The 113,488-nt window shown below is 70.9% G+C and carries 104 protein-coding genes, 4 tRNA genes and 2 pseudogenes (1 of these 110 cut by a window edge); 55 read left to right on the forward strand and 55 right to left on the reverse strand.

Annotation, left to right across the window (positions count from 1 at the left end):
- Positions 1-522 precede the first annotated feature (522 nt).
- Complete coding sequence (locus ACIRP2_RS02950; RefSeq protein ID WP_404245893.1) at positions 523-1,497, forward strand: ArsR/SmtB family transcription factor; 975 nt, start codon at positions 523-525, stop codon at positions 1,495-1,497.
- Between the two features lie 102 nt (positions 1,498-1,599).
- On the forward strand, positions 1,600-2,013 hold the full coding sequence (locus ACIRP2_RS02955; RefSeq protein WP_404245895.1) for a VOC family protein: 414 nt from the start codon (positions 1,600-1,602) through the stop codon (positions 2,011-2,013).
- A gap of 22 nt (positions 2,014-2,035) precedes the next feature.
- On the opposite strand, the gene ACIRP2_RS02960 is transcribed toward ACIRP2_RS02955, so the two are convergent.
- A complete protein-coding gene (locus ACIRP2_RS02960) occupies positions 2,036-2,965 on the reverse strand; it encodes an oxidoreductase (protein WP_404245897.1) in 930 nt (309 codons plus the stop codon).
- Positions 2,966-3,142: 177 nt separating this feature from the next.
- On the opposite strand from ACIRP2_RS02960, the gene ACIRP2_RS02965 reads away from it, so the two are divergent.
- On the forward strand, positions 3,143-3,931 hold the full coding sequence (locus tag ACIRP2_RS02965) for a sulfite exporter TauE/SafE family protein (RefSeq protein WP_404245899.1): 789 nt from the start codon (positions 3,143-3,145) through the stop codon (positions 3,929-3,931).
- A 24-nt stretch (positions 3,932-3,955) separates the two neighbouring features.
- On the opposite strand, the gene ACIRP2_RS02970 is transcribed toward ACIRP2_RS02965, so the two are convergent.
- The 3 genes from ACIRP2_RS02970 to ACIRP2_RS02980 all read right to left on the reverse strand — a co-directional run bounded on the left by ACIRP2_RS02970 (position 3,956) and on the right by ACIRP2_RS02980 (position 6,618).
- Positions 3,956-4,579, reverse strand: coding sequence for a class F sortase (locus ACIRP2_RS02970; protein ID WP_404245901.1), 624 nt, complete (start codon positions 4,577-4,579; stop codon positions 3,956-3,958).
- Positions 4,580-4,690: 111 nt separating this feature from the next.
- A complete protein-coding gene (locus ACIRP2_RS02975; protein ID WP_404245903.1) occupies positions 4,691-5,380 on the reverse strand; it encodes a hypothetical protein in 690 nt (229 codons plus the stop codon).
- Positions 5,381-5,817: 437 nt separating this feature from the next.
- Positions 5,818-6,618 (reverse strand): aminotransferase class IV family protein, encoded by an 801-nt coding sequence (locus tag ACIRP2_RS02980; protein WP_404245905.1) that lies wholly within the window; start codon positions 6,616-6,618, stop codon positions 5,818-5,820.
- 88 nt (positions 6,619-6,706) lie between these two features.
- Between ACIRP2_RS02980 and ACIRP2_RS02985 the strand changes: the two genes are divergently transcribed.
- A complete protein-coding gene (locus ACIRP2_RS02985) occupies positions 6,707-7,333 on the forward strand; it encodes an NADPH-dependent FMN reductase (protein WP_404245907.1) in 627 nt (208 codons plus the stop codon).
- Between the two features lie 88 nt (positions 7,334-7,421).
- Entirely contained in the window at positions 7,422-7,760 is a 339-nt protein-coding gene (gene cutA / locus ACIRP2_RS02990) for a divalent-cation tolerance protein CutA (protein ID WP_404245909.1), read from the forward strand.
- A 31-nt stretch (positions 7,761-7,791) separates the two neighbouring features.
- On the opposite strand, the gene ACIRP2_RS02995 is transcribed toward cutA, so the two are convergent.
- On the reverse strand, positions 7,792-8,505 hold the full coding sequence (locus tag ACIRP2_RS02995; RefSeq protein WP_404245911.1) for a vancomycin high temperature exclusion protein: 714 nt from the start codon (positions 8,503-8,505) through the stop codon (positions 7,792-7,794).
- Positions 8,506-8,694: 189 nt separating this feature from the next.
- Here ACIRP2_RS02995 and ACIRP2_RS03000 point away from each other — a divergent pair, with 189 nt between their 5' ends.
- The 4 genes from ACIRP2_RS03000 (at position 8,695) to ACIRP2_RS03015 (ending at position 15,074) form a co-directional block, all read left to right on the forward strand.
- Positions 8,695-10,077, forward strand: a complete 1,383-nt coding sequence (locus ACIRP2_RS03000) for a deoxyguanosinetriphosphate triphosphohydrolase (RefSeq protein WP_404247143.1) — start codon at positions 8,695-8,697, stop codon at positions 10,075-10,077.
- Between the two features lie 253 nt (positions 10,078-10,330).
- On the forward strand, positions 10,331-11,590 hold the full coding sequence (locus tag ACIRP2_RS03005; RefSeq protein WP_404245913.1) for an NAD(P)/FAD-dependent oxidoreductase: 1,260 nt from the start codon (positions 10,331-10,333) through the stop codon (positions 11,588-11,590).
- Positions 11,591-11,772: 182 nt separating this feature from the next.
- Positions 11,773-13,680: a DNA primase gene (dnaG, locus tag ACIRP2_RS03010; RefSeq protein ID WP_404245915.1), complete on the forward strand. Its 1,908-nt coding sequence runs from the start codon at positions 11,773-11,775 to the stop codon at positions 13,678-13,680.
- Between the two features lie 290 nt (positions 13,681-13,970).
- Entirely contained in the window at positions 13,971-15,074 is a 1,104-nt protein-coding gene (locus ACIRP2_RS03015; RefSeq protein WP_404245918.1) for an RNA polymerase sigma factor, read from the forward strand.
- Positions 15,075-15,277: 203 nt separating this feature from the next.
- Here ACIRP2_RS03015 and ACIRP2_RS03020 read toward each other — a convergent pair whose 3' ends face one another.
- From ACIRP2_RS03020 to ACIRP2_RS03035, 4 genes are all read right to left on the reverse strand, one after another.
- Positions 15,278-17,215, reverse strand: a complete 1,938-nt coding sequence (locus tag ACIRP2_RS03020; protein ID WP_404245920.1) for an ABC transporter ATP-binding protein — start codon at positions 17,213-17,215, stop codon at positions 15,278-15,280.
- Positions 17,215-18,948, reverse strand: coding sequence for an ABC transporter ATP-binding protein (locus ACIRP2_RS03025; RefSeq protein WP_404245923.1), 1,734 nt, complete (start codon positions 18,946-18,948; stop codon positions 17,215-17,217). The genes ACIRP2_RS03020 and ACIRP2_RS03025 overlap by 1 nt, the downstream gene beginning before the upstream one ends.
- 163 nt (positions 18,949-19,111) lie before the next feature.
- A complete protein-coding gene (locus ACIRP2_RS03030; protein WP_404245925.1) occupies positions 19,112-20,557 on the reverse strand; it encodes an FGGY family carbohydrate kinase in 1,446 nt (481 codons plus the stop codon).
- A 123-nt stretch (positions 20,558-20,680) separates the two neighbouring features.
- Positions 20,681-20,980, reverse strand: a complete 300-nt coding sequence (locus ACIRP2_RS03035; protein WP_404245927.1) for a YtxH domain-containing protein — start codon at positions 20,978-20,980, stop codon at positions 20,681-20,683.
- Positions 20,981-21,172: 192 nt separating this feature from the next.
- Between ACIRP2_RS03035 and ACIRP2_RS03040 the strand changes: the two genes are divergently transcribed.
- The 7 genes from ACIRP2_RS03040 (at position 21,173) to ACIRP2_RS03070 (ending at position 27,684) form a co-directional block, all read left to right on the forward strand.
- Positions 21,173-21,245: transfer RNA gene (locus tag ACIRP2_RS03040), tRNA-Asn, on the forward strand.
- A gap of 5 nt (positions 21,246-21,250) precedes the next feature.
- Positions 21,251-21,323 (forward strand) — tRNA-Asn (locus tag ACIRP2_RS03045).
- Between the two features lie 233 nt (positions 21,324-21,556).
- Positions 21,557-21,630 (forward strand) — tRNA-Ile (locus ACIRP2_RS03050).
- A gap of 730 nt (positions 21,631-22,360) precedes the next feature.
- Entirely contained in the window at positions 22,361-22,903 is a 543-nt protein-coding gene (locus tag ACIRP2_RS03055) for a hypothetical protein (protein WP_404245929.1), read from the forward strand.
- A 1,167-nt stretch (positions 22,904-24,070) separates the two neighbouring features.
- On the forward strand, positions 24,071-24,286 hold the full coding sequence (locus ACIRP2_RS03060) for a hypothetical protein (RefSeq protein ID WP_404245931.1): 216 nt from the start codon (positions 24,071-24,073) through the stop codon (positions 24,284-24,286).
- A 127-nt stretch (positions 24,287-24,413) separates the two neighbouring features.
- Positions 24,414-26,297: an ABC transporter ATP-binding protein gene (locus ACIRP2_RS03065; RefSeq protein ID WP_404245933.1), complete on the forward strand. Its 1,884-nt coding sequence runs from the start codon at positions 24,414-24,416 to the stop codon at positions 26,295-26,297.
- A gap of 112 nt (positions 26,298-26,409) precedes the next feature.
- Complete coding sequence (locus tag ACIRP2_RS03070) at positions 26,410-27,684, forward strand: MFS transporter (RefSeq protein WP_404245935.1); 1,275 nt, start codon at positions 26,410-26,412, stop codon at positions 27,682-27,684.
- 117 nt (positions 27,685-27,801) lie between these two features.
- Here ACIRP2_RS03070 and ACIRP2_RS03075 read toward each other — a convergent pair whose 3' ends face one another.
- The 3 genes and pseudogenes from ACIRP2_RS03075 to ACIRP2_RS03085 form a co-directional block, all read right to left on the reverse strand.
- Positions 27,802-29,178, reverse strand: coding sequence for a carboxyl transferase domain-containing protein (locus ACIRP2_RS03075; protein WP_404245937.1), 1,377 nt, complete (start codon positions 29,176-29,178; stop codon positions 27,802-27,804).
- Positions 29,171-30,631, reverse strand: coding sequence for an acyl-CoA synthetase (locus tag ACIRP2_RS03080; RefSeq protein WP_404245939.1), 1,461 nt, complete (start codon positions 30,629-30,631; stop codon positions 29,171-29,173). Before ACIRP2_RS03080 ends, ACIRP2_RS03075 begins: the two co-directional genes overlap by 8 nt.
- Positions 30,632-30,761: 130 nt before the next feature.
- Positions 30,762-31,666 (reverse strand): annotated as a pseudogene (locus ACIRP2_RS03085) (MFS transporter); the annotation flags it as partial.
- Here ACIRP2_RS03085 and ACIRP2_RS03090 point away from each other — a divergent pair.
- A complete protein-coding gene (locus ACIRP2_RS03090) occupies positions 31,657-32,088 on the forward strand; it encodes an Lrp/AsnC family transcriptional regulator (RefSeq protein WP_351075681.1) in 432 nt (143 codons plus the stop codon). The pseudogene ACIRP2_RS03085 and the gene ACIRP2_RS03090 overlap by 10 nt on opposite strands.
- Here the strand turns inward: ACIRP2_RS03090 and ACIRP2_RS03095 are convergent.
- The 3 genes from ACIRP2_RS03095 to ACIRP2_RS03105 form a co-directional block, all read right to left on the reverse strand.
- Positions 32,066-33,676: a GAF domain-containing protein gene (locus ACIRP2_RS03095; RefSeq protein ID WP_404245942.1), complete on the reverse strand. Its 1,611-nt coding sequence runs from the start codon at positions 33,674-33,676 to the stop codon at positions 32,066-32,068. The genes ACIRP2_RS03090 and ACIRP2_RS03095 overlap by 23 nt on opposite strands.
- A 22-nt stretch (positions 33,677-33,698) precedes the next feature.
- Positions 33,699-34,736 (reverse strand): rod shape-determining protein, encoded by a 1,038-nt coding sequence (locus ACIRP2_RS03100; protein ID WP_404245944.1) that lies wholly within the window; start codon positions 34,734-34,736, stop codon positions 33,699-33,701.
- A 148-nt stretch (positions 34,737-34,884) separates the two neighbouring features.
- Positions 34,885-35,451, reverse strand: a complete 567-nt coding sequence (locus ACIRP2_RS03105) for a hypothetical protein (RefSeq protein WP_404245946.1) — start codon at positions 35,449-35,451, stop codon at positions 34,885-34,887.
- A gap of 78 nt (positions 35,452-35,529) precedes the next feature.
- Between ACIRP2_RS03105 and ACIRP2_RS03110 the strand changes: the two genes are divergently transcribed.
- The gene (locus ACIRP2_RS03110; protein ID WP_404245948.1) at positions 35,530-36,339 is read left to right on the forward strand and encodes a hypothetical protein; all 810 of its coding nucleotides are present in this window, start codon (positions 35,530-35,532) and stop codon (positions 36,337-36,339) included.
- 41 nt (positions 36,340-36,380) lie between these two features.
- On the opposite strand, the gene ACIRP2_RS03115 is transcribed toward ACIRP2_RS03110, so the two are convergent.
- Positions 36,381-36,824, reverse strand: coding sequence for a MarR family winged helix-turn-helix transcriptional regulator (locus ACIRP2_RS03115; RefSeq protein WP_404245950.1), 444 nt, complete (start codon positions 36,822-36,824; stop codon positions 36,381-36,383).
- Positions 36,825-36,973: 149 nt separating this feature from the next.
- On the opposite strand from ACIRP2_RS03115, the gene ACIRP2_RS03120 reads away from it, so the two are divergent.
- The 4 genes from ACIRP2_RS03120 (at position 36,974) to ACIRP2_RS03135 (ending at position 40,029) form a co-directional block, all read left to right on the forward strand.
- The gene (locus ACIRP2_RS03120; protein WP_404245952.1) at positions 36,974-37,993 is read left to right on the forward strand and encodes an NADP-dependent oxidoreductase; all 1,020 of its coding nucleotides are present in this window, start codon (positions 36,974-36,976) and stop codon (positions 37,991-37,993) included.
- Between the two features lie 90 nt (positions 37,994-38,083).
- A complete protein-coding gene (locus tag ACIRP2_RS03125) occupies positions 38,084-38,512 on the forward strand; it encodes an organic hydroperoxide resistance protein (protein WP_376217023.1) in 429 nt (142 codons plus the stop codon).
- A 105-nt stretch (positions 38,513-38,617) separates the two neighbouring features.
- Positions 38,618-39,403 carry an EI24 domain-containing protein gene (locus ACIRP2_RS03130; RefSeq protein ID WP_404245955.1) on the forward strand — a complete coding sequence of 262 codons (786 nt, stop codon included), beginning with the start codon at positions 38,618-38,620 and terminating at the stop codon, positions 39,401-39,403.
- Positions 39,404-39,417: 14 nt separating this feature from the next.
- Positions 39,418-40,029 carry a LysE family transporter gene (locus ACIRP2_RS03135; protein WP_404245957.1) on the forward strand — a complete coding sequence of 204 codons (612 nt, stop codon included), beginning with the start codon at positions 39,418-39,420 and terminating at the stop codon, positions 40,027-40,029.
- Positions 40,030-40,102: 73 nt separating this feature from the next.
- Here the strand turns inward: ACIRP2_RS03135 and ACIRP2_RS03140 are convergent, their stop codons facing one another.
- Both ACIRP2_RS03140 and ACIRP2_RS03145 read right to left on the reverse strand, forming a co-directional pair.
- Positions 40,103-42,055: a flavin monoamine oxidase family protein gene (locus ACIRP2_RS03140; RefSeq protein ID WP_404245959.1), complete on the reverse strand. Its 1,953-nt coding sequence runs from the start codon at positions 42,053-42,055 to the stop codon at positions 40,103-40,105.
- Positions 42,056-42,174: 119 nt separating this feature from the next.
- Positions 42,175-42,771, reverse strand: coding sequence for a TetR/AcrR family transcriptional regulator (locus ACIRP2_RS03145; RefSeq protein ID WP_404245961.1), 597 nt, complete (start codon positions 42,769-42,771; stop codon positions 42,175-42,177).
- A gap of 110 nt (positions 42,772-42,881) precedes the next feature.
- On the opposite strand from ACIRP2_RS03145, the gene ACIRP2_RS03150 reads away from it, so the two are divergent.
- The gene (locus ACIRP2_RS03150; RefSeq protein ID WP_404245963.1) at positions 42,882-45,395 is read left to right on the forward strand and encodes a glycoside hydrolase family 3 protein; all 2,514 of its coding nucleotides are present in this window, start codon (positions 42,882-42,884) and stop codon (positions 45,393-45,395) included.
- A 70-nt stretch (positions 45,396-45,465) separates the two neighbouring features.
- Here the strand turns inward: ACIRP2_RS03150 and ACIRP2_RS03155 are convergent, their stop codons facing one another.
- Positions 45,466-46,464 carry an aldose epimerase family protein gene (locus tag ACIRP2_RS03155; protein WP_404245965.1) on the reverse strand — a complete coding sequence of 333 codons (999 nt, stop codon included), beginning with the start codon at positions 46,462-46,464 and terminating at the stop codon, positions 45,466-45,468.
- Positions 46,465-46,475: 11 nt separating this feature from the next.
- Positions 46,476-47,393 (reverse strand): SGNH/GDSL hydrolase family protein, encoded by a 918-nt coding sequence (locus ACIRP2_RS03160; protein WP_404245967.1) that lies wholly within the window; start codon positions 47,391-47,393, stop codon positions 46,476-46,478.
- A gap of 351 nt (positions 47,394-47,744) precedes the next feature.
- On the opposite strand from ACIRP2_RS03160, the gene ACIRP2_RS03165 reads away from it, so the two are divergent.
- The gene (locus tag ACIRP2_RS03165) at positions 47,745-48,239 is read left to right on the forward strand and encodes a DUF3145 domain-containing protein (RefSeq protein WP_404245969.1); all 495 of its coding nucleotides are present in this window, start codon (positions 47,745-47,747) and stop codon (positions 48,237-48,239) included.
- A gap of 142 nt (positions 48,240-48,381) precedes the next feature.
- On the opposite strand, the gene fabF is transcribed toward ACIRP2_RS03165, so the two are convergent.
- The 5 genes from fabF to ACIRP2_RS03190 all read right to left on the reverse strand — a co-directional run bounded on the left by fabF (position 48,382) and on the right by ACIRP2_RS03190 (position 53,252).
- A complete protein-coding gene (fabF, locus tag ACIRP2_RS03170; RefSeq protein ID WP_404245971.1) occupies positions 48,382-49,644 on the reverse strand; it encodes a beta-ketoacyl-ACP synthase II in 1,263 nt (420 codons plus the stop codon).
- A 76-nt stretch (positions 49,645-49,720) separates the two neighbouring features.
- Positions 49,721-49,969, reverse strand: coding sequence for an acyl carrier protein (locus ACIRP2_RS03175; RefSeq protein WP_351075721.1), 249 nt, complete (start codon positions 49,967-49,969; stop codon positions 49,721-49,723).
- Positions 49,970-50,033: 64 nt separating this feature from the next.
- Positions 50,034-51,035, reverse strand: a complete 1,002-nt coding sequence (locus ACIRP2_RS03180) for a ketoacyl-ACP synthase III (RefSeq protein WP_404245974.1) — start codon at positions 51,033-51,035, stop codon at positions 50,034-50,036.
- A gap of 13 nt (positions 51,036-51,048) precedes the next feature.
- Positions 51,049-51,963, reverse strand: coding sequence for an ACP S-malonyltransferase (locus ACIRP2_RS03185; RefSeq protein WP_404245976.1), 915 nt, complete (start codon positions 51,961-51,963; stop codon positions 51,049-51,051).
- Positions 51,964-52,052: 89 nt separating this feature from the next.
- Positions 52,053-53,252 (reverse strand): PucR family transcriptional regulator, encoded by a 1,200-nt coding sequence (locus ACIRP2_RS03190; protein ID WP_404245978.1) that lies wholly within the window; start codon positions 53,250-53,252, stop codon positions 52,053-52,055.
- 146 nt (positions 53,253-53,398) lie between these two features.
- Between ACIRP2_RS03190 and ACIRP2_RS03195 the strand changes: the two genes are divergently transcribed.
- Together ACIRP2_RS03195 and ACIRP2_RS03200 are read left to right on the forward strand one after the other, a co-directional pair.
- Positions 53,399-54,055, forward strand: coding sequence for a pirin family protein (locus ACIRP2_RS03195; RefSeq protein WP_404245980.1), 657 nt, complete (start codon positions 53,399-53,401; stop codon positions 54,053-54,055).
- A 107-nt stretch (positions 54,056-54,162) separates the two neighbouring features.
- Positions 54,163-54,807, forward strand: a complete 645-nt coding sequence (locus ACIRP2_RS03200; protein WP_404245982.1) for a dihydrofolate reductase family protein — start codon at positions 54,163-54,165, stop codon at positions 54,805-54,807.
- 154 nt (positions 54,808-54,961) lie between these two features.
- Here ACIRP2_RS03200 and ACIRP2_RS03205 read toward each other — a convergent pair whose 3' ends face one another.
- The gene (locus ACIRP2_RS03205; protein ID WP_404245984.1) at positions 54,962-55,552 is read right to left on the reverse strand and encodes a GNAT family N-acetyltransferase; all 591 of its coding nucleotides are present in this window, start codon (positions 55,550-55,552) and stop codon (positions 54,962-54,964) included.
- A 187-nt stretch (positions 55,553-55,739) separates the two neighbouring features.
- Between ACIRP2_RS03205 and ACIRP2_RS03210 the strand changes: the two genes are divergently transcribed.
- Complete coding sequence (locus ACIRP2_RS03210; RefSeq protein ID WP_404245986.1) at positions 55,740-56,249, forward strand: signal peptidase II; 510 nt, start codon at positions 55,740-55,742, stop codon at positions 56,247-56,249.
- A gap of 13 nt (positions 56,250-56,262) precedes the next feature.
- Here ACIRP2_RS03210 and ACIRP2_RS03215 read toward each other — a convergent pair.
- Positions 56,263-56,712, reverse strand: a pseudogene (locus tag ACIRP2_RS03215) (prolipoprotein diacylglyceryl transferase family protein); the annotation flags it as partial.
- 245 nt (positions 56,713-56,957) lie between these two features.
- Here ACIRP2_RS03215 and ACIRP2_RS03220 point away from each other — a divergent pair.
- The 4 genes from ACIRP2_RS03220 to ACIRP2_RS03235 all read left to right on the forward strand — a co-directional run bounded on the left by ACIRP2_RS03220 (position 56,958) and on the right by ACIRP2_RS03235 (position 61,390).
- Positions 56,958-58,187 (forward strand): MFS transporter, encoded by a 1,230-nt coding sequence (locus ACIRP2_RS03220; RefSeq protein WP_404245988.1) that lies wholly within the window; start codon positions 56,958-56,960, stop codon positions 58,185-58,187.
- 202 nt (positions 58,188-58,389) lie between these two features.
- Positions 58,390-59,382 carry a hypothetical protein gene (locus ACIRP2_RS03225; protein WP_404245990.1) on the forward strand — a complete coding sequence of 331 codons (993 nt, stop codon included), beginning with the start codon at positions 58,390-58,392 and terminating at the stop codon, positions 59,380-59,382.
- Positions 59,383-59,538: 156 nt separating this feature from the next.
- Positions 59,539-60,543, forward strand: a complete 1,005-nt coding sequence (locus ACIRP2_RS03230; protein WP_404245992.1) for a winged helix-turn-helix domain-containing protein — start codon at positions 59,539-59,541, stop codon at positions 60,541-60,543.
- Positions 60,544-60,580: 37 nt separating this feature from the next.
- The gene (locus ACIRP2_RS03235; RefSeq protein WP_404245994.1) at positions 60,581-61,390 is read left to right on the forward strand and encodes a C39 family peptidase; all 810 of its coding nucleotides are present in this window, start codon (positions 60,581-60,583) and stop codon (positions 61,388-61,390) included.
- Between the two features lie 90 nt (positions 61,391-61,480).
- Here ACIRP2_RS03235 and ACIRP2_RS03240 read toward each other — a convergent pair whose 3' ends face one another.
- Complete coding sequence (locus ACIRP2_RS03240) at positions 61,481-61,747, reverse strand: DUF397 domain-containing protein (RefSeq protein ID WP_404245996.1); 267 nt, start codon at positions 61,745-61,747, stop codon at positions 61,481-61,483.
- Positions 61,707-62,555 carry a helix-turn-helix transcriptional regulator gene (locus tag ACIRP2_RS03245; protein ID WP_404245998.1) on the reverse strand — a complete coding sequence of 283 codons (849 nt, stop codon included), beginning with the start codon at positions 62,553-62,555 and terminating at the stop codon, positions 61,707-61,709. Before ACIRP2_RS03245 ends, ACIRP2_RS03240 begins: the two co-directional genes overlap by 41 nt.
- 85 nt (positions 62,556-62,640) lie before the next feature.
- Here ACIRP2_RS03245 and ACIRP2_RS03250 point away from each other — a divergent pair, with 85 nt between their 5' ends.
- Positions 62,641-63,078: an ATP-binding protein gene (locus ACIRP2_RS03250; RefSeq protein WP_404246000.1), complete on the forward strand. Its 438-nt coding sequence runs from the start codon at positions 62,641-62,643 to the stop codon at positions 63,076-63,078.
- 6 nt (positions 63,079-63,084) lie between these two features.
- On the opposite strand, the gene ACIRP2_RS03255 is transcribed toward ACIRP2_RS03250, so the two are convergent.
- Entirely contained in the window at positions 63,085-63,906 is an 822-nt protein-coding gene (locus ACIRP2_RS03255) for a serine hydrolase domain-containing protein (RefSeq protein WP_404246002.1), read from the reverse strand.
- Between the two features lie 142 nt (positions 63,907-64,048).
- Positions 64,049-65,038 (reverse strand): BtrH N-terminal domain-containing protein, encoded by a 990-nt coding sequence (locus tag ACIRP2_RS03260; RefSeq protein WP_404246004.1) that lies wholly within the window; start codon positions 65,036-65,038, stop codon positions 64,049-64,051.
- A gap of 328 nt (positions 65,039-65,366) precedes the next feature.
- Between ACIRP2_RS03260 and ACIRP2_RS03265 the strand changes: the two genes are divergently transcribed.
- Together ACIRP2_RS03265 and ACIRP2_RS03270 are read left to right on the forward strand one after the other, a co-directional pair.
- Positions 65,367-65,828, forward strand: coding sequence for a MerR family transcriptional regulator (locus tag ACIRP2_RS03265; protein ID WP_404246006.1), 462 nt, complete (start codon positions 65,367-65,369; stop codon positions 65,826-65,828).
- Positions 65,828-66,844, forward strand: coding sequence for an aldo/keto reductase (locus tag ACIRP2_RS03270; protein ID WP_404246008.1), 1,017 nt, complete (start codon positions 65,828-65,830; stop codon positions 66,842-66,844). The genes ACIRP2_RS03265 and ACIRP2_RS03270 overlap by 1 nt, the downstream gene beginning before the upstream one ends.
- A gap of 46 nt (positions 66,845-66,890) precedes the next feature.
- Here ACIRP2_RS03270 and ACIRP2_RS03275 read toward each other — a convergent pair whose 3' ends face one another.
- From ACIRP2_RS03275 to ACIRP2_RS03305, 7 genes are all read right to left on the reverse strand, one after another.
- Positions 66,891-68,099 carry an acyltransferase gene (locus ACIRP2_RS03275; protein WP_404246010.1) on the reverse strand — a complete coding sequence of 403 codons (1,209 nt, stop codon included), beginning with the start codon at positions 68,097-68,099 and terminating at the stop codon, positions 66,891-66,893.
- The gene (locus tag ACIRP2_RS03280; protein ID WP_404246012.1) at positions 68,096-69,142 is read right to left on the reverse strand and encodes an alpha/beta hydrolase; all 1,047 of its coding nucleotides are present in this window, start codon (positions 69,140-69,142) and stop codon (positions 68,096-68,098) included. Before ACIRP2_RS03280 ends, ACIRP2_RS03275 begins: the two co-directional genes overlap by 4 nt.
- A 172-nt stretch (positions 69,143-69,314) precedes the next feature.
- A complete protein-coding gene (locus tag ACIRP2_RS03285; RefSeq protein WP_404246014.1) occupies positions 69,315-69,998 on the reverse strand; it encodes a response regulator in 684 nt (227 codons plus the stop codon).
- Positions 69,995-71,341, reverse strand: a complete 1,347-nt coding sequence (locus tag ACIRP2_RS03290; protein ID WP_404246016.1) for a sensor histidine kinase — start codon at positions 71,339-71,341, stop codon at positions 69,995-69,997. Before ACIRP2_RS03290 ends, ACIRP2_RS03285 begins: the two co-directional genes overlap by 4 nt.
- A gap of 124 nt (positions 71,342-71,465) precedes the next feature.
- On the reverse strand, positions 71,466-72,452 hold the full coding sequence (locus ACIRP2_RS03295; RefSeq protein WP_404246018.1) for a DUF4429 domain-containing protein: 987 nt from the start codon (positions 72,450-72,452) through the stop codon (positions 71,466-71,468).
- An 83-nt stretch (positions 72,453-72,535) separates the two neighbouring features.
- On the reverse strand, positions 72,536-73,759 hold the full coding sequence (locus ACIRP2_RS03300) for an alpha/beta hydrolase (RefSeq protein ID WP_404246020.1): 1,224 nt from the start codon (positions 73,757-73,759) through the stop codon (positions 72,536-72,538).
- A 232-nt stretch (positions 73,760-73,991) separates the two neighbouring features.
- Entirely contained in the window at positions 73,992-74,684 is a 693-nt protein-coding gene (locus tag ACIRP2_RS03305) for a TetR family transcriptional regulator (RefSeq protein WP_404246022.1), read from the reverse strand.
- Positions 74,685-74,922: 238 nt separating this feature from the next.
- Here ACIRP2_RS03305 and ACIRP2_RS03310 point away from each other — a divergent pair, with 238 nt between their 5' ends.
- The gene (locus tag ACIRP2_RS03310; RefSeq protein ID WP_404247145.1) at positions 74,923-76,410 is read left to right on the forward strand and encodes an MFS transporter; all 1,488 of its coding nucleotides are present in this window, start codon (positions 74,923-74,925) and stop codon (positions 76,408-76,410) included.
- Positions 76,411-76,585: 175 nt separating this feature from the next.
- Positions 76,586-77,002, forward strand: coding sequence for a peptidase inhibitor family I36 protein (locus tag ACIRP2_RS03315; protein ID WP_404246024.1), 417 nt, complete (start codon positions 76,586-76,588; stop codon positions 77,000-77,002).
- A 66-nt stretch (positions 77,003-77,068) separates the two neighbouring features.
- Here ACIRP2_RS03315 and aceE read toward each other — a convergent pair whose 3' ends face one another.
- On the reverse strand, positions 77,069-79,810 hold the full coding sequence (aceE, locus tag ACIRP2_RS03320) for a pyruvate dehydrogenase (acetyl-transferring), homodimeric type (RefSeq protein WP_404246026.1): 2,742 nt from the start codon (positions 79,808-79,810) through the stop codon (positions 77,069-77,071).
- Positions 79,811-80,279: 469 nt separating this feature from the next.
- On the opposite strand from aceE, the gene ACIRP2_RS03325 reads away from it, so the two are divergent.
- From ACIRP2_RS03325 to ACIRP2_RS03350, 6 genes are all read left to right on the forward strand, one after another.
- On the forward strand, positions 80,280-80,717 hold the full coding sequence (locus ACIRP2_RS03325) for a DUF3052 domain-containing protein (RefSeq protein WP_351075805.1): 438 nt from the start codon (positions 80,280-80,282) through the stop codon (positions 80,715-80,717).
- A 240-nt stretch (positions 80,718-80,957) separates the two neighbouring features.
- On the forward strand, positions 80,958-81,416 hold the full coding sequence (locus ACIRP2_RS03330; protein WP_404246028.1) for a peroxiredoxin: 459 nt from the start codon (positions 80,958-80,960) through the stop codon (positions 81,414-81,416).
- A 146-nt stretch (positions 81,417-81,562) separates the two neighbouring features.
- Positions 81,563-82,138: a TerD family protein gene (locus ACIRP2_RS03335; protein WP_391742296.1), complete on the forward strand. Its 576-nt coding sequence runs from the start codon at positions 81,563-81,565 to the stop codon at positions 82,136-82,138.
- A gap of 152 nt (positions 82,139-82,290) precedes the next feature.
- Positions 82,291-82,866, forward strand: a complete 576-nt coding sequence (locus ACIRP2_RS03340; RefSeq protein WP_404246030.1) for a TerD family protein — start codon at positions 82,291-82,293, stop codon at positions 82,864-82,866.
- A 71-nt stretch (positions 82,867-82,937) separates the two neighbouring features.
- Positions 82,938-84,083 (forward strand): DUF475 domain-containing protein, encoded by a 1,146-nt coding sequence (locus ACIRP2_RS03345; RefSeq protein ID WP_404246032.1) that lies wholly within the window; start codon positions 82,938-82,940, stop codon positions 84,081-84,083.
- A gap of 203 nt (positions 84,084-84,286) precedes the next feature.
- Positions 84,287-85,021 (forward strand): Tellurium resistance, encoded by a 735-nt coding sequence (locus ACIRP2_RS03350; protein WP_404246034.1) that lies wholly within the window; start codon positions 84,287-84,289, stop codon positions 85,019-85,021.
- A 110-nt stretch (positions 85,022-85,131) separates the two neighbouring features.
- Here ACIRP2_RS03350 and ACIRP2_RS03355 read toward each other — a convergent pair whose 3' ends face one another.
- Entirely contained in the window at positions 85,132-85,998 is an 867-nt protein-coding gene (locus ACIRP2_RS03355) for a TerD family protein (protein ID WP_404246036.1), read from the reverse strand.
- Positions 85,999-86,218: 220 nt separating this feature from the next.
- Here ACIRP2_RS03355 and ACIRP2_RS03360 point away from each other — a divergent pair, with 220 nt between their 5' ends.
- The 4 genes from ACIRP2_RS03360 to ACIRP2_RS03375 all read left to right on the forward strand — a co-directional run bounded on the left by ACIRP2_RS03360 (position 86,219) and on the right by ACIRP2_RS03375 (position 91,957).
- The gene (locus ACIRP2_RS03360) at positions 86,219-87,382 is read left to right on the forward strand and encodes an HpcH/HpaI aldolase/citrate lyase family protein (RefSeq protein WP_404246038.1); all 1,164 of its coding nucleotides are present in this window, start codon (positions 86,219-86,221) and stop codon (positions 87,380-87,382) included.
- 100 nt (positions 87,383-87,482) lie between these two features.
- Positions 87,483-90,221 (forward strand): phosphoribosyltransferase, encoded by a 2,739-nt coding sequence (locus tag ACIRP2_RS03365; protein ID WP_404246040.1) that lies wholly within the window; start codon positions 87,483-87,485, stop codon positions 90,219-90,221.
- Positions 90,218-91,075 (forward strand): HAD family hydrolase, encoded by an 858-nt coding sequence (locus ACIRP2_RS03370; protein ID WP_404246042.1) that lies wholly within the window; start codon positions 90,218-90,220, stop codon positions 91,073-91,075. Before ACIRP2_RS03365 ends, ACIRP2_RS03370 begins: the two co-directional genes overlap by 4 nt.
- Before the next feature lie 222 nt (positions 91,076-91,297).
- A complete protein-coding gene (locus ACIRP2_RS03375; protein WP_404246044.1) occupies positions 91,298-91,957 on the forward strand; it encodes an O-methyltransferase in 660 nt (219 codons plus the stop codon).
- Between the two features lie 87 nt (positions 91,958-92,044).
- Here ACIRP2_RS03375 and ACIRP2_RS03380 read toward each other — a convergent pair whose 3' ends face one another.
- The 4 genes from ACIRP2_RS03380 to ACIRP2_RS03395 form a co-directional block, all read right to left on the reverse strand.
- Positions 92,045-92,275 carry a zinc ribbon domain-containing protein gene (locus ACIRP2_RS03380; RefSeq protein WP_361445280.1) on the reverse strand — a complete coding sequence of 77 codons (231 nt, stop codon included), beginning with the start codon at positions 92,273-92,275 and terminating at the stop codon, positions 92,045-92,047.
- Positions 92,276-92,354: 79 nt separating this feature from the next.
- Entirely contained in the window at positions 92,355-92,945 is a 591-nt protein-coding gene (locus tag ACIRP2_RS03385; RefSeq protein WP_404246046.1) for a DUF4383 domain-containing protein, read from the reverse strand.
- Positions 92,946-93,068: 123 nt separating this feature from the next.
- A complete protein-coding gene (locus ACIRP2_RS03390; protein ID WP_404246048.1) occupies positions 93,069-94,364 on the reverse strand; it encodes a hypothetical protein in 1,296 nt (431 codons plus the stop codon).
- A 257-nt stretch (positions 94,365-94,621) separates the two neighbouring features.
- Positions 94,622-95,386, reverse strand: a complete 765-nt coding sequence (locus ACIRP2_RS03395) for a DUF4097 family beta strand repeat-containing protein (RefSeq protein WP_404246050.1) — start codon at positions 95,384-95,386, stop codon at positions 94,622-94,624.
- 237 nt (positions 95,387-95,623) lie between these two features.
- Here ACIRP2_RS03395 and ACIRP2_RS03400 point away from each other — a divergent pair.
- Positions 95,624-95,698, forward strand: a tRNA-Val gene (locus ACIRP2_RS03400).
- Positions 95,699-95,796: 98 nt separating this feature from the next.
- Here ACIRP2_RS03400 and ACIRP2_RS03405 read toward each other — a convergent pair.
- A complete protein-coding gene (locus ACIRP2_RS03405; RefSeq protein ID WP_404246052.1) occupies positions 95,797-96,093 on the reverse strand; it encodes a GYD domain-containing protein in 297 nt (98 codons plus the stop codon).
- A 683-nt stretch (positions 96,094-96,776) separates the two neighbouring features.
- On the opposite strand from ACIRP2_RS03405, the gene ACIRP2_RS03410 reads away from it, so the two are divergent.
- Positions 96,777-97,247 (forward strand): hypothetical protein, encoded by a 471-nt coding sequence (locus ACIRP2_RS03410; protein ID WP_404246054.1) that lies wholly within the window; start codon positions 96,777-96,779, stop codon positions 97,245-97,247.
- 145 nt (positions 97,248-97,392) lie between these two features.
- On the opposite strand, the gene ACIRP2_RS03415 is transcribed toward ACIRP2_RS03410, so the two are convergent.
- Positions 97,393-97,794: a BBE domain-containing protein gene (locus ACIRP2_RS03415; protein WP_404246056.1), complete on the reverse strand. Its 402-nt coding sequence runs from the start codon at positions 97,792-97,794 to the stop codon at positions 97,393-97,395.
- A gap of 41 nt (positions 97,795-97,835) precedes the next feature.
- Here ACIRP2_RS03415 and ACIRP2_RS03420 point away from each other — a divergent pair, with 41 nt between their 5' ends.
- Positions 97,836-98,009 carry a hypothetical protein gene (locus ACIRP2_RS03420; protein ID WP_404246058.1) on the forward strand — a complete coding sequence of 58 codons (174 nt, stop codon included), beginning with the start codon at positions 97,836-97,838 and terminating at the stop codon, positions 98,007-98,009.
- 97 nt (positions 98,010-98,106) lie between these two features.
- Here ACIRP2_RS03420 and ACIRP2_RS03425 read toward each other — a convergent pair whose 3' ends face one another.
- A complete protein-coding gene (locus ACIRP2_RS03425) occupies positions 98,107-98,181 on the reverse strand; it encodes a 50S ribosomal protein bL37 (protein WP_015034725.1) in 75 nt (24 codons plus the stop codon).
- Positions 98,182-98,250: 69 nt separating this feature from the next.
- Positions 98,251-99,216 carry a MerR family transcriptional regulator gene (locus ACIRP2_RS03430; RefSeq protein ID WP_404246060.1) on the reverse strand — a complete coding sequence of 322 codons (966 nt, stop codon included), beginning with the start codon at positions 99,214-99,216 and terminating at the stop codon, positions 98,251-98,253.
- 329 nt (positions 99,217-99,545) lie between these two features.
- On the opposite strand from ACIRP2_RS03430, the gene ACIRP2_RS03435 reads away from it, so the two are divergent.
- The 3 genes from ACIRP2_RS03435 (at position 99,546) to ACIRP2_RS03445 (ending at position 101,919) form a co-directional block, all read left to right on the forward strand.
- Positions 99,546-99,980, forward strand: coding sequence for a hypothetical protein (locus ACIRP2_RS03435; protein ID WP_404246062.1), 435 nt, complete (start codon positions 99,546-99,548; stop codon positions 99,978-99,980).
- 214 nt (positions 99,981-100,194) lie between these two features.
- Entirely contained in the window at positions 100,195-101,571 is a 1,377-nt protein-coding gene (locus ACIRP2_RS03440; RefSeq protein ID WP_404246064.1) for a DUF1254 domain-containing protein, read from the forward strand.
- A 117-nt stretch (positions 101,572-101,688) separates the two neighbouring features.
- Positions 101,689-101,919 (forward strand): DUF2277 domain-containing protein, encoded by a 231-nt coding sequence (locus tag ACIRP2_RS03445; protein WP_404246066.1) that lies wholly within the window; start codon positions 101,689-101,691, stop codon positions 101,917-101,919.
- On the opposite strand, the gene ACIRP2_RS03450 is transcribed toward ACIRP2_RS03445, so the two are convergent.
- The 3 genes from ACIRP2_RS03450 to ACIRP2_RS03460 form a co-directional block, all read right to left on the reverse strand.
- Positions 101,900-102,589, reverse strand: a complete 690-nt coding sequence (locus tag ACIRP2_RS03450; protein ID WP_404246068.1) for a DedA family protein — start codon at positions 102,587-102,589, stop codon at positions 101,900-101,902. The two genes, ACIRP2_RS03445 and ACIRP2_RS03450, sit on opposite strands and share 20 nt — an antisense overlap.
- 369 nt (positions 102,590-102,958) lie before the next feature.
- Complete coding sequence (locus tag ACIRP2_RS03455) at positions 102,959-103,414, reverse strand: DoxX family protein (protein WP_404246070.1); 456 nt, start codon at positions 103,412-103,414, stop codon at positions 102,959-102,961.
- 1,220 nt (positions 103,415-104,634) lie between these two features.
- On the reverse strand, positions 104,635-105,279 hold the full coding sequence (locus tag ACIRP2_RS03460; RefSeq protein WP_404246072.1) for an HNH endonuclease family protein: 645 nt from the start codon (positions 105,277-105,279) through the stop codon (positions 104,635-104,637).
- A 267-nt stretch (positions 105,280-105,546) separates the two neighbouring features.
- On the opposite strand from ACIRP2_RS03460, the gene ACIRP2_RS03465 reads away from it, so the two are divergent.
- Entirely contained in the window at positions 105,547-106,281 is a 735-nt protein-coding gene (locus tag ACIRP2_RS03465; protein ID WP_404246074.1) for an ABC transporter permease, read from the forward strand.
- Positions 106,282-106,298: 17 nt separating this feature from the next.
- Here ACIRP2_RS03465 and ACIRP2_RS03470 read toward each other — a convergent pair whose 3' ends face one another.
- On the reverse strand, positions 106,299-106,949 hold the full coding sequence (locus ACIRP2_RS03470; protein ID WP_404247147.1) for an HAD-IA family hydrolase: 651 nt from the start codon (positions 106,947-106,949) through the stop codon (positions 106,299-106,301).
- A gap of 414 nt (positions 106,950-107,363) precedes the next feature.
- Between ACIRP2_RS03470 and ACIRP2_RS03475 the strand changes: the two genes are divergently transcribed.
- Entirely contained in the window at positions 107,364-107,870 is a 507-nt protein-coding gene (locus tag ACIRP2_RS03475; RefSeq protein ID WP_404246076.1) for an RICIN domain-containing protein, read from the forward strand.
- Between the two features lie 549 nt (positions 107,871-108,419).
- Here the strand turns inward: ACIRP2_RS03475 and ACIRP2_RS03480 are convergent.
- Positions 108,420-109,592, reverse strand: coding sequence for a peptidoglycan-binding protein (locus ACIRP2_RS03480; protein WP_404246078.1), 1,173 nt, complete (start codon positions 109,590-109,592; stop codon positions 108,420-108,422).
- A gap of 272 nt (positions 109,593-109,864) precedes the next feature.
- On the opposite strand from ACIRP2_RS03480, the gene ACIRP2_RS03485 reads away from it, so the two are divergent.
- Entirely contained in the window at positions 109,865-111,931 is a 2,067-nt protein-coding gene (locus tag ACIRP2_RS03485) for an MFS transporter (protein WP_404246080.1), read from the forward strand.
- 36 nt (positions 111,932-111,967) lie between these two features.
- Here ACIRP2_RS03485 and ACIRP2_RS03490 read toward each other — a convergent pair whose 3' ends face one another.
- Positions 111,968-112,462, reverse strand: a complete 495-nt coding sequence (locus ACIRP2_RS03490; RefSeq protein WP_404246082.1) for a GNAT family N-acetyltransferase — start codon at positions 112,460-112,462, stop codon at positions 111,968-111,970.
- A 162-nt stretch (positions 112,463-112,624) separates the two neighbouring features.
- On the reverse strand, positions 112,625-113,488 hold the 3' portion of the coding sequence (locus ACIRP2_RS03495) for a DUF2330 domain-containing protein (RefSeq protein ID WP_404247149.1). It continues 231 nt past the right edge of the window; only the last 864 of its 1,095 coding nucleotides appear in the window; the start codon falls outside the window, past its right edge; it ends in the stop codon at positions 112,625-112,627.

Here is a 113,488-nt window from a genome sequence, read left to right on the forward strand (position 1 = left end):
CCCCACTGTCGCTGCCCCGCCCCCCCCCCCGGGGGCCCCCCCCCCCCCCCCGCCCCCCCCCCCCCCCCCCCGGGGGCCCCCCCCCCCCCCCCGGGGGGCCCCCCCCCGGGGGGGGCCCCCCCGCCTCGTTTTGTTCTGGGGAAAGGCGTTGTTCGGCGTTGTGTCTTTTCTTCGCTCTCCCGCGCAGTTCAATACGCAAAGTTCGTTCAATATGCAAAGACATCGGTCGGTATCGGACCGGGGTGCGGTCCGTGGATCCCCATCCACGGACCGCACCCGGCTTACCCCCGCCGGGCACGGAGCCGCACCGTCGCCGACCGCCGCCGAACGAGCAAAACCCCCCACGGCCTTCACCCGCTCTTCCGGTGGCTCCGGATTCGCACCCGACGTCGTACAGCTTTTCGGGTGATGGCACCTGCGGGCGAGGCGTTTCACCTCTGGCCGAAACCCCGTGGTGACGTGCTGTTATGGGTCGCATACCCTGGGGTGGGGGTAATTGCAGGTGCAACAGGTGGGGGTTCGGTGCTGCGCATCCACATGTCCGGGGTGGACCTTTCCAAGGTGCGGATGGCCACCCGGCCGGATGCGCTGTGGGAAACCATTCTGAGTTTTCACCGGCTGAGGGACCGGCGCGGTTCCAAGGTGTTCGGGGAATGGCGTAAGGAAACCCGGCCCCGGTTGAATGATGAAGTACGCCCGTTGGCCGCGGTGATTCCACCGCGCGGCTATTTCCCGGACTTTCTGACGCCTTCTCAGGAAAGTGGTGAGCCGTACGGCATCGACGCCGGAATGGAGGTCCTGCGCGACACCCCGCCCCGGCGGATCCGCGCCGAACTCGCCCTCCTGAGTACCGAACGCCGCGAGGCGGGCCGCGTCCCCCGCAGGCGTGTCGAGTCGCTCGACCGGCTCATCGGCGCCCTGCGCGGGTACCACCGAGCCGCGATCGAACCGTACTGGCCGCACATCCAGGCCAGCGTCGAGGCAGACCGTGCCGTCCGCGGCCGCGCACTCCTGGACGGCGGGGCGGAAGAGCTGCTCGCCTCCCTCCCGCCCGTGATCCGCTGGCGGGCCCCCGTGCTGGAGGCCGACTACCCCGTCGACCGCGACGTCCACCTCGACGGCCGGGGGCTGCTGCTCCAGCCGTCCTTCTTCTGCCGGGCCACCGCGGTCGTCCTCCGCGACCCGCGGCTCCCGCCGGTCCTGGTCTACCCGGTCACCCACTCGCGCGCCCCGGTCTTCGCGGAACCGGGCCCCTGGCTCGGCCGGCTCCTCGGCCATACCCGCTCCACGGTCCTGAGCGCCATCGGCAACGGCTGCACGACCAGCGAACTCGCCCGCCGCGCCGGAGTCTCCCTCGCCTCGGCGAGCCAGCACGCCTGCGTGCTGCGCGAGGCCGGCCTGATCCACACGCTGCGGCACGGCAGCTCGGTCCTGCATACGCTGACCCCGCTGGGCGGATCACTGCTCCGGGGCGGCGCGCCGCTCGCCGTGTCCTGAATCCGGGGGCGGAGGATTTCTTCGCCGGCACCGATGAGTTCCGTGCCGCCCCGTCGTCCACCTGTCGTCAATCGTTCGAACACCAGAGAGAACGGAACGGCCATGCCTCAGATGATCTTCGTGAACCTGCCGGTCAAGAACCTGGAGACGACCAAGGCCTTCTTCGGCAAGCTCGGCTTCTCGTGCAATCCGCAGTTCAGCGACGAGAACACCGCATGTCTCGTCATCAGCGACACCATCTTCGCCATGCTCCTCACCGAACCCCGCTTCAAGGAGTTCACCAAGAAGGAGGTCGCCGACTCCTCGAAGTCGACCGAGGTGATCCTCGCGCTGAGCGCGGAGAGCCGCGAGAAGGTGGACGAGCTGGTCGACACCGCCCTCGCCTCCGGGGGATCGCCCGCCAACGAGACGATCGACTTCGGTCACATGTACGGCCGTTCCTTCCAGGACCCGGACCACCACATCTGGGAGGTCATGTGGATGGACCCGGCCGCCGTCGAGGGCCGGCAGGCCTGAGGCCGACGGTGGTCGCCGGGTCTCAGGGCTTGAGGCCCGGATACGTCACTCCCGTGAGCTGCTCGGACGCCACCCAGAGCCGCTCGCTCGCCACATCGTCGAAGGTCCAGCCCGCTCGCCACGACGGGGCGGGCGCACCGCGCCAGCCCATCAGCCTCGGCCCGGTGAACGAGTCGGGGCGCACGCCGGGCGCGGTGGCCGCGTACAGGGTGGGCAGCGCTCCGGACGACGCGGGCTGGGCGATGATCCGGTTGCCGATCTCGAAGACCCGTTCCGCCGTCCTGCGGCTTTCCATCCGGACGCCCGCCGTCTGCAGATTGGTCGCTGCGTATCCGGGGTGCGCCGCGGCGGCCACCACCCCGGAACCGGCCGCCGACAGCCGCCGTGCCAGCTCGTGGACGAAGAGCAGATTGGCGGTCTTCGAGCGGCCGTAGGCGATCCAACGGCGGTAGTTCCGCTCGCTGTTGAGATCCCCGATGTCGATGTTGGACAGGGCGTGCATCCCGCTGGAGACGCTCACCACACGCGCCCCCGGGGTGTCGAGGAGCTTCGGGAGCAGCAGTCCGGTGAGGGCGAAGTGGCCGAGATGGTTGACGCCGAACTGCCTCTCGAATCCGTCGGCCGTCCTCCCGTACGGCAGCGCCATCACGCCCGCGTTGTTGATCAGCAGATCGATCCGGTCGGGCGCGTGGGCCGCGGCGAACTCGCGCACGGAATCCAGATCGGCCAGATCGAGCGGAACGAACTCCACGTCCGCGCCGGTCACGGCCGTCCGGATCCGGGACCCGGCCTCCTTGCCGCGCTTCTCGTCACGGCAGGCGAGCAGTACCCGCGCGCCGTGCCGGGCCAGCTCCCGTGCCGTGATCAGCCCGATCCCGCTGTTGGCTCCGGTGACCACGGCGGTACGGCCGCTCTGGTCGGGGATGTCGCTCGCGTTCCAGCCCTGGCTCATGGACCCCAGCGTACGACCGGGGCGCGGAGGGGGAACGGGCCGGTCGGATCCCGAAGCGTGCCGTGTGGCGGCCGTCGGGGGGCCGGATGTCCGGCAACCTCAGAGTTGGCTCAACTTTCCCGCGATCCGGCCAAAGCGGTTGGACGGGGCACCTACCTCGTCCTTAGGGTCGCGATCATGCCCGACATAGCACTCACCACACTGGTTGTCCTCTGCCTCGCCGCAGCCGCGGCGGGCTGGATCGACGCGGTGGTCGGCGGCGGCGGACTGCTCCTGCTGCCCGCTCTGCTGCTGGGCCTGCCGCACGTCCCGGCCGCGCACGTCCTCGGTACGAACAAGGCGGTCGCGATCGTCGGTACGTCGGGCGCCGCCGTGACGTACGTGCGCAAGGCGCCGGTGAAGGTCGGGACGGCCCTGCGGATCGGGCTCGCGGCGCTGGCCGGATCGATGACCGGCGCGTTCTTCGCGGCCGGGATCAGCAGCGCGGTGCTGCGGCCCGTGATCATGGTGGTGCTGCTGGCGGTCGCGGCGTTCGTGATGCTGAGGCCCTCGTTCGGCACGGCGACGGACGAGGGGGTCCGGCGCGAGGTCACCCGGGCCCGTACCGTGACCGCGATCGTGCTGGTCGGCGGCGGCATCGGGCTCTACGACGGGCTGTTCGGCCCCGGTACCGGAACGTTTCTGGTGCTCGCGCTGACCGCGGTGCTCCATCTCGACCTGGTGACGGCGTCCGCCACCGCCAAGATCGTCAACGTGTGCACCAACGGCGGGGCGCTGGCGATGTTCGCCTACCAGGGCAATGTGCTCTGGCAACTGGCCGCGCTGATGGCGGTGTTCAACCTGGCCGGCGGACTGGTCGGGGCGCGGATGGCGCTCAGGAAGGGCAGCGGGTTCGTCCGCGGGGTTCTGCTGGTCGTGGTGTTCTCGCTGGTCGCGAAACTGGCCTTCGACCAGTGGGCGGCATGAGCGACCGGCCCCGGAAAGCGGGGGTCACCGCACCTCGGTGAGGTGCGCGTACGCCACCACATTGCCTTCGTATCCCGTCGACTTCGAGAAACCGCCACCGCAGGTGATCAGTCGCAGCGAGGCGTAGGGCGAGGCTCCGTACACACGCTTGTCGGGGAAGTTCCGGCTCTGGTAGACCTCGATCGCGTCGAGGGAGAAGACGGCGGTACGCCCGTCCTGCCGGACGACCTCGACCTTGCTGCCCTTCTGCAGGGTGCCCAGGTCGTAGAAGACCGATCGCCCCTGCGCGTTGTCGACATGACCGGCGACGATCGCGCTGCCCCTGGAGCCGGGGGGAGTGCCGTCCCGGTACCAGCCGACGACATTGCGGTTTCCGGCGGGCGGCACGTCGAGACTGCCGTCGGCCCCGAGTCCCAGCCGCATCATCGGGGCGTCCACCCGGATGCTGGGAATGCGCAGGCGCACGGGCGCCGACGGCCCCAGGGGTTCGGCGACCGGGGACCCCGGCTGCGGCCCGGGGCCGCCGGCGAAGGCCTGCGCGGAGGTCGGCTGGGGCGGGAGCAGCCCGGCGTCGGCGCCGTGGCGGATCAGCCAGACACCGGCCAGTGCCGCGATGACCAGCAGCCAGCTCTCGGCCTTCTGGGGCACGGTCGTCCTCCGGGTGACGGGGCGGAGACGGTACGGGTACGGTCCCGTCCCGGTGGCCGCGCGGCCACCGGGACGGATTCCAGGCGGTACGGAGACGTGAATCCGTCTCCGTCAGCCGGCTTCCTGCGTGCCGCTCGCCCGGCGACGCAGGAGCCAGGCTCCGCCGACGACGGTCGCGGCGAGTACGCCGGCGCCCGCCGCGATCTGGGAGGTGTCGGGCCGGACACTGCCGCCGACGCCTGTTTTCACGTGCCCGCTGGGGGCGTTGGGCGCGGACGAATCACTCCGTCCGGACGAGTTGTCGCGGCCGGACGAATTCTGTCCCGCGCCGTCCCGTTCGGAGCTGTCGCGCCCCGAGTTGTCCCGTCCGGACGACGACTCATTGCGTCCGGACGAGCTGTCGTGTCCCGACGACGAGTTGTTGCGTCCGGACGAACTGTCGTGCCGGCCCGAGCCCCCGTCCCCGGACTGGTTGCGATCCCCGCTCCCACGCTCGTTCGAACCCTCCCTGGAGGGGGCGCTGAGCCCGGAGAAGGCGTTGAGCCCGCCTGCGGAGTCGAGGAGCGAGGGGACGTTGAGGCCGAACGGGGAGTTGAGCCCGGATCCGGACGAGTTGTTCGCTCCGTCCCCGTCGCGGCCGTGCCCTTCCTGGTCGCCGTCGGCCCGCGGCGCGCCGGCCGAGCCGATCCACGGAGTGCCGGTATCAGCCGCGTACGCGGGCGGCCCTGCGGAGAGGAGGCCGAGCGTGGCTATGGTGACCGCGGACGCGGCGGTACCGGTCACTAGGCGGGCAGGGCGCATGGGGGGTTCCTCCGGCAACTGCGCGAGTAGGTGTGTCCTGACTCCGAGCTAACGGGCGGCCCGCCCTCCACGCCTGTTGACACCAAGTCAGCTTTCACCCGAACGGCCCGGCGCGGCATCCTTGCCAAACGGTATGTGTGCAGGTCACAGCGGTGATCGAAGCGAGGATGACCGGCCCTTTACCGACCGGTGCCGATCGAGTGACGCCCTTCCGAAAGAAAGTGGCGCACGTCACACGCATGACCTTGCGAGTGTCGGGCACACGTCTGACACCCCCCACGGGACGGTGTACCGGGCCGCTCCCGGCCACCGCCCTCACCGGACCCACCCCCTGGGTCCGGTGAGGGCGTTCCGCGTCGGGAGTCCGGGGCGCTGTGCTCCCGGGCCGGCGCGGCCGCGGACCGGCCGACGGGGGCGGACGTGTGAGCCGCCGGGCGTCAGACGGTGTCCCACGGCGTGCCGTCGTAGGCCCGCCCGATCCGACGCATCAGCTCCTCGTCCACCGCGAGCGCGATGTCGTCGATCCGCCGGACCGGCGCGATGCCCTGCGAGTTGGTGAGGAACGCCGCCTGGAACGCGCCGATCCCGTCCAGCGCCACCCGGCGGTGTACGGACTCCAGCCCCACGCCGGGCAGCTCCTGTTCCAGCAGTGCCATGGTGATGCCGCGCAGGCAGGGGGCGTCCGGCCAGACGACCGAAGTACCGTCCCAGAAGCCGATGTTGGTGATCGCCCCCTCCGTCACCGCGCCGTCCGGCGCGGTCAGCAGGGCCTCGTCGAAACCGGCCCGGGAGGCGAGCGTCGCGTAGTACGTCTGGCCGAACTCGCCGGGGCGCTTGATGTGCGGCACGGTCCGGGCGTAAGGAACGGACATCAGGTCGTGCGGTTCGGCGGACTTCCGGGCCGGCCCGCGCACCGTGACCATGACGGTGGTCTCCGCGTCGCCCGGCGGCAGGTAGCCGTACACCCGGGTCGAGGCGTCCCGTACCCCCGCACCGTCCAGCGCGTGCCGGATCAGCTCGCGCACACGCTCCCCGTCCAGGGCACGCTCGAACAGCTCCCGGTTGGCGGAGTCCAACCGGGCCAGATGCAGGGCGAGGCCGCGTACCTGTCCGTCCCTGACCTGCATGGCGGTGAAATGGCCGTAGTTGAGGAAGGCGGGAATCCGTAGATCCGCCTCGGTGGCCGGGTGACCGTTGAACTCCGCGTACGGGAAGGGTGCGGGAGGGGGAGTCGTCATGCGGTCCACGGTATGCCGCGGGGTGCGGCGGCGGACGCCGAGGGACGCGGCTTGACCTCAACCATGGTTGACATACGAGCCTCTCCGCATGGACCTCACCACGGCACCCACATCCATGGCGGCCTCCACCGCCTCCACCGCGCCCCTGAAGGTCGCGGTCATTCTCGCCAGCAATCGTGAAGGACGGTTCGCCCCCGTCGTCTCCGACTGGTTCCTCCCGCACGCCGACCATCGGCCCGGCATCGAGACCGACCTGATCGACATCGCGGAGCTCGATCTCCCGATCGCCCTCTCCCACCGGCCCGACGCCGACGCACGGGCGCGACTGGCCGCCGTGTCCTCCAGGCTGGCGGCGGCCGACGCCTACGTCGTCATCACCCCCGAGTACAACCACTCGTACCCGGCCCCGCTGAAGAACCTGATCGACTGGCACCACGCCGAGTGGCAGGCCAAGCCCGTGGCCTTCGTCTCGTACGGCGGAGTCTCCGGCGGTCTGCGCGCGGTCGAGCACCTGAGGCAGGTCTTCGCGGAGCTGCACGGCGTCGGCATCCGCGAAACCGTCTCGTTCCACAACGCGAGCGCCCTGTTCGACGAGGAGGGCAGGCCCAAGGACCCCTCGGGCTGCGACGCGGCGGCCAAGACGCTGCTCGACCGGCTCGACTGGTGGGGGCGCGCGCTGCGTGACGCCAAGGCCGTCCGTCCGTACGACGTCTGAACGCCGGACACTGCGCCGCGCCGTGGTGCCCCCGACAATCGACGAGGGGCGCGAGGACGCCCCGCAACCGACAGGGAGGAGCCCGAAGGTGACGACGCCGGCATGGCTGACCGTACTGACCACGACGGACAGCGAGGAGAAGGCCCACGCGCTGGCGCAGGGCGCGGTGGAGGCGCGGCTCGCCGCCTGTGTGCAGATCTCCGCGCCCGTCACCTCGGTCTACCGCTGGCAGAACGCCATCGAGACCACCGAGGAGTGGCAGCTGCTGCTCAAAACGACGGCGGAGCGGTACGACGAACTGGAGGCCCATCTCCTGGCGGCGCACGACTACGGGACACCGGAGGTCGTCGCGGTCCCGGTGGTACGGGGCAGCGCCCGCTACCTCGACTGGGTCTCCTCCGAGACCGCCCCGGACGCCTCTTTCTAGAGCGGGCGGACGCGTCGGACCCGGCGCGTCCCTACCGTTCGTCCGCGGCCAGGGCCTCCCCGATGCCGGGCTCCTTCGGACCGAGGAAGTGCGGTTCGCGCTTGAACGTGGACTCCAGCACCGCCTTCCCCGCCGCGAACAGCTCCCGTGTCCCGCCGTAGTACCAGGTCGCATCGTGTACGGCGTCGACGCCGACGCCGTACGCGTCGATCCCGGCGCTCCGGCACAGCGCGATCGCACGCCGGATGTGGAACCCCTGGCTCACCAGCACCGCGCGGTCGACCCCGAAGATCTTCTTGGCGCGGACGCACGAGTCCCAGGTGTCGAACCCGGCGAAGTCGCTCACGATGCGCTTGTCCGGCACGCCGTGCGCCTTCAGATACGTGCGCATGGCGTCGGGCTCGTCGTACTCCTTCCGGCTGTTGTCACCGGTCACGAGCACGACCTTCACCTTTCCGTCCCGGTACAGCTCGGCGGCGGTGTTCAGCCGGTTCGCCAGATACGGCGACGGCCTGCCGTGCCAGAGCCCGGCCCCGAACACCACGGCGACCTGCTGCGCGGGCGCGTCTGCGGTCGTCCTGACCCGGGCGTCGGCGACGGAGTGCATCCAGGTCGCGGGCATCAGCGCCGCCACGCAGGCGACCATCACCCCCTGTACGAGGCGCCGCTGCCCACGCCGCGTCCGCGGCCACCGCGGCCGGAACCGCCCGAGCCGCGTCGTTCGTCCCGGCTGCTTCTCCTCCATGGGTGCCCCCTGCTCGTGCCGTGTCGTCCCACATGACCGGACGAACGACGCGGGGAAAGGGTTCTCCGTCTCCCGGTTTCATCGGTGGCCGAAGCCGCGACGGCCCAGTGGTTCCCGCCGGCCGCTCGGCGCGCATCCGCCTGAGCCCCGCTGTCAGCCAGGACGTTTACTGTCGGAACCATGGACGGCATGGACGGCACGCGGGAAGTACAAGGCGCGGACGACACACAGTGCACACACACCACGCAGTGCACACAGGACATGGACTGCGCGCACGGCACGCAGGAACACGGCTCGGCCCCCTACCGCGCGGCCGACGCCGAACGCTGGGACACCGAGCCGGACAAGCGGCCCGGCCGTACCGCGTTCCAGCGCGACCGCGCCCGTGTGCTGCACTCCGCCGCACTGCGCCGGCTCGCGGGCAAGACCCAGGTCGTCACCCCCGGTACCCGCAGCCACGCTTGGGACGCCAGCCCGCGGACCCGGCTCACCCACTCCCTGGAATGCGCCCAGGTCGGCCGCGAACTCGGGGCGGCGCTCGGCTGCGACCCCGATCTGGTCGAGACGGCCTGCCTGGCCCACGACCTCGGCCACCCGCCGTTCGGACACAACGGGGAGCAGGCGCTCAACGACTTCGCGTCGGACTGCGGGGGCTTCGAGGGCAACGCGCAGTCGCTGCGCCTGCTGACCCGGCTCGAACCGAAGCGCTTCGTCCCCGACACCCGGACCGGTGATCTGGTCAGCGTCGGACTCAATCTGACCCGCGCCGCCCTGGACGCCGCCACCAAGTACCCGTGGCCGCGCGGCGGTCACCCCTTCGACCCGGACTCCCCGAAATTCGGGGTGTACGAGGACGACCTGCCCGTCTTCGAGTGGGCCCGCAAGGGTGCCCCGAAGAACCGCAAGTGCTTCGAGGCCCAGGTCATGGACTGGTCCGACGACGTCGCGTACTCGGTGCACGACTTCGAGGACGGGCTGCACGCCGGGCACATCGATCCCAACTGCCTCTACGCCGAGCCCGAGCGGAACGCGATCTGGGCGGTCGCCATCGGACGCTACGTCCCGGCGGACACCGATCCCGAGGAACTGAGCGACGCCCTCGACCGGCTCATCGGCCAGGAGTGGTGGCCGGACAACTACGACGGTTCGGCCGTCGCCCAGGCCCGGCTGAAGGACGCGACGAGTCAGCTGATCGGCCGCTTCTGCCTGGCGGCCGAGAGCGGCACCCGGCAGGCTCACGGGACGGGCCGGCTCGGCCGGTACGCGGCCGAGCTCGTCGTCCCCCGCGAGGCACGCAACGAATGCGCCGTGCTCAAGGCGGTCGCCGACCGCTACGTCATGCAGCGCGCCGAGCAGGAGGCCATCCGCGCCGATCAGCGGATCGTCATCGCGGAACTGGCCGCCGCGCTGACCGCGCGCGCCCCGGAGGGACTGGAGCCGCAGTTCCGGGCGCTGTTCGACGCCGCCGACGACGACCGGGCCCGCAAGCGGGTCCTCGTCGACCAGATCGCCGCCCTGACCGATGCCTCGGCACGTTCGCTGCACGCCTCGCTCGCCGGACCCCGCCGCTGACCGGCGGAGTTCCGCCCCCCGGCGGACGGCCCGGCCCGTCGTCACCGACGGGCGTTCCCGCGCTCGGGACACCGGCGCGCGAGGCCCGTTCCCACCGCCGCGCGGCTTCGTCCGCGACCCTGTCCGCGAGCCGCGCGGACTTGCCTGTGACCACTGGGTGTGACCTGATCGGTGTACACCCTCTTTCGCCATCACGCTGCGTGCGGGACGCTCGCAGTCGGGCCCCGCGCAGCAAGCACCGAGGAGGCATCAAGTGGTCGACGCACATCGGACGTTCGTCATCGTCGGCGGAGGACTGGCAGGAGCCAAGGCGGCCGAGACGCTCCGGACGGAGGGTTTCAGCGGCCGGGTGATCCTCCTCGGCGATGAACGCGATCATCCGTACGAACGGCCGCCGCTCTCCAAGGGCTATCTCTCCGGCAAGGAGGAGCGGGACAGCGTCTTCGTCCACGAGACCGCCTGGTACGCGGGTGCCGACATCGAGCTCCACCTGGGCCAGCCCGTCACCGCCCTCGACCGGCACGCCCGCTCCGTACAGCTCGGCGACGGCACCGTCGTCCACTACGACAAGCTGCTGCTCGCCACCGGGGCCGAGCCCCGCCGCCTGCCCGTTCCGGGTACGGACCTGGCCGGTGTCCACCATCTGCGCCGTCTGGCCCACGCCGACCGGCTGCGCAACGTACTGACCACCCTCGGCCGCGACAACGGCCATCTGGTGATCGCCGGGGCCGGCTGGATCGGCCTGGAGGTCGCGGCGGCGGCGCGCGGGTACGGCGCCGAGGTCACCGTCGTCGAGCCGGAGCCGACCCCGTTGCACCATGTCGTCGGCCCCGAGCTGGGCCAGATCTTCACCGATCTGCACACCGACCACGGGGTCCGCTTCCACTTCGGCGTCCGCCTCACCGAGATCATCGGCCAGGACGGCCTGGTCCTCGCGGTCCGCACCGACGACGGCGAGGAGCACCCGGCCCACGACGTGCTCGCGGCGATCGGCGCCGCCCCGCGTACCGCACTGGCCGAGGCCGCGGGGCTCGCCATGGCCGCGCGCAAGGACGGCGGAGGCATCGCCGTCGACACCTCCCTGCGCACCTCCGACCCGCACATCTTCGCGGCCGGTGACGTCGCCAATGTGGCCCATCCGCTGTTCGGCGTCCGGCTGCGCGTGGAGCACTGGGCGAACGCGCTGCACAGCGGCCCGGCGGCGGCCCTCGCGATGCTCGGCAAGGAGGTCGGCTACGACCGGGTGCCGTACTTCTTCTCCGACCAGTACGACCTCGGTCTCGAATACTCGGGCTGGGCGCCTCCGGGCAGCTACGACCAGGTGGTCATCCGCGGCGACGCGGGAAAGCGCGAGTTCATCGCCTTCTGGCTGAAGGACCGCCGGGTGCTGGCCGGGATGAACGTCAACGTGTGGGACGTCACCGGGGACGTGCAGCAACTGATCCGGTCCGGCCGGCAGATCGATCCGGACGCGCTGGCGGACCCGTCGGTACCGCTGGCCGCCCTGAGCTGATCCCGGAACCGGGCAGGGCCGCGCCGGGCGGGCCGGGCCGGGACAACGGCCGGCCGCCTCGTCGGTGGTCCCGGACGGGAGCGTCCGGCCGCACCGCACGCGGCATGCGCCCTCGTCCCCGGGTTCCCCGGATCACATCGGCACGCGGCACGGCTGTCGTACCCCACCCGTAGACTTCACCCGTGGCAGGCAGGATCAATGACGACGACGTGAAGGCGGTGCGGGACGCGGTCCCGATCGACGCCGTCGTTTCCGAGTATCTCCAGCTGCGCAACGCGGGCGGTGGCAACCTCAAGGGGCTCTGCCCGTTCCACGACGAGAAGTCCCCCTCCTTCCAGGTCAGCCCGAGCAAGGGTCTCTTCCACTGCTTCGGCTGCCAGGAGGGCGGTGACACGATCGCCTTCGTGATGAAGATCGACCATCTCTCCTTCTCCGAGACGGTCGAGCGGCTCGCCGCCAAGGCCGGCATCACCCTGCGCTACGAGGAGGGCGGGTACAACCCCTCCCACCAGCGCGGCGAGCGTATCCGGCTGGTCGAGGCGCACAAGGTGGCCGCCCGGTTCTATGTCGAGCAGCTGGACAGCCCCGAGGCGGAGATCGGCCGCAAGTTCCTCGCCGAGCGCGGCTTCGACCAGGCGGCGGCCGCCCATTTCGGTGTCGGCTACAGCCCGGCGGGCTGGGACCACCTCACCCGTTATCTGCGCGGCAAGGGCTTCAGCGACAAGGAGCTGATCACCTCCGGCCTCTCCCAGGACGGCAGGCGCGGCCCGATCGACCGCTTCCGCGGCCGGCTGATGTGGCCGATCAGCGACACCTCCGGCGATGTCGTCGGCTTCGGCGCCCGCAAGCTGCGCGACGACGACAACGGACCGAAGTACCTCAACACCCCCGAGACCGCGATCTACAAGAAGTCCCAGGTGCTGTACGGCATCGACCTGGCGAAGAAGGACATCGCGAAGGCCAGCAGGGCCGTGGTCGTCGAGGGCTACACCGACGTCATGGCCTGCCATCTCGCGGGGATCACCACCGCCATCGCCACCTGCGGCACGGCGTTCGGCGGCGACCACATCAAGATCCTGCGCCGTCTCCTGATGGACAACGGCAGCGCGCGGGTGATCTTCACCTTCGACGGCGACGCGGCCGGGCAGAAGGCCGCCCTGCGCGCTTTCGAGGACGACCAGAAGTTCGCCGCCGAGACGTACATCGCGATCGCCCCGGACAACATGGACCCGTGCGATCTGCGCCTGGTCAAGGGCGACGAGGCCGTGCGCGATCTGGTCGAACCCCGTACCCCGCTCTTCGAGTTCGCGCTCCGCCAGATCGTCGGCCGGTACGACCTGGAGACCCCGGCGGGCCGCGGTGCCGCGCTCGACGAGGCGGCGCCCGTCGTCGCCCGGATCAAGAACAGCTCCTCGCAGCACGAGGTGGCCGTCCAGCTGGCCGGCATGCTCGGCATCCTGGACACCCAGTTCGTGGTCAAGCGCGTCGGCCAGCTCGCCCGCTGGGCCCGCGAGCGGGGCGACCAGCGGGGCGCCGCGCAGGCCCCGCCCCGCGGCGGCCCCCGGCACGAGCAGGTCCAGGCGCCGACCGCCCCCTCCGGCCCCGCCCTCAACCTCCGCAGCCCCGCCCACCGCACCGAGCGCGAGCTGCTGAAGCTCGCGCTGCAGAAGCCCGCTCTGGTCTCTCCGGCCTTCGACGCCTACGGGGTCGACGAGTTCACCGCCCCGCCGTACGCCAGGGTCCGGCAGTGCATCGCGGAGGCGGGCGGCGCCGAGATGGGCGTCCCCGAGACCCGCGAGTACCTGGTCCAGGTCCTGGACGCGGCCCCCGACGACACGGTGCGCAATCTGGTCACCGAGCTGGCCGTCGAGGTCTTCCACGGCAAGAGCATCGACGAGACCTACGCGGGCATGCAGCTCGTCCAGGTCCGGCTGCGCGCCGTCGACCGCAGGATCAACGACGTCCAGGGCAGCCTTGCCCGCCTCGGCAGCAATGTGGCCCCCGACCAGCTGGCCGCCGCGCAGAACGAGGTCTGGGTTCTCCAGCAGTACGCCGAGTCGCTGCGCAACAACGGCGCCGACGCGCTCTGACCCGGGGTCCGGGCGAGGTTCCGGCGGCGCCGCGGTGACGGCGCGCCGGGCGTGTTCGGCCGCCGCGGCGCCGTCCGTCGCCGGGCGGGCTCGAAACTCCCGCCCCTCCCCGTCCGCGTAACCGCTCGGTCACGGACCGGACTCAGAAAGTCCCCGCACGCCCCTCGTGGCAGCGATGTGTCTTCCCCCACACTGGGGGGCGGCGCCTGAGTCATCGGAGCGCGGCCGGTCCACCGGACCGTGGTCCGCCATCCCCGCGATCCGGCAGCGATCACCTGGAGGTCGCCCCCGTGCAGACCCGGACCCTGACCGAAACCGAGCATGTCTCGGCCATCCCCGCGCAGAACCGGGCCGTGCGTCATCCGGAGGCCGTGGTGGAGCCGCAGAAACCGTCCGACCCCCCCGACCCACCTGAGGCACTCATGGAGGAGCCACCGGAGGCGCCCGACCCTCCGGAGCCGCGGGGCCGACCGGAGACGGCCGGTCCGTCCTCCGATCTCTTCCGCCAGTATCTGCGGGAGATCGGCCGGATCCCGCTGCTCACCGCCGCCGACGAGGTGGAGCTCGCCCGCCGGGTCGAGGCGGGTCTCTTTGCCGAGGAACGGCTCGCGAGTACTCCGGACCCGGACAGCCGACTGGCCGTCGACCTGGACCGGTTGGTGGTCATGGGGCGGATGGCGAAGCGCCGGCTCATCGAGGCCAACCTCCGCCTCGTCGTCTCCGTCGCCAAACGCTATGTCGGCCGCGGGCTGACGATGCTCGATCTGGTCCAGGAGGGAAACCTCGGACTCATCAGGGCGGTCGAGAAGTTCGACTACGCCCGGGGGTACAAGTTCTCGACGTACGCGACCTGGTGGATCCGTCAGGCCATGTCCCGCGCCCTCGCCGACCAGGCGCGGACCATACGGGTCCCCGTCCATGTCGTCGAACTCATCAACCGCGTCGTACGGGTCCAGCGCCGGATGCTCCAGGAGCGTGGCTGCGAGCCGACGCCCGAGGAGGTCGCCGACCAGCTCGACCTCACCGCGGAGCGGGTCGGCGAAGTCCTGCGGCTCGCCCAGGAACCCGTCTCGCTGCACGCCCCGGTCGGCGAGGAGGAGGACGTCGCACTGGGCGATCTGATCGAGGACGGCGATGCCGCGTCCCCGGTCGAGTCCGCCGCGTTCCTGCTGCTGCGCGAACATCTGGAAGCGGTGCTCTCCACCCTCAACGAGCGTGAGCGCAAGGTGGTCCAGCTGCGCTACGGGTTGGCCGACGGGCGGCCCCGCACGCTCGAGGAGATCGGCAGGATCTTCGGCGTGACACGCGAACGCATCCGCCAGATCGAGTCCAAGACCCTCAACAAGCTGCGGGACCACGCCTTCGCCGACCAGCTGCGCGGCTACCTCGACTGACCGGGCACCGTGGACGGACGGGTCGGCTCCGTGGAGCCGCCGCCCGGGAACGGACGGTCCGTCACCCGCCGCCGCCCGCAGCGCGTCGCGGCAGCCATCGCCCTTGCCGGCCTCCGGCACCGACGGGGCCGCGGACGGCCCCGGACGAAAGGGGCCCGTACCGCCGACCGGCGGTACGGGCCCCGTCACATGCCGCGCTCGCGTCAGTCGACCTCGGCGACCGCCTGCGCGAACTGCGCCGAATACAGCCGGGCATAGGCGCCCTCGGCGGCCAGCAGCTCGTCGTGGGTGCCCTGTTCGACGATCGAGCCGTTCTCCATCACCAGGATGACGTCGGCGTCCCGGATGGTGGAGAGCCGGTGCGCGATCACGAAGCTCGTACGGCCGTGGGCCAGGCGCGCCATCGCCTTCTGGATCAGCACCTCGGTACGGGTGTCGACGGAGCTCGTCGCCTCGTCGAGCACCAGGATCACCGGGTCGGACAGGAACGCCCGCGCGATGGTGATCAGCTGCTTCTCGCCCGCGCTGACCCCGGAGCCCTCGTCGTCGATCACCGTGTCGTAACCGTCCGGCAGGGTGCGGACGAACCGGTCGGCGTGGGCCGCCTTCGCCGCCTCCTCGATCTCCTCGCGGGTGACCTCGCGGGACGCGCCGTAAGCGATGTTGTCCGCGATCGAACCGCCGAACAGCCAGGTGTCCTGGAGGACCATGCCGATGCCCCGCCGCAGCTCGTCACGGGACATCTTCGTCACGTCGACGCCGTCCAGCGTGATCCGGCCGCCGGTCACCTCGTAGAACCGCATCAGCAGATTGACCAGCGTGGTCTTGCCCGCCCCGGTCGGGCCGACGATCGCGACCGTGTGACCCGGCTCGACGTTCAGCGACAGATCCTCGATGAGCGGCTTCTCCGGGTCGTAACGGAACGACACCTTCTCCAGCGAGACGCTGCCCCGCAGCTCCTCGGGGCGCTCCCGCTCGCCGGGCGCGGGGTCGGCGCCCTGCTCCTCGGCGTCCAGCAGCTCGAAGATCCGCTCGGCCGAGGCGACGCCCGACTGCACCAGGTTCGCCATCGAGGCGACCTGCGTCAGCGGCATCGAGAACTGCCGGGAGTACTGGATGAACGCCTGCACATCGCCGATCGACAGCGAGCCCGAAGCGACCCGCAGACCGCCCACCACGGCGATCAGCACATAGTTCAGGTTGGAGACGAACATCATCAGCGGCTGCATGATCCCGCTGTTGAACTGCGCCTTGAAACCGGCCTCGTACAGCGCCTCGTTCTGCTCGGCGAAGTCCCGCGCGGACTCGTCCTGCCGGCCGAAGACCTTCACCAGGGTGTGCCCGGTGTACATCTCCTCGATGTGGGCGTTGAGCTTGCCCGTCACCTTCCACTGCTGCACGAACTGAGGCTGCGAGCGCTTGCCGACCTTCGCGGCCACGAACGCCGACAGCGGCACCGTCACCAGCGCGACCAGCGCCAGCAGCGGCGAGACCCAGAACATCATGATCAGCACGCCGACGATGGTGAGCAGCGAGTTGATGAGCTGGCCCATCGTCTGCTGCATCGTCTGCGAGATGTTGTCGATGTCGTTGGTCGCCCGGCTGAGCACCTCACCGCGCTTGGCCCGGTCGAAGTACGACAGCGGCAGCCGCGACAGCTTCGTCTGGATGTCCTCGCGCAGCTGGAAAATGACCCGGTTGATGATCCGGATCGACAGCCGGGTCGCCACCAGCATCAGCAGACCGGCGCCGACATAGACCGCCAGCGCCACCAGCAGTACGTCGCCCACCGCGCCGAAGTCGATGCCGTGACCGGGGACGAAGTCCACCTTGGAGAGCATGTCGGCCAGGCCGCTGTTGCTCTCGCGCAGGCCGTCGACGACCTGCTCCTTGGTCGCCCCCTTCGGCATCTCCGGGCTCCGGCCGATGACCCCGGCGAAGACCAGGTCGGTCGCCCGGCCGAGGATCTTCGGCCCGATCACCGACAGGCCGACGCTCAGCGCGCAGGCCACCAGCATCACGTACAGCGAGGTCTTCTCCGCCGAGAACCGTCTCAGCAGCCGCTTCGTCGACCCCTTGAAGTCCATGGACCGGTCGGTCGGCGCCCCGCCCGCCATCATGCGTCCGCCAGGCCCGGCCATTACGCGGCCTCCGCTTCCGTCAGCTGGGAGAGCACGATCTCCCGGTACGTTTCATTGCCGTCCATCAGCTCGTGATGGGTGCCGGAGCCGACCACCCGGCCCTCGTCCAGCACCAGAATGCGGTCCGCGTCGCGGATGGTGGACACCCGCTGCGCCACGATCACCACGGTCGCCTCGGCCGTCTCCTGCGAGAGCGCCCCGCGCAGCGCGGCGTCGGTGGCGTAGTCGAGCGCGGAGAACGAGTCGTCGAAGAGATAGATCTCCGGGCGCTGCACCAGCGTCCTGGCGATGGCCAGACGCTGCCGCTGCCCGCCCGACACATTGGTGCCGCCCTGCGAGATCGGCGCGTCCAGACCGTGTTCCAGCGCCGTGACGAACTCCTTGGCCTGCGCGACCTCCAGCGCGTGCCACAGCTCCTCGTCGGTCGCGTCCGGGTTTCCGTACCGCAGGTTCGTCGCGACCGTCCCGGAGAACAGATACGGCTTCTGCGGTACGAGACTCACGGTCTTCGCCAGCAGCGTCGGCTCCAGCGTCCGCACATCCGTGCCGTCGACCAGCACCTGGCCGTCCGTCACGTCGAACAGCCGGGGTACGAGGCCGAGCAGCGTCGACTTCCCGCTGCCCGTCGACCCGATGATCGCGGTGGTCTCGCCGGGGCGGGCCACCAGATCCACCGCCCGCAGCACCGGCTCCTCGGCGCCCGGGTAGCGGAAGTCCGCGCCGCGCACCTCCAGATGACCGCGGGCGAGCAGCTTGCGGACCGGCTTGACGGGCGGGACCACGCTGGACTCGGTCTCCAGGACCTCCTGGATGCGCTCGGCACAGACCTCGGCGCGCGGCACCATCATGAACATGAAGGTGGCCATCATCACCGACATGACGATCTGCATCAGATAGGCGAGGAACGCGGTCAGCGCGCCGATCTCCATGCCGCCGCTGTCGATGCGCTGGGCGCCGAACCAGATCACCGCGATCGACGAGACGTTCACGACCGTCATCACGGTGGGGAACATCAGAGCCATCAGTCGGCCCGTGGACAGCGCCACATCCGTCAGTTCGGTGTTGGAGCCGCGGAACCGCTCCTCCTCGTAACCGTCCCGGACGAAGGCCCGGATGACGCGGTTGCCGGTGATCTGCTCGCGCAGCACCCGGTTCACCGTGTCGAGCCGCTCCTGCATCGTGCGGAACAGCGGGCGCATCCGCCGCACGATCAGGCTCACCGCGATACCGAGCACCGGCACCACCGCGAGCAGCACCGCGGACAGCGGGACATCCTGGCCGAGCGCCATGATGATGCCGCCGACACACATGATCGGCGCCGACACCATCAGCGTGAACGTCATCAGCACCAGCATCTGGACCTGCTGGACGTCATTGGTCGTCCGCGTGATCAGCGAGGGGGCGCCGAACCGTCCGACCTCACGCGCCGAGAACGACTGCACCCGGTCGAAAACCGACGCCCGGACATCGCGGCCGAGGGCGGAGGCGGTGCGGGCGCCGTAGTGGACGGCCCCGATGTTGCAGAGCACCTGGACGATGCTGACGGCGATCATGATGCCGCCGAACTCGAGGATGTACCCCGTGTCCCCCTTGACGACACCGTTGTCGATGATGTCGGCGTTCAGGGTGGGCAGATAGAGGGTGGCGCAGGTCTGCAGGAGTTGGAGGAGGACCAGGAGCAGGATGGGTTTCTTGTACGGACCGAGATAGGCCCGCAGTAGTTTTATGAGCACGCGTGTCTCTCGGAGTCGGCAGAGGTCGGGAGGCGACCCATTTTCCGGCACCGCGCGCTGCGACCGCGAACGTTTTTATTCAAGACCGAGTAAAAAAACAGACCGAGTACACGTGCCGTGGAGCGGCCTCACGGGTACCCGGTCGTCACCCGGGGTGTGCGGATCAGGGCGCGGAGTCGAACGCCCCCGGATGCATCTGGTCCCGCGTCGCCACGTACTGCTGGCGCACCGCCTGCCCGACCGCCAGCTCCTCGCCCGGCTCCAGGACCTGCGCCGCGGCCCCCTGCCAGGCCGGGGGAGTGTGCGGATCGGCCGTCCCCTGCGAGACCCCCAGCGCCCACGCAGCCTGCCGGGCCGCGCCCAGTGCCGCGTACTCGGCGGGCTGCGGCACGACCACCTGCGTCCCGAACAGCGCGGGCGCGAGCCCCTGCACGGCGGGCAGTTCGGCCGCCGCGCCCAGCAGGAACACCCGCCGCACCTCCACGCCGCGGCCGCGCAGCACATCGAGTGCGTCGGCCAGCGAGCACAGCATCCCCTCGAAGGCGGCCCGCGCCAGATGCTCCGGCTTCATCGACTCGCGCCGCAGCCCGCACAGCGTCCCGGCCGTGTGCGGCAGGTTCGGGGTGCGCTCGCCCTCCAGATACGGCAGGAGCACGAGCCCGGAGGCGCCCGGTGTCGACTTCAGCGCCAGCGCGGACAGCTCCTCCAGGCCCTCCGTGCCCAGCATCTCGGCGGTCCCGCGCAGGGCGCGCACCGCGTTCGACGTGTGCACCACCGGCAGATGCATCCCGGTCGCGTCCGCGAACGAGGTGATCATTCCGCTCGGATCGGAGAGCGCCTCGTGGTGAACCGCCATGACCGAACCCGAAGCGCCCAGCGACACCACCGCGTCGCCGACCCCGACCCCCAGCCCGAAAGCCGCCGCCATCGTCTCGCCGGTCCCCGCGGAGATCAGCAGCCCCTCGGGCGTCGTCCCGGCCGTGTCGGAGGGGCCGAGCACCTCGGGCAGCGCGGCCTCGTGGCCGAGCGCGAGCTCCAGCAGGTCGGGCCGGTAGGTGCCGTTGCCCGCCGACCAGTAGCCGGTGCCGGACGCGGCGCCGCGGTCGGTGGTCCGCCGGACCGGCCGTCCCAGCAGCTGCCACACCAGCCAGTCGTGCGGCTGCAGCACCGCGGCCACGCGCCGGGCCGCCTCCGGCTCGGTCCGCGCCAGCCAGCGCAGCTTCGACACCGGCTGCGCGGCCTGCGGCACCATGCCGACCGCCTCGGCCCAGGGCTGCCGCCCGCCGAGTGCGTCGATCAGGTCGGCGGCGGCGACCTGTGCCCTCTTGTCGTTGCCGAGCAGCGCCGGACGCACGAGATTGCCCTGGTGGTCGAGCGGCACCAGACCGTGCTGCTGCGCGGAGACGCCGATGGCCTGCACGCCTTCGAGCAGTCCGTCGGTGGCGGCCTCACCCAGCGAGAGCAGCCATGCCTGTGGGTCGACCTCGGTGGCCTTCGCCTCGACGGGGTGTGCGGCGTACCCCCGGCGCAGCACGGCGCCCGTGTCCGTATCGCAGACCACGATGTGCGTGAAGGCCGAAGAACTGTCCAAGCCGGCGACTATGCCCATGCCCAAGATTCTGCCGCACCGCCGGAGCTTTTCCGTACCGGTGGTGCGGCAGTGCGCGGGCGGATCCTGCGCCGCGGGGCGCGGTGCCGGACCCGTCGGGCCCGGCAGGATCCGGAAGAGGCCCTATGTGTTGCTGGTGCCCCAGTCGTCCTCGCCGTTCCGGCCGCGGTCCCGCAGGGAGCGCACCCGGTCGGTCACCGAGGCGGGCACCTTCTCGCCGACCTTGTCGCTCACCGCGCGGTACGCCTTGCCGGCCAGGTCGCGGCCGCTCTGTGCCGCGGACTCGGCGGTGTTGCGCACGGCCGGATTCTGAGCGAACTGGCGTGCGGACTTCTTCATCTGCTCGTAGCGCTCGCGCCCGGCCCGCGTGCCGATCACGTATCCGAGAGCCAGTCCGGCGATGAACGTGAGCCGGTACCGCATGGCTGCCACCCTTCCTTGCTCAGTGCGACGCTCAGTCTGACGTGTGCTGCCCGCCTACCCGCGGGCACCCGGGATCACCCCCGGCGATACCGATTGGCAAAGCACCCCCCTGCTTGCGCTAATGTATGTGTCGCAGCGAACGCGCGCCGCCCGGCAGAGCCAGGCAGGTAGGGTTCGGTGCAAACGCAGCAATCCCCTGTAGCTCAATTGGCAGAGCAGCCGGCTGTTAACCGGCAGGTTACTGGTTCGAGTCCAGTCGGGGGAGCGCGATCCCCTGTAGCTCAATTGGCAGAGCATTCGGCTGTTAACCGGAGGGTTACTGGTTCGAGTCCAGTCGGGGGAGCGGAACGGAAGAGGACCCTGCGGGGTCCTTTTTCGTGTGCCCGAGGCTGCTCGTCTCCGTGGTGCGGGTGGGGTTCACGTGACTCTTTCGCGTGTACTCGGCTCCATCCGGAACCGGGCAGGGGGCGATGCGGTCTACATGGGCAGGTGAAGCCGACCATCCGGAGCGAGAGATCGTATGACCGGCTATGCTGCGGCAGACGGCGCGCACACTTGTACGCGCCACGCCGAAAAGGGGCGGTAGCTCAGCCGGTTAGAGCAGCGGACTCATAATCCGTCGGCCGTGGGTTCGAGTCCCACCCGCCCCACACGTCGACAGTTCGACAGAATCGTTCTGACCTGGAACGACAGGGAGGCCCCCGCCGACACGGGGGCCTTTTCGGTCGAGCCTCGTGATCGCCGGCTCGCCCCATGCTCGCCCGAAGTGTCAGCGGAGTCGGCGAGGCGCGCCGAGGGCTTCCCTCGAACAGCGGGTCGCACAGCCCTCTCTGCGTCAGCCGATGCAGACGCGGCCGATCGGCCTGCCGTCCACCGGTTCGGGGCCGCTGCTGGACGGTGGTGTGGTTGGCGCCTCGCCAAAGGGGAAAGGCCCCCGTGACGCACTGTCCGGCTTCGCAGCCATCCTGATCGAGAACTGACGCTCCACCACGCAGCATCGATCGCCGCGGCCACCACGACAGGAGCGATCCTGACCCCCGCAGGAGCGGTACGGCGCTGCACCAGAGCCTTCCGCACCGGTGTGTGGTGCGTGGGTACCCGGGGCCGCCGGAGGCCGGCCCCGAGACCGGTCCGGTGCTGCTCGACGGGTTGATCACCGCCGGCCCGGAGTCGGTCGGGCGAGGCGTCTTCCATTCGGCCCGCTGCGGTTGCTGTGGGGCGGAGTTGGGGGTGGGCTTTCAGTGCGCCTGGTGATTTCGCGGGCAGCAGGAACGGCGTCCCTCGCCGAACGAGCACGGCGTCACGACGGATTCATCCACTCCGGTCGACTGCACCGCGCAGCAGAACGCAAATCTGCGCCGAACCCGGGAGGTTACCCCCATGGTCACTGACACCTCGGAACAACTGAACCGGTCCCGGCCGTCGCTCGTCGCACGCTGGCGCGCATCCGCAGACCAGAACCTCACCCCCACGAAAAGATCACTGATCGTGACGTGGATCGCCTTCGGCGTCACGTGGGGAACCGTGCGGACCATCACCCACGGCATCCGCGGCGGATGGCTGCCCTGGGGGAACGTCTCCGCCGGTGGCCGGCACGTGCACCACTACAACTTCGGCATCGGTATCCTCGCCGGCATCGGCGTCATCGCCGTACGCGGCGACGAGCGCGCCGTCGGCCACCCGGCCGTCGCCGCGGCCTACGGCGCGGGAACCGCCCTCATCGCCGACGAATTCGCCCTGCTCCTCGATCTGCAGGACGTCTACTGGGCCAAGCAAGGACGCCTCAGCGTGGATGTCTCCCTCGGCACTCTTTCCGTACTCGGCGCGTACCTGACCGCCACACCGTTCTGGCACGAGTGCGCTCGGGTGACCCACCGCCACATCGTCTCCGCCGCCAAGCAACGACTGACACCCGCCGGGTAGGCCGGTCACGGGCCCACCGCCGCGCCCCAGTGGTGGGCCTCGGCGTGCGGCTTGCCACGGGGTGGGATGTGATGGTGAGTACGCGGGGGTCACGTAGGCCTCCGTGCCCAGCTGGACCGGGCGACCCTCTGTGTGATTCCGAGTCACCGCCTCGCTCTGAGTGATCCCGAATCCCCTGAGCGGTGACGGTCGGATCGTTGCCACGGTGTACTACGACCGCCTGTTCTTGCTCCTCGACAGCGGCGCCGTCGTGGAGGGCATCGGAGAAAGCGCTTGCCCCTGCGGACGGGCCGCTTGGCCGAGCTCGCGGCCCGCCGATCAGTGTCGCCCCCGCCCCTGCGGGGATGGTCCGGTGTACGACCGAGACCCGGACCGGTGCGCGTTGCCGACCCCGCCCCGATGCTTCCGCCGTGGAGCCGTCCGCTACGGAACGTAGCCGCGCGCGGGCCGGGGCTCATGAAGCCCGTCGCAGCCCCGGGGTGATCCGTCGGCCCGGGAGCCGAGATCCCCCGTACTTCTCGGGGGCCGAGGGTGTGTGGGGCGGGGAGGAACCGGTGCTGCGAACGCCCAACCGCTTCCGATCGAGCAGGATCGAGGGGGATGCGGCCGGATGGAGACGGATGGACATGTCCGCTCCTTCGGTCACTTCGTAGATGAGACGTGTCACTCGAATGGACTCGTCGAGTCCCACCCGCCTAACTGCTGCTGATCCGGCGGAAACGATATGACCTGCGCGTACGCAGGGGACAGGGCCCTCATGGATTCCGTGGGGGCCCTCGCCATGGCCCTGGAGTGGGATCAAGTGGTCGCGCCACGTCCCGGCGGGTCGTCAGCTCGGTCTCCCGCGCCGTCAGGGCTTGTGCGGGCAGCCTCCCTTGTATGTGACGGGCATGGACGCGAAGGGCCGTGGCGACCCGTGGCCCCCGTCGCCCGTATCCGTCGTGCGCGGCCCGTCGCCCGCGACCTTCACGCAAGGAATCGGTCCGTCTCCTGGCGAGGTGTTCATGGAGTCACTCATGGCAACGCTCTGATGGTTTCGGGTATTTCGTGAGTTTTATCTGGATTGAGGCTTGTACGACTTGTTGGCTGTGGGGGGCCGTCGTAGTGTCGAAAGTGCCGCAGCAAGAACAAGGCGCGGCACAGCGACATCCTCCAAAGGAGGCGAAGATGAAGGTCAGCAACATCTTCGACCACGGTGGCAGGGGCCGCGGCGGACGCGGCGGACGTGGCGGACGCGGTGACTTCGGACGCGGCGGACGCGGCGGAGGCTACGGACGTGGCGGACGCGGCGGAGGCTTCGGACGCGGCGGACGCGGCGGAGGCTACGGCGGCGGCGGCTACGGCGGCGGCTATGGCGGCGGCTACGGCGGCGGCTACTTCTGACCCGACATCCCTGACTCCATCCCCGAATCGAGGACGACCCGCGCCCGGGCGCGGGTCGGCCTCGCGGTTTCGGGGTCCGCGCCTATGGAGATGGTCCATAGTCCGAGCACATCTGTGACGTGACGCCATGCGCCTGCGCAGCTCGCTCCCGGGCCAAGTGCCCTCCGAGGAGAGTTCTCAGGAGTCGGTGACGGATGTACCGATCCGCACCGACCCCATCAGTGTTCTCGTGGCGTTCCGGCGCTTCTGGCCTCTGACCAGGGGTGACCGGCGCTGGCTCGTCCTCATCCTCCTGTGTGCCGTCCTGGCGGCCATCGCCGAGACCATCACGGTTCTGCTCTTCGCCGAACTCACCGACTCCGCTCTGCAGAAGGGATCGGTCAGCGCCTTCTGGAAACCCGCCGGTCAGTGGCTCGCCGTGGCCGTCATCGGCGCCGTGGTGGGATATCTCGGCCACTCGCTCGCGGCCTGGGTCGCCGAGCGGTTCGTCCTACGGCTGCGGGCCCGTGTCTTCGGTCACCTCCAGACGCTCCCGCCGCACTTCTTCCAACGCAATCGCCGCGGCGACCTGGTGGAACGGCTCACGGGCGACGTGGAGGCCATCGAGGCGCTCGTGGTCTCCGGCATCGTCGGGGCGGCCTCGGCCCTGTTCAGCACGCTCTTCTACGCCGCCGCCGCCCTGTGGCTGCGCTGGGACCTGGCTCTCGCCACCTTCGTGATGGTGCCGCTCTTCTGGTTCACGACCCGCCGATTCGCGGGCCCGCTGCGCGCGGTCTCCCGGCGGGGCCGCGCGGCGGACGGTGCCATCACGGCGGTGGTCGAGGAGACGTTGGTCAATGTCGTCATGACCCAGGCGTACAACCGGCAGCAGGACGAGGAGGCGCGGCTCCTCAGCAAGGCGCGCATCCGGCTGAGGGCGTCGGTGAAGGCCGTCCGTCTCACCGAGTTCTACGAGCAACTGGTCGAAGTCCTCGAAACCTTGTGCGTCCTGACCATCATCGGCCTCGGGACGTGGGAGATTGCCGCGGGGCGGATGACCCTCGGGCAGCTCCTGGCCTTCGCCGCCTTCATCGGCTACCTCTATCCGCCGATCCGCTCCCTGGGGCAGCTCGGCCTGACGGCCACCGCCGCGACCGCGGGAGCCGAACGGCTGCTGGAGATCCTCGACGCCCGGCCCGCCGTCACCGATCCGGCCGCCTTCGCTCCGGCCCCGCCCCGCGGCCGGGCGCTCGGTGAGGTGGAGGCGAGAGAGGTCCTCTTCCACTACCCCGGCGGCACCGAGCCGGTGCTGCGGGACCTCTCGTTCACCGCGAGCCCGGGGGAGTTGCTGGTCATCACCGGCCCCAGCGGCGCCGGCAAGTCCACCCTGGCGGCCCTGCTGCTGAGGTTCTACGACCCGGACTCCGGCAGCATCCGGCTGGACGGTGTGTCAGTGGACCGGCTGCCGCTGACCCACCTGCGCCGCAACATCACGCTGCTGCCCCAGGAAACGCTCGTCCTGCACGACACCATCGAGGAGAACATCGGTTGCGGGCGCACCGATGTGAGCCACCGTGACGTCGTGGAGGCCGCGAAGGCGGCCGACGCCCACGCGTTCATCCGTACTCTGCCGGAAGGATATGACACTGTCATATCCACGGGCACCTCACGGCTCTCCGGAGGCCAGTTGCAGCGCATCGCGATCGCCCGCGCCATGCTGCGCGACGCACCCGTCCTCCTCCTCGACGAACCCACCACCGGACTGGACAGACTGGCCGCGCAGCGGATCATCGCCCCGTTGCGGCGTCTCGCCGAAGGGCGCACCACCATCGTGATCACACACGATCTGGCCCTCGCCGCGGACGCCGACCGCATCCTGGTGCTGGACGAGGGACGCCTGGTGGAGTCGGGCACGCACACCCAACTCCTGGGCCGGAAGGGGCTGTACGCCACCCTGTTCGAGCGCCGTGCCCAACCTGCGAACGGCACGGTGTACCAGCCGGCCCGTCCGACGGGAATCCACTGGCGGTAGCCGGACCGGAGCGGCCCGGACCGCGTGAGCGGTCGCATGTCCCGATGGGAAGGACGGCCCGGGACGGCCGGTATCCGATGGTGGGCCGGACCGCCGGTCGCTACCATCCGCTGTGACCGAAACAGCCGAGACAGCCGAAGAACCCCTGCGCCGCGCACGCATACTCGCCGACCTGACACCCCTGCGGACCTCCGCCGACTACCGGCGGCTCTGGTTCGGGAACACGGTCTCCTGGATCGGGCAGGGGATGACGGCGCTCGCCGTGTCGCTCCAGGTCTACGACATCACCGGGTCCGCCTTCTCGGTCGGGCTCATCGGGTTCTGTTCGTTCCTGCCGATGGTCGTCTTCGGGCTGTACGGCGGTGCGGTCGCCGACACCATCGACCGGCGCAAGCTGGGACTCGCCAGCTCCGCGGGGTCGTTCCTGCTCTCCGTCGCACTGGTCGCCGCCACCGTCGCCGGGGTGGAACAGGTGGGGCTGCTGTACGCGGTCGTCGCCCTGCAGGCGGCCTGCTTCGCGCTCAACGCACCGGCCCGCAGCTCGATGATCGCCCGGCTGCTGCCGGCCGAGCAGCTGCCCGCCGCCAACGCGCTCACCTCCATGACCAGCACCACCGGAACGCTGGTCGGACCGATGCTCGGCGGGCTCGTCGTCGGCTGGTGGGGGTACCGGGCCGCGTACACCGTCGACGCCCTCACCTTCACCGCCTCGCTGTACGCGATGTGGCGGCTGCCCTCGATGCTCCCGCAGCGCGAGGAGGGCGCGGGCGAGAAACGGGCGTCCGTCGCGGAAGGGCTGCGGTTCCTGGGGGCCAGACCCAATCTGCGGATGACCTACCTCACCGACCTGTGCGCCATGGTGCTGGCCCATCCCCGGGCGCTGTTCCCCGTGGTCGCCGTCGTCTGGTTCGGCGGAGACGCGAAGACCACCGGACTGCTGGTCGCCGCTCCGGCGCTGGGGGCGCTGCTCGCCGGGGTGTTCTCCGGCTGGCTGGGACGCGTCCGCCGCCACGGACTCGCCGTGCTCGTCGCCGTCGCCTGCTGGGGCACCGCCATCGCGGTTTTCGGCCTGACCCGCCAGCTCTGGCTCGGGCTGATTCTCCTGGCGCTCGCCGGATGCGCGGACAACACCTCGATGGTTTTCCGGAACACCATGCTCCAGGCGGCCGTTCCGGACGAGATGCGAGGACGGCTGCAGGGCGTGTTCATCGTCGTCGTGGCGGGTGGACCGAGGCTCGGGGACTTCGTGGCCGGATCGGTCGCGGATCTGGCCACGCCGGGCGTGGCGGTGACCGGCGGCGGGATCGCGTGTGTCGTCGCGGTGGCACTGCTGGGGCTGCGGTGGCGCGGATTCGCGCGGTACGACGCGAAGAACCCGCAGCCCTGAGAGCCTGTCGGGTGACCTCGGATCGGATGGCGGACGCGGTCTGGTGCGTGCGATTCCACGGCGACCGACGACAACGCGGGAAGCGTGCGTGCCGGGGCGTGGCCACCCGGTCGGAGGTCATCCGACAGGCTCTGAGCCCCAGTCCTGCGACGGCCGGGGCCCCACGACGCTCCGGGCGACGCCCAGTTCCACCAGGTCCTGGGGACGAAGTCGCAGTTGGTCGGCGGTGGCACGCACCTCGTCCGGACCGCGCTTCAGGATCGCCGCCGCCAGTTCCGGGGCGATGACCGAGAAATAGCTGTCCCGGGTGACATGGGTGTTCTCCGGTGACGCGAGCGCCAGTGCGCCGCCCGAACCGCCCTCGCCGATCACCAGGGTCGTGACCGGGACCCCGGCCCCGGCGATCGCCGCGAAGGCGTCCGCGATGGCCGCGCCCGCGCCCGCCCGTTCCGCCTCGGCGTCGTTCGCCGCGCCCGGGGTGTCGACCAGGGTGAGCACGGGAACGCCGAGCCGGTCGGCCAGCCGGATCACCCGGGCCGCGGTGCGGTAGCCGGCCGGACGGGTCGCGGTGCCGCACTGGGCGACGTACGCGATCGTCCGCCCGTCGCGCCGTCCGAAACCGCAGCGCAGCCCCGGATCCGTACCACCGCAGCGGTCGCCGCTGAGCGGCAGCAACTGGTCGAAGTACGCGTCCAGATACGCCTCCGCGCGGGGCCGGGAGGGGGAGCGGGCCTGCCGGACCGCGTCCCAGCCGGTCACGGGGAGGTCCGTGGCGCGCAGGGCGTCCGGCACGGGAGCGGGTTCGGGGGGCCGGGAACCGCCGGCCTGGAGTGCCCGCAGCCAGCCGGCCACCGTTCGCGGGAGCTCCGCCCGGGGGACGACCGCGTCGATCTGGCCCGCGGCCAGCTGGCCCTCGGCGGTGTAGGCCTGCGGATCCGCGTCCACGGGCCGCACCCGGGAACCGGCGAACCCGACCTGGGCGCCCGGCAGCGCCAGGATCACATCGGCGCCGGCCCCCAGCGTGGCCCAGCCGCCGCCCGTCGTCGGGTCGCGCAGAACCGCGAGCTGCGCGGGACCGGCCGCCCGCAGCCGTGCCGAGGCGCGGGCCACGCGCTGCAGCTGGGTCAGGGCGACCATGCCCTCCTGCATCCGGCTGCCGCCCGTCGCGATGAGCGAGACCAGCGGAAGTCCCGAGGTCCGGGCGGCCTCGTAGGCGGCCTCCAGCCGGTCCCCGGTGCACCGGCCCAGCGAGCCGCCCAGGAAACCGAACTCGAACGAGACCAGGACACAACGTATGCCGCCCACGGAGGCCAGGCCGTGGACGACCGACTCCGCCTCGCCGGTACGGGCGGCGGCGCGGGCCCGGGAGTCCGCGTACCCGGCCCAGGAGAGGGGGCCGTCCCCGGCGGGGCCGGGTGCGACGGATGGGGTGAGCTCCTCGAACTCGGTGGTGACGGCCGCGATCGCCGCCCGCGCCGTCAGCCGCTCAGACACCGAGCGACCGCTTCATGATCTTGCCCAGGTCGTTGCGGGGCAGCGCCTCCAGATAGCGGACCGTGCGCGGGCGCTTGTGCGGGGCCAGCTGGGCGGCCACATGATCTGCGAGTTCGTCCTCGGCCGGGGGCGCGGCGGGGTCGGCCGGCACCACCCAGGCGACGATCCGCTCGCCCAGATCCGGATCCGGCTCACCGGTGACGGCGGCCTCGCGGACGCCCGGGTGATCGAGGAGCGCGTTCTCGATCTCACCGGCGCCGATCTTGTACCCGCCGCTCTTGATCAGATCGGTGGCCTTCCGGCCGACGATCCGTACATAGCCGTCGGGGTCACGGGTGGCCATGTCCCCCGTCCGGAACCAGCCGTCCCCGGTGAGCGCGGCGGCCGTGGCGTCGGGGCGGTTGAGATAGCCGGTGAAGAGGTTCGGGCCGCGCACCTGGATCTCGCCGATGGCGTCGGGGTCGGTGAGGACGGTGCCGTCCTCCTCCACCAGACGGAGTTCCACGCCGCGCAGGGGCGCGCCGACCGTGCCGGGGCGCGGCTCGCCGTCGGCCCGGACGCCGGTGTTCATCAGGGTCTCCGTCATGCCGTACCGCTCGATGACCCCGCGACCGGTCGCCGCCGCGATCCGCTCGTGGTCGTGGACCGGCAGCGCGGCCGACCCGGACACCAGCAGCCGGGCCCCCGCCAGTGCCTTCGCCAGCCCGGCCGCGCCGGGGCCACAGGCGTCGAGGGCCTCGGCCAGCCGGTGGTACATGGTCGGCACGCCGAAGAGCATGGTGCCGCCGGACGACAGCTCCCGGGCCACTTTGTCGATGGAGAACCCGCCCAGGTGCCGCACCGATCCGCCACGGCGCAGCGGACCGAGCACGCCCAGGATCAGACCGTGCACATGGAACAGCGGCAGGGCGTGGACGAGCACGTCGTCGCCGGTCCACTGCCAGGCGTCCTCCAGCGCGTCCAGTGACGCGGCGATGGCCCGGCGCGGCAGGATCGCCCCCTTGGGCGGGCCCGTGGTGCCGGAGGTGTAGACGATCAGCGCGGGGGATTCGGGGGAGGGCTCGGGGAGCGCGGCGCCCTCCTCGACGGCCGGGGCGGTGTCGACGTCGATGCGCTCCAGGGCGGCCAGCGCCGGCGGGAGCACGTCCCCCGCCCCGGCCAGCACCAGGTCCGGTTCGCTGTCGGCCACGATGTGTTCGAGCTCGCGCGTCCCCGTCCTCGGGTTGAGCGGCACCGCCGGTACCCCGGCCTGCAGCGCCGCCACGACGGCGACCACGGTCCCGGGCGTGGGTGTGGCCCAGACGGCGACCCGTCCGGCGCCGGCCAGACGGGCGGCGAGCGCGGTGGAGGCGGTGGCCAGCCGGGCGTAGGTCATGGAGTGTTCGCCGAACCGGGTGGCCTCCCGGACGGAAGCGTCGGCCGGTACGCACAGGAGAGGAGTCACCCACCGCACCCTAACGGCCCACCCCACGACAGGGAGCGGGCTTGCGGCGTTCCGCGACTGCGGTGCGGTGTCGTCGTCGGTCGACGACGCCCGCGTCCGTGGCGCTGTGGAGTGCCCGCACCCGTGGGGCCGGGCCCCACTCCCGCTGGAGGCCCCGCATGCGTCCGTACGCGTACGCGCACCCCGCCGGCGCCAGATCCGACAGCAGCATGAAACCGATCGAGTACGACCCCTTCGCGCTGTGGATCGCCCCCATCACGAGCGGTGGTACGAAATCGCCCAGGCCCCCCGTCGCACCCACGATCCCCGTACGCTGCCCACCTTCGCCTGCGGTGTCACCTGCGAGACCAGGGCGAAGACGCTGCCGCTCGCCGTGCCCAGGCCCGCCGCCATGCGGAGCAGCGCGATCGTGCCGCCCGGCGCCGGTGCCGGGTCGAAGGCCTGGACGATCGCCGTCAGGGCGGCCAGGCCGAGCGCCGCCGCTGTGACCAGGGCCGGGTGGGCGCGGTCCGACAGCCGGCCGCCGAGCGGCCGGAGGACGACCGTGACCAGGGCGAAGCCGGCCGCCTTCGTTCCGGCGTCGGTCGGCGGGAGGCCGTACCAGGTCTTCAGATACGTGGGCAGGTAGACACCGAACGCGACCATTCCGCCGAAGCCGATCGCATACGGCGCCGACAGCTCCCCGTGACCGGCAGCCGCCCCGCCGCACCCAGCCGGTGGGCCGGTGAGCCGGTCGGCACCGGTCGGTCCGGGCGGTCGGCGACCAGCACCGCGTACATCACGAGCGCCGCCGATCGCGAACGTCGTACCGCCCAGGCCCAGCAGAAAGCCCACGACGAGCATCGCGTCGTAGGAGTCCCTCGCCGGGATCAGCAGCACGGGCACGACGGTCAGCGCCTGGACCAGCGGGAACATCAGCCGCGCACCGTATCCGTCGGTGAGCTCGCCCGGGATCCGGCCCGGCGAACGGCCGGCACCGGCTCCGGACGCGACGTGCGAAGCCATGAATCGGACATAGCTGCGACAATCGCAGTATGGACCGGCTGGACAGGGAAATCCTCGGCATCCTGCAGGAGGATGCCCGGATCTCGTACCGCGATCTGGGTGTGCGAGTGGGTCTCAGCGCGAACGCCGCGGCCGACCGGGTGCGGCGGCTGCGGCGCGACGGGGTCATCCGCGGCTTCACCGTGATCATCGATCCTGCCGCCGACACCCGCACGGGCCTGGTCGTCTTCATCGATGTGACGCTGCGGATCGACACGACGAACGAGGTGTTCGAACGGTCGGTGCTCGCTCTGCCCGGCATCACCGAGGTGATCCATGTGACCGGCGGCCACGACTATCTCGTACGGGCCACCGTCGCCGACACCGCGGCCCTGGACGGACTGCTGCGCAGGCTGAAGCGGGAAGCCGGTGTCGCCCACTCCAACACCCGCATCGCGCTCAGAGCGGCGCCTGCCAGATGACGGTCGACGAGCGCGAGCCGTCCTCGTCGCGGCCGTCGTCGGCCACGGCCAGCCGGACCGCGGGCCTTCCGTCCGGCAGCACCGTCGTCGCGTCCACCTCCACCTCGATGGCCGACACCCCCGGCCGCCGGTGCGCGGCGGCGAGCGCGCCGCGCAGCGCGGCGAGGAGCTGCCGGCCCACGGGCTCCCGGACCAGGGCGTCGACCGCCCCGTCGAAGTGCACCGAGGGCTGGAAGCCGAGGACGGCCGCGGCGCCCCCGGTCTCCCGCAGCACCAGTCCGCGGAAGGTCGCGGGGGACTCGGCGGGCGGCTGCTGGAGGGCGAAGATCGCCGTCCGTACTTCCTGAATGGTCGAGTCCAGCTCGTCGACGGCCCTGCCGAGCAGCTCGTCGGTCTCCGGGGCGGTGGTCCGGCGGCGGGTCGACTCCAGCATCATCTCGGTCGCGAACAGCCGCTGGACGACCAGGTCGTGCAGATCCCGGGCGATCCGGTCCCGGTCCTCGTACACCGCGAGCTGTTCCCGGTTGTGCTGGGCGTCCGCCAGGACCAGGGCGAGCGCGGCCTGCGAGGCGAACTGCGAAGCCAGTTGCCGGTCCACGGCGGTGTAGGGGCGGGCACCGCGCCGCCGGGGCAGGGCGAGAGTGCCGATCAGTCGCCCGCCGCTCTGCAGCGGCAGCATCATGCTGGGGCCGAACCGCGACCGCACATGCGTCGTCATCCGGGGGTCGCTCGCCGAGTCCTCGATGAACACCGGTTCCCCGCCCAGCAGCTGGACCAGAACGGCGGAGCCGGGCTCGATGGTCGTACCGACGATCCCGGCCGGGTCGTCGCGCGTGGACGCGGTGACGATCTCCATCCCGCCCTCCTCGGTCGGCTGGAGGATCACCCCGGCACTGGCGTCGGCGAGCGTTCTGGCCGCTTCGGCGACGGTCATCAGCGCGTCGGCCGCGTTCCCGCCCGTCAGCAGGGTGGTGGTGACGGCGGCCGCCCCCTCGATCCAGCGCTCCCGCTGCCGGGCCGCCTCGTACAGCCGGGCGTTGCCGATCGCGATTCCGGCCTGCGAGGCCAGCACCCGCAGCAGTGCCATGTCCGTGTCGGTGAAGCGGCCGGTGCGTTTCTCGGTGAGGTAGAGATTCCCGAAGACCTGGCCCTGCACCCGGATCGGCGCCCCGAGGAAGGAGTGCGCGGGCGGATGGCCGGGGGGCACCCCGCAGGAGCGCGGATCGGCGGACAGATCGTCGCAGCGCAGCGGCTGCGCCTCGTCGATGAGGATGCCGAGCAGCCCCGAGTGTCCGTCCGGGAGGCGGCCGATGCGCCGGCGCTCCTCGTCGTCGAGGCCCGAGGTGAACAGCTCGCTGATGGTGCCGAGTTCGGGATCGAGCACGCCGAGTGCGCCGTACCGGGCGCCGGTCAGTGCCGTGGCGGTGTCCACGAGCTGCTGGAGGGTGGCCCGCAGTTCGAGATCGGTGCCGACGCTCAGCACCGCTTCCAGGAGCACCGGCAGCCGGGGCGACGGCGCGGTGCCGGACGGGCCGGCCGTACCCTCGCCCGAGGGTTCCGCGGTTGTGTCCGCCGCGTCTTCGGTCATGCGCCGCACCCCTCGGGGGTGTTCAGCAGGCGAGCGGGTCGAGGACCAGCGGCTGGATCTGACCGTCCAGCATCGCGCCGAGTCCCAGCACGGAGGAGACGTCGGGCCGTTCCGCGATGTGTACGGGCACGCCCGTGGCCTCCCGCAGCATGTGGTCGAGACCGGGCAGCAGCGCGCTGCCCCCGACCATCATGATTCCGCAGTCGGCGATGTCGGCGACCAGGTCGGGCGGGCAGTCCCGCAGGATCTTGCCGAGGCCGTCGAGCACCGCGGTCAGCGGCGCATGGATGGCCTGGCGCACGGCCGCGGTGTCGACGTGCACCGAGCGGGCCAGGCCGGTCGCCACGTCACGGCCGTGGATCTCGGTCGTGGCGGGTCCGTGCGCGGTCAGACCGCTGCCGCTGAGCGCCAGTTGCAGCGGGCGTACGGACTGGCTCGGCAGCATCAGCTCGTGGTGCTGGCGCAGATGCTGGATCACCGCGTGGTCGATGGCGTCGCCCCCGATCGGGATGCGTACGGCGGTCACGATCGAACCGAGGGAGAGCACGGCGATCTGGGTGGTCGCCGCCCCGCACACCATGATCATGGAGGCGGTCGGCTGTTCGACGGGGAGCCCGCAGCCGACGGCCGCCGCGATCAGTGTGTCGACCAGCTCGACCCGCCGGGCGCCCAGCCCGACCAGGGTCTCGACGGTGGCCCGCTGGGCGAGCGGATCGCTGTCGTGCGGGGTGCAGGCGGCGGCCCGCAGCCGGGGCTTGCGGCGCAGCTGGCGGCGGAGCTTCTCGCCGAGCAGCTGGCGGAGCATGCGCTGGGCCATGTCGATGTCGATGACCGTTCCGCCGGTCACCGGGCGGAGCACCCGGATGTAGTCGGGGGTGCGGCCCGTCATCTGTTCGGCGAGTTCGCCGACGGCGATGAGTGAGCCGGTACGGGTGTTCACGGCGGCGGCGCTCGGTTCGTCGACGACGAGCCCGAGTCCCTTGACGTACACACGGGTCCGGGCGGCCCCGAGGTCGACGGCGACATGGCAACGGCGCAATTGCTCGAGGCTGACGGTCACGGCGGGTTCTCCCGGGTGCGCGGATGGGGGTACCGGCGGCAGCCGGCTCTCCTGGCATCGTGCGCCGTTCGGAGTCATCGCGCGCGTCGGGGAGAGCCGTAGGAGGGACGGGGCTGACGGGGTGACAGAGGAGCGGGGTACCCGGAGGTCAGCCGGGCAGCAGTCGCTGGAACAGCCCCCAGGTGAATTCGGCGACATGGCATTCACCCGTTCCGGGCGCGTTGATCGCGAGCGCCCACCGGGTCGGCGCGCTGCCCTCCATCGGGCGGGCCGGTGCGAAGGCCCGTGCGACCTCGTCCACCGTGGCCGACCAGGGACGCAGATCCTCGACCGCGCGCAGCTCGGGACCCGCCCTCCCCGGCGTCCGGACCAGCCATTCGTTCCATACCGCCCCGCCCGGCGCGACCATCACCTCGAACCGCAGATCCGGCCAGAGCGGCACCGGCCACAGCAGGGCGTCGCACTCCAGGTCGCCGATCGTGCGGTGCGCGGTCGATTCGGGCTCGCCGAGCACCGAGCGGTAGCGGCGCAGGGCGCCCCGCCCGCGGGGCGCCCGCACCATGGCCTGCCAGCGGCGGTTGGCCTCGCGCATCTCAGCGAGCGAGGCGCTCAGCTCCTGCCGGGCGTCGGCGACGAGATCCGGTTGATGGTCGGCCATCCGGCGCAGCAGCACGAGCTGGAACTCACGAGGGCCGAAAGGTGGTGGCGCGGTCACGGAATCAACAGTTCCACACAGAACCCTCACACGAGCGGCTTTCTACGTCGTCCTACAGGCATCTAATCTGCGGGCGCCATGGATTATTGCCACCCGTGTCAGCGGCATCTCAACGGTGCCCTGGCCTGTGCCGGATGCGGAACCCCCGTCGAGGCGCTGAGCCCGTACGTCACGCCCGCGCTCTCCGGTCACGAGCCGGACGCGGTGCACGAGACGCCCGTACCGACCCGTCCCGGCGGCCGACGCCGCCGGGGGCGCGGTGCCGACCGGCCCGCGCGCGCCGGCCACGGATCCCGCGGGGCGGGCCGACGGGACGAGGGAGAGGGGTCCGCCGCCCGGGAGGGGCGCGGTCGGCGCGCACACCGCCGCCGTGGCCGGACGGCCCTGTTCACCGTCCTCGGGGTGGTGCTCGCGGCCGGGGCGCTGAGCCTGGCCGAGCTGGCCATCGAGCCGAACGGCGACGACCGCGCCTCGGACTACGTACGCGAATCGACCGAGGTCACGTCCGAACCGGCCCCGGACCCCTCGGCGAGCGACGCGCCCGAGCGGCCCGGTCCGGTCGACGGCCCCTCCGTGCTCCCGGTCACCGACGCGCACACCGCCGACGCCACGGGCTCGGGCGCCGGCACGGCGACCGGCGACGCCCGTCCCGAGGGCTCCGGCGCCGAGTCCGGCCCGGCCTCCGCCGCGCCCCCGGCCGCCACGGATCCGTCGCCCGACCCCGGCACCGACGAGGAAACGCCCGCCGACCCGTCGGACCCCGTCCGGCCCGGCGGTGGCCCGACCTCGTCGGCACCGGCGACGTCGTCCGGTCCGACGCCCGGCCCCACCCCCACTCCGGCACCGACCCGGTCCGAGACGTGCTGGTTCCTGTGGTTCTGCTCGTGAGCGGTCCGTCCGGCCGCGCGGACTCGGGTCGAGCCGTTTCCTCAGTCGCCGGACGGGCCTGACTCGCCCAGCATCCTCCGCAGCAGGTCCCGCAGGACGGCCCGGTCCTCGTCCGACAACTCGGCAAGGGGCTCCCGGGCGAAGGTGAGCGAATCGCGCAGCTGCTGCGCCGTGCGGACGCCCTTCTCCGTCGGGGCGGCCAGCTTCACCCGCCGGTCGGCCGGATCCGGCCTGCGCTCGACCAGTCCGCGCGACTCCAGCCGGTCGACGATCCCGGTGACGTTCGACGGCTCGCACTTCAGCTTCTTGGCGATCCTGCGCATGGGCATCGGCTCCAGGGAGAGCAGCCCCAGGACGCGCGCCTGGGCGCCTGTGAGCGAGTGGGCCGCCGCGGCCTCGTCGTACTCCTCGTAGTAGCGCGCCACGACGGTGCCGATGAGTTCGACGACTTCGAGGGTCAGAGGGTCTGTCCGAGGGGTGGCCATGACACCCAGGATAACCGGTTACTTGACAATATGAAATATTGAGGAGCATGGTTGTTTCACATCATGAAGCATTTCCGCTTTACCGGTCCGCCCCGGCCGACCGGCGAAGCCTCCCCCACCCCGTGAGGCACTGAGGAGACCCCGAGCCCATGTCTGCAGCACTTCCCACGTCCGGCCGTGAATGGCACCTGGTCGCCCGCCCCCACGGCTGGCCGAAGGCCGAGGATTTCGCGCTGCGTGAGGCCCCGGTCACCGCCCCCGGCGAGGGCCGCGTCCTGGTCCGCAATCTGCACTTCTCGGTCGACCCCTACATGAGGGGAAGGATGAACGACGTGAAGTCGTACACCCCGCCCTTCGCACTCGACCGCCCCATGGACGGCGGCGCGGTCGGCGAGGTCATCGCCTCGAACGCGGAGGGCATCGCGGTCGGCGACCACGTTCTGCACGGCCTCGGCTGGCGTGAGTACGCCGAGGTCCCGGCCGGGCGCGCCGTGAAGGTCGATCCGTCGCTCGCCCCGCTCTCCGCCTACCTCGGCGTGCTGGGCATGACCGGACTCAGCGCCTACGCGGGGCTGTTCGAGGTCGCCTCGTTCAAGGAGGGCGACGCCGTCTTCGTCTCCGGCGCGGCCGGTGCGGTCGGCAGCCAGGTCGGCCAGATGGCGAAGCTCAAGGGTGCGTCGCGGGTCATCGGCTCGGCCGGTTCCGACGAGAAGGTCAAGCTCCTCGTGGAGGAGTACGGCTTCGACGCGGCCTTCAACTACAAGAACGGCCCGGTCGCCGAGCAGTTGCGCGAGGCCGCCCCCGACGGCATCGACGTCTACTTCGACAATGTCGGCGGCGAGCACCTCGAAGCGGCGATCTCCTCGCTCAATGTGCACGGCCGTGTCACCGTCTGCGGAATGATCGCCCAGTACAACGCCACCGAGCCGACCCCCGGCCCGCGCAACCTCGCCCTGGTCATCGGCAAGCGGCTGCGGATCCAGGGCATGCTCGTCGGCGATCACGCCGCGCTCCAGCCGCAGTTCGTCCAGGAGGTCGCCGGCTGGCTGGCCTCGGGCGAGCTGAAGTACCGCGAGACCTTCGTCGAGGGCATCGAGAACGGCTTCGACGCCTTCCTCGGACTGCTGCGCGGCGAGAACACCGGGAAGATGGTCGTTTCCCTCGCCTGACAGCCGCTCCGGCACAGGCGTTAGGCTCATCCACAGGCCGCCGCGATCGTGGGCGCGAGTCGCGGCGCACAGCAGAAGGATATTTCCGACATGGCTCTTCAGGACATCACCGTTGCCTACACCGCCGTCGCCACCGCCGAGAACGGCCGTGACGGCCGCGTCTCGTCCGACGACGGCAACCTCGATGTCATCGTCAACCCGCCCAAGGCCATGGGCGGCAGCGGCGCCGGCACCAACCCGGAGCAGCTCTTCGCGGCCGGCTACAGCGCCTGCTTCCAGGGCGCCCTCGGGGTCGTGGCCCGCCAGGAGAAGGCCGACATCTCCGGCTCCACGGTGACCGCCGCGGTCTCCATCGGCAAGACCGCCGAGGGCGGCTTCGGCCTGGAGGTCGCGATCAGCGCCACCATCCCGAACGTCGACGCCGCCACCGCGCGCTCGCTCGTCGAGAAGGCCCACCAGGTGTGCCCGTACTCGAACGCCACGCGCGGCAACATCAAGGTCGAGCTGTCGGTCGCCTGACCGCTCACCGCCGGCCGAGGGCCGCACCCCGCCGGGGTGCGGCCCTCGGCCGTGCACGGGCCGCACGGCGACGGGAGCGTCCCCCGGCCCCAGTACGCTGACGCCATGCGTGATCTGGGGGCGGGCTTCGGCTACTTGATAAAAGGACAGCGCTGGGTGGGCCGGCACGGCCGCTGGTTCGGCTTCGGGCTGCTGCCCGGCCTCATCACCCTCGTGCTGTACGTGGCGGCGCTCGTCGGCCTCGGTCACGGCGCCGACGATCTGGTGAGCTGGGCGACGCCCTTCGCCGACGACTGGTCCTCGCCCTGGGCCGATCTGCTCCGCACCACCCTGACCGTGCTGGTCTTCGCCCTCGGGCTCTTCCTCGCGGTGATCACGTTCACCGCGGTGACGCTGCTGGTCGGCCAGCCCTTCTACGAGTCGCTGTCCGAGCAGGTCGACCGCACCGAGGGCGGCGAGGTCCCCGAGTCCGGGCTGTCGCTCTGGCGCGAGCTGTGGATCTCCGCCCGCGACAGCATCCGCATCCTGGTGAGGGTGGGGTTGTACTCGGTGCTGCTCTTCGCTCTCGGATTCATTCCGGTCGTCGGCCAGACGGTCGTCCCGGTGATCGGTTTCTGCGTCACCGGCTACTTCCTCTCCGAGGAACTCACCGCCGTCGCGCTCCAGCGCCGCGGCATGGTCCTGAAGGACCGCCTCGATCTGCTGCGCGGCCGCCGCATGCTGACCCTCGGCTTCGGCGTACCGCTGGGGCTCGCCTTCCTGGTCCCGTTCGTGGCCGTCTTCCTGATGCCGGGCGCCGTCGCCGGGGCCACGCTGCTGGCCCGGGACCTGGTCGCGCCCGACGAGGACGAGGGCGCGGCCCCCGCCCCGTACACCCTCGACAAGGGCTGAGGGGATCCGTCCCCATGACCGAGATCGTCGCCGTCGCCGTCATCACCGTCCTCGCCGTCGTCAGTCCGGGCGCGGACTTCGCGATGGTCGTCCGCAACAGCTGCCTGTACGGCCGTACGACGGGGCTGCTCGGCGCCGTCGGAGTCGCCGCGGGGGTGCTCGTCCACGTCACGTACACGATGCTCGGCGTCGGGCTGCTGATCGCCTCGTCCACCGCCCTGTTCACCGCGATCAAGCTGGTCGGCGCGGCCTATCTCGTCTACATCGGGGTACGGACCTTCCTCGCCCGCGACGATCTCGGAATCGATCTGGACTCGAAGCCGCGGCTGACCCCGTTCGCGGCCCTGCGCACCGGTTTCCTCACCAACGCGCTGAACCCCAAGACCACGCTGTTCGTCGTGTCGACCTTCACCCAGGTCGTCGGGCCCACGACCGGCCTGTGGGAGCAGGCCGGTTACGGGTTGTTCATGTCCGTCGCGCATCTCGGCTGGTTCGGCCTGGTCGCGCTGTTCTTCTCGAACGCGCGGCTGCGCACCGCGATGCTGCGGTGGCAGAAGGCCCTCAACCGGGGCATCGGATCGGTGCTCGTCGGACTGGGCGTCACCCTGGGCCTGGGCGGGCATTGAAGATCCTGGCCGGGCTCGTGTCGAGATCCTCAGCACCCCCCCGGCCCGCCGAGCGACGCCGGCCCGCACGGCGTCAGCTGGTGTGCACCTCCAGCGCCGCCCGGACCGCGGACTCCAACGCCCCTTCGATCCAGGCCGGCTTGACCGAGGTGTGGCAGCCGGCGAAGTGCAGCGGCCCCTCGACCGAGCGCACATCGGCGAACAGCTCGGTGTGCTGGCCCGGCAGCAGCACCGACGCCTCGCCGTACGCGTACGGATCGCGCATCCACGACTGGGTGGCGCCGACGCCCGTGTAGAAGACCTCGACGCGCTGCCCGTACACGTCCTGCACCCCGCCCAGGGCGTGCGGATAGCGTTCGTCGTCGTCCAGCGAGTCCCACTTCAGCGCGTCGTCGGCCCAGCTGTACGAGGCGAGGACCACCCCGCCCGCGCTCTTCTCCACCGGGTGGGACGGTTGGAACATGAAGCGGTTGGGGTTGTCGGTGACCGATCCGCCGCCGATGACGTGCGCCGCCTCGGGCTGGTTGCGTGCGTCGGCGCGGTACGCCGCGTAGTGCACGCGCTGGTTGGGCGGGAGGTGTCCGGGGGGTACGGAGGGGTGGGCGCCCAGCAGCGAGCCGTCGGCCGGTGCCTTGCCCCGACGGTAGGCGTCGTACAGGCCGGGCCTGATCCTCTCCAGCTCGGTCTTCCAGTCCTTCTCCTCGAACTCCCACCAGCGGCGGCTGAATTCGAGCAGCACCTTGGTCGCCGCGTCGTAGTGGATCTCGGTGATCGCGCGCCGCTTGCCGTACGAGAGCGCGGGAGCGACCGGGATGTGGCGCAGTCCGGAGAACGGCACGGTGATGACGGCCCGGTCGCCGGTGAACGTCTCGCGCACGAGCGGCTTGCCGTCGCGGCCCTCGGACACCGTCTCGACCCGGACGCCGCCCGCGCCGTGGCTGATCCTGGTGGCCCGGCGGTCCAGCCGCACGATGTCGTGGACCCGCTCGTACATGGCGTCGGCGAGCGTGGCCGTGCCGCCCGGCAGTTCGAAGAACGCGGTGTCCGGGCTGATCAGCGAGGCACCGATGAAGCTGTGCACAAAGGCGAGATGGAGCCGGGAGGTGAGGTTCTCGACCGTGCCGATGAGGTCGATGGTCCGTTCGTCGAGTTTGGCCGCCTCGGTCAGGAAGCGGTACATCGACCAGTGTCCGTACCGCTGGATCACCCGCGCCCAGCCCTCGACGAGCTCGCTGCCCTCCTTGCCCTCGAACTCCTTGCGCACGGGTGCGAAGGCCTCGCGCACGATCGTCGCGGCGGTCTTGTTCTCGAACTCCGCGGGGACGCCGAACGAGCGGTTGACCGCCTGCGGCTTCGCCGCGTAGTCGGCCTTGCGCATCCGGACGCCGTTGACGTGGATCCAGGTGCGGTTGGCCGGCCGGCCCTCGGCGTCGACATCGACCAGGTAGAAGCGGCGGCGCTTCAGATCGAAGCTGTCGATGAGCCCGGTGACCAGCGGGTGGCTGTCGGGGATCCGCATGGCGCCGGCCTCGGCGTACTGATTCGGGTCCGCGAACGGCGCCTTCGCGTTCTCGTGGCCGCCCTTGCGGAAGGTCTTGATCCGGCCGCCGACACGGTTGCCGTTGGCCTCGATCACGGTGACGGTGTGCCCGGCGCTGCGGAGCAGATGGGCGGCGGTGAGCCCGGCCGGGCCGGCACCGACGACCAGCACCTTCCTGGGGGCGTTGCGGCTGCGCGGCAGGCCCCCGTTCAGCAGGATGTCGCGGTAGCGGGGGACCAGCGGCTGGTCCTGTTCGTCGCGTACGAGGATGGCGCGGGCGATGGTCAGGCAGGTCGCCCAGTCCGATCCGGCGGCGGCCGGGGCGAGCGCGGTGCCGGATGCGGCGGCGTCAACGGCGGCGGGGGCGGCGGCACTTGCGGTGCCGACGGCGTTCGCGGCAAGGGCGGCGGCACCGGCGGCGGCGCCCGTGATCACGGTGCGTCGTGAGGGCAGGCCGGAAGAAGGTCCGGCGGTCTCGGAAGTCATGCGCCCCACCCTGGGGCGCCCCGGACGGTGCTCGGTGCCCGGACGCGCGTAGACCGCTCGGAAATCACCCGTAGGTGACGTTCATCGATCTTGTCGTACCGGTTTCGTCGCAGGCCGTGTCATGCGGGAGGGTTCTCCGGGACGTGCGGTTCCGGCGGGCCCAGCAACGTCAGGAAATCCTGGAACGCCACGGACATGTCCACCGATTCCGGGTCCAGCAGCCACTGGTACTGAAGCCCGTCCATCACCGCCACCAGCAGCGGCGCCGCGCGCTCCGGCGTCAGGCCGCCCGGCAGTCGGTCGCCGTACTCCGCGCGCAGCGTCGTCACCATGCTCGCCCGGACCTGGGTGTAGCGGCGGGTGAAGAACTCACGCGCGGGGTGACCCTCCGTCACGCTCTCGCCGAGCAGCGCCGAGAACGTCTGGACGATGCCGGGCCGCATCGCGTTGTACTCGACGAGCGAGGCCAGCAGATCGGTCCGCCACCTGCCGTCGCTCCGGGTCCCGCCGCCGGTGTCCCACTGGTCGCGCTGCTCCAGCACGGCGACGAGCAGCGCCTCCTTGGTCGGGAAGTAGTGCAGGAGCCCCTGCTGGCTGAGGCCGACCCGCTCGGCGACGGCGCTCAGCGAGGCGCCGCGGTAGCCGCGCTCGGCGATCACTTCGAGAGCGGCGCGGAGAATCTCCGCCCGCCGCTCCGTGCTTCTGGCCCGCGCCATCGCCCCGGCCCCTTTCGGTGCTCCATCGGTCCCGCACCAGGACCGTACGCCATCCCGATAAATCACAGACCGATAACGAACCCTACTGCTCTACCGGTCATGCGGTCACTATGGAGACATTCAGTGCAGGACACCGACGAGGAGGTACGGCCGTGGCAGGCGCGTCCACACCCACCCACCCCGATGCGGCCCGCGACGCCGCGGTCGAAGCGGCGTTGTCCGCACTCGGGCTCGACGACAAGGCGCGGCTGCTGGCCGGGCAGGACATGTGGTCGCTGCCCGCGCTGCCCGCCGTGGGACTCCGCTCCCTGGTGATGTCCGACGGGCCGATCGGCGTCCGCGGGGTCGCCTGGAGCGCCGACGACCCCTCCGTCGCGCTGCCCTCGCCCACCGCGCTCGCCGCGACCTGGGACCCGGACCTGGCCCGCCGGGCCGGCCGGCTGCTGGCCCAGGAGGCCCGCCGCAAGGGAGTGCACGTCCTCCTCGCCCCGACCGTGAACCTCCACCGTTCCCCGCTCGGCGGGCGCCACTTCGAGACGTACAGCGAGGACCCGTACCTCACCGGCGAGATCGGCACCGGCTATGTGCGCGGTGTGCAGGACGGCGGTGTCGGCACCACCGTCAAGCACTTCGTCGCCAACGATGCCGAGACCGAACGCTTCACCGTCGACAACCTCGTCGCCCCGCGCACCCTGCGCGAGATCTACCTCGCCCCGTTCGAGCGCATCGTCAAGAACGCCCACCCCTGGGGCATCATGGCCGCCTACAACCGGGTCAACGGCTCCACCATGACCGAGCACCGCTATCTGCAGAACGCGGTGCTGCGCGGCGAATGGGGCTTCGACGGCTACATCGTCTCCGACTGGCTGGCCGCCCGCTCCACCGTCGCCGCCGCGAAGGGCGGCCTCGACGTCGCCATGCCGGGCCCGAAGACCGTCTACGGCAAGGCGCTCGCCGACGCCGTGCGCGCCGGTGAGGTCGAGGAGTCCGTCGTCGACGGGGCCGTACGGAACGTGCTGCGGCTGGCCGCCCGCGTCGGCGTCCTGGACGGCGCCCCGCCGGTCGTCGACGAGGCGGCGCATCCCGCGACCGTCGACGGCGACGCGCTGGCCCGCGAGATCGCCCGCCGCTCCTTCGTCCTCGTGCGCAACGAACACGCCGCGCTCCCCGTCGACCCGGCCGCCGTACGCAAGGTCGCGCTCAGCGGGGCGCTGGCCCGGGACGCCCGTGTCCTCGGCGGCGGTTCCGCCCAGGTCTTCCCGCACCACGTCGTCTCGCCGCTGGACGGCCTCACCGCGGCCCTCCCCGAGGGCGTGCTCGACTACAGGGTCGGCGCCGACCCGAACAACGAACTCACCCCCGCCGAGCAGGGCTTCGACCTGAAGGCCGTCTGCCGCGACGCCTCCGGCACCGTCATCGGCTCGGCCCCGCTGCGCAGCGGCACCGTGCAGTGGACCGGCACGGACTTCCCCGCGGGTGTGACCCCGAAGATGCTGCACAGCGTCGAGATCACCGGCACCTTCGTCCCGCGCGACGACGGCGAGCACGTCTTCGGCACCCGCGGCACCGGAGCGCTCACCCTCACCGTCGCGGGCGAGACCCTGTACGACGAGATCCACCGGGTCACCGGCTCGACCGACCCCGGCGAGGCGTTCTTCGGCAACCCGCTGGAGCGCGGCCGGGTCGCCCTCACCGCGGGCGAACCCGTCGAGGTGTCGCTGCGGCAGATCCCCGACACCCTGGGCGACGACGCGCCGATCCCCGGCGTCTCGTTCTCCCTGTGCCACCTCGGGCCGCGCCGCGACCCCCAAGAACTGATCGCCGAGGCGGTCGAGGCGGCCCGTGCCGCGGACACCGCGATCGTCGTCGTCGGCACCACCGAACGCGTGGAGTCGGAAGGCTTCGACCGCACCGACCTCAGGCTCCCCGGCCACCAGGACGACCTGGTCAGGGCCGTCGCCGCCGTCAACCCGAACACCGTCGTGATCGTCAACTCCGGTTCCCCGGTGGAGCTTCCGTGGCGCCAGGAGGTCGCCGCGGTCCTGCTCAGCTGGTTCCCCGGCCAGGAGGCCGGCCACGCGCTGGCCGACGTCCTGCTCGGCGCCGAGGAACCCGGCGGCCGCCTCCCCACCACCTGGCCGGTGGCGCTCGCCGACGTCCCGGTCTCGAACACCACCCCCACCGACGGCGAACTCCGCTACGAGGAGGGCGTCTTCGTCGGCTACCGGGCCTGGGAGAAGGCAGGCACCGAGCCCGCCTACCCCTTCGGCCACGGACTCGGCTACACCACCTGGGAGTACGAGAGCCTGACGGCCGGCTCCGACACCGCCACCGTCCGCCTCCGCAACACCGGCACCCGGCCGGGCGCCGAGACCGTCCAGCTCTACCTGGCGCCCCGGGACGACACCGCCGAACGCCCGATCCGCTGGCTGGCCGGCTTCGCGCGGGTCGAGGCGGCGCCCGGCGAGAGCGCCGAAGCGGTGATCGCACTGGAGCGGCGCGCGTACGAGATCTGGGACGAGGAAGCGTACGACTGGGCCCTCGTCCCCGGCACGTACGAGGTGCAGGCGGCCCGTTCGCTCGCTGACGTACGCCTGACGGCGGCCGTGGAGATCAAGGAGTAGCGGGCCGGGGGAACGGAACCGGAAGGGCCCCGCAACGGCACCTGACGCCGCTGCGGGGCCCTTCCTCCGCTCAGCGCACCGTGAATCCGTACACCGTCGTCGAGACGTGCTCCTCGCCCGGCCGCAGCACCGTGCTCGGGAATTCGGGGCGGTTCGGGGAGTCCGGGAAGTGCTGGGTCTCCAGCGCGATCCCGGCGCACGGGCCGAACGGCCGGCCGTCGAAGTGGTCCGCCGTGTACAGCTGCATGCCCGGTTCCGTCGTGGTGACGGTCAGGACCCGCCCCGACGCCGCGTCGTACAGCTCGGCCGCGGGCCCCGACCCGGTCCCGTCCAGCACGAAGTTGTGGTCGTAGCCCGCCCCGACCGGCTTCGGCTCGCGGAAGTCGAACCGGGTCCCGTCCACCGGCAGGAACTCGCCCGTCGGCAGCGACTCGGCGTCCGCCGGAGTGATCCGCCCGGCCGCGATCCGCAGCACCTGCCCGAGCGCGCTGCCGCTGTCGGCGCCCGCGAGATTCCAGTACGTGTGATTCGTCAGGTTCAGCACCGTCGGGGCGTCCGTCGTCGCCCGGTACGTGATCCGCAGCGCCCCGCCCTCGTCCAGCGTGTACGTCACCGACACCGACAGACGCCCCGGGAAGCCCTCCTCGCCGTCCTCGGAGACCAGGGACAGCTCGACGCCGTCCGCCACCCCACGCGCCCGCCACACGTGCTTGTCGAAGCCCCTGGCCCCGCCGTGCACATGGTTGCGCCCCTCGTTCCGCGTCAACCGGTGCGTGTGTCCGTCCAGCTCGAAACAGGCACCGCCGATCCGGTTCGCGTACCGCCCGACCAGCGCCCCGAAGTAGGGGCCGGAGAACGTCTCGTACCCGGCGATGTCGGGCAGCCCGAGCGCGACGTCCGCCCGCGTCCCGTCCCGGCCCGGCACCTCGACCGACTGCACGATGCCGCCGTACGTCAGGACGCGCACCCGCGTGCCGTCCCGCTCCAGCGTCCAGCGGTGCACGACGGCACCGTCCGCGAGGGCGCCGAACTCTTCCGTACGCAGCACTGTGCTCGAACCCGTGTCCATGATCACGGAGCCTACGCGGGCGGCCGGGCCGCGGTGACATTGCGGTAGGCGATCTCCGCCAGCCGGGCCTGTCCGTTGCGCCCCGGGTGGAACCAGTCCCACTGGCTGAGCTGCTTTCCGGTGAACCGGTAGCCGTAGACCGCCCCGCCGTCGTATCGGCAGCGCAGATCCTTCGCGCAGACCTCCCGCAGCACCCCGTTGTACGCCACGACCCGCTCCTGCACCGAGGCACGCCGGGCCACGGCCCCCGCGCCCATGTCGTCCGCGTCGCCCAGCATCGACTGACAGATCCCCAGCTTCCAGATCTGCTTGCCCAGCGGGTTGCCGCGCCCCGTCTGCCAGAGCCGCATCAGATCCGGCACGCTCGACACGTACACCTGCGCCTTCGGTGCCCCGGAGCGCAACTGACGCATCGCCGCCTCGAAGGACGCCCGGAAATCCGCGACCGGCGTCATGAAGCGCGCCGAGTCCCGGCAGGCGTCATTGGCGCCGATCATCACCGTCACCAGATCCGGCTTCTCCTTCGCCGCCAGCGCCATCTGCTCCGGCAGCTGAGCGATCCTGGCCCCCGTCTCGGCGTGGTTCCAGCTGCGCGAGGCGGCCCCCGACTCACCGAGCAGCCGCACGGCGAGGCTGCGCACCTCGCTGTCCGTGCCGGTCGCCCAGGACACCTCGGGGCAGTCGGCCAGCACAGAACAGGCGTCGAAGCCGCGGGTGATCGAGTCGCCGACGGCGGCCACCGACCCCGGACTGCGGTCCCAGACCGGACCGGGCCTGGCGGACGGCTGCCGCTGCCCGGAGGCCGACCCCTTCGTCGTCCCGTCCCGGTCGGCGTCGCAGCCGGTCAGAACGGCGACGCCGAGCAGCGAGACCACCGCCAGGACAGCGGTCGCGGTGCGCGAACGGTGACGGGCGGAACGATCCTGCATCCCTTGGTTCCCCTCGTTTATGCCCCCGGCAATCCCTTGCGGCACCGGGTGGAGGGCCCGGGTGCCCCGCAGGGTGAAAGCTCAGCGAATGAAGTGCCCAGGACCGACCGTACGTCACACCTGGACCGCCGCCGCGCGGTAGCTTTTCCTCGTCGAACCAGCGGCGCATTCCCTCACCCGGCTCCACTCGGGTGGCTTTCTGTAAATCACATCACGTCACATACTGTCCCTTTTCAGGAGTTTCACCCCGATGCTGTTTACTGATGACAACCTCGGGAGCCGGCCGAGAAGTGACGGTACGGGCGCGAGGCCGCTGGGGAAGGCGAACTTCGTCCCACACTGGAGGTCCCGGTGACGACACGTGGAGTTCTGTACGTTCACTCCGCACCGCGCGCGCTCTGCCCCCATGTCGAATGGGCGGTGGCGGGCGTCCTCGGTGTGCGCGTCCAGCTCGACTGGATCAGACAACCGGCCGCGCCCGGCACCTGGCGGTCCGAGTTCTCCTGGCAGGCCCGCCCCGGCACGGCGTCGAAGCTGGCCTCCGCGCTGCGCGGCTGGGATCTGCTGCGCTTCGAGGTGACGGCGGAGCCGAGCCCCACCTCGGAGGGCGAGCGCTACAGCTCCACGCCCGAACTGGGCATCTTTCACGCCGTCACCGGCATGCACGGCGACATCCTGGTGCCCGAGGACCGGCTGAGGGCCGCGCTGGCGCGCTCCGTCCGGGGCGAGACCGACCTGGAGGCCGAGATCGCCAAGCTGCTCGGCAAGCCGTGGGACGACGAACTGGAGCCCTTCCGTCACGCGGGCGAGGGCGCACCCGTGCGGTGGCTGCACCAGGTGGTGTGAGGGCGCGGAATCCAGCCTCTTCGGTGATCGAGGGGCGGGGATCCGGGGGCGGAGCCTCCGAACGCCCCGCACAGCGGACGAAGCCCGCCTCCCCGGACAGGGGAGGCGGGCTTCGGCGTACCGGGCCGCGGGCGGCCGTGGGTCAGACGCTGCGGAACGCCAGGACCACGTTGTGCCCGCCGAACCCGAACGAGTTGTTGATCGCGGCGATCGGACCCTCCGGCAGTGGCCGAGGCGTGTCGCGCACGATGTCCGCCTCCACCTCTTCGTCGAGGTGTTCCACGTTGATCGTCGGCGGGGCCGTCCGGTGGTGCAGCGCCAGGACCGTCGCGACGGTCTCGATGCCGCCGGCGCCACCGAGGAGATGACCGGTCATCGACTTCGTCGCGGAGATCGCGACATGGTCGAGGTCGTCGCCCAGGACCTTGCGCAGCGCCTTGATCTCCGCGACATCGCCCTGAGGCGTCGAGGTGGCGTGCGCGTTCAGGTGCACGACCTCGGACGGCTTGAGGTCCGTCTGGTCCAGCAGGTTCTGCATCGCGGCGGCGATGCCGCGGCCGGTCGGCTCGGGCTGCGCGATGTGGTGGGCGTCCGCGGACAGCCCCTGGCCCAGCACCTCGCAGTAGACCTTGGCGCCACGCGCGGCGGCGTGCTCCGCGGACTCCAGCACGACGACGCCCGCACCCTCGCCGAGCACGAAGCCGTCACGGCCGGTGTCGTACGGACGGGAGGCCTTCTCGGGCTCCTCGTTGTGCTTGGACATCGCCATCATGTTGGCGAACGCGGCGATCGGCAACGGGTGGATCGCCGCCTCGGTGCCACCGGCGAGGACCACATCGGCGCGGCCGGTGCGGATCATCTCGACGGCGTACCCGATCGCCTCGGCGCCCGAGGCGCAGGCGGAGACCGGAGTGTGCACACCGGCCTGGGCGTTGACCTCCAGGCCGACGTTGGCGGCCGGGCCGTTGGGCATGAGCATGGGCACGGTGTGCGGGGAGACGCGGCGTACGCCCTTCTCCTTGAGCACGTCGTACTGGTCGAGCAGGGTGATCACGCCGCCGATGCCGGAGGCGATGACCGAGCCCAGCCGCTCGGGCCGGACCGTGTCGTCCTCACCGGCCTTGCCGGTGAAACCGGCGTCCGCCCATGCCTCGCGGGCCGCGATCAGCGCGAACTGCGCCGAGCGGTCCAGCTTGCGGGCGAGCGGGCGGGGCAGGACGTCGCCCGGGTCGACCGCCGCGAGCGCGGCGATCTTGACGGGCAACTCGGCGAAACGTTCGCCCTCGAGAGGCTTGACGCCGGAACGACCGGCCATCAGACCTTCCCAGGTCGACGCCGAGTCGCCACCCAGCGGAGTGGTTGCGCCGATACCGGTGACGACCACGGTGCGATTGGTCGAGTTCACTGGAAAATCTTCTCCACGTGTAGAGGGTCGTGAATCAGCGGCGCCACCGCCGGGTGGCGACACAGAGCCGGCCTGATCAGGCCTGGTGCTTGAGGATGTACTCGGCAGCGTCGCCGACCGTCTTGAGGTTCTTGACGTCCTCGTCGGGGATCTTGACGTCGAAGCGCTCCTCGGCGGCGACGACGACCTCGACCATGGACAGCGAGTCGACGTCCAGGTCGTCGGTGAAGGACTTGTCCAGCTGGACGTCCTCGACCGGGATGCCGGCGATCTCGTTGACGATCTCGGCGAGACCCTTGACGATCTCTTCCTGAGTGGCGGCCATGTTGGCGCTCCTTCGATGTTTATCTGCTGGGTTCTGGCATCCGGGCCGAAAAGGCCTGGTGTGCCTAGGGGAGGGTAACGACCGTCGCGGCGTAGACGAGACCCGCCCCGAAGCCGATGACGAGCGCGGTGTCGCCGCTCTTCGCCTGACCGGTCGCCAGGAGCCGCTCCATGGCGAGCGGAATCGAGGCGGCGGAGGTGTTGCCGGTGGTCTCCACGTCACGGGCGACCGTGACGCTCTCCGGCAGCTTCAGGGTCTTCACCATCGAGTCGATGATCCGCATGTTGGCCTGGTGCGGAATGAAGACGTCCAGGTCTTCCGGGGCGATCCCGGCCGCGTCCAGCGCCTGCTGGGCGACCTTCGCCATCTCGAAGACGGCCCAGCGGAAGACCGCCTGGCCCTCCTGCGTGATGGCCGGGAACTTCTCCGGGCGCTCGGCGTGGAACTCGTCCCACGCCACGGTCTGCTTGATCGTCTCGGACTTGTCGCCCTCGGAGCCCCAGACGGTGGGGCCTATGGCGGGCACCTGGGAGGGGCCGACGACGACCGCACCGGCGCCGTCGCCGAACAGGAAGGCCGTCGCGCGGTCCTCCAGGTCGGTGAGGTCGCTGAGCCGCTCCACGCCGATGACGAGCACGTACTCCGCCGAGCCCTCGACGATCATGCCCTTGGCGAGGGTCAGTCCGTAGCCGAAGCCCGCGCAGCCGGCCGAGATGTCGAAGGCGGCGGGCTTGCCCGCGCCGATCTTGTGGGCGATCTCGGTCGCGATGGCCGGCGTCTGCTTGAAGTGCGAGACGGTGGAGACGATCACGGCACCGATCTGCTCGGGCCTTATCCCGGCGTCGGCGATGGCCTTCCCGGACGCCTCGACGGACATCACGGACACGGTCTCCTCGTCGGAGGCCCAGTGGCGGGTGGCGATGCCGGAGCGCGAGCGGATCCACTCGTCGGACGAGTCGATCGTTTCGAGGATCACCTCGTTCGGCACGACCCGGGTCGGGCGATAGCCGCCGACACCCATGATGCGTGCGTACGGGGCGCCCTTGCTGGGCTTGATCTTCGACATGCTCTCGGGCTCCTTAGGCGCCTGCGTGCTCGAGGACGAGCGCGCGGGCGGCGTCGAGGTCGTCGGGGGTCTTCAGCGCGAGCGTCTGCACACCGGGCAGCGCGCGCTTGGCGAGACCCGTGAGGGTGCCACCGGGGCACGCCTCGATGAGAGCCGTGACGCCCATTTCCTTGAACGTCTCCATGCACAGGTCCCAGCGGACCGGGTTGGCCACCTGGCCGACCAGGCGCGAGATGACCTCGTCGCCGAGGGCGACGGCCTTCCCGTCGGCGTTCGAGACGTACGTCACGGTCGGGTCGGCGATCTTCAGCGCCAACGCGGCCTCGCGCAGCCGGTCGACGGCGGGTGCCATGTGGTGCGTGTGGAACGCGCCGGCGACCTTGAGGGGCACCACGCGGCGCACACCCTCGGGCATGTCCTCGGTCAGCGCGGCGATCTGCGCGGCGGTACCGGCGGCGACGATCTGGCCGCCCCCGTTGACGTTCGCCGGGGTCAGCCCGAGCTTCTCCAGGTGAGGGACCGTCACCTCGGGGTCGCCGCCCAGCAACGCGGCCATGCCGGTCTCGGTGACCGCGGCCGCGTCGGCCATGGCGAGCCCACGGGTACGGACGAGACGCAGCGCGGCCTCGTCGCCGATGACTCCGGCGAGGGCGGCTGCGGTGATCTCGCCAACGCTGTGACCTGCGACGATGTCAGGTGATGCGTTGAGTGCGGAGGCGGACAGCAGACCGGCGGCGACCAGCAGCGGCTGCGCCACCGCGGTGTCACGGATCTCCTCCGCGTCGGCCTTGGTGCCGTAGTGGGCGAGGTCGAGCCCGATGGCGTCGGACCAGGCCGCGATGCGGTCGGTGGCACCGGGGAGGTCGAGCCAGGGAGTCAGGAAGCCGGGCGTCTGAGCGCCTTGGCCGGGAGCGACGAGTACGAGCACCCTCACACTCTCTCTTGTGATTGGTCCGGAACGCCCGTGGGGACAGGGACGAAGAACCGTATGGGGAATTGTTGATGTCCGACAAAAGTCTAGGACTGTGGATCCCTGGCGGCCAGGCGCCCCAGAATCAGGGCGATTCGCAGAGTGAACGCCGAGCGGACGTCGGAGGGTGACCACCCGGTGACGTCTGTCACACGTCGGAGCCGGTAGCGCACGGTGTTGGGGTGGACGAAGAGCATCCGCGCCGCGCCTTCCAGACTGCTCGCCTGTTCCAGATACACACTCAGTGTCTCCAGGAGCGCGGAACCCGCTTCTTCCAGCGGTCTGTAGATCTCCTCCACCAATTGGTCCCGTGCGGCGGGGTCACCCGCCATCGCGCGTTCCGGCAGCAGATCGTCGGCCAGCACCGGCCGCGGGGCGTCCTGCCAGGCACCGCACGCCTTCAGCCCGGCGGCGGCGGCCTGCGCGGACCGGGTGGCCGCCAGCAGATCGGGCACCACGGGCCCGGCGACGACGGGACCCGCCGCGTACGGGCCGATCAGCGCCTTCGCGACATGCAGCGGGTTGTCGCTGCCGCCGGCGATGACGACCAGCCGATTGCCGAGCACCCCGGTCAGGACCTGGAGCTTCGCGTGCCGGGCGGCCCGGCGGATCGCCTCCACGGTCAGTTCGCTGTCGCCGTCCGGGGCCGTACCGAGGACCACGCAGACGTGTTCGGGGGAGTTCCAGCCGAGCGCCGCGGCACGCGACACGGCACCTTCGTCGGCCTCGCCGGACAGCACCGCGTTCACCACCAGCGATTCGAGCCGGGCGTCCCAGGCGCCGCGGGCCTCGGCGGCCTGCGCGTACACCTGGGCGGTCGCGAACGCGATCTCCCGCGCGTAGACCAGCAGCGCCTCCCGCAGCACCGACTCGTCACCGGGCGCGGCGACCTCCTCGATCGCGGCCTCCATGACCTCGATCGTCGTACGCACCATCTCGACGGTCTGCCGCAGGGTGATCGCCCGGGTCAGCTCGCGCGGAGCCGTGCCGAACACATCGGTGGAGATGGCCTGCGGGGTCTCCGGATGCCGGAACCACTCGGTGAACGCCGCGATCCCGGCCTGGGCCACCAGGCCGATCCAGGAACGGTTCTCCGGCGGCATCGCCCGGTACCACGGCAGCATCTCGTCCATGCGGGCGATCGCGTTGGCGGCCAGGCGGCCGGAGGACTGCTCCAGCCGTTTCAGGGTCGCGGCATGCAGGTGGGCGGCGTTCGCAGCGGGCTGCTCAGGATCGGGTCGGGGCACGGACACAAGACTGCCTTATCGGACCACGTGCACGGAGAGCCGGGGCCGCCGCGGGTCGTACCGCCGGGTCGCGGACGGGGGATCGACGAGGGGTGCGGGCCCCCGGGGGCGGTCCCGGGCGGCCCGCACCGGGCTACCGTGGACGGGTGATATCCGTTCAGCGCTCCGACGACCGCTTCACGGGCGGGGACGAGGCCGCCGGCATCGAGTCCCTGCACGCCCTCTCGTTCGGCGCCTTCTACGATCCGGACAACCTCCGCTTCGGTGCGGTCCTGGCCTGCAACGAGGAGCGGCTCGCCCCCGGCGCGGGCTTCGACGAACACCCGCACAGCCACACGGAGATCGTCACCTGGGTCGTCGAGGGCGAGCTGACCCACCGCGATTCGACCGGCCACGCCACGGTCGTACGGGCCGGGGACCTCCAGCACCTCAGCGCCGCCGCGGGTGTCCGTCACGTCGAGCGCAACGACGGCGACGGTCCACTGACGTTCCTTCAGATGTGGCTGGCCCCGCTCGAACCGGGCGGCGAGCCCGCGTACACGATCGTTCCCGGCATCGCCGACTCCACCCCGTACGCCCTCCCGGCGTCCGGCGCGATGCTGAACGTACGCAGACCGGCCGCGGGGGAACGCGCGGCGGTGCCGGACGCGGCGCGGGTGTATGTCCACGTGGTGGCGGGGCGTGTGCGGATCGGCGACGAGGAACTGGGGCCCGGTGACGCGGCGCGGATCACCGGCGAGGAGGGGCTGGAGCTGGTGGCGGCCGAGGCGGCCGAGGTGCTGATCTGGGAGATGTCGGCCTGAGCCGGGAGGGCCGGGGCGGGCCGGATTCCGGTCGGTCGCGGAGGCGGCGATGAGTCTTCCCGGCCCGGAGAGTCTCACCACCGTTCACGACCACACAGGAGGAACACGTGGCTCAGCTGCTGAGAGTCCAGAACTTCAATGTCTCAAGTGACGGAATCGGGGCCGGAGAGGACCAGAGCTTCGAGCGTCCGTTCGGCCACGTCGATCCCGAGAGGCTGTTCGCCTGGGCCGGTGCCACGGCGAGCTGGCCCATGCGCACCGACCCCGGGGGGAGCCGGGGCCTCGACGACTACCTCACGCGTGACTACGCGCGCAACATCGGCGCCGAGATCATGGGCCGCAACAAGTTCGGGCCCCAGCGCGGGCCCTGGCAGGACCACGAGTGGCGCGGCTGGTGGGGGGACGAGCCCCCGTTCCGCACCCCGGTGTTCGTCATGACCCACCACAAGCGCCCTTCGTTCACGCTCTCCGACACCACGTTCCACTTCGTCGACGGCGACCCTGCCACGGTCCTTGAGCAGGCTCGGGAGGCGGCGCAGGGCAAGGACGTCCGACTCGGCGGCGGAGCGACCACCATCCGGCAGTTCCTCGACGCCGACCTCGTCGACACCCTGCATGTCGCGGTCTCGCCGGTGAAGCTCGGATCCGGAGTACGACTCTGGGAGTCCCCCGACGAGCTGCTCGACCGGTACCACCTGGAGGTCGTGCCCAGCCCCAGCGGCGTGACGCACCACCTGTTCTGGCGGAGGTGACACGAGGGCGCGCCCGGGGACACCGGGCGCGCCCGACGCCGGCGTTCCGGTGACATGACCGCGTGGTCGCGGGCGGGACGCCGGTACGCGCCCGCGGCACTCGTCCACGGCCACCGCACTGCGGCGGGCGGCGGCCCGGACCGGCGGCGAAGCGTCACCGGTCCGCGTCGCGGCGCCACATCGACCACATCGGCGGCCCGGACCGGAACGACATCTCCTGCTGCACCGCGAAGCCGTGCCGCCGGTAGAAGGTCAGGTTGCGGCGGTTGCTCGACTCCAGGAACACCGGCCGCCCGTCCGCGTCCGCCTGTGCCAGCAGTCCGCCCAGAACCTGCGACCCGCGCCCCGTGCCGCGCGCGTCGGCGTGGGTGCCGATGTACTCGACGTACCAGTGCGCGGGGTCGGCGGGGTGGCGGTGCTCCAGCGCGAGCAACCGCATTCCGGTCCGCGGCAGTTGGGCCCGCCCTGCCCGTAGGAGCGTGCCCGCGTTGCGCAGCAGATAGCTCAGCGGCAGCTTCCACTTCCCGGGTTCCGCCCACACCGCCGCCACCGTGCGGTCCGGATCGGTCCACACCCGGCCCGCCGGGACCTGCTGCGTCAGATGCGCGGCGAACAGCAGCCGCAGCCGCCGGTCCCGGTCGTGCGGCATCAGCCAGGACCAGACGGGGTCCTCGGCGTAGGCGCTGGCGAGTACGGAGGCGAGTGCCGGGACGTCGGCGGCGGTGGCGCGGACTATGGCGGTCATGGCCGGGGAGCGTAGCGGTTCGCGGCACCACTGACATTGATACTCGTAGCGGGTTCCCGGTGGCCGTGGCTCTGCCACTGACTGACAGTCCGACGGGGCTTCGCCCGGGAAAGCTGTGAGACGCCTCGGAAGGGGCCGATAGTCTCAGGGAATCCAGGTTCGGACATCGCTGCGCACGGAGGCCCTGATGATGCGGTTGGAGCGGGGTTCAAGTCGGCTGTACGGCATGATGCTCGTGCTGGCGGCGGTGGTCCTGCTCGCGGACCAGCTCACCAAATGGTGGGCGGTCTCCGCGCTGTCCGACAGCGAGCGTGTCGCAGTGATCCCCCCTCTGATCCACTTCCGGCTGCTGTACAACCCTGGCGCCGCGTTCTCCATCGGCACCGGGGCGACATGGGTGTTCACCTTGGCGACGGCAGCGGCAGCGGTCGGCATCCTTTACATCGCACGTCGACTGGCCTCTGCGGGCTGGGCGCTCGTGCTGGGCGCGCTGCTCGGCGGTGCGGTGTCCCACCTGGGCGACCGACTCTTCCGCGAGCCCGGGGTGGCCCGCGGGCATGTGGTGGACTTCATCGACTACGGGCCGTTCGTGGGCAACGTCGCCGACATCGCGCTCGCCTGCGGGTGCGTCGCGTTGGTGCTGCTCAGCCTGCGTGGTGTGGAGCTCGCCAAGGTGCCGGGCGAAGAATCCGCCTGACCCGGTACCGGCCTCACGTGATCTCGGCATCTCCCACCGCGTTCCGCAGCGCGGGTTCGTCCATCAGGCGGAAGAGTCCGGCATCGGCCCGTACTCGGCAAGCGGCCCCGGGCGAGCCGGGTGACCCGGGCCCGTGGTGGCACCGACGGTCCCACCTGTCATCGCGCGCCGCTCCTCCTGCCTCGATCGCGACGTCCGGGCGCGGCTCGCCGGCCCTCTCGTAGCGGCCCTCGTCCTTCGGTCGCGCCACGTCCTCGATGCCCGGATGGCGGCGGGCCGATACGACGAGGCAGGCGATGGCGCCGAGGAGGACCACGACGGAGGTCCAGTTGTTCCGTCGCAGACGGAGGCGTGTGTGGACCTCGTCGATGCGCAGGTACTCGGTCCAGAACCGGCCGGCCGTGTAGGCGGCGACGTACAGGGCGAAGGTCCTGCCGCGACCGAGCGCGAACCGGCCGGCCGCCCGGCGGCCGTGATCTGCTGCGCGCGGTCGACCACGGGGCTCTTCCCCGGGAACCGTCTTCGCCCCGGAGAGGGGCGCCGACACCTTCCACGCATTCCGGAAGGGCCGGAGGCATGGCCGTGCACGGCGATCGCCTCGATGTATGCGCTTCCATTCGTGGGGTTCGCATGGGTACCGTTGTCCGACCTGCGGCGCCGACCCCGGGCCCGCCAGGACCTCACCTCATCCCCCGGAGCCCCTTCTTGATGGACCTCGCCGCGCGCCGACGCCGTCAGGCACTGTTCCTGTTCTTCTTCCTGCCGGGCATCGCCATGTCGTCGTGGGTGACTCGCACCCCGGACATCCGGGACCGGCTGGAGGTGTCCACCGGCCAGATGGGACTGGTGCTGTTCGGGCTGTCGCTCGGCTCCATGACCGGGATTCTGTGCTCGGGACGCCTGGTGTCCCGGTACGGGACCAGGCCGGTCATCGGCTGGGGGACCGTTCTGCTGATCGTGAGCCTGGCCCTCGTCGGCGTCGGCGGCCTCCTGGCCTCCGTGCCGATGGTCATGGCGGGACTCTGTGGGTTCGGGGCCGGCATGGGGGCGGGCGACGTGGCCGTCAACATCGACGGCACCGACATCGAGCGGATCAGCGGCACGACCACCCTGCCCACCCTGCACGGCTGTTTCAGTCTGGGCACCGTGATCGGCGCCGGCGCGGGGATGGCCGCCACCGCCGGCGGCCTGCCGGTGCACTGGCATCTCACCGGGGTCGCGCTGCTCTCGGCCGCGATCTTCTGGTACGCCATCCGCTCGATCCCCGCGGGCACCGGGAGGCAGGCATCCGACGCCCACGACGACACCGGCGTCGGCCACGCCCGACCGCAGGTCTGGAAGGATCGCAAACTCGTCCTGATCGGTGCGATCGTCCTGGCGATGGCCCTCGCCGAAGGATCGGCCAACGACTGGTTGCCGCTGCTCATGGTGGACGGACACGGTCTGGACGCGACCCTCGGCTCCCTCGTCTACGCCGGGTTCGCCGCTGCCATGACCATCGGCCGCTTCGGTGGCACCTTCTTCCTGGACCGCTTCGGCCGCACCGTCGTCGTGCGCGCCGGCGCCTTGTCCGGAGCACTCGGACTGATCCTGGTGATCTTCTCCGACAGCGCCGCCCTCGCCGGAGCGGCCGTCCTGTTCTGGGGACTCGGCGCGTCCCTGGGCTTTCCCGTCGCCCTGTCCGCCGCCGGGGAGTCGGGCCCGGACCAGAACGCCCGTGTCGGCCTCGTGGCCACCATCGGCTACATAGCCTTCCTCGTGGGCCCGCCCGGCCTCGGATTCCTCGGCGACCACTGGGGCCTGCGCCCGGCCATGCTGGTGGTTCTGGTCTTCGTCGCCTCGGCAGTCCTCCTGGCCCCGGCTGTCGACACACGCCGCCGGCCCGCCCCGGCGACGGCCGCACCCTGTGAGGACCCCGAGCGTTCCCCGATTCCGTGAGGCCGACGGGCCCCGACGCGGGTGCGCCCGGCGGCAGTGACCTCGGGCGCGGCACCACCCCTGGTGGACCCGCACGAAGAGGTGCGGTGAGCAGGGCTCCCCGGCGGGACGGGCCCCGAAACCCGGCGTCCCGCCGACCCGGGGCGCACCGTCTCCTGAATGCGTGCACGGCGATTCACCGTCGGGGCATAGCCTCTCGTGCATGCCCCGTACGACTCCGCCTCGCCCGGTCGATGTCACCGCGCACTTCCCCCGGCTCGCACCACTGGCCCGCACCGCAGTGAGGCTGCACCCCCGCGCCGGCGCCCCGGCGACGTCGGACAGCTCGATCGGCGGTCCGCTGCTGTGGCCGGCGCGTGAACCGTGGCCCACCTGTCCGGACCACGGCGGCCCCTGGCAGCACGGCATTGCGCCCGAGGACGTACGGCTGCGGCGACGGATACTCGCCGAGGCGTGGAGTCGGCCCAGGGAGGAGGGCGCCGACCTGCTGAGCGGCGAAGAGCGCGCGACGGTCGACCGCATCGGCGAGAGCTCGCGGATCCCGCAGGACGGCCAGGTCCCGATGGTGGCGGTGGCCCAGCTCCACGCCGCGGACGTACCCGACCTGCCGTGCCCGGACGGCGCCGATCTGCTTCAGCTGCTGTGGTGCCCCTTCGACCACGACGAGGACTACCTGCCCCGGACCGAACTTCGCTGGCGGACCGCCGCCGACGTCACCGACCCGCTCGACGCCGCCCCGCAGCCGTCGGTGATCGGCAACGGCGACTACCTCCCCGAACCGTGCGTGCTGCACCCCGAGACGGTCACCGAGTTCCCGGCCCCGCACGAGCTGAGCGAGGAGCTGGCGGAACGGATCGAGGAATGGGAGGACCAGCACGACATCTGCTACCAGTACGACCTCGGCGTCGCCCCGGGCTGCAAGGTCGGCGGCCACGCTCCGTGGAGCTTCTCCGACCCGTTCCCCATGGTCTGCTCCGAGTGCGGCTCGGACGTCAGGCCACTGCTCACCATCGACGGGAGCGAATGGGACGGCGGCAGCGGGAGCTGGCGACCGGTCGAGGACGCCGACTACACCGGCCTGCACTTCCTCGGTCCGGCCAAGGCCACGCGGCTGGACATCGGCCGTAGCTACAGCCTGCAGCTGTATGTGTGCACGGCTTCCTACGACCACCCGCACGTGCAGAACATGCAGTGACGGATGCCCGCGGACGAGAGGCCGCCGTCCCCCGAGTGAGTGCATTCACATCCGTCCCGGGAACCGGGAGCGGCGCCCCGGTCTCCCCAACTACGGGGGCAGTGACAGCCGTTCGGATTCTCGCCCCTTGTGGAATCACGGCACATCGGGGGAAAGATGCTGCGCTTACATTTCACGGACGCCGACCTGGCGAAAGTCTGGGTCGCGTCGGGTCCGGACCCGCTCTGGGAGACCGTGCTCGGGGTGCAACTGCTGACACGGCACGGTCCGCGCTCCTTCGGCGAGTGGCGGGGACGGGCCCGTAAGGAACTCCAGCGCCGGGGCGCCGACGGTTCGGCCCGGCTGGTGGGTGCCGCGGCGCCACCGGCGAGCTACTTCCCGGACTTCCTGACACCCGCCGAGGCCGGTCACGGACTGTCGCCCGGCCTGGACGCGCTACGGGCCACACCGTCGGCCCGGCTGCGCCGGGAACTGGCGCGCACGGCGTGCGCCCGGCGCCTGCCGCGCTGGTTCGCCGGCCTCGCCGCCGGTGAGCGCAGTCACCTCGACGAACTGGCCGATGCCATGCGGCGGGTGCACGACACCGTCATCCGCCCCGGCTGGACGCGGGTGGACGCGACCGTGGAGGCCGACCGGATGGTGCGGGCCCGCGCCCTGCGCGACGGAGGCGTCGCCGGACTGCTGGAATCGCTGCGGCCCGCGCTGGACTGGCGGCCCCCGACGCTGCACGTGCGCTACCCGGAGGGTCGCGACATCCACCTCGACGGCCGCGGCCTCTGCCTGATCCCCTCCTTCTTCTGCCACGGCAGCCCGGTCGCGCTGGCCGACCCGGCCCTGCCGCAGGTGCTCGTCTACCCGATCGCGCGGACGGAGGGCCTCGACGCGTCACCGGTCGGTGCGGACCGGCGGCGCAAGCAGCTCGCGGGCCTCCTCGGCCGCACCCGCGCCCGCGTGCTGGCCGCACTCCAGGATTCCGCCACCACAGGGGAGTTGGCCCGCGTGCTGCGTATCTCCGCAGCCTCGGCGAGCGAGCACGTGCGCGCGCTGCGGGAGGTGGGACTCGTCCACGACAACCGGGTGGGCGGACGCGTCATCCACAGCCTCACCCCGCTCGGAGCGGCTCTGCTGCACGGCGATCCGCAACGCCCGGATGCGGCCTGAGCGGCGGAATTCGGTCCTGTCCGAACACCGTCGCCACATGGCGAGCATCGAGCCGATGCTGGTACGGCAGCCGCGGGGGACGAAGAAGCACCCCGCCGCTCGCACCGGCCAACTCAGTCTCGTCGCGCCGCCGTTCGGATCGGCGGTACGGCACGGGGGAAGGAAACCGCTCATGAACACGACCGTCACCGAGCACCACAAGGGCGCTTCGCGCCGCCGGGTCCGGTTCGCCGCAGCCGCGATCACCGCACTCGCCACGGCCGGCGTCCTCGTCCCGGCGGGCACCGCCGCGGCGCAGTACCCGGCGCCGGAGGGCGGCTACCCGGCCAAGAAGACGCTGTCGTCGTACAAGTTCCAGACGCAGTCGACGTACTACTACTGCGGCCCGGCCGCGACCCGGCTCGCACTGACCCAGCGGGGCAGGACCGTCAGCCAGAAGACGCTGGCGGGTGACCTGAAGGTCGAGCAGAACGGCAAGCAGACCGACAACATCGGCCTGGTGACCAAGGTCCTCAACACGCGCGGGAAGACCTCTTGGTACGAGAACAAGTGGATCCCCGGCAACACCGCCACGTCGGCCCAGGTCAAGCGCCTGAAGGCGGACATCAGGCTCGACATCAACAAGGGCTACGCCATCGTGGCCAACGTCTACGGCACGGCGTACGACACCAAGGGCAGGAAGCACGCGTACAACCAGGGCCACTACCTGACCGTGGTCGGCTACACCAACAGCGGTGACAACGCCGTCATCGAGGACATCGCGATCAGCTCCTCGAAGACGCACAAGTACACGATGACCACGAAGAAGCTGGCGACGTGGATCGCGACGAGGGGCTACTCGGCGTAGCGGAGCCCGCGTACCACGAGGGAGCGGAAAGGGGCTCGGGGCGGCCGACGGCCGCCCCGGGCCCCCTTCGTCGCAGGGCTTCCGGTGATGTCAGCGGAGCCCGTCCACGAAGCTCTGCCAGGCGTCCGCCCCGACCATCAGGACGGGCCCGTCGGGTTTCTTGCTGTCGCGGACGGGTACGGCGCAGGGGAGGCCGTCGGCCACCTCGACGCATTCACCGCCGTTGGTGCCGCTGTACGTCGACTTCCGCCAGGTCGCACCGCCGGTGACGGTGCACTCGACGCAGTCGCCGCCGGTGCTTCCGCTGTAGCTGGACTTACGCCATCGCGCGTTCTTCAGGTCGGGACCGGTTTCCATAACGCTCCTCCATCACGCGGGTGATCAGGGCCGCCGAAGCCTCGACGGAGAGGGCTGCGGCCTGCAAGTGAGCGTAACGGCGCGCGGCCTCCCTGACGGTGTCGGGGTTGGCGGTCATATGGCCGGAGACGATGTCCTCCGTGTAGACGATGTCGGGGTCGTCGTCGAAGCGCAGCAGGTTGAACGACCCGTCCAGGCTTGTGTGTTCACCGGCCGCGAAGGGCAGCACCTGGATCCGCATCCAGCGGTGGTCGGCGAGGTCCAACAGCCGCTGGAGTTGCTTTCGCATCACCTCACGACCTCCTATCGGCCGGTGCAGCACAGCCTCGTCGAGAACGGCCCAGGTGAGCGGCGGCCGTTCCCGTTCCAGGATGCGTTGGCGCTCGATCCGGGCCGCCACCAGGTTTTGGAGGTCGTCCGGCATACCGGTCGCCAGGACGGCCCGCGCATACTCCTCCGTCTGCAACAGCCCGTACACCAACTGCGCCTGGTACGTGGAGATGTACGCGGCGCAGGACTCCATCTCCGCGTACGGCTGGAACCAGGTGGGCAGTTGGCTGCGCAGCACCAGGCCGATCAGCCGCGAGAACACCCCGCCCGTGCCGAGCGCCGCGTCCAGCCGCTCGGAGAAGTCCCGGGTGGGGACCTTCTTCGTCGTCTCGATCTGGCCGATCAGCGAGCCGGTGCAGAAGATGATGTCGCCGAGCTGGCCCTGTTTGAGGTTGTTGGCCTCTCTCTGGCGGCGCAGCTCCCAGCCGTAGTAGTCCAACGGGGAAGCGCTGGGGTCGAGAGTCTGGACGTTGGGCACGGCGGGGCACCTCCGGCGTTCAACACCTCACGGCGTTCAGTTCGGTACGTAGCCGAGCGTAATCATGTCACTGCACTCTGGTGACATGAATCACGTAATCGAGCCGCAGACCGATGATCCGCTGGAGGCGACCTACCGCGCCGACTTCGCGATCGGTGAGCACTCGGCCCGGCATCTGCGCCGCATTCTGCGGCTCTACCTCACCGCCTGGGATCTGCTCGACGTCGCCGACGCCGCGGAGTTGGCGCTCACGGAACTGATCGCCAATGTCGTACGGCATGTCCCCGGCCGCCGCTGCCAGACGCTCATCTTCCTGCTCCCGGCCGGGGGTGTGCGCGTCGAGGTCGCGGACGGCTGCCCGGAACTGCCCCGCACCGTCCTGGGCGATGCACTCGACGAGGGCGGGAGAGGGCTGGTCCTCGTCGACGCCGTTACCGACCGCTGGGGCGCGGAACCGCGCCGCGACGGCCGGGGCAAGACGGTGTGGTTCGAGTGCCTGGCCACGAAAGCGGCCGACGGGTGACGTCTTTCAGTGGCCGGAGCCGAGCTCCGCGAGCACCGCGTTCGTGAACGGCGGCCACGCCTCCACCGCCCACGGGCCGAAGGGCCGGTCGGTCAGGGCGACGCAGGCCGCGCCCGCGACCGGGTCGATCCACAGGAACGTGCCGGACTGACCGAAGTGCCCGAAGGTCGCGGGGGATGAGGAACCGCCCGTCCAGTGCGGCGACTTGTGGTCCCGGATCTCGAAGCCGAGCCCCCAGTCGTTGGGGTTCTGGTGTCCGTAACCGGGAAGTACGCCCTTCAGGCCGGGGTGGACGACGGTCTGCGCGGCCAGCACCGTGCGCGGGTCGAGCAGCCGGGGCGCCTGCACCTCCGCCGCGAACCGTATGAGGTCGTCGACGGTCGAGACGCCGTCCTTGGCGGGTGAGCCGTCCACCGTCGTCGCCGTCATGCCCAGCGGCTCCAGTACCGCCTGACGTACGTACTCCGGGAACGGGATGTCGGTGGCCTTGGCGATGTGGTCGCCGAGTACCTCGAAGCCCGCGTTGGAGTAGAGCCGTCGGGTGCCGGGTGCGGCCGTCGTCCGGTGCTCGTCGAAGGCGAGGCCACTGGTGTGCGCGAGCAGATGCCGGACGGTGGAACCCTCGGGCCCGGCCGGTTCGTCGAGCTCGACCGCGCCTTCCTCGTACGCCACGAGCGCCGCGTAGGCCGCGATCGGCTTGGTGACGGAGGCGAGCGGGAAACGGTGCGCGGTCGGGCCGTGCGTACCGACGACCGTGCCGTCCGCTCGTACGACGGCAGCCGCCGCGGTGGGGACGGGCCAGTTGTCGATCATCGCCAGGCTCTGCATGCGTACGAGCGTAACGGGCATCCGGGGCGGGCCGACGGCCGGCAAGGTCGGGAGGCGGAGAAGGACTTCGTGGGGCTGACGGGCGGACAGAGGAAAATGCCCGCGATGCGGAGCCCGGCCGGACAGGCGGCCGCGGCCCGTCTCACTCCCGCAGGCGGCTCAGCGCCCCCATGGCCTCGCGCTCGATGCGTGAAAGATCGCTCATGACGGTGCCCGCCTGTGCGAGGTACTGCGCGTCGCCCGACTCGCCGGCCTTTGTGATCAGTGCGGCGGCCTCCGTCCACAGGGTGGCTGCCTCGGTGTACAGCCCGTGGCCGGTGCGCAGGTGGCTGCTGTCGATCAGTTGGCCGCATTCGGCGAGGAAGTCGCGGTAGAGATTACGGAACAGGGCGCCGCCGGTGCCGGCCTTCTCCATCAGGAGGGCGGCCTGAGGCAGATCCCGTTGCGGATTGTCGGTCCGCTGGAGCCACGTGCGTACCAGTTTGCCGGTCTTCGCGATGCCCCGGTGGCCGAGGTTGGCGATGGGCGGGTTGAGGAAGGCGTCGGCGCAGGCGGTGATGGCGGGAACGATCCGGTCCTGCGGGAAGGGCAGTTCTCCCGGAGCGGTGAGAGTGAAGGACCGGTGCTTGGCGGTCATCGGGCCGCGCGCGGCTCTGGCTTGGGCGAGGCTGGTCAGGCTGGTGGACACCGCTCCGCCTTGCTGCTCGGTGTCCACCAGGTGGGCGTCGTGGTCGTCGTAGCCGTACATGGCGACGACATGACCGCCGAAGTGCACCTTCGACCCGAAGTAGTCCAGGTAGTGGCTGTCGAGCTGCAGTCCGACGGGGCGGTCGGCGTCGATGGGGGCTGCCACGTGCTCCCACGCCTTGCGGGGCGAAGCGGTCTCCTGGACCTGGAGGTCCAGGTCGAGTCCGGTCGCCAGGTTTCTGGTGAGGTCGAAGGGCTTGACCCGTCCCCCGAGGAAGGGGAAGTCCATGTGCTTGCTGTCCCAGTAGACGAAGGACAGACCGGAACCGAGGCCGAAGAGCATGGGCTCGGACAGATCGAGTCCTTGGTGCCGCAGCAGCACCCCCAGAGCTGTCGTCTCGCAGTGCTGCGTACCGCGGGCATCGATGTCTTTTACGGTGGGCATGCCATGCTCTCCTGGACGGGGTGAGGGTGATCGGCCGGGGCATCGGTCGTTCGCGCGGTGTGCGCGGTCCCGGCCACGGCTCCGCCGGTGAGCACCTCGGACTCCGGGGCGGGCGCGCCCTTCGCTCGCGGCCCGCTCGCACGCCATCATGGTGGACGCTCCCACGGGCTGTCCTCCTCTTCGCCGTCGCCGTCGTTCCGGGTTCTTCGGGGGCACACGGCGGGCGCGGTCCCCGGCCGTCGTGGCAGATCGTGCGGTCCGGACGATCCGAAAGCCGTCCCCGATTGCGCTTGCTTCGAGTGCACTCCAAGGTTCTAGCGTGGAGGCCATGACGGTGATGCAGAGCTCTTCCGCAAGGACGGACGTATGCGCGGATGCGCCCAGGGCGCATCCGCGCCCCGAGGGGCAGGACCGCTACACCATCAGCGAGGTCGTCGCCTTCACCGGGCTCACCGCGCACACCCTGCGCTGGTACGAGCGGATCGGGCTGATGCCGCATGTCGACCGGTCGCACACCGGTCAGCGCCGCTTCACCAACCGCGACCTGGACTGGCTGGCCTTCGTCGGCAAGCTGCGACTGACCGGGATGCCGGTCGCCGACATGGTCCGGTACGCGGAGCTGCTGCGCGAGGGCGAGCACACCTTCGAGGAACGCCAGGAGCTGCTGGAGGCGACCCGCCGCGACGTGAGGACGCGGATCGCGGAGCTCCAGGACACCCTCGCCGTCCTCGACCACAAGATCGACTTCTATGCGAGTGCCCGACGGGCACCGGAAAGGCCCTGTGCCTGATGACTGACAACAAGATCGCCACGGTGGAGCTCGGCAACGGCGGACCGCAGGTCGGTGTGCAGGGACTCGGCTGCATGGGCATGAGCGAGTTCTACGGGGACACCGACGAGGGAGCGGCGCGCGAGACGCTGGAGACGGCGCTGGCGGCGGGCGTCACCCTCTTCGACACCGCCGATGTGTACGGTCTCGGCGCCAACGAGGAGTTCCTCGCCCCGTTCGTCGGGGCACACCGGGACGAGATCACGCTCGCCACGAAGTTCGCCATAGAGCGCAAGGGCGACGACCCGCACTACCGGGGCGTGCGCAACGACCCCGCGTACATCCGCCAGGCCGTCGAGAACAGCCTGCGGCGACTGAACACCGACGTCATCGACCTGTACTACATGCACCGGCGCGACCCGGCCGTCCCGCTGGCCGAGTCCGTCGGCGCGATGGCCGAGCTGGTGCGGCAGGGCAAGGTGAAGCAGCTCGGGCTGAGCGAGGTGACCGGCGCGGAGCTGCGCGAGGCGCACGCCGTGCATCCGATCGCCGCCCTGCAGTCCGAGTGGTCGCTCTTCAGCCGGGACGCCGAGCGCAGCGCCGTGTCCGCCGCCGTGGAGCTCGGGGTGACCTTCGTGCCGTACTCGCCGCTCGGCCGCGGTTTCCTGACCGGGGCGTTCGCGGACGCGGCCAAGGACCTGTCGAAGGGCGACTTCCGACAGTTCCAGCCGCGCTTCACGGGCGACAACGCGAAGGTGAACGCCGCCCTGCTGGAGCCCGTCCACAAGATCGCGGCGGCGCACGGGGTGTCGGCCGCGCAGGTGGCGCTCGCCTGGGTGCAGCAGCGGGCCCAGGTGCACGGCCTGACCGTGGTGCCGATCCCGGGCACCCGCAGGAGCAGCCGGCTGCTGGAGAACGTGGCCGCCACCCGGCTCACGCTCACGGACCAGGAGCTGGCGCTGCTGGAGCCGATCGCGGGACAGGTGGCGGGGGACCGGTACTCGGACATGAGCAGCACGTCCGCCGCGCGAGAGTAGTCGCTTCCGGTTCGGGTGCGGGGCCGGGTCTCCCGGCCCCGCACTCCTACGCCAGCCCCAGCGCGTACATCGCGAACCCCGTCGCCAGCAGGGCCGCCACCGCCCGGCGGGCGTTCGCCGCACGCGTACCGGTCTGCCACGGCGCCTCGAACCGGCGCGTGTACCGGGCGATCAGCACCAGCAGCCCCGCGAACACCGGCATCCACGCCATCCGGGCCAGGATCCAGCCGGCCGTGTCGGGCCCGGTCGTCAGCCCCGGCACCGCACCGGCGAACGACGCCGGGACCGCCGCGGCCAGCATCGCCGTCTGGTGCCAGCACAGGATCGTCATCGCGGACAGGTTGATGACGACGACCGGCGCCCACAGCAGCGGCCTGCGCAGCAGCCGGCCGATCCGGTCCCGCAGCAGGATCGCCGCACCGCTCTGCGCGGCGGCCAGCGCCAACACGAGCAGCGACGGCGGGTGCGAGTTCGTCCGCGCCTCGCCGGGGACGCCGACCATCGACGCCGGATAGTGGAAGGCGAACAGCAGCGCGGCGAACAACACCGTCCCGCCGATCAGCAACAGCCGGGCGCTGCGCCTGTCGATCCGGCCCTCGCCCCAGGAGACGCCGAGCTGGTACGCGAAGAGCCAGCCCGGAAGGATGTTCAGCACGCTCAGCCAGGACGGCATGGCGTCGGCGAACGGCCCGTACCGCAGGAAGTCGACGACGGCGACCGATCCCAGCAGCGGCACGGCGGCCCAGCCGCCCAGCTTCCGCGCCGCCTCGACGCAGTACGGGGTGAGCGCCGTGACCACCGTGTACACCCCGACGAACCACAACGGCTGGATCACCAGCGTCGACCCGGTCCGCAGGGTGTCACCGGGCACGCCGAGTGCGCTCAGCACCGGGATCATCGCCGCCCAGACGGCGGTCACTCCGAGCACCGGCCTGCCCAGGCGGGCGACGCGTCCGCGCAGCCAGGCGCCGGTGGTGGACTTCCTGCGGCGGTACGAGAGCACGGAGGCGTACCCGCCGACCAGGAAGAAGATGCCCAGCATCTGAAGCACCCAGCTCACCGGGGCGAGACCGCCGAACGTGGAGAGCGGGCTGGCGTTGTGCAGCGCGCCGTCGCCGTCGAGGCGGAAGCCGCCGAGCAGCCAGTGGCCGGTCGGGACGGCGAGCAGGGCGAGGGCGCGCAGGCCGTCGACGGCGCGGTCGCGATGGGCGGGTGTACGGGCGTCGACGCGCTCGGCGAGCGTGGCGAGGCTCATCGGGCTTCCCCCTCCGCGATCGAGGCGAAGGCACGGAGCGAGTCCGTACCGGGGGCGAAGTAGCCGGTGTGCCCCTGGGCCCTGTGGGCCGGTACCCGGCGCGCGCCGAACCCCGGGCCGGTCGGATCGGGGCCGTGGCCCAGGCCCGCCACCTCGATGTTCGGTACGTCGTCGATCCAGTCCGTGGAGTCCTTGGCCGCCCAGACCCGGGCGGTGGTGTGCAGATCCGCGACGTCGTCGGCGCGCATCCCGGGCGAGCCGAGGACGACCAGGTCCGTGGCGCGCAGCCGGGACGCGGCGAGTCCGCACACGACGGAGCCGTAGCTGTGGCAGAACACGGCGGGCGCGGGGACGCCGTCGGCGGCCAGCCCGTCCGTGAACCGGGTCAGCCGGTCGGCACCGGCCTCGGCGAGCGAGCCCGTCGCGGCATCGATGCCGATGCCGACGGGGGTGGTGTACCCGGCCCAGGCCACGACGGCGCTTCTGCGTCCGGTCTCCGCGTACAGGGACTTCGCCATGCCCGCCGGAGTGCCGTACACATCGGTCCTGCGGTCGAAGGTCCCGGCGTCGATGTCCGAACCCGGCACCACGACCGCCACATGACGTGCGGTGCCCAGGTCCCCGAAGACCTCGGCGACCTGACCGCGTCCGCGCGGATCGAAGGCCAGGATCTGCCGGTGTCCCGATCCGGTGAGATGGGCGTACCGGGGATCGTGACCGGCTCGCAGGGAACGGGCGTTGGCCCGGTAGCGCAGTGCCACGGGTACGCCGTCCAGATTCCCCACGACGAGTGGATGCCGTACGACCAGGGTCTGCTGCTGTGCCGTCGTCAACCCCTGGAAGAAACGGCTCACTTCGGCGGGCGTCGTCCGCTCCGGGTCCGGCAGCTCGCGCCCCAGCACCTGATCCGTGCGCCAGGCCGCCGTTCCGGGCGGTGGCCCGGTCAGGGCCTGCTGCGCGTTCCCGGACGCCCAGCCGGCCGTTCCCGCCACCACGGTGGTCGCCAGCGCGACCGCGACCAGAGTCCTTGCGTAACGGCGCATCCCGCCCTCCCTCTCCGGTTGCCCCGGCTCCCGCACGCCGTTCGGCGCGACGGAGAGGAAGGTAGGAAGGAGACGGGTACGCGGGCGTCGCACCAGGGAGCCAAGTGCGGAGTGCTACCGGGGTAGGGGGTGTACGGGGGGCCTGCCGGAGGGGCGGGCGGGGGAGACCCCCCTACTGCTCTCCGGGTACCACCACTCCCGCCTCGTACGCGAAGATCACCGCCTGCGCGCGATCCCGCAGGTCCAGCTTGGCCAGCACCCGCCCGATGTGCGTCTTCACCGTCTGCTCGGCCAGCACCAGCCGTCCCGCGATCTCCTGGTTGGACAGCCCCCGCGCGATCAGCTCCAGCACCTCCCGCTCGCGCGGAGTCAGCCCGTTCAGCCGCAGCGCCTGCCCGCTCCGGGCCGCCCCGGACGGTCCCTGCCGGGCGAAGTCCGCGATCAGGCGCCGGGTCACGGACGGCGCCAGCAGTGCCTCGCCCGCCGCGACCACCCGTACCGCAGAGATCAGATCCGCCGGCGGCGCGTCCTTCAACAGGAAGCCGGACGCGCCGGCGCGCAGCGCCTCGTACACGTAGTCGTCCACGTCGAACGTGGTGAGCATCAGCACCTTGGGCAGATGCACCACGCCCGCGGGCGGGTTCAGCAGCTCGCGGGCCGCCGCCAGGCCGTCCATCTCGGGCATCCGGACATCCATCAGGACCACGTCCGGGTGGACCCGTCGGCTGACGTCGATGCCCTGGCGCCCGTCCGGCGCCTCGCCCACCACGTCGATGTCGCTCTGTGCCGCGAGCAGTGCCGCGAACCCCGCCCGCACCATGGCCTGGTCGTCGACGATGATCACGCGGATGGTCAAGAGTCCTCCGAGGTCGGGGGTGGAACCGGGGTGAGCGGCAGCCGCGCCGCCACCCGGAAGCCGCCGTCGGGCAGCGGTCCGGTGTCCAGCGTGCCGCCCGTCAACCGTACGCGTTCCCGCATGCCGACCAGGCCGTGCCCGGTCCCGGTCGCCTCCAGCGGCGAACCGGGCTTCTCCGCACGGTCGTTGACCACCAGCACGGTCAGGTACGCGCCGTCGGACGTGATCGACACCCGGGTCCGCGCCCCGGGCGCGTGCCGGACCACGTTCGCCAGGGCCTCCTGCACGATCCGGTACGCCGACAGATCCACCGCCTGCGGTACGTCCGACACATCGGCGGCCAGCGACAGTTCGGCCGGCAGCCCCGCCCGCACCGTCGCCTCCACCAACTGCTGCACCCGGTCGAGCCCCGGCTGCGGAGCCCGTTCGCCTTCGGCGCCCTCGCTGCGCAGCACCGTCAGCAGCCGCCGCATCTCCGTGAGCGACTCCCGCGCGCTCGCCGCGATCGCGCCGAACTCCTCGACCGCCTCCTCGGGCAGCCCGCTGATCCGGTAGGGCGCGGAATCGGCCTGGACCGTGATCACGGACATGTGGTGCGCGACCACGTCGTGCAGCTCACGGGCGATCCTGGTGCGCTCCTCCAGCAGCGTCCGCTGCGCCCGCTCGGCCTCGCTGATGGTCTCCTGCTCGGCCAGTCGGCGCTGGGCGTCACCGCGTTCCCGCAGCGCCGCGCCGATCACCAGGACCACCGCGCCGAGGATCACGACCAGCAGCGCGCTGCCGTTGCTCCGCTCCGGCGAGATCAGGTGCAGGGCCAGGCTCGCCGCGCCCGTCGCCACCCAGACCGAGGCCAGGGTCCGCCGGGTCTCGCGCAGGGCCAGCGCGAGCAGGACGAAGAGATAGCCGATCAGCGTGGGCGGGGGCCATGGCCAGATCTCGTACGCGCCGACCGGGTAGCCGAGCAGCACTGCCGCGCCGAGGATGTCCGCCGGGAAGATGATCCACCACGCCTGCAGCGGCCGGTGCGCCAGCATCAGCAGCGGGGCGGCCTGCGCGACGGCCAGGGCTCCCGCCAGTCCTCCGTCCACGCCGTACCCGTTGATCAGGACATTGATCGTGACCGGGACGAAGATGGCGACGAGGGCGAGGACGACGAGGTACGGCAGCAGCCGCTGCCACCGCCTCGGCGCGTCCGCCAGGAGCGGCGTCGCCGGGTGGGACGGGTGGGACAGCCCGTGGGCGAGTTCGCGCAGATTGCGCCGGGCGGCGCTCAGCAGGCCGTCGGCGGGCGGCGGGGGCGTCCGGGGCGGCGTGGACGGCATGGGCGGCGGGGAAGTGGACATGACTCGATCAGCGTAGGCGCGTCGCGGGCCGACGGGCGTCATACCGGGGTCCCGGTCCACCGCCGCGCTTCTCGTACGGGGGTACGACCGGCGAACCGAGCCCCGGTCGTCGGGCGCCGGACGGCTACAGCTCGGCGAGCAGCTGGGCCTTCTTGGCGCTGAACTCGTCGTCCGTCACCAGCCCCGCCTGGTGCAGTTCCCCGAGGTGGCGGATCCGCTCCGCGATGTCCGCGGGGTCGCGCCGCCCCGCGCCCGCCAGGACGGCGGCCTGCGCCGCGGGCGCCGGCTGCTTCCTGCGTAGGGACTCCAGTACGGCCGCGGCGAACGGCAGCGACTCGTGCACCGGGCCGTAGCCGAGGCCGAAGATCACCGCTGCCGGGTCCTGGTCGGCCCGGGTGGGATGGGGAGGCGTCGGTTCCGCGCTGCGCACCGTGCCCGTGCCGAGCTCCGCGCCCGGGTCCGTGCCCGTGGTCATGCCGGAGCCGGCGCTCATGGCGAGGCCGCCGCCCGGTACCGGAGCCGCACCCTCCAGACCCCTCGGAACCAGCCGCAGATAGCCGTCGAAGGCCTCCGGCGAGCGCCACTCGACGCCGCTCAGCTCCGTCACCGCGAACGTCTGGTCACCGGCCTTCCACTTCGCCGTGGAGGCGCCCGTCCAGAACCAGCGGAACGAGATCCGGTCCCCGTCGAAGCTGGCCCGGCCGTCGTACGCCTTGAACTGCATCGGCGCCTCGGGGGCCGCGACCAGGAACCGCTCGGCGGGCTCCGCGGCGTCGGGCGGGAGCAGGGCGCGCAGTTCGTCCGCGTAGTACTCGGCGAGCGTCTCGCGCTCGGCGGGGAGCACCAGCCGGTACGGATCGCAGCCGTCCTTGAGCTGCCCGGCCGCGGCCTCCAGCAACGGGTCGGCACCGGGTCTCGGCACCGCGTGCAGGACCACCGTGCCCCGCTTGCCCGGGGTCAGCGTCACCGACGACAGCGCCGCGTGCGGGACGCGGCGTTCGCGCAGGCTCTGGAAGAGCTTCGGCGTGCGTATACCCCGTTCGAAGCGGATGAGCACGGAGTCGGTGTCGAACTCCCAGGTGGCATGAATTCCGGCCAGCACATCACCCATGTGCCTCATCGTATGCGGCACTTGCCCGCACGTCCCCCTTCGGCGTAAACCGCAATTTCCGGTCGGCTGCGGCGGCTGAGCCCTCAGATCTTCAGGACGGGCTCCTGGCTGCCGGTGATTCGTTCGTGGCAGGTGCTGTCGGAGCTCGCACAGCTCACCGAGTCGTAGGCCCCCACGCCGATGGCGGCGAAGTTGCTGAGACTCCCGGTGCCCGGCTCGAAATAGCCGCTGTGCCCGACCGCGTCGCCCGCCGAGACGACACGCGCGCCGAAGCCCGGGTCGACCGGGTCGGCCCCGTGACCCAGCCCGCCGAGCTCCAGGTTCGGAACGTCCGCGATCCAGTCGCCGTGGTCCCGCGTCGCCCAGACCCTGGCCCGGGTGTCCAGCTGCCCGGCGTTCTCCACGCGCATGCCGGGGCTGCCGGCGACCGCGATGTCGGTGACCCTGGACGGCAGTTCGTGCGCGGCGACACCGCACAGCACCGAGCCGTAGCTGTGGCAGAACAGGGAGACCGGAGCGTTGCCCGGCAACGCGCTCACCAGGGCGTTCAGCCGGACCGCCCCGCGCTCGGCGAGATTCCCCAGGGCCGCGTCCACACCGATCCCGGCCGGCGTGGTGTAGTCGGCCCAGGCGATGACGGCGGTCCGGACCGCGGGGCGCGCGGCGCGCTCGGCCGCGTACAGCGACTTCGCCATGCCGACGGGGGCGGCGTTCACCCTGGGCGCGGACCGCTCCAGCGTCAGCAGGTTGGTGTCGACGCCGGGGACGATCACGGAGACCCGCTGGGCCCGGTCGAGATCGCCGAACACCTCCGCGGCACGGCCCTTTCCGGACGGGTCGAACGCGAGGATGTGCCGGCCCGGGGCGAGCATGGAGTCGAAGCGGTTCAGCCGGCGGAGCGCCTCGGCGCGGCCGTCCGGGGAGAGCCTGGAGTCGTGCATGCGCTGCCGCTCGACCGTCCGTGCCGCCACCAGGGCCCGCTGGTTGGCGTGATAGCGCAGGGTGACCGGGGCACCGTTCAGATTGCCGACGACCAAGGGGTACTTGTCGGCCAGGGCGGTGCGCTGCGCGGCCGTCAGCGAGGCGAAGAACTGTGCCAGGCGGTACGGCGGCGCGTCGACGTCGGGCAGCGCGTGCCCGGCCACGTGGCCCCGTGCCCAGGAGGCGAGCGCGAGGGCGCGGGGCTCGTCGGTGCGCTGGTGTCGGACGGTGGTCCAGCCCGTGGTCGCCAGCATCACGAACACGACCGCGACGGCGAGCAGCGCGCGCCATGCGGTGAGCGTGGGAGAGGAGTCGAAGGAAGTCACTCCGGCCCACATTAGGAGACGCGCGGCGGCAGCCGTGAAGAGGGTGATGCACATCACCCGGCTGTCGGGAATTCAAGGCCGTTTGTTTCACGCTGTGTTGGTGCGGCACGCACACTCGGACGCGCTCGGCGCCCTCGGAGCGTCGCATATGGCCGCCGGGGCACGGCTGTTGTGAAGTCGGTCATGTCATGACACTGAGGCGTACAGCACATCGGACGGAGCTTCCATGGCGTCACCCGAGCCCGGTGCCGGCTCCTTCCCGCCAGTTCCCGGCCAGCGCCGGGACGAGTTGGTCCAGGTACACCTCGGTCAGCGCGCGCAGCGAGTCCACGCTGGCGTCGTGCCCCTGCCCCCAGAGCTGCCCGGTGACCCGCATCACCCCGCTGAACGCGGCCACGGCCACCCTCGGCCGGGGGTCCGTCTCCACGTCGAGCCCCTCGCGCTCGGCGATCAGCAGGGCGATCCGGTTCTCCAGATCGATGCTGCGCCGCAGGTGGGCGGCGAGCAGCGACGGCGTCGACTCGATCATCCGGTACGTACGCATGTGAAGTTCGACCGTGACGATCGCCTCGATCGCCTCACCGATGCTGTTCCAGGCGCAGAGGACCGCGCGGCGCATCGCCTCGAACGGGGCCTCCGCCGCGGGGCGCTGGCGCAGCTCCGAGAGGAAGTACGACTCCACCATCTCCTGGAGGGCGAAGGCGACCGCCTCCTTGCCGGCGAAGTAGCGGAAGAAGGTGCGCTGGGAGACCTCGACCGCGTCGACGATCTGGTCGACGGTGGTCTCCTCGTACCCCTGGGTGATGAAAAGATCGAGGGCGGCGTGCAGCAGGGCGTCCCGGGTGCGTCGCTTCTTCCGTTCACGCAGGCCGGTCGGCCGTCCGCACCGTCCGGCCGGATGCGCGGCCCGCTGCCCATCGGTCACTGAAGTGGTCCTCTTTTCCGCTTTTCCCAGCTCAGCGTACCTGTGAGCTACATGACAGTTGCTGACTTGTGAAATGGTTTGTCAACTGTCAGAGACTGACACTAATCTCCCGGGCATGACTAGTCAGACCACCGTCGAAAAGGCGTCGCGGGAGCCGCGGGACACCGCCGTGCCCGCACCTGCCAAGGGGCTGCGCGGCCACCCCTGGCTGACGCTCTTCTCCGTGGCCATCGGCGTGATGATGGTCGCGCTCGACGGCACGATCGTCGCGATCGCCAACCCCGCCATCCAGAAGGACCTGGGAGCATCGCTCGCCGACGTCCAGTGGATCACCAACGGCTACATGCTCGCCCTCGCGGTCTCCCTGATCACCGCGGGCAAGCTCGGTGACCGGTTCGGCCACCGCCAGACCTTCCTGATAGGTGTCGTCGGCTTCGCCGCGGCATCGGGGGCCATCGGCCTCTCCCACAGCGTCGCGCTCGTGATCGTGTTCCGGGTGCTCCAGGGCCTCTTCGGCGCCCTGCTGATGCCCGCCGCGCTCGGCCTGCTGCGCGCCACCTTCCCGGCCGAGAAGCTGAACATGGCGATCGGCATCTGGGGCATGGTGATCGGTGCCTCGACCGCGGGCGGACCGATCCTCGGCGGGGTGCTCGTCGAGCACGTCAGCTGGCAGTCCGTCTTCTTCATCAATGTGCCGGTCGGCGTGATCGCGCTCCTGCTGGGCCTGGTGATCCTCAAGGACCACCGCGCCGAGAACGCGCCGCGCTCCTTCGACATCGGCGGCATCGTGCTGCTGTCGCAGGCGATGTTCTGCCTGATCTGGGCCCTCATCAAGGGCTCGGAGTGGGGCTGGGGCGACTACAGGACGGTCGGCTTCCTGGGCGCCGCAGTGGTCCTGTTCGTGGTCTTCGCCTTCTCCCAGAAGAACGTCAGGGAGCCGCTGATCCCGCTGGCGATGTTCCGGTCCGTGCCGCTGTCGGCGGGTGCGGTCCTGATGGTCCTGATGGCCTTCGCCTTCATGGGCGGGCTGTTCTTCGTCACCTTCTACCTCCAGAACGTGCACGGTCTGAGCCCGATCGACAGCGGTCTGCACCTGCTGCCGCTGACCGGGATGATGATCGTCGCCTCGCCGCTCGCCGGCGCCATGATCACCAAGTTCGGCCCGCGGGTCCCGCTGGTCGGCGGCATGGTGTGCACGGCGGTCGCCATGTTCGGGATGTCCCAGCTGGACGTCGGCACCGGCACCCTGACCATGTCGATCTGGTTCGGTCTGCTCGGTCTCGGCCTGGCCCCGGTGATGGTCGGCGCCACCGAGGTCATCGTCGGCAACGCCCCGATGGAGCTCTCCGGCGTCGCGGGTGGTCTGCAGCAGGCCGCCATGCAGGTCGGCGGCAGCCTCGGTACGGCGGTGCTGGGCGCGGTCATGGCCTCGCAGGTCAGCTCGAAGCTGCCCGACAACTGGAAGGCCGCCGAGCTTCCACCGCTCAGCCCGCAGCAGTTGGACCAGGCGTCCTCCGCCGTCGAGGTCGGCATCCCGCCGGTGGGCGGGAACGTGCCGCCGGAGGTCGCGGGGAAGATCGCGGGCGTCGCCCACGACACGTTCGTGTCAGGCATGAGCACGGCGTTCATGGTCGCGGGCATCGTCGCGGTGGCCGCCGCGCTGGTCGCCACGCTCACCAAGCGCGGTGCGAATGCCGGGGCGGGTGCGGGCGCCGGTCACATCTGATCGCCCGTCACGACGCCGCCGCGGCGTCAACACAGCGCGTACGACAGCCCCGCCGGACCGTTCCGGCGGGGCTGTCGCCTATCCGGGTGGTGTGATCCGCGGCCCCTTCCCCGGACGCTGCCCCGCAGGTCAGGGTGCGTGCAACTGATTCGCACCACCACGGGGGTCGATTTTCTTGCGCATGACCGTTCTTGCCGCCGCCCTGGCCGCAACCGCCCTGATCCCGCAGACCGCGGCCCACTCGGCGATCCCGCGGGCCGCCGCCCACTCCGCGAGCCCGCGGGCCGTGCCCCACTCCGCGCCCGCCCGGCCCGGTGCCTGCGAGAGCGGGCAGCTCTGCCTCTGGGCGGAGCCGGACTTCACCGGAGCCCGGCAGATCCACGAGCTGTCCACGATCGACATCGACAGTTGCGTCCCGCTGTCGAAGGGCGGCCGGGCCCAGGCGCTCGCCAACCGCACCGGCCGGCCGGTCACCACGTACCAGTCGGCGGAGTGCGCCGAGACCGGTGAGTTCGAGACCTACCCGGGCGGTGGCACCTGGGTGCCCCGGTCCCCGTACCAGATCAGGGCCTTCAAGGTCTGGGAGAACTGACGCCGGACACGCCGAAGGGCGGCGGAACCAGGGGTTCCGCCGCCCTTCGGCCGTGATCCGCCGTGCTTACGCGTCGCCGCCGGCCGCACCCGGGTCGGCCGCGGTCACATCCAGCAGCTCGTACCGGTCGATCGCCTGCTTCAGCAGCGAACGGTCGATCCGGTTCTCCTTCGCGAGCTCGGTGAGCACCGCGAGGACGATCGACTGCGCGTCGATGTGGAAGAACCGGCGGGCCGCGCCACGGGTGTCGGCGAAGCCGAAACCGTCCGCACCCAGCGACTGGTACGCACCGGGCACCCAGCGTGCGATCTGGTCCGGCACGGAACGCATCCAGTCCGAGACCGCCACGAACGGGCCCTCCGAGCCGGAGAGCTTCTGCGTGACGTACGGGACGCGCTGCTCCTCCTCCGGGTGCAGCAGGTTGTACCGCTCCACGTCCACGGCCTCGCGGCGCAGCTCGTTCCAGGAGGTCGCCGACCAGACGTCCGCCCGGACGTTCCACTCGTCGGCGAGGATCCGCTGCGCCTCGACCGCCCACGGGACGGCCACACCGGACGCCATGATCTGGGCCGGGATCTCGCCCCGCTCGGCGGCCTTGTAGCGGTACACGCCCTTGAGGATGCCTTCGACATCCACGTTCTCGGGCTCGGCCGGGTGCTGGATCGGCTCGTTGTAGACGGTGAGGTAGTAGAAGACGTCCTCGTTCTCCTCGGGCGTCCCGCCGTACATCCGGCGCAGACCGTCCTTGACGATGTGCGCGATCTCATAGCTGAACGCCGGGTCGTACGCGACACAGCCCGGGTTGGTCGAGGCGAGCAGCTGCGAGTGGCCGTCCGCGTGCTGGAGACCCTCACCGGTCAGCGTCGTACGACCGGCGGTCGCACCCAGCACGAAGCCGCGCGCGAGCTGGTCGGCCATCTGCCAGAACTGGTCACCGGTGCGCTGGAAACCGAACATCGAGTAGAAGACGTACACCGGGATCAGCGGCTCGCCGTGCGTGGCGTACGCGGAACCGGCGGCGATCAGCGAGGCCGTGCAGCCGGCCTCGGAGATGCCGTCGTGCAGCATCTGACCGGTCGGCGACTCCTTGTACGCGAGCAGCAGATCGCGGTCGACCGCCTCGTACTGCTGGCCGAGCGGGTTGTAGATCTTCGCGCTCGGGAAGAACGCGTCCATGCCGAAGGTGCGGTACTCGTCGGGCGCGATCAGCACGAAGCGCTTGCCGATCTCCTTGTCCCGCATGAGGTCCTTCAGGATGCGGACGAACGCCATGGTGGTGGCGATCGACTGCTGACCCGAACCCTTCTTCGCGGTCGCGTAGGTCTTGTCCTCGGGGAGGACCAGCGGCTTCGCGCGCACCACACGGGTCGGGACGTAACCGCCCAGACCCTTGCGGCGGTCGTGCATGTACTGGATCTCCTCCGAGTCACGGCCCGGGTGGTAGTAGGGCGGGTAGCCCTCGTCCAGCTGCTTGTCCGTGATCGGGATGTGCAGCCGGTCGCGGAACCGCTTGAGGTCCTCGACCGTGAGCTTCTTCATCTGGTGGGTCGCGTTGCGGCCCTCGAAGTTCGGCCCCAGTGTCCAGCCCTTGACGGTCTGCGCCAGGATCACCGTCGGCTGGCCCTTGTGGGCCTTGGCCGCCGCGTAGGCCGCGTAGACCTTCCTGTGGTCGTGACCGCCGCGGCCCAGGTGCAGGATCTGGTCGTCGGTCATGTCCTTGACCATGTCGCGCAGCCGCGGGTCGTCCCCGAAGAAGTGCTCACGGATGTACGCGCCGGACTCGGTGGCGTACGTCTGGAACTGACCGTCCGGCGTGGTGTTCAGCTTGTTGACCAGGATGCCCGTGCGGTCCTGCGCGAGCAGCGGGTCCCAGGAGCGGTCCCAGACCAGCTTGATGACGTTCCATCCGGCACCCCGGAACTGCGACTCCAGCTCCTGGATGATCTTGCCGTTGCCGCGTACCGGGCCGTCGAGGCGCTGCAGGTTGCAGTTGACCACGAAGGTCAGGTTGTCCAGGCCCTCACGGGCGGCGATGGAGAGCTGGCCGAGCGACTCGGGCTCGTCCATCTCGCCGTCGCCCAGGTAGGCCCAGACATGCGACTGGGAGGTGTCGGCGATGCCGCGCGCCTGCATGTAGCGGTTCATCCGGGCCTGGTAGATCGCGCCGAGCGGGCCGAGGCCCATCGAGACCGTCGGGAACTCCCAGAAGTCCGGCATCAGCCGCGGGTGCGGGTAGCTGGACAGACCGTTCGGCGCCTTCGACTTCTCCTGCCGGAAGGCGTCGAGCTGCGCCTCGCTCAGCCGGTCGAGCAGGAAGGCGCGGGCGTAGATGCCCGGGGACGCGTGCCCCTGGAAGAAGATCTGGTCACCGCCCAGACCGTCGTCCTTGCCCCGGAAGAAGTGGTTGAAGCCCACGTCGTACAGCGAGGCCGAGGAGGCGAAGGTTGCGATGTGACCGCCGACACCGATCCCCGGACGCTGGGCGCGCGACACCATCACGGCCGCGTTCCAGCGGGTCGCGTTGAGGACCTTGCGCTCGATCTCCTCGTCGCCGGGGAAGAACGGCTCGTCCTTCGTGGCGATCGTGTTCACGTAGTCCGTGCTGCGCATCTCCGGCACGGCGACGCGCTTCTCGCGCGCACGCTCGATGAGCCGGAGCATCAGGTAACGGGCCCGCTCACGGCCTCGCTCGTCGACCGCGGCGTCGAGCGAGTCGAGCCATTCCTGGGTCTCTTCGGGATCGAAGTCCGGGACCTGGCTCGGCAGGCCGCCAATGATGATCGGGTTGCGATCGGATCCGGAAGCCACGCTGTTCCTTCGCTGTTCGGTGCTGCTCTACAGGGCCTGGCCACGGGAGGACATGCCCCCGAGGTGTATGCATGTACGCCATCACCATCGTGTACCGCGAGGGCGTAAACGTCATCTCTACCGAGGGGTAACCGACGTGTTGCGAGACATCACGTCCGGGGCGCGGGGATGGGCTGGTCCAAACCGCAACCATACGCCCAACCCGTCCAAGCGTTCCCAAAGGATGTTCGACTCCGAATGGCGGACCGAAACGGCATAAGCTGTGGAAGGACGTAAAGGGTGTGGACGGTGGCGCGGCCCCCGCAGGGGACCTGCCGACAGTGCGGCGACGTGGCAGGGAACGTCACCGTTTAGGCGGTCTCGGACGCTGGGTACTTGCGCGATCCGCCGCTCCCGTGTGGACTACGGCCAACGCCCCGCGCACGCGCGTGGCTGAAGCATTTTCCGAAACATGATCAGGAGGCAACCCGTGAGCGCGACCGCGGACCACGCGGAGGAGCGGACCAACCCGGCAGCACGCCTGGGGTTCGAGCCCGGACAGGTGGTCCAGGAGATCGGCTACGACGACGACGTCGAGCAGGAGCTCCGTGAGGGCATTGAGGCCACTATCGGCCAGGAACTCGTCGACGAGGACTACGACGACGTCGCAGACGTCGTCCTGCTGTGGTTCCGCGACGAGGACGGCGACCTTACGGACGCGCTGGTGGATGCCATTGGTCTGATCGAGGACGGCGGCGCGGTCTGGCTGATGACGCCGAAGACCGGCCGTGACGGATACGTCGAACCGAGCGACATCAACGAGTCTGCGCAGACCGCCGGTCTCTCCCAGACCAAGAGCATCAATGCGGGCAAGGACTGGACGGGCAGCCGTCTGGTCACACCGAAGGCGGCCCGGGCCAAGCGCTGAACGGCATTCGCCACGCACCCGCCCCGAAGGCCCCCGACGGCATGAGCACGAGCCGCCGGGGGCCTTTCGCGTGAGCGGAGCCCTGCCGCGCGCGGTACGGCTTCCGGGCCTCGCCCCGTCCGGGCCGACGGGGCGCAGGGTGCCCGCGTGCGGGCGCTGCAGGGCCCGCTGCGGGCCCTGCGTAGGGTGGGAGCCACCCGGACAGCCCAGCCCGGTGAACGTAGCGAAGGGACGCGTCTCATGGCGATCGAGGTCGGCACCCAGGCCCCGGACTTCGAGCTGAAGGACAACCACGGCCGGACCGTGAAGCTCTCCGACTTCCGCGGCGAGAAGAATGTCGTGCTGCTGTTCTACCCGTTCGCCTTCACCGGCGTGTGCACGGGTGAGCTCTGCGCGCTGCGGGACGAGCTGCCGAAGTTCGAGAACGACGACACGCAGCTGCTCGCCGTCTCCAACGACTCCATCCACACCCTGCGTGTCTTCGCCGAGCAGGAAGGCCTCGAGTACCCGCTGGTCTCGGACTTCTGGCCGCACGGCGAGACCTCGCGGGCGTACGGCGTCTTCGACGAGGAGAAGGGCTGCGCGGTGCGCGGCACCTTCATCATCGACAAGGAGGGCGTGGTGCGCTGGACGGTCGTCAACGGCCTGCCCGACGCGCGGGACCTCAACGACTACGTCAAGGCGCTCGACGCGCTCTGACCACGAGCGGCGGATCTGTGGGCGTCCTGTTCAAAAGCCTGCTTTGGCCGGGAACCGGTCACTAGGATCCAGTCGTTCATCGGATGCCAACGCAACGTGGAGGCGCCGGCGCCTGCCGGCCCCCAAGGAAACCAATGGGAGGACTCGTGGGAGTCAGCCTCAGCAAGGGCGGCAACGTCTCGCTGACCAAGGCCGCGCCCAACCTGACCGCGGTCACCGTCGGTCTGGGCTGGGATGCCCGCACCACCACCGGTGGTGACTTCGACCTCGACGCCAGCGCCCTGCTGACGAACGCGGAGGGCAAGGTCGGCAGCGACGGCAACTTCGTCTTCTTCAACAACCTCAAGAGCCCCGACGGCTCCGTCGAGCACACCGGTGACAACCTCACCGGTGAGGGCGAGGGCGACGACGAGGTCATCAAGGTGAACCTGTCCGGCGTTCCCGCCGACGTCGACAAGATCGTCTTCCCCGTCTCGATCTACGAGGCCGAGACCCGCCAGCAGAGCTTCGGCCAGGTGCGCAACGCGTACATCCGCGTCGTCAACCAGGCCGACAACAGCGAGCTGGCGCGCTACGACCTGAGCGAGGACGCCTCGACGGAGACCGCCATGGTCTTCGGCGAGCTGTACCGCAACGGGGCGGAGTGGAAGTTCCGCGCCATCGGCCAGGGCTACGCCTCGGGGCTGCGCGGCATCGCGCAGGACTTCGGCGTCAACGTCTGAGAAGGCGCTGTCGGGCCGAACCGTCGAGGAGCGGCCCGCGGGCCACGCAGGCATGCATTCCGTCCGGCGCCGCACCCCGTGCGGCGCCGGACGCGCTCGACAGCCGGCTCACCGGCTCAACAGACGGTTCATCGACTCGGGGAGGACACACCATGGGCGTCACACTCGCCAAGGGAGGCAACGTCTCCCTCTCCAAGGCCGCACCCAACCTCACCCAGGTGCTGGTCGGGCTCGGCTGGGACGCACGATCCACCACGGGTGCCGACTTCGACCTCGACGCCAGCGCGCTGCTGTGCCAGTCGGGCCGGGTGCTCGGCGACGAATGGTTCGTGTTCTACAACAACCTCACGAGCCCCGACGGTTCCGTGGAGCACACCGGCGACAACCTCACGGGTGAGGGCGAGGGCGACGACGAGTCGATCATCGTGAATCTCACTCAGGTGCCCGTGCACTGCGACAAGATCATTTTTCCGGTCTCGATCCATGACGCGGACAACCGGGGGCAGACCTTCGGCCAGGTCGGCAATGCGTTCATCCGCGTGGTGAACCAGGCGGACGGCCAGGAACTCGCTCGTTACGACCTCACCGAGGACGCGTCGACGGAAACCGCGATGATCTTCGGCGAGCTCTACCGGTACAACGGCGAGTGGAAGTTCCGTGCAGTGGGACAGGGGTACGCGTCGGGACTGCGCGGTATCGCTCTAGACTTTGGGGTCAACGTTTCGTAAAGCCGCGCACGGCGCGGGGGAGCCCCGTACACACCCGGGGGAGACCCGTTTCATACACGATGGGGTAGCCAGTGCTTCTGAAAACCTTCGGCTGGTCGTTCGCGGTCACCGCGCTCGGCCTGGTCGCAGCGGTGTTCTACGGAGGGTGGCAGGCTCTCGGCGTAGTCGCGATCCTTTCCGTCCTCGAGATCTCGCTGTCCTTCGACAACGCGGTGGTCAACGCCGGAATCCTGAAGAAGATGAATGCCTTCTGGCAGAAGATCTTCCTCACGGTCGGCGTGCTCATCGCGGTCTTCGGCATGCGGCTGGTGTTCCCCGTCGTCATCGTGGCGATCACCGCCAAGATCGGGCCGATCGAGGCAGTCGATCTTTCGTTCAGCCAGCCCGACCGGTACCAGGAACTCGTCACGGACGCCCACCCGGCGATTGCCGCCTTCGGTGGCATGTTCCTTCTGATGATCTTCCTCGACTTCATTTTCGAGGACCGTGACATCCAGTGGCTGCGCTGGATCGAGCGCCCGCTCGCCAAGCTCGGCAAGGTCGACATGCTGTCGGTCTGCATCGCGCTGATCGTGCTGCTGATCTCCGCCCTGACCTTCGCGACCAACGCGCACCAGCACGGCGGCGGCCACGCGGACAAGGCGGAGACCGTCCTGCTCGCCGGAGTCGCGGGTCTGATCACGTACCTCATCGTCGGCGGTCTCTCGGGCTTCTTCGAGAACAAGCTGGAGGAAGAGGAGGAGCGGGAGGCCGAGGCCGAGGAGGAGGCCAGGAAGAGCGGCAAGAAGATCTCCGCGATCGCGCTCTCCGGCAAGGCCGCGTTCTTCATGTTCCTCTACCTGGAAGTGCTCGACGCGTCCTTCTCGTTCGACGGTGTCATCGGCGCCTTCGCCATCAGCAACGAGATCGTGCTGATGGCCCTCGGCCTCGGTATCGGCGCCATGTACGTCCGTTCGCTCACGGTCTACCTGGTCCGTCAGGGCACCCTCGACGACTACGTCTACCTGGAGCACGGCGCCCACTACGCCATCGGCGCGCTGGCCGTGATCCTGCTCGTCACCATCCAGTACCAGATCAACGAGCTCATCACCGGCTTCGTCGGTGTCGCGCTGATCGGCTGGTCCTTCTGGTCCTCGGTCCGGCGCAACAAGGCGCTGGAGGCCGCGGGCGGGGGCGACGACGCGGATACCAGGGAAGAGGTTGCGTCCGGGGTGTGACCCGGCAGGAATGTCCGTCCGGGGTGTGACCCGGGGGGAATCGAGGAACGCTCTCAGCGGGGCGGTGCGCACGGCGACGGCTCTCCGGTATCACCGGGAACCGGCCCGGCGGCCGCCCCGCAGTGATGTGGGTGACCTGTGCGACGCATGGGACGGCCGCCGGGCCGGGGAACTTTTTCTACCGATACGTGTGGGGGTTGGGGATGGCGTTCTGGGACAGCTTGTGGCCACGACGTGAGGCACAGTTCGAGTCGGGCAACGCGTCGACCAACTCCATCGTGCTCTCCAAGCGGCACGCCACGGTCTCGCTCACCAAGCAGGGCGCGCTGACCGGCAATCTGCGGGTCAACCTCTCCTGGCGGATGCGTACCTCGGACATCGAGGGCAGGTCGCGGCAGAGCGGCCGGCTGCTGCGGCCCATGAATCTCTTCAAGCCCGACGTGGTCCAGGCGCACACCCAGGGCGTGGTCAACGTCGACCTGGACCTGGGCTGCATGTACGAGCTGAAGGACGGCACCAAGGGCGTGGTCCAGCCGCTGGGCAACCTCATCGGCGACCTCAACGCACCGCCGTACATCCGGCTCAGCGGGGACGACCGCTTCGGGGCGCCGTCGGGCGAGACCGTCTACGTCAATCTCGACCAGCGCGACCAGATCAAACGGCTGCTGTTCTTCGTCTACATCTACGACCAGACGCCCGCCTTCGACCGTACGCACGCCAAGGTGACGCTCTACCCGGGCAATGGCCCGCGGATCGAGATCGAACTCGACGAGCACGCACCTGAGGCCCGCTCCTGCGCCGTGTTCACGGTGGAGAACGTCAAGGACGATCTGATCGTGCGGCGCGAGGTGAAGTTCGTGTACGGATTCCAGTCGGAGCTGGACCGGTTGTACGGCTGGGGCATGCAGTGGGGCCGCGGCTACAAGTCCCGGGCCTGAGCGGCGCTCCAGCCCGTCGGCGACACAGGACCGTGATCACCGGGCGGTCGGACGGCCGACGGGCCCCCTGGGCTGTGGCGGGGCGCTTCCTCGGCCGTCTCGGGACTGCCTCAGGACCGTATGAACTGCGGTCCCTGCGGTGGCAGCGTGAAATTCGGGTCGGGGGCGGGCGCGGCGGCCGCGGCCGGCTGCGGATACCCGTACGCGGGCTGGGGAACGTGCTGTGGGGCCGGCTGGGCCGCCGTGGGCTGCGGGTAGCCGTAGGTCGGCTGCTGGTGCTGGACCGTGACCTGGGAGTCGTGGCCCGGGGCCGGTGCGGGCGGGAACGGGGGCGCGGGCGGCGGAAACGAGGGCGGCGCCGACGACGGGGGTGCCGCCACGGGCGGGGGAGGCGTCATGGACGAGGGAGACGGACCGGGCTCCGCCGCGGCCTCCGACTCGTCCACCGAGATGCCGAAGGCGGTCGCCAGACCCACCAGACCGGTCGGGTAGCCCTGTCCCACGGCCCGGAATTTCCAGCCATCGCCGCGCCGGTAGAGCTCGCCGCAGATGATCGCCGTCTCCTCGCCGGTCTCCGGCCGCACATCGAAGACGGCGAGCGGCTCCCCGCCCGCCGACGCCGCGTCGTAGAGCAGGATGCGCAGATCGTGCACCTGAGCGAATGCGGCTCCGTCGGAGGACGCGGCGACGACCACCTGCTCGACCGAGGCGTCGAGCGCGTTGAGGTCGGCCTCGATGCTGTCCGTGAGTCCTTCGGGGACGCTGCGCTTCGGCAGTCGTCGTACCAGGCCGGAGGGGTGACGGGGTTGGTTGTAGAAGACGAAGTCCTCGTCCGAGCGCACGCGGCCACCGGCTCCGAGCAGCAGGGCCGAGGCGTCCACATCCGGAATCCCGGAGCCCGGGGTCCAGCGCAACACGGCCCGTACGGCCAAGGCGTTCAGAGGGACGTTCGAGCCTTTCACCATCGCGTGCGTCATGCCCGTCATCCTGCCTGCTGGCTGCCCGCGCGGACAACGTGGGGGTCGTACCGGGTGTCTCGGCGGTGCGTCGGAACCGCGTCGTCCGCGGTACGTCGACCCGTCGGGAAATGGACGAGTTACCCGGAATTCATGCCTGCGGGGAACTGTTGACACCCGCTCGTACGTACTATTACCGGCCATACGTCGTCCGGCCGATCAGGCAGTTCGGGGGAATCACATGCGTCATTTCGGGCATATTGCGCCCGCTGCGAGAGAGGGTCTGTTCTTCCAGGAACCGTGCGAATTCGGCGCGGACTCACCGGCCCGCGTGCTTTCGGCCGCCCTGGGAGCGACCCTGTACAGCCCTGCCACCAGGCCGAGGCTTGCTGACGACGTCATCAAGCAGGTCGGGCGCGGTGTCGTCTCGATGGTGCTGTGCCTGGAGGATTCGATCGACGACTCCGAGGTCGTCGGTGCCGAGGAGAACCTGGTCAGACAGTTCGCCGACCTCGACGCGCGCGGTGCCGATGTGCCCCTGCTCTTCATTCGGGTCCGGGAGCCGGGCCAGATAGCGGACCTGGTGGGCCGACTCGGTCGCACCGTCCGATTGTTGTCTGGTTTTGTACTTCCGAAGTTCACCGAAGAGTGCGGTGTGCCGTACCTGGAGGCACTCGCCAACGCCGAGAAGGTGTGCGGGCGGCGCCTGTTCGCGATGCCCGTTCTCGAATCGCCCGAGCTGCTGCATCTGGAGACCCGTGGCGAGGCGCTCCGGGGAATAGCCCGCACCGTCGACAAGTACCGCGAGCGGGTCCTCGCGCTGCGGCTCGGCGTCACCGACTTCTGCTCGGCCTACGGGCTCCGCAGGGCGCCCGACATGACGGCGTACGACGTGCAGATCGTCGCCGCCGTCATCGGCGACGTGGTCAACGTCCTGGGCAGGGCGGACGGCACCGGCTTCACGATCACCGGGCCGGTGTGGGAGTACTTCCGGCTCCAGGAGCGCATGTTCAAACCGCAGCTGCGCCGCAGCCCCTTCCTGGAGGGGCGGGCCGAGGAACTGCGCACGGCACTGATCGAGCACGACCTCGACGGCCTGCTGCGCGAGATCGAGCTCGACCGGGCCAACGGCCTGCTCGGCAAGACCTGCATCCATCCGTCGCACGTCGCGCCCGTGCATGCGCTGTCCGTGGTCAGTCATGAGGAGTTCAGTGACGCGCAGGACATCCTGCGGCCGGAGCGTGACGGCGGTGGCGTGATGCGGTCGGCGTACACGAACAAGATGAATGAAGTGAAGCCGCACCGCGCCTGGGCCGAGCGCACTCTGCAGCGCGCCGAGGTCTTCGGCGTGGCGAGGGAGGACGTCGGCTTCGTGGAGCTGCTGGCCGCAGGCCTCGCGGAATGAGCGCGGCTCGGGGAGTGAACGGGTTTCGAGGGGCGAGCGGGCTCCGCCGGGTGAGTCGGCTCCATGGGATGAGCGGGCTCCGCGGAACGGGTGTGTCCCGATGAGCGGGCGCACGGCAGGGAAAGAGGCGGCGAACGTGGTGTGGTCGGGCAGCTGGGTGGCGGAGCGACTGGGCGTCGAGCTCGTCGGCGACGGGAGCCCCGGCGGCGACGAGGAGCTGAGGGAACTGCTGGGCCTCGCCCTGCGCCGCAACCCCAAGCGGGCCCATCTGCTCGTGTCGAACGTGCTCGGCAAGCACGTGCCGCAGAAGCCCTCCGTGGTGTACGCCGCCGGCTTCGAGCTCGGCCGACGGGTGCACGAACTCCTCGGTGACGCCGCGGCGCGCCGGGCCGTCGTGCTCGGTTACGCGGAGACGGCCACCGGTCTCGGGCACGCGGTCGCCGACGGGCTCGGGGTGGCGCCGTACCTCCACTCGACGCGCCGCCCCGTCGAGGGCGTGGAGCGGGCGGGGGGCTTCGAGGAGTCGCACTCGCACGCCACCTCCCATCTGCTGCTCCCGGAGAACCCGGCCCTGCTGGCGGGCGACTGCGACCCGGCAGGCGCAGACGCGGGCGCCGAGATGCACGCGGACGCGGCCACCGGTGCGGGTCCGGGCGCCGACGTCGGTGCGCCGCTGGTGCTGGTGGACGACGAGTTCTCCACCGGCAACACCGTGCTCAACACCATCCGCGCGCTCCACGAGCGGTACCCGCGGAGCCGGTACGTCGTCGTCGCCCTGGTGGACATGCGGTCGTCGGCCGACCACGGACGGCTGACCGAGTTCGCCGTGGAGATCGGCGCGCGCGTCGACCTGGTGACGCGCAGCTCGGGCACCGTCGCCCTTCCCGAGGGCGTTCTGGAGAAGGGCCGGGCGCTGGTCGCCGCGCAGGAGGAGGCACGCTCCGAGCGGCCGGGAGCGGCCGGTCCGCCGAGCACAAAGGGGGCAGCCTTCGAAGCGACGGCCTCCCCGAGGTCGCGGACGACCGGTTCCGCCGCTGCGGGAGCCGACGTCGCAACCGGTTCCGCCGTGGCTTCGGCAGCCGGTTCCGGCGCCGCGGAGGCGGGCGTCGAACCGGGGCGCGGGTTCTGTACCCGGGTGGACCTCCAGTGGCCCGCCGGTGTGCCCGACGGTGGACGGCACGGCTTCACCCCCGCCCACCGGGCCGCCCTGGAGCCGGTCCTTCCGGCCATGGCCGCCCGTATCGCCGCGGCACTGGGTGACGCCCGACGCGTGCTCGTCCTCGGCTTCGAGGAGCTGATGTACGCCCCTCTCCGCCTGGGCACGGCCCTGGAGGACCACACCGACGCCGAGGTCCGGTACTCCACCACCACGCGTTCCCCCGTCCTCGCGGTGGACGACCCCGGTTACGCGATACGGACCCGGCTGGTCTTCCCGGCCCATGACAACCCGGCCGACGGACCCGGTGACCGGTACGCGTACAACGTCGCGGGCGCCGGTTTCGACGCCGTCGTCGTGGCCGTCGACTCCACCGCCGACACTCCCGAACTCCACTCTCCCGACGGCCTGCTGGCGCAGCTCGGCGAACACGCCGACCGCGTGCTGCTCGTCGTCGTCCCCTCGTACGTCCCGTCGTACGCCGCCTCACGCACCGCGTCGGGCCTCCCCGCGCACGCCTCCGAACGGCAGGAACCCCCCATGCTGCCCGAGCCCCTCCACGGCCCCGCCTTCTCCTCCTACGCACCGGACGACGTCGGCTGGCTGCTCCAGGACCTCTCGGACGTGGAACTGGAGGCGCCCACCGAGGAGCGCGAGGAGGCGATACAGAGCGGTGGCGCGCACTACGCCGAGTCGCTGCCTGTCGAGTACCAGCCGTCCGCCCAGTACCAGGGCCTGTTCAAGGCGGCGCTGGATCTTTCGGCCGCCCGCGTCGCCCGCGCCGTCGGCACCGTCACCGAGACGGTGCTCGCCGAGCGGAGCCCCCGCCCCGTCCTGGTCTCGCTCGCCAGGGCCGGCACCCCCGTCGGCGTACTCATGCGCCGCTGGGCCCGGCACCGGCACGGACTCGACCTGCCGCACTACGCCGTCTCCATCGTGCGGGGCCGCGGCATCGACGCCAACGCCCTGCGCTGGCTGGCCGCCCACCACGATCCGGCGGATGTCGTCTTCGTCGACGGCTGGACCGGCAAGGGGGCGATCACGCGTGAACTGTTGGCCGCGCTCGCCGAGTTCGACGGATTCAACCCCGAGATCGCGGTCCTGGCCGACCCGGGCGGCTGCGTCCGTACCTATGGCACCCGCGAGGACTTCCTCATCCCGTCGGCCTGCCTCAACTCCACCGTTTCCGGGCTGATCTCGCGGACCGTCCTCCGTTCCGACCTGGTCGGACCCGACGACTTCCACGGCGCGAAGTTCTACCGGGAGCTCGCGGACAGTGATGTGTCCGGCCACTTCCTGGACACCGTCGCCGCCCACTTCGACGAGGTCGTCGACGCCGTGGACGCCGAGGTGAAGGAGCTGCTCGCGGCCGACCGCGCCCCGACCTGGGAGGGCTGGGCCGCCGTGGAGCGCATCAGCGAGGAGTACGGGATCCACGATGTGAACCTGGTCAAACCGGGCGTCGGCGAGACGACCCGCGTACTGCTGCGCCGCGTCCCGTGGAAGATCCTCGCCAAGCGCGGTGCGGGCGCGGACCTCGAGCACATCCGTCTGCTGGCCGAACAGCGGGGCGTCCCGGTCGAGGAGGTCGACGGACTCCCCTACACCTGCGTCGGTCTGATCCACCCGAAGTACACCAAGGGCGCGACGGGCGCGGACGGCAAGGCGGTGGAGTCGAAGTGACGAGCCCGGCCACGCCGCCCGCCCCCGCCGCTTCGTCCGACCCCGTGACCCTGGTCGCCAGCGACCTCGACCGCACGCTCATCTATTCGGCGGCGGCGCTCCAGCTCCCCATGCCGGACGCCGATGCCCCCAGGCTGCTCTGCGTGGAGGTGTACGACCACAAGCCGCTCTCCTACCTGACCGAGACGGCCGCGACGCTGCTCGACGGGCTCGCCCGCTCCACGGTGTTCGTCCCGACGACCACCCGCACCCGCGAGCAGTACGGGCGCATCCATCTCCCCGGCCCCGCACCGCGGTTCGCGATCTGCGCCAACGGCGGACACCTTCTCGTCGACGGTGAATCCGACCCCGACTGGCACACGCGGGTCTCCCGCAGACTCGCCGACGAATGCGCTTCGCTCGCCGAGGTCCGCGCCCATCTCCTGGCGGCGGCCGACCCCGCCTGGCTGCTCAAGGAGCGCGTCGCCGAGGACCTCTTCGCCTATCTCGTCGTCGAACGCACGCTGTTGCCCGAGGGCTGGGTCGAGGAACTGGGGGAGTGGGCGGAGACCCGCGGCTGGACGGTTTCCCTCCAGGGCCGCAAGATCTACGCCGTACCGGGCCCGCTCACCAAGAGCGCCGCCATGAACGAGGTCGCCCGGCGCACCGGCGCCACGCTCACCCTCGCCGCCGGTGACAGTCTCCTCGACGCCGATCTGCTGCTCGCCGCCGACCGCGCATGGCGTCCGGCCCACGGTGAACTCGCCGACACCGGCTGGAGCGCCCCGCACGTCGAGGTGACGGCCGGGCACGGTGTGGCGGCGGGAGAGGAAATCCTGCGGCACCTCCTGCGGGCCCGGGGACAGGCGTTCTGACACCTCCCACGGACGCGCGCCGGATCCGCGACCGTTCCGGATCCGACGCGCGCTCGACGCCCGACGCGCGTCCGATCCCCAGCGACCGGGTGCTCGACGCGCGTCCGATCTCGCGTGACCGGTGATGATCGGCGGCTACAGTCGCCGCGTTCCCGCCCGCACGCCCCGCAGCCTGCGAGGACGGGGCGGCGCAGGCCCGGCAGAACCGATGAGGAGCGTGTGATGGCCAAGGGCAACGAAACCAAGATCACGGACGAGCTGTACGCGTACATGCTGGCCCACAATCCGCCGCTCGACGCGGTGCAGCGCGAGCTCGTCGAGACCACGTACGCCCGCCTGCCCGAACACGCCGGCATGCAGTCGGCCGAGGAACAGGGACCGCTGCTCGCCTTTCTCGTCCGGCTGACCGGGGCCCGCCACATCGTGGAGGTCGGGACGTTCACCGGATTCTCCGCCCTGTCGATGGCCCAGGCGCTGCCCGCCGACGGACGGCTGATCGCCTGCGACATCTCGGAGGAGTGGACCGCCTACGGTCGGCGGGCATGGGAGAAGGCGGGCGTCGCCGACCGGATCGAGCTGCGCATCGCCCCCGCGCTCGACACCCTGCGGGCGATGCCGGCCGAGCCGCACATCGATCTCGCCTATCTGGACGCGGACAAGGGCAACTACATCCCGTACTGGGAGGAACTGGTGCCCCGCATGCGGCAGGGCGGTCTCGTCGTGACGGACAACGTGCTCTTCCACGGCGGCGTGACCGACCCGCGGGCGACCGGCGGAGCGGCGGCGATCAAGGAGTTCAACGAACACGTGGCCGCCGATCAGCGGATGGACAGCGTGCTGCTCACCGTGTCGGACGGGCTGACGCTGTCCCGTAAGCGCTGAGAAGAGCTCGTCGACGGGGAGACCGGGCACTCGGGAGGAGTCGGTACGGACGGCTCCAGGGTCGGCTCCCATGCCCCGCCCCGGCTCTCAGCCGCAGCAACCTCCGCCGCAGCAGCCGCCACCGCCCCCTCCGCCGCCTGCCGACGGTGCGGCGGGCGCGGACTTGGCCGACGAACCACCCACGGCCACGGTGGACAGCAGTTTCACGGTGTCGGCGTGCCCGGCGGGGCAGGAGGCCGGATCCGAGGACTGGGCCATCGGGCGGCTGAGTTCGAACGTGTCTCCGCAGGAGCGGCAGCGGTACTCGTAACGAGGCATGTGCCCAGGCTATCCGGCACCGGCCGGGAGAGACCGGGAGCCGGGTGAAAGGGGCGGGCGAGCAGGGTGGGCGAACGGGTCAGCGACGGCGAACGACCGGCATCGCCTCGTTCGTCGCCTTCCGGGCCATCCGCAGTTCCCGCTCGACCTCTTCGGGATGGCGGGCCCGCCAGTACGGGTTGTCGTGGGGGAGGCCGCCGCTGACCCGCCCGTACATCCCGAACATCATCAGCATCAGACCGACCACGAAGCTGAAGAGCACGTTCTGGAGGTGGAAGGCGAGGAAGTTGTAGCCGGTACCGAGCAGCGCGAGGTTGATGAAGCCGCTGAGGATGAAGGCGACGCCCAGAATCATGTTGAGCGTCGAGGCGAAGTTGCCGCCGATCACCATCCCGATGAACAGCAGCAGGCCGACGCAGATGGACAGGACGCTGAGCGCGCCATTGGTGTTGAGGCCGGCGACGGTGGCGCCGCCGGTGTTGAAGAAACCGATCTCGTCGATCAGCCCCAGGATCCCGAAGGCCAGCAGCACCAGCCCCATCAGCCCTGCCCCGACCCGGTAGACGCTGCTGAGCCGGTGATCGATCGGCAGGTGCTTGTCGAGCCGGGTGGCCCTGCGAGGGCGTCGGGGAGCGTGTCGTCCGGTGGCGTGCAGTACATGGGTGGCCATGTCGGTCTCCGGTCTCCTGCGGGCGTACTACCAGCATCCGCCCGCGACCTCGCCCCCGCACATCAGCGGGCCGCGGAGACCGGTCCGGCGCATCGGGGCCGCCCCGGTCGCCCCGCCCGCGCATCAGCCGCCCGACCCGCGCTCCTCACGGATCCCGGAGACCACCCGCGCAGCCGTCTGACGCACGGCTTCGGTCTCGGCCAGAAAGTGCCAGTAGTCCGGGTGGCGCCCCTCCAGTCCGGCGATGGCAGCCTCCAGCCGGGCCACACCGTCGTCCAGCGGCCGCGCATGGCGGGGATCGGGCGTGTTGCGCCCCGCCATGGCCAGGCGCTGGGCGTCCCGGAGCGCGAAGCGGGTCCGCTGGATCTCCTGCTGAGGGTCCTTGGCCACGTCGTTGAGCCGGTGCAGCCGGTCACCGGCCGCGGACACCGCCTCATCGGTGGCGTTCAGCAGAGCGCGGACCGTGCTCAGCCGGGACGTCGCGTCGGCCCACCGCTGCTCGTCGCGTGCCCTGGCCGCTTCCTTCAGCTTCTCCTCGGCCTGCCGCACATGGGTGGCCGCCTGCTCCGGCACCGGCTGCAGGTCCTGCCAGCAAGCCGCCGAGAAGCGCCGCCGCAGCTCGCTCAGCACCGGCTCCACCGAGTCGGCCCGGGTCGTCAGCGCCTGGGCGCGGGTCCGCAGCGACACCAGCCGGTGATCGATCTCGGCGGCCCGCTCGGGCAGCTGGGCGGCCTCCGCACGTACCGCCTCGGCATCGCGCAGTACTCGGTCGGCGCGCTGCAAGGTCTCCGGAACACCGTGCCGGCCGGCGCCCTGGTTGAGCTTGGTCAGCTCAGGAGCGAGCGCTGCCAGCCGCGCGGCGAGATCGTCCGCCCGCAGCCCGGACGCCCGCACCGCGTCGAGAGCGTTGCTCGCGCCGAGGAGAGCCTGCCGGGCCCGCTCCACGGCGGGCGCGAGCCGGGCGAGCTGAGTCTCCGCGTTGCCCAGCAGAGGCCCGAGGCCCTGCGCGAACCGGTCGAGCTCGCCCTTGACCCGTACCAGCTCGTCCTTGGACCTGGTCAGCTCGGTCCTGGCCTGAGCCGCGACCGCCGGTTCCAGATCGTCGCGGTCCAGGTCGTGCGCGTCGACCGCGGTGATGTACATATGACTGGCCTCGTCGATCCGTCGCCCCAGAGCGGCGAAGTCGTCCACGGCCTTGCGCGCACCGGGCGAACTGTCCACCGCGGTGATCGTCTCGATCGAGATCCGCAGATCGCGCTGAGCCGTGTCCAGCTCGTAGAAAGCTGCGGCGGCGGCATCCTTCGCGGCCTGTGCCTCGGCGCGCTGACTCTCCCCGCGCCCGCCGAACCAGCGCCGCGTACCGCCACCGGCGAACGCGGCCGGCAACGCGGCGACGAGCAGCGGCACGGGCAGCAACATCAGCGAGAGGGCGTCACTGACACCCTTGAAACGTCTGACGTCTGCGACACCCCTGGCACCTCTGACGTCCCCGACAGCGACATCCCTGGCATCGACATCCCCGACAGCGACATCCCTGGCAGTGGCGTTCCTGACGGCGGAACTCCCACCCGCTCTCGCCCGCGGCCGCGCGTGTGTCGCCGTCACATCCCTCTCCCGTGCCGATTCTCCCTGCCCGGATCATTCTCCCACCAGGTAAGGACGAACACACGGGTCGGTTAGTTCACGCTTCGCACCGTGACTCGGCCGTTGTTGCTGTGTGCCTTCACCACGTGAGGGCTGTCGTCGCTGCGCGGCGCGTCCACCGAAGTGCTTCCGTTGCGGGCGGTGGCGCTCACCGCGTACCTCACGGACCCGCCCGGCAGATCGATGGCGACCCTTCCGTTGTCGCTCTCGGCCTCCACGAGATCCGGCACGGAGGTGAACCCCAGCCGCACCCTGCCGTTGTCGGACCGCGCCGACACGGACGTGGCCGAGATCCCTTCGGCGAGGACGCCACCGTTGTCGCTCTCCAGCTTGAGCGGACCGCTGGACTCCCGGACGGTCACCTTCCCGTTGTCGGCGTGGAGGGTGAGGGGCGTGTCGAAGCCGGACGCGACGATCTTCCCGTTGTCCCCCTTGACGATCACGGCCACCCCGCGCGGCACCTTGACCTGGTGCTGCGAGGCACAGTCGCTGATCACCGCCCTGCACTTCACCCGCAGCGTGAGCGTGTCGTCCTCCATCGCCCACTTGGGATCGGGTCCGTTCCCGAAGACCACCCAGCCGTCGACCCGACGCGTCACCTCGACCTTCCGCACATCGGCAGGCACGAGCTCCAGGGACGTGTGCCCGGAGCGGATGGTCAGCGTCTTCCCGCTGAGCGCGAACGACTTGTGCTCGGCGGGTGCGTCGGAGGAGTCCGAACTGCCGCAGCCGGTCAGGACCAGCCCGAGAAGCGCGGCACCGCCGGAAGCGATGAGAGTGCGGGTACGGAGTGCCACGATGATCTTTCCCCCAGGACGTACGCCGGGCGGTCCCCGACGGTGTGGGCTTCACCGTACGCAGGCCCGTCACCTGCCAGAATCCGGACGGCTACCGGAAAAAGGGTGGGGATATCCCCCCGGAAACCCACCCGGCCCGCCCACGCCGGCCCAGGGACCGTGCTTCCCTGCCCACTACCGCTCCGGAACCGTTTGTGACCGTGGGCCGTGGGCCATGTACGCTAATGCCTCATCCACGGGTGCGTAGCTCAGGGGTAGAGCGCTGCTCTTACAAAGCAGATGTCGGCGGTTCGAAACCGTCCGCGCCCACCAGTGCGAAGGCCTCCAACCGATCATGGTTGGGGGCCTTCGACATCTACATCTGACGTCAACCGCGGCCTCGCGCTGGGTGTCCTGGACGACGTGGGTCGTCAGTCGGCCGCCTTGGCGATGATGCGCTCCATCTCCTCTTGGCCGAAGGCCCGCAGAGTCGTGGAGTGGACGTTGCCCACCCCGCCGAGCTGCAGGAGTGCTGCCGTGGCAGTTTCGTCGTCGGGCGCTTCGACGATGGCCACGAGGTCGTACGGACCGACGGTCCAGTAGATGCTCAGGAGCTTTGCTCCGAGCTTCTGTACCGCTGCCCCGAAGGTCTCGGCGCGCTTTGCGGTGTCCTTGTAGTTTCGGACCCCTTGATCGGTCCAGCTCAGCAAGGTGACGTACGTCGGCATGTTCTTTCACCTTCACGAGGAGACACAACGTGATGCCAAGTCTGAACATTTAGCCTGAAAGCCGCACGAGATGCGCACCCGAACGAGCGATACGAGCGACCACGGGCATCGAGGGGCGGGCTGACATCCACGCCTGACATGAACGACAGCGGACACCAACGGGTCGCTGCGGTTCTCCGCGGCAGATGTCGGCGGTTCGAAACCGTCCGCGCGCGCCCACCGCTGCGAGGGCCCCTAGAAACCGCCATCACGGTTGGGGGCCTTTGACATCTACTTCTGCCATCAACGGTTGTGGTCGGTCACCGCCGGGACGCAGGGCCTCTCGTTCGGATCGTGCCGGGCTCATGTGTCCCGGTGTCGCGCCTCGCCACGTTGCTGTCGATCACCATGGCGCTTTCCCGAACTCTCGGTTCCGTTCGAGCGGAGGAGACCCCGTCCGACTCGCTCCTCCGCCTTGCGATCCACGGCACCGGACCCCGCTCGCCGATCCGGCCGATCCAAACGAAAGACCCTGGTCGAGGCACCCACAAACGCCACGGGCTCAGCTACATTGGGCGGCCGTACGGGGCCTGTTCATCACTTCCTGAAGAATGGGAACGGACGGGGGAGACTTGGGCGGCATACCAGACGCAAGCGCTGCCGGCGGGCGGCGCCGGAATGCGGCCGTGGGAAGCGTTCGGCCTTTGACGGGCGCGCTGATGCTGCTGGGTCTCACGCTGCTGTCGGCCGCACTGTCGATACTGGTCATGCTTCCGGCGGCCCAGCATCTGCGCTCCTTCCGGGACGGCGAGCGGGCTCCCGCGACACTGCATGGGAAGGGCTCATGCATGTTGGGCCGATGCCAGGTCGAGTTCGAGGCCGACGGTCGGACCGTGGTGGCGGATCTACCGGTGGGCAGCGGCGGCGGCAAGAACTCTGTCGGGACCCGGATGACCGTCCGCTACCACGTGGACGACCCTCGGGTGGTCGTCCGTGACGAAGATGTCGGGGGTGGCGGGGCGGCCGTGCTGGCGGTGATGTCGGGCGGAGCGGCCCTGCTGTTCATGCTGACGTCGGTCGGGGGACTGGTCTACGCGTTGCGGCAGCGGCGTGCAGCCCCTGCGTCCGGCCGGACTCCTCATGGGGATGGGCCGACCGGCCGGACGAGCCCTTGAAGGAATCCGCAGGTGGAAGCCTGCGTCGCCCCCGGTCGTGATCGGCCGGGGGCCGTTTTCGTGATCAAGGGCCGACCTGTCGGGGACGGGCCGGTGTCGGCCCGCATCCCGGCGGGCCGACGAGTGCCTCCGGGCTGACGGTAGGTCACTTGTGCTTGTGCCCGCTCGACGCGGGCGGGATGCTCTGCTCGTACTGGAAGACGTTGTGGGGGGCGTACTGCGCCTTGATCTCGCGCAGCCGGTCGAAGTCGGATCTCCAGTAGGCGGTCTCCCAGTCCTGCATCCCGATGTTCGGGACGTTGACGTAGGCACCGTTCACGTAGGGCCGCAGCGCCTGGCTGAACTCGGCGATCCAGGCCTGTGCCTGTGGAGTGAGTGGGTCGCAGACGCCTGGCTGATTCCCACGAGTCCCCCAGCCGGCGCCGGGCTCGGAGTAGAAGAGCGCGTCGCGATGCGGGAACGCGGTGCCGCCGCTGGGGCTCTTCCTGACCGCGCCGCCGAAGGCCTGGGTGAAGAAATTGCTGTCATCCGTCGGGGCGTCCCGCATGAACGAGGCGATCACACTGATCGCTGCGCGCGGAGAGTGCGGTGGACCCGGAGCGGTACGCGCGGGCGGCGCCCGTGACCGCGGTGTTCACCGCGGGACCGGATCGCGCGATCGAGGCCGTACCCGCCTGCGAAGACGACTGGACGGTACTGCTCGGGCCCCGCCCGCGCACTGATCCGGACGCCGGAGTGCTGACCGTCGACCGGCCCTTGTGATTCCCCCGCGGGTCCGGATCACTTCAGGCGATCGTCAGGAGCGCCGACCGGCCCCGCGAGGAACCCGCTCGGCTGCCCGCTTGCTCGCCCGGTCGGCTCAGGCGTTGGGGCGCTTGCCGTGGTTGGCGTTCTTCTTCTTGCGGGCGCGGCGCTTGTTTCCTCGTTTGGCCATGTCGTGCACCTCCCATATCCAGGACTTTTCGGGCGCTCGCCAGTCTAGGTCCGGCCTGGTGCGACCGCATCAGAGGTGTGGCGGGCGTGGCACGCCCACGTGCGGCAGTCGGGCGCGCAACGCCTCGGTGAACCAGGTGAAGGCCGGTGTCGGGTCGTCAGGCGGAGGCCAGGCGTTGATCACCGCGAGGAGTTGTGCATACCGTCGGTGACGGGGGTCGTTCGCGGTCTCCAGGACGGTCAGCAGCCGATGGCGGAGGCCGGCGTCGTCGGGGTGGCCGGCATCGTGCGCGTACCGGGTCATGACAGCCTCGACGACCGGGTCCGCCCCCGGCGAGGCCGGGGCGATGCCGGCCGCCAGAGCCGGGGCGACGTGGTCGCGGACCGTCGCCGCGGGGTCGCGGCGCGGGCCGGTCGGATCGCCGTGGGCGCGCATGGTCGCGTGGTGCCCGGCCAGGCGGCGCACGGCGGCGCGAAAATCGGGGTCCTGGGACAGTTCGGCCAACTCGATCCAGGCCTCGACCTGTTCGGTGTCGGCGTCGTCGGGCAGTTCCGGGGTCATCGAGCGGATGATTCCGGTGAACTCGGCGTCGGTGTCCAGGCCGCCGAACGCGGTGTCGAGGAACTCGCCCATCAGGCTTCGGCGTTGGCCCTCGGAGAGCTTGGCGAGTCTGTGCATGAGATCCATCTCCTCGGGTGTGGAACCGCGTCCGGCCACCGCGGTGAGCACCGCACGCCGCGCTTGCAGCGTGCGGATCTGCGCCGTCAGCGCCTCGGCGTGAGCCGCGGCGACCTCGGGGAGCGAGAGCTCCCGGTCCATGACCTTGCGGATCGTGGTGAGATCCAGCCCCAGCTCGCGCAGCGTCCGCACCAGTTCCAGACGCGCGACGGCCTCGGTGCCGTAGCGGCGGTAGCCGGCTGGGCTGCGGTCGGTCGGCGGCACGATCCCGCGGTCGGCGTAGAACCGGATGGTCTTGACCGTCAGCCCGGTCCGCCGGGCCAGATCGCCGATCGAGTGGAGCGCGTCGCCGTCCATGTCCCCCACCCTCACGTCTCCCCCCACGGGAGACTCAAGCCCGGCACGTCGCCATGCGTCCCCCTCACTCTCGCACCCGTCCGACGGGGCCGTGCCGTACGGCCGGGCGAGTCCCCGGGCAAGCCCACCCGCAGGGTGGTGAAGGCCTGGCGACTCCCGGCGTCGTGGTCCCGGACGTACCCGTACGAGCTTCCGCGCGACGCAGGATCGGCGCCGTACCGTCGCGCCTCCGGGACGTCACCCGTACGGGTGCGTCCGGGTGGTCCTGCCGCGGAGCGCCCCGCAGGGTCGGTTCTGATCCGCAGTCCCGCTTCGGCCAAGGAGTCCCCATGGCACACTCAGCGTCCACGCCCGGCCCGACCCGTACCGCGGACCAGGAGGACATCAACCCCTGGGCGGCCGGCGGAATCATGTTCGCCGGCGTGCTGCTGCTCGTCGACGGCCTCTTCGGAGTGATCAAGGGCATCAGCGGGATCGCGTCCGACGAGGTCTACGCGCGCATAAGCAACTACACGTTCAGGTTCGACGTGACCGCGTGGGGATGGATCCACCTCATTCTCGGCATCGCGCTCGGATTCGTCGGGTGGGGCATCCTCAAGGGCGCCACCTGGGCCCGGGTCACGGGTGTGGTGATCGCGGGCATCAGCCTGGTCGTCAACTTCATGTGGCTGCCGTACCAGCCGATCTGGGCGATCATCTCCATCGCCATCGACACATTCGTGATCTGGGCCCTGTGCACGGAGGACGCGAAGGCGGTCATCTGAGTGGGTGTCGATCGCGGCACCACCGGGTGCCGACCGCCCCTGCCCGGACGGCCCTTCATCGCCGCCGTCCGGGCGTACGGGCCCGACTCAGCCCTCGCGCCCGGCAGTCGACGCATGGCGGCCCGGTGTTCCAGGACCTGTTCCAGGTCGTCTTCCGGGACGCCGCGGCGCTCCGTTCCGACCCGCGTCCCGAGCGACTGAGGGGAGGACCACGATGCCGGAGGAGAACACGGAAGAACTCGTCGCCCTCGCCACCGATGCGTACGTCTACGGCTGTCCGCTGGTCCATGGCCTGTCGACGGTCGATGACTTCATGCAGACGGGCATCGGGCCGCTGCCGCCCACTCCCTTCAACCGCTTCGCCCACTCCGAGCAGCAAGCGTCACCCAGGACGGCCTGCGTGACCGTCGACCACGACACGGTCCACTCCGTCGCCCATCTCGACCTCTCCGGCGGGCCGTTGCTGCTCCATGTCCCCGATACGGACGGCGCGTACTACGTGCTGCAGTTCGTGGACGCCTGGACCAACAACTTCGCGTACGTCGGCCACCGTGCCACCGGCACGGCGGCCGGGGACTGGCTCGTCGCGCCGCCCGGCTGGTCGGGCGGTGTGCCCGGCACGGTGCGCGGCGTGATCGACGCTCCGACCTCCGTCGTCTGCGTCATCGGCCGCAACGTCTGCGACGGCCCGGACGACATGGGCCGGGTCCGCGCGTTGCAGGCACAGCTCACCCTCACCCATGTCGAACCGGGCACCCACCGCACGGGGCTCCCGGCACCCGACCCCGACGTACCCGAGCCGCTGCGGTTCTTCGAACGGCTCAGGGTCTGGATGGCCGACTTTCCGCCCTCCGCGGCCGACCGGGCGTACCAGGACCGGTTCCAGCCGCTGGGACTGTTGGAGGAGGGGCCGTCGCCGTATGTGTCCGTCGATCATCCCGCCCTCGTGCACGCCCTGACCGAGGGCCTGGCCCGGGGCAGGGCGCGGGTGGAGGAGGCGGGCCGGTCCTCGGCGGCGGGCCGGGGCTGGGAGATGGATCCGCACCTCTTCGACTACAACCTCGACCACTACGGTGTCGGGGCCCTGGACTCACCGCAATGGCGGATCGAGGACCGGGAGAGCTCCTACCTGACCAGGGCGATGGTGGCACGGACCTGGCTGTGGGGTGTCCACGGCTACGAGGCGGTGTACGCCCACACCCTGCGCGACGCCGACGGCGAGCGGCTGAACGGGGCCCACTCCTATGTGCTGCGCCTCGACCGGCAGCCTCCGGTGGGGGCGTTCTGGTCCATGACGATGTACGACGTGCCGGACCACCGCCTCGTCGGGAACCCGCTCGGGAGGTACTCGATCGGTGACCGCACCCCGGGCCTCGTGCACGGTGAGGACGGTTCGCTGACGATCCACATCCGGCGGGAGCGGCCGGCCGACCGGGCCGCGGCGGCGAACTGGCTGCCCGCGCCCGACGGGGACTTCCGGCCGGTGCTGGCGCTCTACGAGCCGGGGCCGGAGATCCTCGACGGCGTGTACGAGATCCCCGCCCTCGAACGGGCCGGGGGAGGGGACGGCTCAGGGCGGACGGAGCGATGAGGCGGGGGTGAAGGTGTCGGCCCGACGTGCGTCCCGGCCCTCGAACCCGTGTCCGTCCCGGCCGTCGGGCCGACGCGCGTCCCGGCCGTTGTCAGTGGCCCGGTCCACACTGGAGGCATGTGTCGCAGCATCAAGACCCTTCGCCCGCCCGTCCTGCCCGAAGAGGCAACCGAGGAGGAGATCCGGGCCGCCGCCCTGCAGTTCGTACGCAAGGTGTCCGGCTTCCGCGCTCCGGCCGCGCACAATCAGGAGGTGTTCGACCGGGCCGTCGACGAGATCGCCGAGACGACCGCCAGGCTGCTGGACGGTCTGGAGATACGGGGCGCGGTCAGGACACCGACGCCGTAGTCGCCGCCGCGGCCGCCGATGCCTGGGCGGCCGCAGCCGCTGCCGGGCGGCGCATGACGTACGCGGCCAGGGCTCCCGCCACGAACAGGGCGAGGACCGAGACGGCCGTGCCCACCCAGGTCGCGCCGAGCCACTGACCGCCGAAGTAGCCGAGGCCCACGCTGTAACCGGCCCAGGCCACGCCCGCCAGGGCCGACCAGGGAAGGAATTCCGTCGCCTTGCGATGTGCGGCGCCCGCGCCCAGGGAGACGACCGAGCGCCCTGCCGGGGCGAAGCGGGCGATGATGACGAGGATGCCGCCGCCCCGGGCGAGGGCGGCGCCGAGGCGTTCCTGTGCGGAGGTGAGCCGGCGGGAGCGGGCTATGGCCCGGTCCAGACGCTCGCCGCCGCGCCAGGCCAGCCGATACGCGACGAGGTCGCCGAGGACCGAGGCGGTGGCCGCGCACAGGATCAGAGCGAGGAGCGAGGGGACCTGGGGCACCTGTTCGGCGGTGCGTGCCGCGGAGGTCGCCCCGGCGACGGTCGTCGAACCGGCGGCGGCGGCCGTGGCAGCGGTGATCACCAGGACCCCGCTGGGCAGCAAGGGCAGAAAAACGTCCAGGAGCACCGAGAGGGCGACCACGGCGTAGATCCATGGGCTGCCGGTCAGTGCGCCCACACTCTCAAGCACCTACTACTCCCCGATCCGGAACAGCGCCGCGACGTCGCAGGGGAGCGGCAGGAGCGGCATGGCCAGCTGTACAGCGTACGCCTGACGCTCATCCGGTGATCTACAAATACGCGCGATGTTGGGAAGGTCACGTACGCCCGGAAATGGGAAGCTCGGGTTCCGGGCGTACGTGCGTTGCTGCCCACCGGCTGGGGGATGTGCCGTCCTCGGGGCGGTCTGCGGGCGGGATCCGCCGTGCGCGGAGCGGCTCGCAAACGCAGGGGGTCACCGTGTGCGGAACGGCCCGCGGGGCGGCGGGGCCGGGCCTGCGCGGATCGGTCCGTCACGGCCGTCGTGGCGGTCCGCCGGCCGTCGCGGGCTTCCCGTGCGTCAGACGGTCACGGCCGGCGCCTGCTCGTGTGCGCGCTCCTCGCCGCGCTCCGGGCCGCCCCGGCCGAACAGTCGGTCGAGGGCCAGCGCGCCGGGGCCGGTGAAGACCAGCAGGAGGAACGCCCAGCAGTAGACGGCCGAGGGCTCGCCGCCGTTCTGCAGCGGGAAGAGCGCCTCGGGCTGGTGGACCTTGAAGTACGCGTACGCCATGGAGCCGGACGAGATCAGGGCGGCGACGCGGGTGCCCAGGCCGAGCACCACCAGGCTGCCGCCGATGAGCTGGATGACCGCCGCGTACCAGCCGGGCCAGGTTCCGGCGGGTATGGAGCCGCCGCCCATCGCGCCTCCGAGGACACCGAAGAGCGAGGCGGCGCCATGGCAGGCGAAGAGCAGGCCTACGACGATCCGGAACAGGCCGAGGGCATAGGGCCGAGCCTGATTCAAACGTGCGTGCATGGGGGGAGGGCTCCTTCGGTCTGGTGGGGACGTGAACCGATCGGGTGCCACAGATTAGGGAAACCTCACCAATGCTTGCAAGTTCAACATTCTGTCGACTGGCTGAAAGTTGCCCTGTGGTTGTCGGTCGATGGACGCGTCGACACCGCCTCCATCTGCGCACCTTCCTTCGTCGGCTTGGCCTGAACCAATGGCGGCGCAACTTTCCGGCCACGCTGGGCGGGTGACGAGGGGGGATCGTCGAGTCGGCGTGCGCCGCCCTGCGGGGGTGTGCCGGAGTCGCGCTCGCCCGCTGGTGTCGTGCTGCGGGCCGACCGAGGTGCCGGTCGGACGGCTGTCGGCCGGGACGGAGTGGGTTCCGGGGGCCCCGCGGGGTCGAGTTGCGCGCGAGGGAGCAGGTCAGCCCGCGGGTCCGTGCGTCGGGGGTGTCATCGGAGGTCCAGGGGGCGTGAGGGCTCCGTGGTGCACGTATGGTGCGCAACAGCTGACAGTGCGCAAACCGACACAGGATGGGTCGGCCTCCCGGTTCTGTCGCCGGACCGGCTCCGTCGGTTCCCGGAAGGGGCCGGGGAAGAGCGTCCCGATGTTCCAGGTGGGAGCGCCGGCGCCGCTTCCCGCCGGAGCCGGCCCGGCACCCCCGGGGTCCGCGGCCGCTCGCCCCGGCGCTGCGCGGCGTTCCACCGCGCCGCATCGTGGGCGGGTGGCGGCAGGGGGACGCGGCGCGAGGTGTGGATCAAGGGGTCGGCCGTACGAGCCGGGGTCGGCGGAGGTCTCCTCACGCACCCGGTGGGCCGCATCGGCGCCGAGTGTCGATCGCCGCGCTCGTCGAGCGCGCGGGCCGCGAGAGGAGCCCTTCGTCGACAGCCGTACTCGGCCGAAAACACTCCGGTGGCTCCAGCGCGTACGCGCCGCCGCGCATCCGGCTCGGCGGCGCCCGGGCGCGGCCCGTCCGCCGCTCCCGCAAAGCGCCGCCCGGCCGGCTTGCCCAGCGGGTGGCGTACCCGAGGCGGTGGTCCCGGCCGGTCCCGGCCGCTGCTGCGTGCCTTCGCGCCGTTACCGCGCACGGGCAGGGAGCCGCGCGGAGTGCACGGCTCCCTGCCCGGCCACGACCGACGGCGGAGGGGCGGGCTGTTCGGCTTCGCGCGCCCTCGTCGAGCTGTTCGGCGTGCTGTCCGGCATGGCGCCCGTCGCGGTTCAGCGGTTGTTCGAGGCCGCCGTGTTCAGCAGTTGTTGAGGACGGACTGCAGGGCGCTCTTCTCGGCCGGGTCGACGCTCAGGTCGTAGTAGTGCTTCACATGCACCCAGGCACGCACGTAGGTGCAGCGGTACGAGGTGAGCGGGGGCAGCCACGTGGCCGGGTCCTTGTCGCCCTTGGACTGGTTGACGTTGTCCGTGACGGCGATGAGCTGCGGGCGCGTCAAGTCGTTGGCGTACGCCTGTCGTTGTGCGGTGGTCCAGCTGCTGGCGCCCGATCGCCAGGCCTCGGCGAGCGGGACCATGTGGTCGATGTCCAGATCGGAGGCGGCGGTCCAGGTGGCGCCGTCGTACTCCGAGTACCAACTGCCGCTGACAGCGGCGCAACTGGCGTCCTGCGTCACATTCGTGCCGTCCCGCTTGAGGACGACCTCACGCGTGTTGCAGGTGCCCGACTGGGTGATCCAGTGCGGGAACTTGTCGCGGCTGTAACCGGTCGACGAGCCCTCGGCGGAGACGGTCAACTGGCTCAGATAGGTGCGGGCGGTCGACGCCGAGACCGGGGTGGGCATGGCCGCCTGCGCGGTGGGGGCGGTGAGCAGGCCGGTCGTGGCGGCGAGGGCGGCGGATGCGGCGAGAACGGCGATGCGACGCGCGTAGACACCTGACATGCGAACTCCTTGTGTGTGGGGGGACCTTGGACGGGTGACCTGTGGGGCCCGGCCATCGTGGCGGCGCCGGGTTTCCGTGGGGTGGGCGCCAGGTAACAGAGTGGCGACATGGGCACGTCACATCAAGAGTTCTGACGAACGGGTCCGGGGCATGGGGGCGTACGTCCGCATCTGCGCGGGCGTATGTGCTGACGCGTCGCCAACCAGGCTCTGAAGACGGCTGGTTGGTGAGTGCCGGTCGCACCGGGCCGGTCATAGGGTTGTGGCGTGCTGCTACCGGTCGACATCACGCTCGGGGTCGTCCTCGCCCTGTTGCTCGCGACGGCGGCCGGTGTCGCCGCACTGGCCTCGCTCGGCCGGTCGCGGGAGATCCTGCTGGCCGGACTGCGGGCCGCGGTGCAACTCGCCGCGGTTTCCCTGCTCATCGGCTGGGTGGTGGGCTCGCTGCCGCCACTGCTCGCGTTCGTGGCGCTGATGTACGCCGTGGCGACGGTGACCGCGGGCCGCCGGGTCACCCGCAATCGGACCTGGTGGTGGGCGGCTCTGCCGATCGGGGCGGGCGTCGCGCCGGTGATCGCCCTGCTGCTTCTCACCGGACTCGTCCCGGTCCGGGGCATCGCGCTGATCCCGGTGACCGGCATCCTCGTCGGGGGTGCGCTGACCGCGACCGTGCTCGGCGGGCGGCGGGCGCTGGACGAGCTGACGACCCGGCGCGGGGAGGTGGAGGCCGGAATGGCGCTCGGGCTGTCCGACCGTGACGCGAGGCTGGAGATCGCCCGGCCCGCGGCGGCGGACGCGCTGCTGCCGGGGCTCGATCAGACACGGACGGTCGGGCTCGTCACCCTGCCGGGAGCCTTCGTGGGCATGCTGCTGGGCGGCGCCTCACCGGTCCAGGCGGGGGCCGTGCAACTGTTCGTGCTGGTCGCGCTGATGGCCGTGCAGACGGTGGCCGTCACGGTCGTGCTCGAACTGGTGGCGCGGGGGCGGCTGCACCGGGACTGACGTCCGCCGGGCAGGGGTTATCGCGCGCTGATGTGCAGCCGGATCGAACCGTCGGCCGCCGCCTCCACCCGGAGCTGTGTCAGGTCGTCGATGTGCGCGTCGGGCGAGAGCGCCGCGGCCCGAGGGCCGACGCCCACCACGCGCATGCCCGCCGCCCGGCCGGCCGCGATGCCCGCCTCCGAGTCCTCGAAGACGACACAGTCCGCCGGGGCGAATCCCAGCTCGGCCGCTCCCTTCAGGAAGCCCTCGGGGTCCGGCTTGCTGGCGCCGACGCACTCCGCGGTGACGCGGGTGGCCGGCATCCGCAGGCCGGACGCGGTCATCCGGGTCCGGGCCAGCGCCTCGTCGGCCGAGGTGACCAGGGCGTGCGGAAGCGCGGCGATCGCGTCCATGAAGGCGGGGGCGCCGGCGACCGGGACGACGCCGTCGGTGTCGGCGGTCTCCTCGGCGAGCATCACCCGGTTGTCCGCGTAGTTCTGCTCCATCGGACGGTCCGGGAGGAGCGCCGCCATGGTGGCGTACCCCTGCCGCCCGTGAACCACCTTGAGTGCCGCCTCCGGGTCGAGCCCCTCCCGCAGCGCCCAGCGCCGCCAGCAGCGCTCCACGACGGCGTCGGAGTTCACGAGGGTGCCGTCCATGTCCAGGAGCAACGCCTTAAAAACACCAATGGTCTCTGACCTGGGCACGGGGCCATCCTCTACGCCGTAGCTTATTTGTTTCGCCACGATACAAAGAGGAGTGCGGCTCTGGCCAATCCGGAGGTGCGGCGGAGCTCCGGCCGCACGCGCGGCCGGGCTCCCGATCCTCGTGCCCCGCCTGCCCGCCACAAGGCGCGGCGCCCCATGGCCCCGGTCGGCCGGGGCGGTGGTGGCTCCGCAGGCTCCCGCGGGCGTTGCAGGGGGTGTGTGGTCCGACTGGCGCGGTTGCCCTGGTCGTCGCACACATGGATGGCGGTCTTGGCGCCTGGGTGGTCCGGCGTTCCGTCGTCGCGGTGCGTTGGCGGCGAACCTCCGGGCCGGTGCTATACGTTACGCAATCAGTCGGACACGGAATGTGACCGCTTTGGAGTGGAGGAGTCCTTCATGCGCATTCGATCTGCGGGTGTCATGGTCGCCGTAGCACTTGGTGCGACCGTACTCGGGGTGGGTACCGCCGACGCGACCGGGCCGTTGAGCGGCACCAAGGTCCGCAACTGGCAGAGCGGCTACGTCCTCGGCGTCGCCGGCGGCTCGACGGTCGGCGGCGCCCAGGTCCAGTACGAGGTCGACAACGACAACTTGTCTCAGAAGTGGGCCATCGACCCGGTCACCAGCAGTACCTTCCTGCTGCGCAACCTCAACAGCGACATGTGCGTCACCGCGGTGGGCGGGGGTGCCTCCGAAGCCCTCCAGCAGCGTCCGTGCGACGCCCGCTGGGACGAGCAGATCTTCAGCATGGAGGCATCCAGCAAGGCCAACCGGTACCAGCTCAAGAACCAGGCCCACAACCTGTGCTTGAACCCCGGCACCACCAGCGCCCCCGCCTACGCCCGAGTCATCGCCTGTAGCCTCACCAACAACTGGAACACCCACTCGTTCGACGTCCGCTGACCTCTTCGGCGCGGAGTGATACGAAGCGGCGTGACGATCCCGCCCCCTGTTCCGGCCGTGGCCGGAACAGGGGGCGGGATCACTTCTGGGGCATCTGTCGGACGGCCGGCGCGAGGCTGGTCGCGCCAGCCGGCGCGGTGCGGGACGGGAGCGGCCACCGGGCCCGCTCCGGCGCATCGAGCCGTGCCGTGTCCCGCTTTTGCCGCTCCGTCTCCGCGCGCTCCGGCGTATCGAGGTGCGCACCGTGGTCATCGATCCGGTGCGAGTGCTCCTTGACCGCCTCGTCCGTCGGGGCGTGCCTCTGCGCCGGTAGGGCGAGGTCCCCGGCGGCCCGGGTGAACCCGGAAGGAGGGTGCGGGCCGTGGGGGCGGTGGCCGGCATGGGCGGGCCCCCGGGCGCAAGGGGAGGCGAAAGCGCGGGCGAAGAGAACAAGCAGCCTCGCCCGCCGGTCAGGGGGTGGCGGGCGGAGGCTACTTTGTTCCATCACGATACAAAGACCTGCCCCCGAAAGCCAATTCGGTGCCGGGCGGGGTCTTTCGGTGCGAGTGCTCAGGAGCGTCCCCGTCCCGTCGTCTCCGCCTCCAGGGCGCGGCGCGTGCGGGGTCCGTACACCCCGGACGGATCGCCCTCGATCGCCTTGTACGACTGGTAGACGCTCACGGCGTGCTCGACCTGTCCCGTGTAGTCGCCGTCGTCCCGTCCGTGGAACAGCCAGATCTCCTCCAGGCGACGTTGCAGCTCGGCCACCTCGGATCCCTGGTCGCCGGGGCGCAGCGTGGGACCTGCCGGTGGCGCGGGCGGTGCGACCGGCGCCGGACGGGTCGCGTGCGGCGTGGACGCCGGGGGCGGGGTCGTGGCGGGTTGCGAGGTGGCGGGCGTGGACGGCGGCGGTGAGGTGCTCGCCGAGGGGGATGCGGAGGCGGGCGCGGACGGTGACGTGGACGCCGTTCCGGAGGGTGGGGGCGGCGCGGAGGCCGGTGCCGACTCCTTCGCCGGGGCGCTTGCCTCGGGGATGCTCGCCGCGACGGTCGGCAGGGCCGTTTCCCGGTCCGCGTCCCCGCTGCCGCTTCCGTCGAACAGGCCCCCTGCGAACGCCGCGGTGCCCACCACCGCGATCACGGCCGTACCCACGGCGAGTGCCGCGAAGGGGCGTCGTCGGCGGGGCTGAACGGGATCGGCGTCGGGCGCGAAGGGTGCGGCGGAGGCCGGTCCCGGGGGCGATGCGAACCCCGCAGCGGGGGCCGGGGCGAAGGACGGCGCGAGATGTTGCGCCGAGCTCGGTGCGCGGGGCGGCAGGGCTGCCGTCGTGCCGCCCGCTTCGGCCGGTTCGGCGGTGTCCGGCGGTGGCCCGGCCGTCTGCCAGCCGAGAAGGAGCGGCATCGTCGTGGCCGCGTCTCCCGCCGGGTGGTGGTGCGGGTCCTGCCGCCGCGGCGCGTCGTCGGTGGCCGGAGTCTCGTCGACGCCCAGGGTCACGTACGGCCGGATCCGCAGCGGATCGAAGTCCTCCGCCGCCGCGATCTCCGCCCTGTCGGCCGCCGACCGCTCGGCGATCCGTTGCTGCTCGGCGGCTCTGCGCGGCTCGTCGCCGCGCTGCGTCCCCCGCTCCCCGCATGTGCAGCCGTGTCCGGATCCGGGTCTTCCGGTCGGTTCCCCGCCGGGTCTTCGAATCTCGTCCGGTGGTCTTCTGTCCCTACCGCACTCCGGGCACATGTGTCCGGTCATTGTGGGCCCCTCCCCTCGAACTGTCTGTGATTATGCAGCCCGCCACCGAGATGCCCAATGCCGTACCGAAATGCGGTACTCCGGTCCCTGTCGCACCGTGACGCCCGCCCTCGATCCGTTCCGCCGTGTGCCTCGGGGTCGTTCCGACCGGTTCCGGGGGAACGGGCCGGCTCTCTCGGGTTCGTCCCGACCGGTCTCCGGAGGCTGCTCGGCAGGCCATAACCGCACGGAACGGCAAGGATGGGGAGGTAGTGGACCCGAGGAGATGTTCTATGGCCCAGCACCTGAGCCCCCAGGCCGCGGCCCCGGCCCCCGGTGAAGGCCGTTCCACGCGGTCGGTCATGGTGGCCATAGGTGCGCTGCTCCTCGGAATGCTCCTGGCCGCACTCGACCAGACCATCGTCTCCACCGCGCTGCCGACCATCGTGAGCGACCTCGGCGGTCTGGAACATCTCTCCTGGGTGGTCACGGCCTATCTGCTGGCGTCGACCGCCGCGACTCCGCTCTGGGGCAAGCTGGGCGACCAGTACGGGCGCAAGAAGCTCTTCCAGACCGCGATTGTCATCTTCCTCATCGGCTCGGCGCTCTGCGGGATCGCCCAGAACATGCCACAGCTCATCGCCTTCCGAGCTCTTCAGGGTCTCGGCGGCGGCGGCCTCATCGTGCTCTCGATGGCGATCGTCGGCGACATCGTCGCGCCGCGCGAACGCGGCAAGTACCAGGGTCTGTTCGGTGCGGTCTTCGGTACGACGAGCGTCCTCGGGCCGCTTCTCGGCGGGTTCTTCACCGAACATCTCAGCTGGCGCTGGGTCTTCTACATCAACCTGCCGATCGGAGTCGTCGCACTCCTCGTGATCGCCGCCGTGCTGCACATCCCGGTCCACCGCACGCGGCACGCCATCGACTACCTCGGCACCTTCCTCATCGCCTCCGTCGCCACCTGCCTGGTCCTCGTCGCCTCGCTCGGCGGTACCACCTGGGCGTGGGGCTCGGCGCAGATCGTCGTTCTCACCGTTCTGAGCGTGCTGCTGCTCATCGCCTTCGTGCACGTGGAACGGCGCGCCGCGGAGCCCGTCATCCCGCTGAAGCTGTTCCGGATCAGGACCTTCAGCCTCGTCGCCGTCATCAGCTTCGTCGTCGGCTTCGCGATGTTCGGCGCGATGACCTATCTGCCGACGTTCCTGCAGGTGGTGCACGACATCACGCCGACGATGTCCGGTGTGCACATGCTCCCGATGGTGGTCGGTCTGCTTCTCACCTCGACGGTGTCCGGGCAGATCGTCAGCCGCACGGGCCGCTGGAAGGTGTTCCCCATCGCGGGTACCGGCGTCACCGCGATCGGCCTGCAGCTCCTGCACCGGCTCACGGAGACCAGCAGCACCTTGGAGATGAGCGTCTACTTCTTCGTCTTCGGAGCCGGCCTCGGTCTGGTGATGCAGGTTCTCGTCCTGGTCGTGCAGAACGCCGTCACGTACGAGGACCTCGGTGTCGCCACGTCCGGTGCCACCTTCTTCCGCTCCATCGGCGCCTCGTTCGGTGTCGCCGTCTTCGGAACGATCTTCACCAACCGGCTCACCGGCAAACTGACCGCGGCGCTGGCCGGCCGCACCCTGCCCACCGGGGCCGGTGCCGAGGGGCTGGCCGCCGACCCGCGCGCCATCGGCCGGCTGCCGCCCGCGCTGCGGCCGGCGGTCCTGCACGCGTACTCGACCTCCATCACCGACGTGTTCCTGTACGCGGCACCCGTCGTCCTGGTCGCCTTCGTCTTCGCCTGGTTCCTCAAGGAGGACAAGCTGCGCGGTTCGGTGACCGCCCCGGAGCCCAGTGAGACCCTGGCGTCGAACCCGGTCGAGCGGTCCTCGTACGACGAATGCGCCCGAGCCCTCTCGGTGCTCGCCACCCGCGAGGGGCGCCGCGAGGTCTACGAGAAGATCACCGCGAGGGCGGGGTACGACCTGCTGCCCGCGGCGAGCTGGATGCTGTTGCGCATAAAGCGTCACGGCACGGTCGAGCCGGCCGCGCTCGCCGAGTCCGCCCCGGTGCCGCTGCGGGTGATCAACGATGCGGCGCGGCAACTGGAGGAGCGCGGACTGGTCCGCCGCGAAGGTGTGCAGCTGGTGCTCACCGAGACCGGTGCGGAAGCGGTGGTGAGACTCGCGGCGGCCCGTGAGCGGTCGATGGCCGAGCTGCTGGGCGACTGGTGGGGGCCGGACCGGCCGACCGACCTGGTCGCACTCGTGGCGGAACTGACGGCCGAGACGAACGGGTCGAGCAGGGAACGGCCGCACAGCCCCGAGCCGAGGCGGGACCACGCGGCCGGACCCGCGTGGCATGTCTGAGCGGCTTCACCCGGCTCGCGTGGCCCGTTCGAGCCGCTACGGCCTGCCCCGGAGCCGGAGGTCCTTGGCGAACCAGTGTTCCGCGTACTGGCGCCGGTGGAACGCCGGGACCTCCCGATAGCCGTGCTTGGCGTAGAGCCCCCGTGCCTCGACGAGGTCGTTGCGGGTGTCGAGCCTGACCGTGCGTACGCCGAAGCCGCGTGCCGCGCTCTCGACCGCCGCCAGGAGCAGTCCGCCACCGCCCGTGCCGCGGAACTCCGGGCGCACGAACACCCGGGTCAGCTCCGCGACGTCCGTGTCCACCACCAGCAGTCCGGCGCAGGCCGCGGGCATCCCGCCGAACCGGCCGACGACGAACTGTCCGGTGGGCGGGACCAGCCGGTCGGCGCCGTCTTCGGTGAGCCCCTCGTCGATCTCCCCGGCGGTCGCGGGCCGCCCCCAGTAGCGGCTGGCGACCTCGTCGTAGTAGTCACGACGCAGCAGCGCGGCGTCGGGGGAGTCGAAGGGCTCGGGGGCCGTGGTCCAGGTCATGCCGGTCATTGTGACGCGGGTGGGAACGCGGGATCGAACGGATAAACGGGATGGGGTCCACAGGGAGATACAGGCCGCGAAGCTGACCGGATCGATGGTGGGGCGGATCGGGGGAGGCGGCGATTCACCCCACACGCAAGCGTTCGGATGAGGAGCGGCCACTCACCCCAGCGGCGGCGGAACCACGACCGGTGGCGGAGGTACCACCGGCCGCCGCCGTCGGATCCGCAGCACCAGCAGCGCCGCCCCGGCCGCCACCAGCGCGGCCCCGAGCAGCGACAGCACCCAGGCGGGGACGCCGCCCACGGTCAGCAGCCTGTCCGTGTACACCATGGTCCGGTACGGGGTGTCGGCCCCGGCCGCGCGCAGCTCGTGGTCGCCGTCGATCCGTTCCGGGTGCGGGAACGACTGCTCGATCGCGGTGAGGAACACCGGCCTGCCGCCCGTGACGCCCTCCAGCGCCCCGGTGTCGACCCCCGTGGACCGGGGGTCGAGCCTGCCCGCGTACGTCACCTGCGGCGCATCGCCGCCGATCGTGCCGCGCGGCTCCATCCGGTGCGCAGCCAGGACGTACAGGCCCAGCTGCTGCGGCGTCGAGGCGAGCTTCGAGAGCCGCATCGGGTACACCGGCCGGTCGCTGGCGAAGCGCAGCCGCAGCGGATCGAGGTCGCCGCCGAGGGGACTGTGCTTGTCCCGGGGAGCGAGGCGGATCGCGACGTACTCCCACTTCCGGTCGACATAGGGCTTGAGGGCCGTCGCCAGCCGGTCGGGCAGCTCGAAGCCGTTGTCCTGCAGCCATTTCTGCAGCGCCTCGGGGTCGGTCGCGGCCAGCCGCGCCACATCGAAGGGGCCGAGCCGTTCCCGGCCCACCACCTCGACCGGTGGTGCGGCGCTCGAAGGAGCCCCGACTCCGTCCGCGCTGTTGTCCGAACCGGCGAACGGCCAGTCCCCGGAGCGCGGCCAGAAGTAGTGCCTGGTCGCCTGGACCGGCGCGGTCAGCGTGCTCAGCTCGGAGAAGAGTGACGG

It is taken from the genome of Streptomyces sp. NPDC101194, from assembly GCF_044767885.1.
Taxonomy (GTDB): Bacteria; Actinomycetota; Actinomycetes; order Streptomycetales; family Streptomycetaceae; genus Streptomyces.

Bases quoted from the DNA above. Each gene is read 5' to 3' on its own strand.
- ACIRP2_RS02955 (WP_404245895.1), top strand. From the start codon at position 1,600: ATGCCTCAGATGATCTTCGTGAACCTGCCGGTCAAGAACCTGGAGACG.
- ACIRP2_RS02960 (WP_404245897.1), bottom strand. From the start codon at position 2,965: ATGAGCCAGGGCTGGAACGCGAGCGACATCCCCGACCAGAGCGGCCGT.
- ACIRP2_RS02965 (WP_404245899.1), top strand. From the start codon at position 3,143: ATGCCCGACATAGCACTCACCACACTGGTTGTCCTCTGCCTCGCCGCA.
- ACIRP2_RS02975 (WP_404245903.1), bottom strand. From the start codon at position 5,380: ATGCGCCCTGCCCGCCTAGTGACCGGTACCGCCGCGTCCGCGGTCACC.
- ACIRP2_RS02980 (WP_404245905.1), bottom strand. From the start codon at position 6,618: ATGACGACTCCCCCTCCCGCACCCTTCCCGTACGCGGAGTTCAACGGT.
- ACIRP2_RS02985 (WP_404245907.1), top strand. From the start codon at position 6,707: ATGGACCTCACCACGGCACCCACATCCATGGCGGCCTCCACCGCCTCC.
- ACIRP2_RS02995 (WP_404245911.1), bottom strand. From the start codon at position 8,505: ATGGAGGAGAAGCAGCCGGGACGAACGACGCGGCTCGGGCGGTTCCGG.
- ACIRP2_RS03000 (WP_404247143.1), top strand. From the start codon at position 8,695: ATGGACGGCACGCGGGAAGTACAAGGCGCGGACGACACACAGTGCACA.
- ACIRP2_RS03020 (WP_404245920.1), bottom strand. From the start codon at position 17,215: ATGGCCGGGCCTGGCGGACGCATGATGGCGGGCGGGGCGCCGACCGAC.
- ACIRP2_RS03030 (WP_404245925.1), bottom strand. From the start codon at position 20,557: ATGGGCATAGTCGCCGGCTTGGACAGTTCTTCGGCCTTCACGCACATC.
- ACIRP2_RS03035 (WP_404245927.1), bottom strand. From the start codon at position 20,980: ATGCGGTACCGGCTCACGTTCATCGCCGGACTGGCTCTCGGATACGTG.
- ACIRP2_RS03055 (WP_404245929.1), top strand. From the start codon at position 22,361: ATGGTCACTGACACCTCGGAACAACTGAACCGGTCCCGGCCGTCGCTC.
- ACIRP2_RS03060 (WP_404245931.1), top strand. From the start codon at position 24,071: ATGAAGGTCAGCAACATCTTCGACCACGGTGGCAGGGGCCGCGGCGGA.
- ACIRP2_RS03065 (WP_404245933.1), top strand. From the start codon at position 24,414: ATGCGCCTGCGCAGCTCGCTCCCGGGCCAAGTGCCCTCCGAGGAGAGT.
- ACIRP2_RS03090 (WP_351075681.1), top strand. From the start codon at position 31,657: ATGGACCGGCTGGACAGGGAAATCCTCGGCATCCTGCAGGAGGATGCC.
- ACIRP2_RS03095 (WP_404245942.1), bottom strand. From the start codon at position 33,676: ATGACCGAAGACGCGGCGGACACAACCGCGGAACCCTCGGGCGAGGGT.
- ACIRP2_RS03110 (WP_404245948.1), top strand. From the start codon at position 35,530: ATGGATTATTGCCACCCGTGTCAGCGGCATCTCAACGGTGCCCTGGCC.
- ACIRP2_RS03115 (WP_404245950.1), bottom strand. From the start codon at position 36,824: ATGGCCACCCCTCGGACAGACCCTCTGACCCTCGAAGTCGTCGAACTC.
- ACIRP2_RS03120 (WP_404245952.1), top strand. From the start codon at position 36,974: ATGTCTGCAGCACTTCCCACGTCCGGCCGTGAATGGCACCTGGTCGCC.
- ACIRP2_RS03125 (WP_376217023.1), top strand. From the start codon at position 38,084: ATGGCTCTTCAGGACATCACCGTTGCCTACACCGCCGTCGCCACCGCC.
- ACIRP2_RS03130 (WP_404245955.1), top strand. From the start codon at position 38,618: ATGCGTGATCTGGGGGCGGGCTTCGGCTACTTGATAAAAGGACAGCGC.
- ACIRP2_RS03135 (WP_404245957.1), top strand. From the start codon at position 39,418: ATGACCGAGATCGTCGCCGTCGCCGTCATCACCGTCCTCGCCGTCGTC.
- ACIRP2_RS03140 (WP_404245959.1), bottom strand. From the start codon at position 42,055: ATGACTTCCGAGACCGCCGGACCTTCTTCCGGCCTGCCCTCACGACGC.
- ACIRP2_RS03145 (WP_404245961.1), bottom strand. From the start codon at position 42,771: ATGGCGCGGGCCAGAAGCACGGAGCGGCGGGCGGAGATTCTCCGCGCC.
- ACIRP2_RS03150 (WP_404245963.1), top strand. From the start codon at position 42,882: ATGGAGACATTCAGTGCAGGACACCGACGAGGAGGTACGGCCGTGGCA.
- ACIRP2_RS03155 (WP_404245965.1), bottom strand. From the start codon at position 46,464: ATGGACACGGGTTCGAGCACAGTGCTGCGTACGGAAGAGTTCGGCGCC.
- ACIRP2_RS03160 (WP_404245967.1), bottom strand. From the start codon at position 47,393: ATGCAGGATCGTTCCGCCCGTCACCGTTCGCGCACCGCGACCGCTGTC.
- ACIRP2_RS03175 (WP_351075721.1), bottom strand. From the start codon at position 49,969: ATGGCCGCCACTCAGGAAGAGATCGTCAAGGGTCTCGCCGAGATCGTC.
- ACIRP2_RS03180 (WP_404245974.1), bottom strand. From the start codon at position 51,035: ATGTCGAAGATCAAGCCCAGCAAGGGCGCCCCGTACGCACGCATCATG.
- ACIRP2_RS03205 (WP_404245984.1), bottom strand. From the start codon at position 55,552: ATGACCGCCATAGTCCGCGCCACCGCCGCCGACGTCCCGGCACTCGCC.
- ACIRP2_RS03210 (WP_404245986.1), top strand. From the start codon at position 55,740: ATGATGCGGTTGGAGCGGGGTTCAAGTCGGCTGTACGGCATGATGCTC.
- ACIRP2_RS03220 (WP_404245988.1), top strand. From the start codon at position 56,958: ATGGACCTCGCCGCGCGCCGACGCCGTCAGGCACTGTTCCTGTTCTTC.
- ACIRP2_RS03225 (WP_404245990.1), top strand. From the start codon at position 58,390: ATGCCCCGTACGACTCCGCCTCGCCCGGTCGATGTCACCGCGCACTTC.
- ACIRP2_RS03230 (WP_404245992.1), top strand. From the start codon at position 59,539: ATGCTGCGCTTACATTTCACGGACGCCGACCTGGCGAAAGTCTGGGTC.
- ACIRP2_RS03235 (WP_404245994.1), top strand. From the start codon at position 60,581: ATGGCGAGCATCGAGCCGATGCTGGTACGGCAGCCGCGGGGGACGAAG.
- ACIRP2_RS03240 (WP_404245996.1), bottom strand. From the start codon at position 61,747: ATGGAAACCGGTCCCGACCTGAAGAACGCGCGATGGCGTAAGTCCAGC.
- ACIRP2_RS03250 (WP_404246000.1), top strand. From the start codon at position 62,641: ATGAATCACGTAATCGAGCCGCAGACCGATGATCCGCTGGAGGCGACC.
- ACIRP2_RS03255 (WP_404246002.1), bottom strand. From the start codon at position 63,906: ATGCAGAGCCTGGCGATGATCGACAACTGGCCCGTCCCCACCGCGGCG.
- ACIRP2_RS03260 (WP_404246004.1), bottom strand. From the start codon at position 65,038: ATGCCCACCGTAAAAGACATCGATGCCCGCGGTACGCAGCACTGCGAG.
- ACIRP2_RS03265 (WP_404246006.1), top strand. From the start codon at position 65,367: ATGACGGTGATGCAGAGCTCTTCCGCAAGGACGGACGTATGCGCGGAT.
- ACIRP2_RS03270 (WP_404246008.1), top strand. From the start codon at position 65,828: ATGACTGACAACAAGATCGCCACGGTGGAGCTCGGCAACGGCGGACCG.
- ACIRP2_RS03275 (WP_404246010.1), bottom strand. From the start codon at position 68,099: ATGAGCCTCGCCACGCTCGCCGAGCGCGTCGACGCCCGTACACCCGCC.
- ACIRP2_RS03280 (WP_404246012.1), bottom strand. From the start codon at position 69,142: ATGCGCCGTTACGCAAGGACTCTGGTCGCGGTCGCGCTGGCGACCACC.
- ACIRP2_RS03290 (WP_404246016.1), bottom strand. From the start codon at position 71,341: ATGTCCACTTCCCCGCCGCCCATGCCGTCCACGCCGCCCCGGACGCCC.
- ACIRP2_RS03295 (WP_404246018.1), bottom strand. From the start codon at position 72,452: ATGGGTGATGTGCTGGCCGGAATTCATGCCACCTGGGAGTTCGACACC.
- ACIRP2_RS03310 (WP_404247145.1), top strand. From the start codon at position 74,923: ATGATGGTCGCGCTCGACGGCACGATCGTCGCGATCGCCAACCCCGCC.
- ACIRP2_RS03330 (WP_404246028.1), top strand. From the start codon at position 80,958: ATGGCGATCGAGGTCGGCACCCAGGCCCCGGACTTCGAGCTGAAGGAC.
- ACIRP2_RS03340 (WP_404246030.1), top strand. From the start codon at position 82,291: ATGGGCGTCACACTCGCCAAGGGAGGCAACGTCTCCCTCTCCAAGGCC.
- ACIRP2_RS03350 (WP_404246034.1), top strand. From the start codon at position 84,287: ATGGCGTTCTGGGACAGCTTGTGGCCACGACGTGAGGCACAGTTCGAG.
- ACIRP2_RS03355 (WP_404246036.1), bottom strand. From the start codon at position 85,998: ATGACGCACGCGATGGTGAAAGGCTCGAACGTCCCTCTGAACGCCTTG.
- ACIRP2_RS03360 (WP_404246038.1), top strand. From the start codon at position 86,219: ATGCGTCATTTCGGGCATATTGCGCCCGCTGCGAGAGAGGGTCTGTTC.
- ACIRP2_RS03365 (WP_404246040.1), top strand. From the start codon at position 87,483: ATGAGCGGGCGCACGGCAGGGAAAGAGGCGGCGAACGTGGTGTGGTCG.
- ACIRP2_RS03375 (WP_404246044.1), top strand. From the start codon at position 91,298: ATGGCCAAGGGCAACGAAACCAAGATCACGGACGAGCTGTACGCGTAC.
- ACIRP2_RS03380 (WP_361445280.1), bottom strand. From the start codon at position 92,275: ATGCCTCGTTACGAGTACCGCTGCCGCTCCTGCGGAGACACGTTCGAA.
- ACIRP2_RS03385 (WP_404246046.1), bottom strand. From the start codon at position 92,945: ATGGCCACCCATGTACTGCACGCCACCGGACGACACGCTCCCCGACGC.
- ACIRP2_RS03390 (WP_404246048.1), bottom strand. From the start codon at position 94,364: ATGTTGCTGCCCGTGCCGCTGCTCGTCGCCGCGTTGCCGGCCGCGTTC.
- ACIRP2_RS03405 (WP_404246052.1), bottom strand. From the start codon at position 96,093: ATGCCGACGTACGTCACCTTGCTGAGCTGGACCGATCAAGGGGTCCGA.
- ACIRP2_RS03415 (WP_404246056.1), bottom strand. From the start codon at position 97,794: ATGCGGGACGCCCCGACGGATGACAGCAATTTCTTCACCCAGGCCTTC.
- ACIRP2_RS03430 (WP_404246060.1), bottom strand. From the start codon at position 99,216: ATGGACGGCGACGCGCTCCACTCGATCGGCGATCTGGCCCGGCGGACC.
- ACIRP2_RS03435 (WP_404246062.1), top strand. From the start codon at position 99,546: ATGGCACACTCAGCGTCCACGCCCGGCCCGACCCGTACCGCGGACCAG.
- ACIRP2_RS03440 (WP_404246064.1), top strand. From the start codon at position 100,195: ATGCCGGAGGAGAACACGGAAGAACTCGTCGCCCTCGCCACCGATGCG.
- ACIRP2_RS03445 (WP_404246066.1), top strand. From the start codon at position 101,689: ATGTGTCGCAGCATCAAGACCCTTCGCCCGCCCGTCCTGCCCGAAGAG.
- ACIRP2_RS03455 (WP_404246070.1), bottom strand. From the start codon at position 103,414: ATGCACGCACGTTTGAATCAGGCTCGGCCCTATGCCCTCGGCCTGTTC.
- ACIRP2_RS03460 (WP_404246072.1), bottom strand. From the start codon at position 105,279: ATGTCAGGTGTCTACGCGCGTCGCATCGCCGTTCTCGCCGCATCCGCC.
- ACIRP2_RS03475 (WP_404246076.1), top strand. From the start codon at position 107,364: ATGCGCATTCGATCTGCGGGTGTCATGGTCGCCGTAGCACTTGGTGCG.
- ACIRP2_RS03480 (WP_404246078.1), bottom strand. From the start codon at position 109,592: ATGACCGGACACATGTGCCCGGAGTGCGGTAGGGACAGAAGACCACCG.
- ACIRP2_RS03485 (WP_404246080.1), top strand. From the start codon at position 109,865: ATGGCCCAGCACCTGAGCCCCCAGGCCGCGGCCCCGGCCCCCGGTGAA.
- ACIRP2_RS03490 (WP_404246082.1), bottom strand. From the start codon at position 112,462: ATGACCTGGACCACGGCCCCCGAGCCCTTCGACTCCCCCGACGCCGCG.